The organism is Caballeronia sp. A2-2, assembly GCF_057612605.2.
In genome coordinates this window covers 1-113,777 of sequence record NZ_CM172587.1, presented here as the reverse complement: position 1 = coordinate 113,777, position 113,777 = coordinate 1, and the positions used below count along the sequence as shown (strand labels likewise).

General features: G+C 60.1%; 110 protein-coding genes, 9 tRNA genes, 6 rRNA genes and 1 riboswitch. Of the genes, 116 read left to right on the top strand and 9 right to left on the bottom strand.

The genetic code is table 11. The annotated features are described in order from the left end of the window. Positions 1-34: 34 nt before the first annotated feature. The 53 genes from ACZCWR_RS00625 to cutA all read left to right on the top strand — a co-directional run bounded on the left by ACZCWR_RS00625 (position 35) and on the right by cutA (position 43,272). Positions 35-1,566 (top strand): 16S ribosomal RNA (locus ACZCWR_RS00625). Positions 1,567-1,657: 91 nt separating this feature from the next. Then, positions 1,658-1,734: transfer RNA gene (locus tag ACZCWR_RS00620), tRNA-Ile, on the top strand. 20 nt (positions 1,735-1,754) lie between these two features. After that, a tRNA-Ala gene (locus tag ACZCWR_RS00615) sits at positions 1,755-1,830 on the top strand. A 302-nt stretch (positions 1,831-2,132) separates the two neighbouring features. Next, a 23S ribosomal RNA gene (locus ACZCWR_RS00610) occupies positions 2,133-5,019 on the top strand. Positions 5,020-5,154: 135 nt separating this feature from the next. Beyond that, positions 5,155-5,268 (top strand): 5S ribosomal RNA (gene rrf, locus ACZCWR_RS00605). The 16S, 23S and 5S rRNA genes sit together here with 5 tRNA genes alongside, the layout of an rRNA operon. A gap of 179 nt (positions 5,269-5,447) precedes the next feature. Beyond that, a tRNA-Tyr gene (locus ACZCWR_RS00600) sits at positions 5,448-5,533 on the top strand. A gap of 29 nt (positions 5,534-5,562) precedes the next feature. Then, positions 5,563-5,636 (top strand) — tRNA-Gly (locus ACZCWR_RS00595). A 16-nt stretch (positions 5,637-5,652) separates the two neighbouring features. Next, positions 5,653-5,727 (top strand) — tRNA-Thr (locus tag ACZCWR_RS00590). Between the two features lie 62 nt (positions 5,728-5,789). After that, on the top strand, positions 5,790-6,980 hold the full coding sequence (gene tuf, locus ACZCWR_RS00585; RefSeq protein ID WP_487301824.1) for an elongation factor Tu: 1,191 nt from the start codon (positions 5,790-5,792) through the stop codon (positions 6,978-6,980). A gap of 67 nt (positions 6,981-7,047) precedes the next feature. After that, positions 7,048-7,123 (top strand) — tRNA-Trp (locus ACZCWR_RS00580). Between the two features lie 33 nt (positions 7,124-7,156). After that, positions 7,157-7,537 (top strand): preprotein translocase subunit SecE, encoded by a 381-nt coding sequence (gene secE, locus ACZCWR_RS00575; protein ID WP_487301831.1) that lies wholly within the window; start codon positions 7,157-7,159, stop codon positions 7,535-7,537. Position 7,538: 1 nt separating this feature from the next. Beyond that, the gene (gene nusG / locus ACZCWR_RS00570; RefSeq protein ID WP_487301830.1) at positions 7,539-8,096 is read left to right on the top strand and encodes a transcription termination/antitermination protein NusG; all 558 of its coding nucleotides are present in this window, start codon (positions 7,539-7,541) and stop codon (positions 8,094-8,096) included. A 145-nt stretch (positions 8,097-8,241) separates the two neighbouring features. Beyond that, positions 8,242-8,673, top strand: coding sequence for a 50S ribosomal protein L11 (rplK, locus tag ACZCWR_RS00565; protein ID WP_244826443.1), 432 nt, complete (start codon positions 8,242-8,244; stop codon positions 8,671-8,673). Beyond that, positions 8,674-9,372 carry a 50S ribosomal protein L1 gene (gene rplA, locus ACZCWR_RS00560; protein WP_487301829.1) on the top strand — a complete coding sequence of 233 codons (699 nt, stop codon included), beginning with the start codon at positions 8,674-8,676 and terminating at the stop codon, positions 9,370-9,372. Between the two features lie 303 nt (positions 9,373-9,675). Further along, complete coding sequence (gene rplJ / locus ACZCWR_RS00555; protein ID WP_487303200.1) at positions 9,676-10,170, top strand: 50S ribosomal protein L10; 495 nt, start codon at positions 9,676-9,678, stop codon at positions 10,168-10,170. A 90-nt stretch (positions 10,171-10,260) separates the two neighbouring features. Beyond that, complete coding sequence (gene rplL, locus ACZCWR_RS00550; protein ID WP_035511392.1) at positions 10,261-10,635, top strand: 50S ribosomal protein L7/L12; 375 nt, start codon at positions 10,261-10,263, stop codon at positions 10,633-10,635. Between the two features lie 368 nt (positions 10,636-11,003). After that, entirely contained in the window at positions 11,004-15,110 is a 4,107-nt protein-coding gene (gene rpoB / locus ACZCWR_RS00545) for a DNA-directed RNA polymerase subunit beta (RefSeq protein ID WP_487301828.1), read from the top strand. A 21-nt stretch (positions 15,111-15,131) separates the two neighbouring features. After that, a complete protein-coding gene (rpoC, locus tag ACZCWR_RS00540) occupies positions 15,132-19,373 on the top strand; it encodes a DNA-directed RNA polymerase subunit beta' (RefSeq protein ID WP_487301827.1) in 4,242 nt (1,413 codons plus the stop codon). A 182-nt stretch (positions 19,374-19,555) separates the two neighbouring features. Then, on the top strand, positions 19,556-21,403 hold the full coding sequence (recQ, locus tag ACZCWR_RS00535) for a DNA helicase RecQ (protein ID WP_487301826.1): 1,848 nt from the start codon (positions 19,556-19,558) through the stop codon (positions 21,401-21,403). A gap of 229 nt (positions 21,404-21,632) precedes the next feature. Continuing rightward, entirely contained in the window at positions 21,633-22,013 is a 381-nt protein-coding gene (gene rpsL, locus ACZCWR_RS00530; RefSeq protein ID WP_006053290.1) for a 30S ribosomal protein S12, read from the top strand. Positions 22,014-22,194: 181 nt separating this feature from the next. Further along, complete coding sequence (gene rpsG, locus ACZCWR_RS00525) at positions 22,195-22,665, top strand: 30S ribosomal protein S7 (RefSeq protein WP_006053291.1); 471 nt, start codon at positions 22,195-22,197, stop codon at positions 22,663-22,665. Between the two features lie 130 nt (positions 22,666-22,795). Continuing rightward, positions 22,796-24,898, top strand: coding sequence for an elongation factor G (gene fusA / locus ACZCWR_RS00520; RefSeq protein WP_487301825.1), 2,103 nt, complete (start codon positions 22,796-22,798; stop codon positions 24,896-24,898). 66 nt (positions 24,899-24,964) lie between these two features. Beyond that, positions 24,965-26,155 (top strand): elongation factor Tu, encoded by a 1,191-nt coding sequence (tuf, locus tag ACZCWR_RS00515; protein WP_487301824.1) that lies wholly within the window; start codon positions 24,965-24,967, stop codon positions 26,153-26,155. 138 nt (positions 26,156-26,293) lie between these two features. Then, positions 26,294-26,605 (top strand): 30S ribosomal protein S10, encoded by a 312-nt coding sequence (gene rpsJ / locus ACZCWR_RS00510; protein WP_006998489.1) that lies wholly within the window; start codon positions 26,294-26,296, stop codon positions 26,603-26,605. A 196-nt stretch (positions 26,606-26,801) separates the two neighbouring features. Continuing rightward, positions 26,802-27,461 (top strand): 50S ribosomal protein L3, encoded by a 660-nt coding sequence (rplC, locus tag ACZCWR_RS00505; RefSeq protein WP_487303199.1) that lies wholly within the window; start codon positions 26,802-26,804, stop codon positions 27,459-27,461. Next, a complete protein-coding gene (rplD, locus tag ACZCWR_RS00500) occupies positions 27,461-28,081 on the top strand; it encodes a 50S ribosomal protein L4 (protein ID WP_487301823.1) in 621 nt (206 codons plus the stop codon). The genes rplC and rplD overlap by 1 nt, the downstream gene beginning before the upstream one ends. Then, complete coding sequence (rplW, locus tag ACZCWR_RS00495) at positions 28,078-28,392, top strand: 50S ribosomal protein L23 (protein ID WP_487301822.1); 315 nt, start codon at positions 28,078-28,080, stop codon at positions 28,390-28,392. Before rplD ends, rplW begins: the two co-directional genes overlap by 4 nt. Before the next feature lie 2 nt (positions 28,393-28,394). After that, positions 28,395-29,222, top strand: coding sequence for a 50S ribosomal protein L2 (rplB, locus tag ACZCWR_RS00490; RefSeq protein ID WP_487301821.1), 828 nt, complete (start codon positions 28,395-28,397; stop codon positions 29,220-29,222). A 10-nt stretch (positions 29,223-29,232) separates the two neighbouring features. Then, positions 29,233-29,508, top strand: coding sequence for a 30S ribosomal protein S19 (gene rpsS / locus ACZCWR_RS00485; RefSeq protein ID WP_035506764.1), 276 nt, complete (start codon positions 29,233-29,235; stop codon positions 29,506-29,508). Positions 29,509-29,520: 12 nt separating this feature from the next. Continuing rightward, positions 29,521-29,850: a 50S ribosomal protein L22 gene (rplV, locus tag ACZCWR_RS00480; protein ID WP_011490054.1), complete on the top strand. Its 330-nt coding sequence runs from the start codon at positions 29,521-29,523 to the stop codon at positions 29,848-29,850. A gap of 11 nt (positions 29,851-29,861) precedes the next feature. Next, positions 29,862-30,656, top strand: a complete 795-nt coding sequence (rpsC, locus tag ACZCWR_RS00475) for a 30S ribosomal protein S3 (protein ID WP_277185939.1) — start codon at positions 29,862-29,864, stop codon at positions 30,654-30,656. 2 nt (positions 30,657-30,658) lie between these two features. After that, positions 30,659-31,075: a 50S ribosomal protein L16 gene (gene rplP / locus ACZCWR_RS00470; protein ID WP_061170924.1), complete on the top strand. Its 417-nt coding sequence runs from the start codon at positions 30,659-30,661 to the stop codon at positions 31,073-31,075. 10 nt (positions 31,076-31,085) lie between these two features. After that, positions 31,086-31,280, top strand: coding sequence for a 50S ribosomal protein L29 (rpmC, locus tag ACZCWR_RS00465; RefSeq protein ID WP_487303198.1), 195 nt, complete (start codon positions 31,086-31,088; stop codon positions 31,278-31,280). Next, positions 31,277-31,549 (top strand): 30S ribosomal protein S17, encoded by a 273-nt coding sequence (gene rpsQ / locus ACZCWR_RS00460; RefSeq protein ID WP_008343854.1) that lies wholly within the window; start codon positions 31,277-31,279, stop codon positions 31,547-31,549. The genes rpmC and rpsQ overlap by 4 nt, the downstream gene beginning before the upstream one ends. 299 nt (positions 31,550-31,848) lie before the next feature. Then, positions 31,849-32,217 carry a 50S ribosomal protein L14 gene (gene rplN / locus ACZCWR_RS00455; RefSeq protein ID WP_006998478.1) on the top strand — a complete coding sequence of 123 codons (369 nt, stop codon included), beginning with the start codon at positions 31,849-31,851 and terminating at the stop codon, positions 32,215-32,217. Between the two features lie 9 nt (positions 32,218-32,226). After that, positions 32,227-32,535 carry a 50S ribosomal protein L24 gene (rplX, locus tag ACZCWR_RS00450; protein WP_487301820.1) on the top strand — a complete coding sequence of 103 codons (309 nt, stop codon included), beginning with the start codon at positions 32,227-32,229 and terminating at the stop codon, positions 32,533-32,535. A gap of 14 nt (positions 32,536-32,549) precedes the next feature. Continuing rightward, complete coding sequence (gene rplE, locus ACZCWR_RS00445; protein ID WP_087049859.1) at positions 32,550-33,089, top strand: 50S ribosomal protein L5; 540 nt, start codon at positions 32,550-32,552, stop codon at positions 33,087-33,089. 7 nt (positions 33,090-33,096) lie between these two features. Beyond that, positions 33,097-33,402, top strand: coding sequence for a 30S ribosomal protein S14 (rpsN, locus tag ACZCWR_RS00440; protein ID WP_016346471.1), 306 nt, complete (start codon positions 33,097-33,099; stop codon positions 33,400-33,402). Between the two features lie 14 nt (positions 33,403-33,416). Further along, positions 33,417-33,812, top strand: coding sequence for a 30S ribosomal protein S8 (rpsH, locus tag ACZCWR_RS00435; RefSeq protein WP_044041653.1), 396 nt, complete (start codon positions 33,417-33,419; stop codon positions 33,810-33,812). A gap of 18 nt (positions 33,813-33,830) precedes the next feature. Then, on the top strand, positions 33,831-34,364 hold the full coding sequence (gene rplF / locus ACZCWR_RS00430) for a 50S ribosomal protein L6 (protein WP_487301819.1): 534 nt from the start codon (positions 33,831-33,833) through the stop codon (positions 34,362-34,364). A gap of 12 nt (positions 34,365-34,376) precedes the next feature. After that, positions 34,377-34,742 carry a 50S ribosomal protein L18 gene (rplR, locus tag ACZCWR_RS00425; protein WP_016346468.1) on the top strand — a complete coding sequence of 122 codons (366 nt, stop codon included), beginning with the start codon at positions 34,377-34,379 and terminating at the stop codon, positions 34,740-34,742. A 14-nt stretch (positions 34,743-34,756) separates the two neighbouring features. Then, positions 34,757-35,275: a 30S ribosomal protein S5 gene (rpsE, locus tag ACZCWR_RS00420; protein ID WP_061170928.1), complete on the top strand. Its 519-nt coding sequence runs from the start codon at positions 34,757-34,759 to the stop codon at positions 35,273-35,275. Between the two features lie 10 nt (positions 35,276-35,285). Next, positions 35,286-35,468, top strand: coding sequence for a 50S ribosomal protein L30 (gene rpmD / locus ACZCWR_RS00415; protein ID WP_007180126.1), 183 nt, complete (start codon positions 35,286-35,288; stop codon positions 35,466-35,468). 32 nt (positions 35,469-35,500) lie between these two features. Further along, entirely contained in the window at positions 35,501-35,935 is a 435-nt protein-coding gene (gene rplO / locus ACZCWR_RS00410) for a 50S ribosomal protein L15 (RefSeq protein WP_277185943.1), read from the top strand. A 41-nt stretch (positions 35,936-35,976) separates the two neighbouring features. Next, on the top strand, positions 35,977-37,323 hold the full coding sequence (gene secY, locus ACZCWR_RS00405; protein WP_487301818.1) for a preprotein translocase subunit SecY: 1,347 nt from the start codon (positions 35,977-35,979) through the stop codon (positions 37,321-37,323). Between the two features lie 9 nt (positions 37,324-37,332). Further along, a complete protein-coding gene (gene infA / locus ACZCWR_RS00400) occupies positions 37,333-37,551 on the top strand; it encodes a translation initiation factor IF-1 (protein ID WP_004521905.1) in 219 nt (72 codons plus the stop codon). A gap of 20 nt (positions 37,552-37,571) precedes the next feature. Continuing rightward, positions 37,572-37,688: a 50S ribosomal protein L36 gene (gene rpmJ, locus ACZCWR_RS00395; protein WP_004199844.1), complete on the top strand. Its 117-nt coding sequence runs from the start codon at positions 37,572-37,574 to the stop codon at positions 37,686-37,688. 41 nt (positions 37,689-37,729) lie between these two features. Continuing rightward, positions 37,730-38,095, top strand: a complete 366-nt coding sequence (gene rpsM / locus ACZCWR_RS00390; protein ID WP_309833588.1) for a 30S ribosomal protein S13 — start codon at positions 37,730-37,732, stop codon at positions 38,093-38,095. 28 nt (positions 38,096-38,123) lie between these two features. After that, complete coding sequence (gene rpsK, locus ACZCWR_RS00385; RefSeq protein WP_006052224.1) at positions 38,124-38,528, top strand: 30S ribosomal protein S11; 405 nt, start codon at positions 38,124-38,126, stop codon at positions 38,526-38,528. A 158-nt stretch (positions 38,529-38,686) separates the two neighbouring features. Continuing rightward, positions 38,687-39,310: a 30S ribosomal protein S4 gene (rpsD, locus tag ACZCWR_RS00380; protein ID WP_487301817.1), complete on the top strand. Its 624-nt coding sequence runs from the start codon at positions 38,687-38,689 to the stop codon at positions 39,308-39,310. Positions 39,311-39,456: 146 nt separating this feature from the next. Then, positions 39,457-40,434 carry a DNA-directed RNA polymerase subunit alpha gene (locus tag ACZCWR_RS00375; protein ID WP_487301816.1) on the top strand — a complete coding sequence of 326 codons (978 nt, stop codon included), beginning with the start codon at positions 39,457-39,459 and terminating at the stop codon, positions 40,432-40,434. Positions 40,435-40,596: 162 nt separating this feature from the next. Beyond that, a complete protein-coding gene (rplQ, locus tag ACZCWR_RS00370; protein WP_162066873.1) occupies positions 40,597-40,992 on the top strand; it encodes a 50S ribosomal protein L17 in 396 nt (131 codons plus the stop codon). Between the two features lie 138 nt (positions 40,993-41,130). After that, entirely contained in the window at positions 41,131-43,272 is a 2,142-nt protein-coding gene (cutA, locus tag ACZCWR_RS00365; RefSeq protein WP_487301815.1) for a divalent cation tolerance protein CutA, read from the top strand. 54 nt (positions 43,273-43,326) lie between these two features. Here the strand turns inward: cutA and hemB are convergent, their stop codons facing one another. Then, the gene (hemB, locus tag ACZCWR_RS00360; RefSeq protein WP_487301814.1) at positions 43,327-44,325 is read right to left on the bottom strand and encodes a porphobilinogen synthase; all 999 of its coding nucleotides are present in this window, start codon (positions 44,323-44,325) and stop codon (positions 43,327-43,329) included. Between the two features lie 238 nt (positions 44,326-44,563). After that, positions 44,564-45,217: a ribosome biogenesis GTP-binding protein YihA/YsxC gene (gene yihA, locus ACZCWR_RS00355; protein ID WP_487301813.1), complete on the bottom strand. Its 654-nt coding sequence runs from the start codon at positions 45,215-45,217 to the stop codon at positions 44,564-44,566. A 294-nt stretch (positions 45,218-45,511) separates the two neighbouring features. Between yihA and ACZCWR_RS00350 the strand changes: the two genes are divergently transcribed. The 5 genes from ACZCWR_RS00350 to msrQ all read left to right on the top strand — a co-directional run bounded on the left by ACZCWR_RS00350 (position 45,512) and on the right by msrQ (position 51,582). Continuing rightward, entirely contained in the window at positions 45,512-46,174 is a 663-nt protein-coding gene (locus ACZCWR_RS00350) for a c-type cytochrome (RefSeq protein WP_487301812.1), read from the top strand. A gap of 159 nt (positions 46,175-46,333) precedes the next feature. After that, on the top strand, positions 46,334-48,577 hold the full coding sequence (locus ACZCWR_RS00345; RefSeq protein WP_487301811.1) for a cytochrome c biogenesis protein ResB: 2,244 nt from the start codon (positions 46,334-46,336) through the stop codon (positions 48,575-48,577). A gap of 5 nt (positions 48,578-48,582) precedes the next feature. Further along, positions 48,583-49,788, top strand: a complete 1,206-nt coding sequence (gene ccsB / locus ACZCWR_RS00340; protein ID WP_487301810.1) for a c-type cytochrome biogenesis protein CcsB — start codon at positions 48,583-48,585, stop codon at positions 49,786-49,788. A 159-nt stretch (positions 49,789-49,947) separates the two neighbouring features. Further along, positions 49,948-50,937, top strand: coding sequence for a protein-methionine-sulfoxide reductase catalytic subunit MsrP (gene msrP, locus ACZCWR_RS00335; protein ID WP_487301809.1), 990 nt, complete (start codon positions 49,948-49,950; stop codon positions 50,935-50,937). 3 nt (positions 50,938-50,940) lie between these two features. Continuing rightward, positions 50,941-51,582 (top strand): protein-methionine-sulfoxide reductase heme-binding subunit MsrQ, encoded by a 642-nt coding sequence (gene msrQ, locus ACZCWR_RS00330; protein ID WP_487301808.1) that lies wholly within the window; start codon positions 50,941-50,943, stop codon positions 51,580-51,582. 55 nt (positions 51,583-51,637) lie between these two features. Here the strand turns inward: msrQ and lysA are convergent, their stop codons facing one another. Next, positions 51,638-52,903 (bottom strand): diaminopimelate decarboxylase, encoded by a 1,266-nt coding sequence (gene lysA, locus ACZCWR_RS00325; RefSeq protein ID WP_487301807.1) that lies wholly within the window; start codon positions 52,901-52,903, stop codon positions 51,638-51,640. A gap of 45 nt (positions 52,904-52,948) precedes the next feature. Beyond that, a complete protein-coding gene (gene lptM, locus ACZCWR_RS00320; protein ID WP_487301806.1) occupies positions 52,949-53,206 on the bottom strand; it encodes an LPS translocon maturation chaperone LptM in 258 nt (85 codons plus the stop codon). A gap of 65 nt (positions 53,207-53,271) precedes the next feature. Between lptM and cyaY the strand changes: the two genes are divergently transcribed. After that, on the top strand, positions 53,272-53,592 hold the full coding sequence (gene cyaY, locus ACZCWR_RS00315) for an iron donor protein CyaY (RefSeq protein ID WP_487301805.1): 321 nt from the start codon (positions 53,272-53,274) through the stop codon (positions 53,590-53,592). A gap of 32 nt (positions 53,593-53,624) precedes the next feature. Here the strand turns inward: cyaY and ACZCWR_RS00310 are convergent, their stop codons facing one another. Continuing rightward, a complete protein-coding gene (locus ACZCWR_RS00310) occupies positions 53,625-56,045 on the bottom strand; it encodes a penicillin-binding protein 1A (protein WP_487301804.1) in 2,421 nt (806 codons plus the stop codon). A 316-nt stretch (positions 56,046-56,361) separates the two neighbouring features. Between ACZCWR_RS00310 and pilM the strand changes: the two genes are divergently transcribed. From pilM to ugpQ, 12 genes are all read left to right on the top strand, one after another. After that, a complete protein-coding gene (gene pilM, locus ACZCWR_RS00305) occupies positions 56,362-57,363 on the top strand; it encodes a type IV pilus biogenesis protein PilM (RefSeq protein WP_487301803.1) in 1,002 nt (333 codons plus the stop codon). Next, positions 57,360-58,037 carry a PilN domain-containing protein gene (locus ACZCWR_RS00300; RefSeq protein WP_487301802.1) on the top strand — a complete coding sequence of 226 codons (678 nt, stop codon included), beginning with the start codon at positions 57,360-57,362 and terminating at the stop codon, positions 58,035-58,037. The genes pilM and ACZCWR_RS00300 overlap by 4 nt, the downstream gene beginning before the upstream one ends. After that, the gene (locus ACZCWR_RS00295) at positions 58,034-58,876 is read left to right on the top strand and encodes a type 4a pilus biogenesis protein PilO (protein WP_487301801.1); all 843 of its coding nucleotides are present in this window, start codon (positions 58,034-58,036) and stop codon (positions 58,874-58,876) included. Before ACZCWR_RS00300 ends, ACZCWR_RS00295 begins: the two co-directional genes overlap by 4 nt. Next, positions 58,873-60,354 carry a type IV pilus secretin PilQ gene (locus ACZCWR_RS00290; RefSeq protein WP_487301800.1) on the top strand — a complete coding sequence of 494 codons (1,482 nt, stop codon included), beginning with the start codon at positions 58,873-58,875 and terminating at the stop codon, positions 60,352-60,354. The genes ACZCWR_RS00295 and ACZCWR_RS00290 overlap by 4 nt, the downstream gene beginning before the upstream one ends. 99 nt (positions 60,355-60,453) lie before the next feature. Further along, complete coding sequence (locus tag ACZCWR_RS00285) at positions 60,454-60,999, top strand: shikimate kinase (RefSeq protein WP_487301799.1); 546 nt, start codon at positions 60,454-60,456, stop codon at positions 60,997-60,999. Positions 61,000-61,015: 16 nt separating this feature from the next. Then, positions 61,016-62,092, top strand: coding sequence for a 3-dehydroquinate synthase (gene aroB, locus ACZCWR_RS00280; RefSeq protein WP_487303197.1), 1,077 nt, complete (start codon positions 61,016-61,018; stop codon positions 62,090-62,092). A gap of 42 nt (positions 62,093-62,134) precedes the next feature. Beyond that, a complete protein-coding gene (locus tag ACZCWR_RS00275; RefSeq protein WP_487301798.1) occupies positions 62,135-63,355 on the top strand; it encodes a deoxyguanosinetriphosphate triphosphohydrolase in 1,221 nt (406 codons plus the stop codon). Between the two features lie 44 nt (positions 63,356-63,399). Next, positions 63,400-64,725, top strand: coding sequence for a sn-glycerol-3-phosphate ABC transporter substrate-binding protein UgpB (ugpB, locus tag ACZCWR_RS00270; protein ID WP_487301797.1), 1,326 nt, complete (start codon positions 63,400-63,402; stop codon positions 64,723-64,725). A 15-nt stretch (positions 64,726-64,740) separates the two neighbouring features. Then, the gene (gene ugpA, locus ACZCWR_RS00265; RefSeq protein ID WP_487301796.1) at positions 64,741-65,625 is read left to right on the top strand and encodes a sn-glycerol-3-phosphate ABC transporter permease UgpA; all 885 of its coding nucleotides are present in this window, start codon (positions 64,741-64,743) and stop codon (positions 65,623-65,625) included. Then, positions 65,622-66,467 carry a sn-glycerol-3-phosphate ABC transporter permease UgpE gene (gene ugpE, locus ACZCWR_RS00260; protein WP_487301795.1) on the top strand — a complete coding sequence of 282 codons (846 nt, stop codon included), beginning with the start codon at positions 65,622-65,624 and terminating at the stop codon, positions 66,465-66,467. The genes ugpA and ugpE overlap by 4 nt, the downstream gene beginning before the upstream one ends. A gap of 14 nt (positions 66,468-66,481) precedes the next feature. Further along, positions 66,482-67,567 (top strand): sn-glycerol-3-phosphate import ATP-binding protein UgpC, encoded by a 1,086-nt coding sequence (locus ACZCWR_RS00255; RefSeq protein ID WP_487301794.1) that lies wholly within the window; start codon positions 66,482-66,484, stop codon positions 67,565-67,567. Between the two features lie 6 nt (positions 67,568-67,573). Further along, on the top strand, positions 67,574-68,329 hold the full coding sequence (gene ugpQ, locus ACZCWR_RS00250; RefSeq protein WP_487301793.1) for a glycerophosphodiester phosphodiesterase: 756 nt from the start codon (positions 67,574-67,576) through the stop codon (positions 68,327-68,329). A 2-nt stretch (positions 68,330-68,331) separates the two neighbouring features. Here the strand turns inward: ugpQ and ACZCWR_RS00245 are convergent, their stop codons facing one another. Beyond that, entirely contained in the window at positions 68,332-68,709 is a 378-nt protein-coding gene (locus tag ACZCWR_RS00245; RefSeq protein ID WP_487301792.1) for an ElaB/YgaM/YqjD family protein, read from the bottom strand. 300 nt (positions 68,710-69,009) lie between these two features. Next, positions 69,010-69,735 carry an OmpW/AlkL family protein gene (locus ACZCWR_RS00240; RefSeq protein WP_487303196.1) on the bottom strand — a complete coding sequence of 242 codons (726 nt, stop codon included), beginning with the start codon at positions 69,733-69,735 and terminating at the stop codon, positions 69,010-69,012. Positions 69,736-69,939: 204 nt separating this feature from the next. Here ACZCWR_RS00240 and ACZCWR_RS00235 point away from each other — a divergent pair, with 204 nt between their 5' ends. The 4 genes from ACZCWR_RS00235 to ACZCWR_RS00220 all read left to right on the top strand — a co-directional run bounded on the left by ACZCWR_RS00235 (position 69,940) and on the right by ACZCWR_RS00220 (position 77,847). Further along, entirely contained in the window at positions 69,940-70,647 is a 708-nt protein-coding gene (locus tag ACZCWR_RS00235; protein WP_487301791.1) for a transposase, read from the top strand. A gap of 316 nt (positions 70,648-70,963) precedes the next feature. Then, positions 70,964-75,667: a glutamate synthase-related protein gene (locus ACZCWR_RS00230; protein WP_487301790.1), complete on the top strand. Its 4,704-nt coding sequence runs from the start codon at positions 70,964-70,966 to the stop codon at positions 75,665-75,667. Between the two features lie 87 nt (positions 75,668-75,754). Continuing rightward, on the top strand, positions 75,755-77,221 hold the full coding sequence (locus tag ACZCWR_RS00225; protein WP_487301789.1) for a glutamate synthase subunit beta: 1,467 nt from the start codon (positions 75,755-75,757) through the stop codon (positions 77,219-77,221). 215 nt (positions 77,222-77,436) lie between these two features. Beyond that, positions 77,437-77,847 (top strand): PAAR domain-containing protein, encoded by a 411-nt coding sequence (locus tag ACZCWR_RS00220; RefSeq protein ID WP_487301788.1) that lies wholly within the window; start codon positions 77,437-77,439, stop codon positions 77,845-77,847. Positions 77,848-77,948: 101 nt separating this feature from the next. Here ACZCWR_RS00220 and ACZCWR_RS00215 read toward each other — a convergent pair whose 3' ends face one another. Next, entirely contained in the window at positions 77,949-79,691 is a 1,743-nt protein-coding gene (locus tag ACZCWR_RS00215; protein ID WP_487301787.1) for an ABC transporter ATP-binding protein/permease, read from the bottom strand. Between the two features lie 269 nt (positions 79,692-79,960). Continuing rightward, positions 79,961-80,077: riboswitch (TPP riboswitch) on the top strand. 195 nt (positions 80,078-80,272) lie between these two features. Here ACZCWR_RS00215 and ACZCWR_RS00210 point away from each other — a divergent pair. From ACZCWR_RS00210 to tatC, 29 genes are all read left to right on the top strand, one after another. After that, positions 80,273-81,415 carry an FAD-dependent oxidoreductase gene (locus ACZCWR_RS00210; RefSeq protein ID WP_487301786.1) on the top strand — a complete coding sequence of 381 codons (1,143 nt, stop codon included), beginning with the start codon at positions 80,273-80,275 and terminating at the stop codon, positions 81,413-81,415. A gap of 20 nt (positions 81,416-81,435) precedes the next feature. Further along, positions 81,436-81,633, top strand: a complete 198-nt coding sequence (thiS, locus tag ACZCWR_RS00205) for a sulfur carrier protein ThiS (RefSeq protein ID WP_487301785.1) — start codon at positions 81,436-81,438, stop codon at positions 81,631-81,633. A gap of 20 nt (positions 81,634-81,653) precedes the next feature. Then, positions 81,654-82,457: a thiazole synthase gene (locus tag ACZCWR_RS00200; protein WP_487301784.1), complete on the top strand. Its 804-nt coding sequence runs from the start codon at positions 81,654-81,656 to the stop codon at positions 82,455-82,457. Continuing rightward, positions 82,454-83,542, top strand: coding sequence for a thiamine phosphate synthase (gene thiE, locus ACZCWR_RS00195; protein ID WP_487301783.1), 1,089 nt, complete (start codon positions 82,454-82,456; stop codon positions 83,540-83,542). The genes ACZCWR_RS00200 and thiE overlap by 4 nt, the downstream gene beginning before the upstream one ends. Positions 83,543-83,636: 94 nt before the next feature. After that, positions 83,637-84,452: an ABC transporter ATP-binding protein gene (locus ACZCWR_RS00190; protein ID WP_487301782.1), complete on the top strand. Its 816-nt coding sequence runs from the start codon at positions 83,637-83,639 to the stop codon at positions 84,450-84,452. Continuing rightward, entirely contained in the window at positions 84,449-85,216 is a 768-nt protein-coding gene (mlaE, locus tag ACZCWR_RS00185; protein WP_487301781.1) for a lipid asymmetry maintenance ABC transporter permease subunit MlaE, read from the top strand. Before ACZCWR_RS00190 ends, mlaE begins: the two co-directional genes overlap by 4 nt. Positions 85,217-85,306: 90 nt before the next feature. Continuing rightward, entirely contained in the window at positions 85,307-85,888 is a 582-nt protein-coding gene (mlaD, locus tag ACZCWR_RS00180; protein WP_487301780.1) for an outer membrane lipid asymmetry maintenance protein MlaD, read from the top strand. Between the two features lie 11 nt (positions 85,889-85,899). After that, complete coding sequence (locus ACZCWR_RS00175) at positions 85,900-86,823, top strand: MlaA family lipoprotein (protein WP_487301779.1); 924 nt, start codon at positions 85,900-85,902, stop codon at positions 86,821-86,823. Positions 86,824-86,935: 112 nt separating this feature from the next. Beyond that, on the top strand, positions 86,936-87,565 hold the full coding sequence (locus ACZCWR_RS00170; protein ID WP_487301778.1) for an MlaC/ttg2D family ABC transporter substrate-binding protein: 630 nt from the start codon (positions 86,936-86,938) through the stop codon (positions 87,563-87,565). Continuing rightward, on the top strand, positions 87,562-87,849 hold the full coding sequence (locus ACZCWR_RS00165; protein WP_487301777.1) for an STAS domain-containing protein: 288 nt from the start codon (positions 87,562-87,564) through the stop codon (positions 87,847-87,849). The genes ACZCWR_RS00170 and ACZCWR_RS00165 overlap by 4 nt, the downstream gene beginning before the upstream one ends. 207 nt (positions 87,850-88,056) lie before the next feature. Continuing rightward, entirely contained in the window at positions 88,057-88,983 is a 927-nt protein-coding gene (locus tag ACZCWR_RS00160; RefSeq protein ID WP_487301776.1) for an ABC transporter ATP-binding protein, read from the top strand. Next, a complete protein-coding gene (locus ACZCWR_RS00155) occupies positions 88,980-89,735 on the top strand; it encodes an ABC transporter permease (RefSeq protein ID WP_487301775.1) in 756 nt (251 codons plus the stop codon). The genes ACZCWR_RS00160 and ACZCWR_RS00155 overlap by 4 nt, the downstream gene beginning before the upstream one ends. A 15-nt stretch (positions 89,736-89,750) precedes the next feature. Further along, positions 89,751-89,990, top strand: coding sequence for a BolA family protein (locus ACZCWR_RS00150; protein ID WP_487301774.1), 240 nt, complete (start codon positions 89,751-89,753; stop codon positions 89,988-89,990). A gap of 159 nt (positions 89,991-90,149) precedes the next feature. Continuing rightward, positions 90,150-91,421 carry a UDP-N-acetylglucosamine 1-carboxyvinyltransferase gene (murA, locus tag ACZCWR_RS00145; protein WP_487303195.1) on the top strand — a complete coding sequence of 424 codons (1,272 nt, stop codon included), beginning with the start codon at positions 90,150-90,152 and terminating at the stop codon, positions 91,419-91,421. Continuing rightward, the gene (gene hisG, locus ACZCWR_RS00140) at positions 91,418-92,110 is read left to right on the top strand and encodes an ATP phosphoribosyltransferase (RefSeq protein ID WP_487301773.1); all 693 of its coding nucleotides are present in this window, start codon (positions 91,418-91,420) and stop codon (positions 92,108-92,110) included. Before murA ends, hisG begins: the two co-directional genes overlap by 4 nt. 47 nt (positions 92,111-92,157) lie before the next feature. Continuing rightward, on the top strand, positions 92,158-93,480 hold the full coding sequence (gene hisD, locus ACZCWR_RS00135; RefSeq protein WP_487301772.1) for a histidinol dehydrogenase: 1,323 nt from the start codon (positions 92,158-92,160) through the stop codon (positions 93,478-93,480). A 60-nt stretch (positions 93,481-93,540) separates the two neighbouring features. After that, a complete protein-coding gene (gene hisC / locus ACZCWR_RS00130) occupies positions 93,541-94,614 on the top strand; it encodes a histidinol-phosphate transaminase (protein ID WP_487301771.1) in 1,074 nt (357 codons plus the stop codon). Between the two features lie 32 nt (positions 94,615-94,646). After that, positions 94,647-95,234: an imidazoleglycerol-phosphate dehydratase HisB gene (gene hisB / locus ACZCWR_RS00125; protein ID WP_487301770.1), complete on the top strand. Its 588-nt coding sequence runs from the start codon at positions 94,647-94,649 to the stop codon at positions 95,232-95,234. A 52-nt stretch (positions 95,235-95,286) separates the two neighbouring features. Next, positions 95,287-95,907, top strand: coding sequence for a YchE family NAAT transporter (locus tag ACZCWR_RS00120; protein WP_487301769.1), 621 nt, complete (start codon positions 95,287-95,289; stop codon positions 95,905-95,907). Next, the gene (hisH, locus tag ACZCWR_RS00115; protein ID WP_487301768.1) at positions 95,904-96,545 is read left to right on the top strand and encodes an imidazole glycerol phosphate synthase subunit HisH; all 642 of its coding nucleotides are present in this window, start codon (positions 95,904-95,906) and stop codon (positions 96,543-96,545) included. Before ACZCWR_RS00120 ends, hisH begins: the two co-directional genes overlap by 4 nt. A 144-nt stretch (positions 96,546-96,689) precedes the next feature. Further along, the gene (gene hisA / locus ACZCWR_RS00110; RefSeq protein ID WP_487301767.1) at positions 96,690-97,442 is read left to right on the top strand and encodes a 1-(5-phosphoribosyl)-5-[(5-phosphoribosylamino)methylideneamino]imidazole-4-carboxamide isomerase; all 753 of its coding nucleotides are present in this window, start codon (positions 96,690-96,692) and stop codon (positions 97,440-97,442) included. Between the two features lie 82 nt (positions 97,443-97,524). Continuing rightward, a complete protein-coding gene (hisF, locus tag ACZCWR_RS00105; protein WP_487301766.1) occupies positions 97,525-98,298 on the top strand; it encodes an imidazole glycerol phosphate synthase subunit HisF in 774 nt (257 codons plus the stop codon). A gap of 2 nt (positions 98,299-98,300) precedes the next feature. Then, entirely contained in the window at positions 98,301-98,705 is a 405-nt protein-coding gene (hisI, locus tag ACZCWR_RS00100; RefSeq protein WP_487301765.1) for a phosphoribosyl-AMP cyclohydrolase, read from the top strand. Continuing rightward, positions 98,702-99,070 (top strand): phosphoribosyl-ATP diphosphatase, encoded by a 369-nt coding sequence (locus tag ACZCWR_RS00095; protein WP_487301764.1) that lies wholly within the window; start codon positions 98,702-98,704, stop codon positions 99,068-99,070. The genes hisI and ACZCWR_RS00095 overlap by 4 nt, the downstream gene beginning before the upstream one ends. Positions 99,071-99,103: 33 nt before the next feature. After that, complete coding sequence (locus tag ACZCWR_RS00090) at positions 99,104-99,493, top strand: DUF4870 family protein (protein ID WP_487301763.1); 390 nt, start codon at positions 99,104-99,106, stop codon at positions 99,491-99,493. A 45-nt stretch (positions 99,494-99,538) separates the two neighbouring features. Continuing rightward, positions 99,539-99,901 (top strand): histidine triad nucleotide-binding protein, encoded by a 363-nt coding sequence (locus ACZCWR_RS00085; RefSeq protein ID WP_487301762.1) that lies wholly within the window; start codon positions 99,539-99,541, stop codon positions 99,899-99,901. Between the two features lie 156 nt (positions 99,902-100,057). Then, positions 100,058-100,291, top strand: a complete 234-nt coding sequence (tatA, locus tag ACZCWR_RS00080) for a Sec-independent protein translocase subunit TatA (RefSeq protein WP_487301761.1) — start codon at positions 100,058-100,060, stop codon at positions 100,289-100,291. A 36-nt stretch (positions 100,292-100,327) separates the two neighbouring features. Next, positions 100,328-100,852 (top strand): Sec-independent protein translocase protein TatB, encoded by a 525-nt coding sequence (gene tatB, locus ACZCWR_RS00075; protein ID WP_487301760.1) that lies wholly within the window; start codon positions 100,328-100,330, stop codon positions 100,850-100,852. Between the two features lie 44 nt (positions 100,853-100,896). Then, on the top strand, positions 100,897-101,673 hold the full coding sequence (gene tatC, locus ACZCWR_RS00070) for a twin-arginine translocase subunit TatC (protein WP_487301759.1): 777 nt from the start codon (positions 100,897-100,899) through the stop codon (positions 101,671-101,673). 96 nt (positions 101,674-101,769) lie between these two features. On the opposite strand, the gene ACZCWR_RS00065 is transcribed toward tatC, so the two are convergent. Beyond that, positions 101,770-102,996, bottom strand: coding sequence for a S1C family serine protease (locus ACZCWR_RS00065; RefSeq protein WP_487301758.1), 1,227 nt, complete (start codon positions 102,994-102,996; stop codon positions 101,770-101,772). A 20-nt stretch (positions 102,997-103,016) separates the two neighbouring features. Between ACZCWR_RS00065 and ACZCWR_RS00060 the strand changes: the two genes are divergently transcribed. The 12 genes from ACZCWR_RS00060 (at position 103,017) to rrf (ACZCWR_RS00005) (ending at position 113,764) form a co-directional block, all read left to right on the top strand. Beyond that, complete coding sequence (locus tag ACZCWR_RS00060) at positions 103,017-103,763, top strand: Nif3-like dinuclear metal center hexameric protein (protein ID WP_487301757.1); 747 nt, start codon at positions 103,017-103,019, stop codon at positions 103,761-103,763. A 216-nt stretch (positions 103,764-103,979) separates the two neighbouring features. Further along, the gene (gene petA, locus ACZCWR_RS00055; RefSeq protein WP_487301756.1) at positions 103,980-104,600 is read left to right on the top strand and encodes a ubiquinol-cytochrome c reductase iron-sulfur subunit; all 621 of its coding nucleotides are present in this window, start codon (positions 103,980-103,982) and stop codon (positions 104,598-104,600) included. Then, positions 104,601-105,983 carry a cytochrome b gene (locus tag ACZCWR_RS00050; RefSeq protein WP_487301755.1) on the top strand — a complete coding sequence of 461 codons (1,383 nt, stop codon included), beginning with the start codon at positions 104,601-104,603 and terminating at the stop codon, positions 105,981-105,983. 23 nt (positions 105,984-106,006) lie between these two features. Continuing rightward, complete coding sequence (locus tag ACZCWR_RS00045) at positions 106,007-106,762, top strand: cytochrome c1 (RefSeq protein WP_487301754.1); 756 nt, start codon at positions 106,007-106,009, stop codon at positions 106,760-106,762. A gap of 92 nt (positions 106,763-106,854) precedes the next feature. Further along, positions 106,855-107,466 carry a glutathione S-transferase N-terminal domain-containing protein gene (locus tag ACZCWR_RS00040; protein ID WP_008344155.1) on the top strand — a complete coding sequence of 204 codons (612 nt, stop codon included), beginning with the start codon at positions 106,855-106,857 and terminating at the stop codon, positions 107,464-107,466. Between the two features lie 64 nt (positions 107,467-107,530). Then, positions 107,531-108,025, top strand: coding sequence for a ClpXP protease specificity-enhancing factor (locus ACZCWR_RS00035; protein ID WP_487301753.1), 495 nt, complete (start codon positions 107,531-107,533; stop codon positions 108,023-108,025). 18 nt (positions 108,026-108,043) lie between these two features. Then, positions 108,044-108,119: transfer RNA gene (locus tag ACZCWR_RS00030), tRNA-Thr, on the top strand. Positions 108,120-108,530: 411 nt separating this feature from the next. Then, a 16S ribosomal RNA gene (locus tag ACZCWR_RS00025) occupies positions 108,531-110,062 on the top strand. Positions 110,063-110,153: 91 nt separating this feature from the next. Then, positions 110,154-110,230, top strand: a tRNA-Ile gene (locus tag ACZCWR_RS00020). 20 nt (positions 110,231-110,250) lie between these two features. Continuing rightward, positions 110,251-110,326, top strand: a tRNA-Ala gene (locus tag ACZCWR_RS00015). 302 nt (positions 110,327-110,628) lie between these two features. Further along, positions 110,629-113,515 (top strand): 23S ribosomal RNA (locus ACZCWR_RS00010). Positions 113,516-113,650: 135 nt separating this feature from the next. Beyond that, positions 113,651-113,764 (top strand): 5S ribosomal RNA (gene rrf / locus ACZCWR_RS00005). Positions 113,765-113,777 lie beyond the last annotated feature (13 nt).

Genomic DNA, 113,777 nt, shown 5'->3' with positions numbered 1-113,777 from the left:
TTCTTAACGGAACCGAAAAACAGTAACAGGGTTTGAACTGAAGAGTTTGATCCTGGCTCAGATTGAACGCTGGCGGCATGCCTTACACATGCAAGTCGAACGGCAGCACGGGGGCAACCCTGGTGGCGAGTGGCGAACGGGTGAGTAATACATCGGAACGTGTCCTGTAGTGGGGGATAGCCCGGCGAAAGCCGGATTAATACCGCATACGATCTACGGAAGAAAGCGGGGGATCGCAAGACCTCGTGCTAGAGGGGCGGCCGATGGCAGATTAGCTAGTTGGTGGGGTAAAGGCCTACCAAGGCGACGATCTGTAGCTGGTCTGAGAGGACGACCAGCCACACTGGGACTGAGACACGGCCCAGACTCCTACGGGAGGCAGCAGTGGGGAATTTTGGACAATGGGGGCAACCCTGATCCAGCAATGCCGCGTGTGTGAAGAAGGCCTTCGGGTTGTAAAGCACTTTTGTCCGGAAAGAAAACCTACCTGTTAATACCGGGTGGGGATGACGGTACCGGAAGAATAAGCACCGGCTAACTACGTGCCAGCAGCCGCGGTAATACGTAGGGTGCGAGCGTTAATCGGAATTACTGGGCGTAAAGCGTGCGCAGGCGGTCTGTTAAGACCGATGTGAAATCCCCGGGCTTAACCTGGGAACTGCATTGGTGACTGGCAGGCTTTGAGTGTGGCAGAGGGGGGTAGAATTCCACGTGTAGCAGTGAAATGCGTAGAGATGTGGAGGAATACCGATGGCGAAGGCAGCCCCCTGGGCCAACACTGACGCTCATGCACGAAAGCGTGGGGAGCAAACAGGATTAGATACCCTGGTAGTCCACGCCCTAAACGATGTCAACTAGTTGTTGGGGATTCATTTCCTTAGTAACGTAGCTAACGCGTGAAGTTGACCGCCTGGGGAGTACGGTCGCAAGATTAAAACTCAAAGGAATTGACGGGGACCCGCACAAGCGGTGGATGATGTGGATTAATTCGATGCAACGCGAAAAACCTTACCTACCCTTGACATGGTCGGAAGTCCGCTGAGAGGTGGATGTGCTCGAAAGAGAACCGGCGCACAGGTGCTGCATGGCTGTCGTCAGCTCGTGTCGTGAGATGTTGGGTTAAGTCCCGCAACGAGCGCAACCCTTGTCCTTAGTTGCTACGCAAGAGCACTCTAGGGAGACTGCCGGTGACAAACCGGAGGAAGGTGGGGATGACGTCAAGTCCTCATGGCCCTTATGGGTAGGGCTTCACACGTCATACAATGGTCGGAACAGAGGGTTGCCAAGCCGCGAGGCGGAGCCAATCCCAGAAAACCGATCGTAGTCCGGATCGCAGTCTGCAACTCGACTGCGTGAAGCTGGAATCGCTAGTAATCGCGGATCAGCATGCCGCGGTGAATACGTTCCCGGGTCTTGTACACACCGCCCGTCACACCATGGGAGTGGGTTTTACCAGAAGTGGCTAGTCTAACCGCAAGGAGGACGGTCACCACGGTAGGATTCATGACTGGGGTGAAGTCGTAACAAGGTAGCCGTATCGGAAGGTGCGGCTGGATCACCTCCTTTCTCGAGCTTCGCACGAAGGTACTGGGTGTTCGCACACAGTACCGTGCATTCAAGCGCTCACGCTTATCGGCTGTTGTAGAAGACAGGCTAAGGGTCTGTAGCTCAGTCGGTTAGAGCACCGTCTTGATAAGGCGGGGGTCGTTGGTTCGAATCCAACCAGACCCACCACGAGTCGGGATGTATGACAGGGGGGATTAGCTCAGCTGGGAGAGCACCTGCTTTGCAAGCAGGGGGTCGTCGGTTCGATCCCGTCATCCTCCACCACGCATGACCTTTGAGTCTTCAATGCACAGCGTTCGACCCCGAGCGCTGTGCATTGGCGACTGTAGCCAGTTGATGTCGCGGGCAGTGAAGTAGCTTGTCGGCTAAACGTTCTTTAACAATCTGGAAGAAGTAGTAGAGAGATGCACTGAAAGCACTTAGAGATGGGTGTGAGTAGGGGCATCAGGGTAGTGATTGTATCGAGTATGAAAAGTGATCTTAAATGATGACTTGGAATACGGCACAACGCGAATACTCAGCCTATAGCGGGACGTGACAAGCGCAAGCAGACACACTCGTTATAGGGTCAAGCGAACAAGTGCATGTGGTGGATGCCTTGGCGATCACAGGCGATGAAGGACGCGGTAGCCTGCGAAAAGCGGAGGGGAGCTGGCAAACGAGCTTTGATCCTCCGATATCCGAATGGGGAAACCCGGCCCGTATGGGTCATCCTAAGCTGAATACATAGGCTTAGCGAAGCGAACGCGGTGAACTGAAACATCTAAGTAACCGCAGGAAAAGAAATCAACCGAGATTCCCAGAGTAGTGGCGAGCGAAATGGGATCAGCCTGTACCTTTTATCTGTATTGTTAGTCGAAGGCGCTGGAAAGCGCGGCCATAGCAGGTGATAGCCCTGTAGACGAAAACAGTATGGAAGAACTAGGGGTACGACAAGTAGGGCGGGACACGTGAAATCCTGTCTGAAGATGGGGGGACCATCCTCCAAGGCTAAATACTCGTGATCGACCGATAGTGAACCAGTACCGTGAGGGAAAGGCGAAAAGAACCCCGGGAGGGGAGTGAAATAGATCCTGAAACCGCATGCATACAAACAGTCGGAGCCTGGAAACGGGTGACGGCGTACCTTTTGTATAATGGGTCAGCGACTTACGTTCAGTAGCGAGCTTAACTGATTAAGGCAGGCGTAGCGAAAGCGAGTCCGAACAGGGCGATCAGTTGCTGGGCGTAGACCCGAAACCAAGTGATCTATCCATGGCCAGGTTGAAGGTGCGGTAACACGTACTGGAGGACCGAACCCACTAACGTTGAAAAGTTAGGGGATGAGCTGTGGATAGGGGTGAAAGGCTAAACAAACTTGGAAATAGCTGGTTCTCTCCGAAAACTATTTAGGTAGTGCCTCGTGTATCACCTTCGGGGGTAGAGCACTGTCATGGTTGTGGGGTCCATTGCGGATTACTACGCCATAGCAAACTCCGAATACCGAAGAGTGCAATCACGGGAGACAGACATCGGGTGCTAACGTCCGGTGTCAAGAGGGAAACAACCCAGACCGCCAGCTAAGGTCCCCAAGATTGGCTAAGTGGGAAACGAAGTGGGAAGGCTAAAACAGTCAGGAGGTTGGCTTAGAAGCAGCCACCCTTTAAAGAAAGCGTAATAGCTCACTGATCGAGTCGTCCTGCGCGGAAGATGTAACGGGGCTCAAGCCAGTCACCGAAGCTGCGGATACACGTTGAAAGACACGTGTGTGGTAGGAGAGCGTTCCGTAAGCCTGCGAAGGTGCGTTGAAAAGCGTGCTGGAGGTATCGGAAGTGCGAATGCTGACATGAGTAGCGATAAAGGGGGTGAAAAGCCCCCTCGCCGTAAGCCCAAGGTTTCCTACGCAACGTTCATCGGCGTAGGGTGAGTCGGCCCCTAAGGCGAGGCAGAAATGCGTAGCTGATGGGAAGCAGGTCAATATTCCTGCACCATTGTTAGATGCGATGGGGGGACGGATCGCGGAAGGTTGTCCGGGTGTTGGACGTCCCGGTCGCTGCGTTGGAGAAGGCACTCAGGCAAATCCGGGTGCGTAATTCAAGGGCGTGGCGCGAGCTCCTTCGGGAGCGAAGCAATTGGAAGTGGTTCCAAGAAAAGCCTCTAAGCTTCAGTCTAACGATGACCGTACCGCAAACCGACACAGGTGGGCGAGATGAGTATTCTAAGGCGCTTGAGAGAACTCGGGAGAAGGAACTCGGCAAATTGGTACCGTAACTTCGGGATAAGGTACGCCTCTGTAGCTTGACTGGCCTGCGCCAGGAGGGTGAAGAGGTTGCAATAAACTGGTGGCTGCGACTGTTTAATAAAAACACAGCACTCTGCAAACACGAAAGTGGACGTATAGGGTGTGACGCCTGCCCGGTGCCGGAAGATTAAATGATGGGGTGCAAGCTCTTGATTGAAGTCCCGGTAAACGGCGGCCGTAACTATAACGGTCCTAAGGTAGCGAAATTCCTTGTCGGGTAAGTTCCGACCTGCACGAATGGCGTAACGATGGCCACACTGTCTCCTCCCGAGACTCAGCGAAGTTGAAGTGTTTGTGATGATGCAATCTCCCCGCGGCTAGACGGAAAGACCCCATGAACCTTTACTGTAGCTTTGCATTGGACTTTGAACCGATCTGTGTAGGATAGGTGGGAGGCTATGAAACGTGAACGCTAGTTTGCGTGGAGCCGTCCTTGAAATACCACCCTGGTTTGTTTGAGGTTCTAACCTTGGTCCGTGATCCGGATCGGGGACCGTGCATGGTAGGCAGTTTGACTGGGGCGGTCTCCTCCCAAAGTGTAACGGAGGAGTACGAAGGTACGCTAGGTACGGTCGGAAATCGTGCTGATAGTGCAATGGCATAAGCGTGCTTAACTGCGAGACCGACAAGTCGAGCAGGTGCGAAAGCAGGTCATAGTGATCCGGTGGTTCTGTATGGAAGGGCCATCGCTCAACGGATAAAAGGTACTCTGGGGATAACAGGCTGATACCGCCCAAGAGTTCATATCGACGGCGGTGTTTGGCACCTCGATGTCGGCTCATCTCATCCTGGGGCTGTAGCCGGTCCCAAGGGTATGGCTGTTCGCCATTTAAAGAGGTACGTGAGCTGGGTTTAAAACGTCGTGAGACAGTTTGGTCCCTATCTGCCGTGGGCGTTGGATATTTGAAGGGGGCTGCTCCTAGTACGAGAGGACCGGAGTGGACGAACCTCTGGTGTACCGGTTGTCACGCCAGTGGCATCGCCGGGTAGCTATGTTCGGAAGAGATAACCGCTGAAAGCATCTAAGCGGGAAACTCGCCTTAAGATGAGATATCCCCGGGGCTTCGAGCCCCTTGAAGGGTCGTTCCAGACCAGGACGTTGATAGGTCAGGTGTGTAAGTGCAGTAATGCATTGAGCTAACTGATACTAATTGCCCGTAAGGCTTGATCCTATAACCAGTGTGTTTGCGTCTCCTCAGGAGCCAACACTGGCGAGTACAGCGTGTGTGATCAATCACCACCCGAATTCAATACTGCTTCTTCCCAGATTGGTTGTGTGCCCCCAAGGCCCGCAACAACAAGTCATGCCTGATGACCACAGCGAGTTGGTACCACCCCTTCCCATCCCGAACAGGACCGTGAAACGACTCCACGCCGATGATAGTGCGGATCTCCCGTGTGAAAGTAGGTAATCGTCAGGCTCCTCTCTCGTTAAGCGAGATACAAAAACCCCACCTCAAGCAGGTGGGGTTTTTGCGTTTGTCTTCATGGCGCGATATGGCAATCTTTTCTCGCTTATAAGTGAGAGCATCGATTGTTTCGAGTCGTACGAAAGGCTTGACAACCGAGTGTTGTTACCCCATAATCGATAGTTCTCTGCGGAGGGGTGCCCGAGTGGCTAAAGGGGGCAGACTGTAAATCTGTTGGCTTACGCCTACGTTGGTTCGAATCCAACCTCCTCCACCAGAATTCAAGCGGTAGGGAATCCAGCCCATGCGGGTGTAGCTCAATGGTAGAGCAGAAGCCTTCCAAGCTTATGACGAGGGTTCGATTCCCTTCACCCGCTCCAGAGTCGCTTTTGTTGTGCCCATGTGGCTCAGTGGTAGAGCACTCCCTTGGTAAGGGAGAGGTCGGCAGTTCGATCCTGCCCATGGGCACCAGTTGTATCAGTCCAGTAAGTTGCGCGCGGCGCAAGGTGCGAAAATCCTGTTAGGAGTCGAAAATGGCCAAAGGTAAATTCGAGCGGACCAAGCCGCACGTGAACGTGGGCACGATCGGTCACGTTGACCACGGCAAGACCACGCTGACGGCAGCGATCACGACGGTGTTGACCAAGAAGTTCGGCGGCGAAGCGAAGGCATACGACCAGATCGATGCGGCGCCGGAAGAAAAGGCACGTGGTATCACGATCAACACCGCGCACGTCGAGTACGAAACGGCTAACCGCCACTACGCACACGTCGATTGCCCGGGCCACGCCGACTATGTGAAGAACATGATCACGGGCGCGGCGCAGATGGACGGCGCAATTCTCGTGTGTTCGGCCGCTGACGGCCCGATGCCGCAAACGCGTGAGCACATCCTGCTGGCGCGTCAGGTCGGTGTGCCGTACATCATCGTGTTCCTGAACAAGTGCGACATGGTGGACGACGCCGAGCTGCTCGAACTCGTCGAAATGGAAGTGCGCGAACTCCTGTCGAAGTACGACTTCCCGGGCGACGACACGCCGATCGTGAAGGGTTCGGCCAAGCTCGCGCTGGAAGGCGACACGGGCGAGCTGGGCGAAGTGGCAATCATGAGCCTGGCCGACGCACTGGACACGTACATCCCGACGCCGGAGCGCGCAGTCGATGGCGCCTTCCTGATGCCGGTGGAAGACGTGTTCTCGATCTCGGGTCGCGGCACGGTGGTGACGGGTCGTATCGAGCGCGGTGTGGTGAAGGTTGGCGAGGAAATCGAAATCGTCGGTATCAAGACGACGGTGAAGACCACTTGCACGGGCGTGGAAATGTTCCGCAAGCTGCTCGACCAAGGTCAGGCAGGCGACAACGTCGGTATCCTGCTGCGCGGCACGAAGCGCGAAGACGTGGAGCGTGGCCAGGTGCTGGCCAAGCCGGGTTCGATCACGCCGCACACGCACTTCACGGCTGAAGTGTACGTGCTGAGCAAGGACGAAGGCGGCCGTCACACGCCGTTCTTCAACAACTACCGTCCGCAGTTCTACTTCCGCACGACGGACGTGACGGGCTCGATCGAGCTGCCGAAGGACAAGGAAATGGTGATGCCGGGCGACAACGTGTCGATCACGGTCAAGCTGATCGCTCCGATCGCCATGGAAGAAGGTCTGCGCTTCGCTATCCGTGAAGGCGGTCGTACCGTCGGCGCTGGTGTCGTCGCGAAGATTATCGAGTAAGAGCCAGAGATCTTTTCGATAGTCCGTGTTTTCGGGGTCGGCGAAATCCGTCGGCCCCAAATGGTTTAGGGGTATAGCTCAACTGGCAGAGCGTCGGTCTCCAAAACCGAAGGTTGGGGGTTCGATTCCCTCTGCCCCTGCCAAATTCTCGCGCCAAGTGCGCTGCTTAAGGTGTTATGGCGAATCCTTCCGTCGAAACTGTAAATACTTCCGGCGACAAGTTGATGTTGGTGGCGGGCGTATTGTTGGTCTTGGCCGGATTCGTGGGTTTTTTCTGGCTAAGTGGCCAAGAGTGGTATGTCCGAGGTGCTGCCCTTGCTGTGGGTGTGGTCGCCGGTGTTGCTGTCGGACTGCTCTCGGCGCCGGGCAAGGGCTTCATCGCTTTCGCCAAGGACTCGTACAAGGAAGTTCGCAAAGTCGTCTGGCCGACTCGCAAAGAGGCGACGCAGACCACTTTAGTCGTCTTCGCATTTGTGTTGATCATGGCCATTCTTCTCTGGCTTAGCGATAAGTCGATAGAATGGGTGATTTTCTCGGCGATTCTAGGTTGGAAATGATATGAGCGAAAGTCCAACATCCCCGAGCGGAAAGCGTTGGTATGTGGTGCACGCCTATTCCGGCATGGAGAAGAGCGTGCAACGTGCGCTTCAGGAGCGTATTGATCGGGCTGGCATGCAGGATCAGTTTGGTCAGATCCTCGTGCCGACAGAAGAAGTGGTCGAAGTAAAGGGTGGCCATAAATCGGTTACCGAGCGTCGTTTCTTCCCGGGATACGTCTTGGTCGAAATGGAAATGACGGACGAGACATGGCACCTGGTCAAGAACACAGCCAAGGTGACAGGTTTCGTTGGTGGAGCACGTAATCGTCCTAGCCCCATCTCGCCGCGTGAAGTCGAAAAGATCATGTCGCAGATGCAGGAAGGCGTCGAAAAGCCAAGGCCAAAGACGCTTTTCGAGGTTGGCGAAATGGTTCGCGTGAAAGAAGGTCCGTTCACCGACTTTAACGGCAATGTCGAAGAAGTGAACTACGAGAAGTCCAAGGTTCGTGTGTCAGTCACGATCTTCGGGCGATCGACGCCGGTTGAACTTGAATTCGGCCAAGTTGAAAAGACTTGATGAAATACGTCGCGCGTGGCTTTCGGGTCATCGCGCGATTCGCGCTTACGGTCCGCGCATGACCGTTGAGGAGCGTTAGTAGGCATTTTGTCGAACGCGCGCTATCACTCACCGAACGCTCACGCGTTCAGCAGAGGTTTTCAAAATGGCAAAGAAAATCATCGGCTTTATCAAGCTGCAGATTCCTGCAGGTAAAGCCAACCCGTCGCCGCCGGTCGGTCCGGCACTGGGCCAGCGCGGCTTGAACATCATGGAGTTCTGCAAGGCGTTCAACGCGCAGACTCAGGGCATGGAGCCGGGTCTTCCGGTGCCGGTGGTCATCACGGCATTCGCGGACAAGAGCTTCACGTTCATCATGAAGACGCCGCCGGCTACCGTTCTGATCAAGAAGGCAGCCAAGGTCGACAAGGGTTCGGCGAAGCCGCATACCGACAAGGTCGGCAACATCACCCGCGCTCAAGCGGAAGAAATCGCGAAGACTAAGATGCCGGATCTTACGGCAGCTGATCTGGATGCCGCCGTGCGTACGATCGCCGGCAGCGCGCGTTCGATGGGCATCACTGTGGAGGGCGTGTAAATGGCTAAGCTTTCTAAGCGCCTTCAGGCATTCGCGAACAAGGTCGACCGTCAGAAGCTGTATCCGGTCGACGACGCACTCGCTTTAGTAAAAGACTGTGCAAGCGCCAAGTTCGACGAGTCGATCGACGTTGCCGTGCAACTCGGCATCGATGCGAAGAAGTCGGATCAAGTGGTTCGTGGTTCCGTCGTTCTGCCGGCGGGCACGGGCAAGTCGGTTCGCGTGGCAGTGTTCGCGCAAGGCGACAAGGCCGAGCAAGCACGCGCGGCAGGTGCGGACGTCGTTGGCATGGAAGACCTGGCTGAGCAAGTCAAGGCAGGTAACCTGAATTTCGACGTCGTGATTGCTTCGCCGGACACGATGCGTGTTGTCGGTACGCTGGGTCAGATTCTCGGCCCGCGCGGCCTGATGCCGAACCCGAAGGTCGGCACGGTCACGCCGGACGTCGCTCAGGCAGTGAAGAACGCCAAGGCTGGTCAGGTTCAATTCCGCGTCGACAAGGCCGGTATCATTCACGGCACCATCGGTCGCGCTTCGTTCGAGCCGGCACGTCTGCGTGAAAACCTTGCAGCGCTGGTCGATGCATTGAACAAGGCCAAGCCGGCAACGAGCAAGGGCGTGTACCTGCGCAAGATCGCCGTGTCCAGCACGATGGGCGTGGGCGTTCGCGTGGACCAATCCACGCTGGCGCAACAGTAAAGAATTGCGGTGCGACCTACGGGTCGCATCTCTAAAGGGCTTTGGGCGGTTGCAAAGTTGTAGTTCTGAGCTAAGCAACCGGTTGTCAAAGACCGTTGGTGGTGATGTAGCAGGTAGACATCGCCTTAATTCAAGCCAACGCAGATGGCGAACCCGAAACAGTTTTGCAGTGGTTGAAGTCGGTTGTCGATCGTCGCAGAGGCGGTCACTGATCGATCGAAATACTCCTAACAGTCGGACGCCGTTATCGAACGTGGTGCATGAGGGTTGTTCCCCGAGTGCATCGAATCTGGAGGTTTAACCGTGCCACTGAACAAAGAAGATAAGCAGGCAGTCGTCGCTGAAGTCGCCGCGCAAGTCGCGAAGGCTCAGACGATGGTGCTCGCTGAGTATCGTGGGATCACGGTTGGCGATCTGACCAAGCTGCGCGCGAAAGCGCGTGAGCAACAGGTGTATCTCCGCGTGTTGAAGAACACGCTGGCGCGTCGCGCCGTCGAAGGTACCCCGTTCGCTTCGCTGGCTGAGCAGATGACCGGTCCTCTGATCTACGGCATCTCGGAAGATGCCATTGCCGCTGCCAAGGTCGTCAACGACTTCGGCAAGAGCAATGACAAGTTGATCATCAAGGCTGGTTCCTACGAAGGCAAGGTGATGGACAAGGCAGGCGTGCAAGCGCTGGCCAACATCCCGAGTCGCGAAGAACTGCTCTCCAAGCTGCTGTTCGTTATGCAAGCACCTGTTTCCGGCTTTGCGCGCGCTTTGGCTGCGCTGGCTGAAAAACAGGGCGAAGCTGCCTAACGGTTACGGTCAGGCTTGGGCGCTAGTCGCTTAAGTTAGGTATTGGCTAGATCGCTAGCTCGATCCGAATTCAATCTAGGAGTATTTCACATGGCAATCGCAAAAGAAGACATCCTCGAAGCCGTTGGCTCGATGTCGGTCCTCGAACTGAACGAGCTGGTCAAGGCGTTCGAAGAAAAGTTTGGCGTGTCGGCAGCTGCTGTTGCAGTCGCTGGCCCGGCTGGCGGCGGCGCTGCTGCTGCTGTTGAAGAGCAAACCGAATTCACCGTGAACCTGCTCGAAGTGGGCGCAAACAAGGTTTCCGTGATTAAGGCTGTTCGCGAACTGACGGGTCTCGGCCTGAAGGAAGCGAAGGATCTGGTCGACGGTGCACCGAAGCCTGTCAAGGAAGCGGTGCCGAAGGCGGCTGCTGAAGAAGCGAAGAAGAAGCTGGAAGAAGCAGGCGCGAAGGCTGAAATCAAGTAAGTTTTTCGGCGCTATGCGAAGGCTGGCGGTTTTTCACCGCCGGCCTTTTTGTGCTTTGTGGGGATGCAGTTTTTATGCTTGCGCGCAAGCATATATGTCCTCACAGAAGCCAAAGAGAACGGTCGGATCGGCACAAAATTCCGGCGGTTCTCTTTGTCTTCTGAAGCGACTGCAGAAGGCAAGTTTGGTCGGGTAGCGGGAAACACAGGCATCCGCTGCCGTCAGCCAGCGGTTGGTAGCGGCCAACCACCAAGCTTCTAGACTCGCGCGTCCTCCCCGGACAACCGCGTGGGTCTCAGTCGGTGAACACCGGGCCGTGTCGTCGAGGTATCCCGCCTCGGTAACGCCCGCCGTGATTCGGAGATCGTATGCAATATTCCTTCACCGAGAAGAAGCGTATTCGCAAGAGTTTCGCGAAACGCCCCATCGTTCACCAAGTGCCGTTTTTGCTGGCGACCCAGCTCGAATCATTCAGCACCTTCCTGCAAGCAGACACGAACTCCACGCAGCGCAAGGCAGAAGGCCTGCAGGCAGCTTTTTCATCTGTTTTTCCGATCGTCTCGCACAATGGCTTCGCGCGGCTGGAGTTTGTCAGCTACATGCTGTCGTCGCCCGCGTTCAACATCAAGGAATGCCAGCAGCGCGGTCTGACGTACTGCTCGGCCCTGCGCGCGAAAGTGCGTCTGGTTTTGCTCGACAAGGAATCGCCGAGTAAGCCGGTCGTCAAGGAAGTCAAGGAACAGGAAGTGTACATGGGCGAAATTCCGCTCATGACGCCGACGGGTTCGTTCGTCATCAACGGAACGGAGCGCGTGATCGTCTCGCAGCTCCACCGTTCGCCGGGCGTGTTCTTCGAGCACGACAAGGGCAAGACGCATAGCTCGGGCAAGCTGCTGTTCTCGGCGCGGATCATTCCCTACCGTGGTTCGTGGCTCGATTTCGAGTTCGACCCGAAGGACGTGCTGTACTTCCGCGTCGACCGTCGTCGCAAGATGCCGGTCACGATTCTGCTCAAGGCCATCGGCATGACGCCGGAGCAGATCCTCGCGAACTTCTTCGTGTTCGACAACTTCCAGTTGATGAGCGAAGGCGCGCAGATGGAATTCGTTCCCGAGCGCCTGCGCGGCGAAGTTGCGCGCTTCGATATCAACGACCGTGACGGCAACTTGGTCGTCGCGAAGGACAAGCGCGTCAACGCGAAGCATATCCGCGACCTCGAAAACGCCAAGACGAAGTTCATCTCGGTGCCCGAGGACTACCTGCTCGGCCGCGTGCTGGCGAAGAACGTCATCGATCCGGAAACGGGCGAAGTGATCGCGAACGCCAACGAAGAAATCACGGAAACGGTTCTCGAAAAGCTGCGCGAATCGAAGGTCAAGGATATCCAGACGCTCTATACGAACGATCTGGACCAAGGTCCGTACATTTCCTCGACGCTGCGTATCGATGAAACCGCAGACCGCATGGCTGCGCGCATCGCGATCTACCGCATGATGCGTCCGGGCGAGCCGCCGACCGAAGAAGCGGTCGAGGCGTTGTTCAACCGTCTGTTCTACAGCGAAGAAGCGTACGACCTGTCGAAGGTCGGCCGCATGAAGTTCAATCGCCGCGTGGGCCGTGATGAAATCGTCGGCCCGATGACGCTGCAGGACGACGACATCCTCGCGACCATCAAGATTCTGGTCGAATTGCGGAACGGCAAGGGCGAAGTGGACGATATCGACCACTTGGGTAATCGTCGCGTGCGTTGCGTCGGCGAACTGGCGGAAAACCAGTTCCGCGCGGGTCTCGTGCGTGTCGAACGTGCTGTCAAGGAACGTCTCGGCCAGGCAGAAAGCGAAAACCTGATGCCGCACGATCTGATCAACTCGAAGCCGATTTCGTCGGCCATTCGCGAGTTCTTCGGTTCGTCGCAGTTGTCGCAGTTCATGGACCAGACCAACCCGCTGTCGGAAATCACGCACAAGCGCCGTGTTTCCGCACTCGGGCCGGGCGGTTTGACGCGTGAACGCGCAGGCTTCGAAGTGCGTGACGTGCACCCGACGCACTATGGTCGCGTGTGCCCGATCGAAACGCCGGAAGGTCCGAACATCGGTCTGATCAACTCGCTCGCGCTGTACGCGCACCTGAACGAATACGGCTTCCTCGAAACGCCGTATCGCAAGGTGGTCGATAGCAAGGTGACGGACCAGATCGACTATCTGTCGGCGATCGAAGAAGGCCGTTACGTGATCGCGCAGGCGAACGCGGCTGTCGGCGAAGACGGTACGCTGACCGACGAGCTGGTGTCCTCGCGTGAAGCGGGCGAAACCATGATGGTCACGCCGGACCGCATCCAGTACATGGACGTGGCGCCGTCGCAGATCGTGTCGGTGGCGGCATCGCTGATTCCGTTCCTCGAACACGATGACGCGAACCGCGCGTTGATGGGTTCGAACATGCAGCGTCAGGCCGTGCCGTGTCTGCGTCCGGAGAAGCCGGTCGTCGGAACGGGTATCGAGCGCACGGTCGCGGTCGACTCGGGTACGACGGTTCAGGCGTTCCGTGGTGGGGTGGTGGATTACGTCGATGCGGGCCGTATCGTGATTCGCGTGAACGACGAAGAAGCCGTGGCCGGCGATGTCGGCGTGGACATCTACAACCTCATCAAGTACACGCGTTCGAACCAGAACACGAACATCAACCAGCGTCCGATCGTGAAGATGGGCGACAAGGTCTCGCGCGGCGACGTGCTGGCCGACGGCGCCTCGACGGATCTGGGCGAGCTCGCGCTCGGTCAGAACATGCTGGTCGCGTTCATGCCGTGGAACGGCTACAACTTCGAAGACTCGATCCTGATCTCGGAAAAGGTCGTGGCGGATGACCGTTACACGTCGATCCACATCGAAGAACTGAACGTCGTTGCTCGCGATACCAAGCTCGGACCGGAAGAAATCACGCGCGATATTTCGAATCTCGCGGAAGTTCAACTCGGCCGTCTGGACGAGTCGGGCATCGTGTACATCGGCGCGGAAGTGGAAGCGGGCGACGTGCTGGTCGGCAAGGTCACGCCGAAGGGCGAAACCCAACTGACGCCGGAAGAAAAGCTGCTGCGCGCGATCTTCGGCGAAAAGGCATCCGATGTGAAGGATACGTCGCTGCGCGTGCCCTCGGGCATGAGCGGCACGGTGATCGATGTGCAAGTGTTCACGCGCGAAGGCATCACGCGTGACAAGCGCGCACAACAGATCATCGACGATGAACTGAAGCGCTATCGCCTCGATTTGAACGATCAGCTCCGTATCGTGGAAGGCGATGCGTTCTCGCGTCTCGCCCGCATGCTGAACGGCAAGGTCGCGAACGGCGGTCCGAAGAAGCTGGCGAAGGGCACGAAGATCGATCTTCCGTACCTCGAAGACCTCGATCACTACCACTGGTTCGACATCCGCCTGGCGGACGAAGAAGCAGCGGCGCAGCTCGAAGCCATCAAGGACTCGATCGAACAGAAGCGTCACCAGTTCGACCTCGCGTTCGAAGAAAAGCGCAAGAAGCTCACGCAAGGCGACGAACTGCCGCCGGGCGTGCTCAAGATGGTCAAGGTGTATCTCGCGGTCAAGCGTCGTCTGCAGCCGGGCGACAAGATGGCCGGCCGTCACGGTAACAAGGGTGTCGTGTCAAAGATCGTGCCGATCGAAGACATGCCGTACATGGCCGATGGCCGTCCGGCAGACGTCGTGCTCAACCCGCTCGGCGTGCCGTCGCGGATGAACGTGGGTCAGATTCTCGAAGTGCATCTGGGCTGGGCCGCGAAGGGTCTGGGCTGGCGGATCGGCGAAATGCTGCAGCGTCAGGCGAAGATCGAAGAAATGCGCGCGTTCCTCACGCAGATCTACAACGAGTCGGGCCGCCAGGAAGAGCTGGAAAGCTTCTCCGACGACGAAATCCTCGAACTCGCACGGAATCTGCGCGAAGGCGTGCCGTTCGCGACGCCGGTGTTCGACGGCGCGACCGAAGAGGAAATGGGCCGCGCGCTTGATCTGGCTTATCCGGACGACATCGCGACCAACCTCGGCATGAACTCGTCAAAGAACCAGGTGCAATTGCGCGATGGCCGCACGGGCGAACCGTTCGAGCGCAAGGTCACGGTCGGCTACATGCACTATCTGAAGCTGCACCACTTGGTCGACGACAAGATGCACGCGCGTTCGACCGGTCCGTACTCGCTCGTCACGCAGCAGCCGCTGGGTGGTAAGGCGCAGTTCGGTGGCCAGCGTTTCGGTGAAATGGAAGTGTGGGCGCTCGAGGCGTATGGCGCATCGTATGTGCTGCAGGAAATGCTGACGGTCAAGTCGGACGACGTGACAGGCCGGACGAAGGTTTATGAGAACCTCGTCAAGGGCGATCACGTGATTGACGCGGGCATGCCGGAATCCTTCAACGTGTTGGTGAAGGAAATCCGCTCGCTCGGTATCGATATCGATCTGGACCGCAACTAATCGGACTACGGAGAGAAAGCAATGAAAGCTCTGCTCGATCTATTCAAGCAAGTCCAACAAGAAGAAGTTTTTGATGCGATCAAGATCGGCCTCGCGTCGCCCGACAAGATTCGTTCTTGGTCGTTCGGCGAAGTGAAGAAGCCGGAGACCATCAACTACCGCACGTTCAAGCCGGAGCGGGATGGTCTGTTCTGCGCGAAGATTTTCGGTCCGATCAAGGACTACGAATGCCTGTGCGGCAAGTACAAGCGGTTGAAGCATCGCGGCGTGATCTGCGAGAAGTGCGGCGTCGAAGTGACGCTGGCGAAGGTGCGTCGCGAACGGATGGGCCATATCGAACTGGCTTCGCCCGTCGCGCACATCTGGTTCCTGAAGTCGCTGCCGTCGCGTCTGGGCATGGTGCTCGACATGACGCTGCGCGACATCGAACGCGTGCTGTACTTCGAAGCATACGTGGTGATCGATCCGGGCATGACGCCGCTGAAAGCGCGGCAGATCATGACCGAAGAGGATTACTACAACAAGGTCGAAGAATACGGTGACGAGTTCCGCGCCGAGATGGGCGCGGAAGGCGTGCGTGAACTGCTGCGCGCGATCAACATCGACGAACAGGTCGAGATGCTGCGCACCGAACTCAAGAACACGGGTTCGGAAGCGAAGATCAAGAAGTACGCGAAGCGCCTGAAAGTGCTCGAGGCTTTCCAGCGTTCGGGCATCAAGCCCGACTGGATGGTGCTCGAAGTGCTGCCGGTGCTGCCGCCGGAACTGCGTCCGCTCGTGCCGCTGGATGGCGGCCGTTTCGCGACGTCGGATCTGAACGACCTGTATCGCCGCGTCATTAACCGTAACAACCGCTTGAAGCGTCTGCTCGAACTGAAGGCGCCTGAAATCATCGTCCGCAACGAAAAGCGGATGCTGCAGGAAGCCGTCGATTCGCTGCTCGACAACGGTCGTCGCGGCAAGGCCATGACGGGCGCGAACAAGCGTCCGCTGAAGTCGCTCGCCGACATGATCAAGGGCAAGGGCGGTCGTTTCCGTCAGAACTTGCTCGGTAAGCGCGTGGACTATTCCGGCCGTTCGGTGATCGTGGTTGGTCCGACGCTCAAGCTGCATCAGTGCGGTCTGCCGAAGCTGATGGCGCTCGAACTGTTCAAGCCGTTCATCTTCAACAAGCTGGAAGTGATGGGTGTGGCTACCACCATCAAGGCTGCGAAGAAGGAAGTCGAGAACCAGACGCCGGTGGTGTGGGACATTCTCGAAGAAGTCATTCGCGAACATCCGGTCATGCTGAACCGCGCGCCGACGCTGCACCGACTCGGCATTCAGGCTTTCGAGCCGGTGCTGATCGAAGGCAAGGCCATTCAGCTTCACCCGCTCGTCTGCGCGGCGTTCAACGCCGACTTCGACGGTGACCAGATGGCTGTTCACGTTCCGCTGTCGCTCGAAGCGCAGTTGGAAGCGCGCACGCTGATGCTGGCGTCGAACAACGTCCTGTTCCCGGCCAACGGCGATCCGTCGATCGTGCCGTCGCAGGATATTGTGCTGGGCCTGTACTACGCATCGCGTGAAGCGGTGAACGGCAAGGGCGAAGGCATGACGTTCACGGGCGTGTCGGAAGTCATCCGCGCGTACGAGAACAAGGAAGTCGAGCTGGCTTCGCGCGTCAACGTGCGTATCACCGAAATGGTGGCGAACGAGGACACGAGCGAAGGCGCGCCGAAGTTCGTGCCGAAGATCTCGTTGTTTGCGACCACGGTCGGCCGCTCGATCCTGTCGGAAATTCTGCCGCCGGGTCTGCCGTTCACGGTGCTGAACAAGCCGCTGAAGAAGAAGCAGATTTCGCAGTTGATCAACACGGCGTTCCGCAAGTGCGGTCTGCGCGAAACGGTGATCTTCGCCGACCAGCTCATGCAAATGGGCTTCCGTCTGGCAACGCGCGCCGGTATCTCGATTTGCGTGGACGACATGCTCGTGCCGCCGCAGAAAGAAACCATCGTCGGCGATGCCGCGAAGAAGGTGAAGGAATACGACCGTCAGTACATGTCGGGTCTCGTCACCGCGCAGGAACGCTACAACAACGTGGTCGATATTTGGTCGGCGACGTCGGAAGCGGTCGGCAAGGCGATGATGGAACAGCTCGCAACGGAGCCGGTGGTCGATCGTGACGGCAAGGAAACGCGTCAGGAATCGTTCAACTCCATCTACATGATGGCCGACTCGGGCGCACGCGGTTCCGCGGTCCAGATTCGTCAGCTCGCCGGTATGCGCGGCCTGATGGCGAAGCCGGACGGCTCGATCATCGAAACGCCGATCACGGCGAATTTCCGTGAAGGCCTGAACGTGTTGCAGTACTTCATCTCCACCCACGGCGCTCGTAAGGGTCTGGCGGATACGGCGTTGAAGACCGCGAACTCGGGTTACCTCACGCGTCGTCTGGTCGATGTGACGCAGGATCTGGTCGTCGTCGAAGAAGATTGCGGCACGTCGAACGGCGTGGCGATGAAGGCGTTGGTCGAAGGCGGTGAAGTCGTCGAAGCGCTGCGTGATCGTATTCTCGGTCGCGTCGCGGTGGCGGACGTCATCCATCCGGAGACGCAGGAAACGCTGTACGCGTCGGGCGATCTGCTCGACGAAGACGCGGTGGAAGAAATCGAGCGTCTGGGTATCGACGAAGTGCGCGTGCGCACGCCGTTGACCTGCGAAACGCGTTATGGCCTGTGCGCGTCGTGCTATGGCCGCGACCTGGGTCGTGGTTCGCGCGTGAACGTCGGCGAAGCGGTGGGCGTGATCGCTGCTCAGTCGATCGGCGAGCCGGGCACGCAGCTGACCATGCGTACGTTCCACATCGGTGGCGCGGCATCGCGTGCGGCGGTTGCATCGACTGTGGAAGCGAAGTCGAACGGTACGGTGCGCTTCACGGCCACGATGCGTTACGTCACGAATGCGAAGGGCGAGCAGGTCGTCATCTCGCGTTCGGGCGAGGCGATCATCGCGGATGACTTCGGTCGCGAGCGTGAGCGTCACAAAGTGCCGTACGGCGCAACGCTGCTGCAACTCGACGGCGCGCAGATCAAAGCCGGTGCGCAATTGGCTCAATGGGACCCGCTGACGCGTCCGATCATCACCGAGTACGGCGGTACGGTGAAGTTCGAAAACGTCGAAGAAGGCGTGACCGTTGCGAAGCAGATCGACGACGTGACCGGTCTTTCGACCCTGGTCGTGATCGACGTGAAGCGTCGTGGTTCGCAGGCTTCGAAGAGCGTGCGTCCGCAGGTCAAGCTGCTCGACGCGAACGGCGAGGAAGTGAAGATCCCGAACACCGAGCATTCGGTGCAGATCGGCTTCCAGGTCGGCGCACTGATCACCGTGAAGGATGGTCAGCAAGTGCAGGTCGGTGAAGTGCTGGCACGTATCCCGGTTGAAGCGCAGAAGACGCGTGACATTACCGGTGGTCTGCCGCGCGTGGCCGAACTGTTCGAAGCGCGCTCGCCGAAGGACGCCGGCATTCTGGCGGAAGTCACGGGCACGACGTCGTTCGGTAAGGACACGAAGGGCAAGCAGCGTCTGGTCATCACGGACCTCGAAGGCAATCAACACGAGTTCCTGATCGCGAAGGAAAAGCAGGTGCTGGTGCACGATGGTCAGGTCGTCAACAAGGGCGAAATGATCGTCGATGGTCCTGCCGATCCGCACGATATCTTGCGCTTGCAGGGTATCGAGGCGTTGTCGCGCTACATCGTGGACGAAGTGCAGGACGTGTACCGTCTGCAGGGCGTGAAGATCAACGACAAGCACATCGAAGTGATCGTGCGTCAGATGTTGCGTCGTGTGCAGATCGTCGATAACGGCGATACGCGCTTCATTCCGGGTGAACAGGTCGAGCGTTCGGACATGCTGGACGAAAACGACAAGATGATCGCGGAAGACAAGCGTCCGGCGTCGTACGACAACGTGCTGCTGGGTATCACGAAGGCATCCTTGTCGACGGATTCGTTCATCTCGGCGGCGTCGTTCCAGGAAACGACCCGTGTGCTGACCGAAGCCGCGATCATGGGCAAGCGCGACGATCTGCGTGGTCTGAAGGAAAACGTGATCGTCGGCCGTCTGATTCCGGCGGGTACGGGTCTCGCGTTCCACAAGGCGCGCAAGACCAAGGAGTCGGCGGATCGCGAACGCTTCGACCAGATCGCTGCCGAAGAGGCATTCGATTTCGGTACGCCGGAAACACCGGCAGCGGAGCAGCAGCCGCACACGAACGAGTAAGCGTTCTAAGCTCGTAGCTGTATTGAAACCGCCTGGCTTCGGCCGGGCGGTTTTTTTTCGTCTGCTGCTTTTTCGGCTGTCTTACCCTCTGCCGAATGGCCAAGTGTTTTTCTACGCGGTTACGCGGTCGGAAGCATTGCTAGAATTCGTTATCTCCACGCCGCATCCCACGCCTTCGCCTAATGTCCCGCGCACTCGAAATCCTCAACGAAATCTTCGGCTACCCCGCGTTTCGCGGCCAACAGGCGGAGATCGTCGAGCATGTCGCGAGCGGCGGCGATTCGCTGGTTCTCATGCCGACGGGCGGCGGCAAATCGCTGTGTTATCAGATTCCGTCGCTCGTGCGGCGCGAGTCGGGGTTGGGCGCGGGCATCGTCGTATCGCCGCTGATCGCGTTGATGCAGGATCAGGTTGCCGCGCTCACGGAAGTGGGCGTGCGGGCGGCTTATCTGAATTCGACGCTTTCAGGCGCCGAAGCTGCGGCAACCGAACGCGCGCTGCGTAATGGCGAGATCGATCTGCTTTACGTCGCGCCCGAACGGCTCATGACGCCGCGCTTTCTCGAATTGCTGGAAAGCGCACCGGTTGGCTTGTTCGCGATCGATGAGGCGCACTGCGTGTCGCAATGGGGACACGACTTTCGGCCTGAATATATTCAGCTGTCCGTTCTTCACGAGCGCTTTCCGGACGTGCCGCGCATCGCGCTGACCGCGACTGCGGATGCGATCACGCGCGATGAAATCGTGCATCGCCTGGCGCTGGATGATGCGCGTATCTTCGTTTCGAGCTTCGATCGGCCGAACATCCGCTATCGAATTGTCGAGAAGGACAACGCGCGCGCGCAATTGCTCGATTTCATCCGCGCCGAGCACACGAACAAGGACGGGACGACGGACGCCGGCGTGGTCTATTGCCTGTCGCGTCGCAAGGTCGAGGAAACCGCGGACTGGCTGAAGGCGCAGGGCGTGCGCGCGCTGCCGTATCACGCGGGCATGGAGTTCGAGAAGCGCCAGCGGCATCAGGAGATGTTCCAGCGCGAGGAGGGCATCGTGATGTGCGCGACGATTGCGTTCGGCATGGGCATCGACAAGCCGGACGTGCGGTTCGTCGCGCATCTGGACTTGCCGAAGAGCGTCGAAGGCTACTATCAGGAAACCGGGCGCGCGGGACGCGACGGCATGCCCGCCAACGCGTGGATGGCGTACGGTCTCGGCGATGTCGTCCAGCAACGCAAGATGATCGACGAATCCGACGCGGACGACGCCCACAAGCGCGTTCAAACCGGCAAGCTCGATGCGCTGCTCGGGCTGTGCGAAGCCGCCGCATGCAGGCGCGTGCGTTTGCTCGGATACTTCGGCGAATCGAGCGCGCCCTGCGGCAATTGCGATACGTGCCTCGAGCCGCCCGCATCGTTCGATGCAACGCGTGAGGCGCAAATGGCGCTGTCCTGCGTGTATCGCGCGCACAAGGCGAGTGGCTTTCACTTCGGCGCAGGTCATCTGATCGACATCCTTCGTGGAACGCGCAGTGAAAAGGTGCTCCAGCGCGGCCACGACAAGCTCACTACGTTTGCCGTAGGCGCGGCGCTTTCCGAACAGGAATGGCGTGCGGTCTTCAGGCAACTGGTTGCGTTCGGCTATCTGGCGGTCGATCACGACGGCTTCGGCGCACTCGTCCTGACCGATGCCAGCAAGCCAGTCCTGAAGGGCGAAGAACGCGTGACCCTGCGCAAGTACGTGAAACCCGTGCGCACCCGCCAGACCTCGACGCGCACGGGCGAACGCGCGGACCCGACCGCTGGCATGTCGCCGCGCGAAAAAGCGCGCTGGGAGCGCTTGCGGACCTGGCGCTCGGAGACTGCGAAGGCGGATGGCGTCCCGGCGTATGTCATTTTTCATGACGCCACGCTCGCTGAAATCGCACGGAACGATCCCGACACGATCGACGATTTGCGGCACATTCCCGGCATTGGCGTGCGAAAACTCGAACGTTTCGGCGATGAATTGCTCGATGTGGTCGGCACGGAATAACGCTCCGAGCGCCTCGCGTCCTGCCGACGCTGCGAAATCCCGGTTAACGTATTGACCCGATTGGGATTTTCAGAATATCATGCTAGGTTCTCGATCTTGGTCCATTTTCGGACCCGGCCTAGTGCCGGATGCCGTCACGGAAACCCGGTGAAGGAACATCCAACACGCGGTTCTCGGCGCTTTGCCCGCTTCGAATTGCGTGGAAATTTCTTATTTATCTGGAATAGCTATGCCAACCATCAATCAACTGGTTCGCAAAGGCCGCACGTCGGAAACGACGAAAAGCAAGTCGCCGGCCCTGCAGGACTGCCCGCAGCGTCGTGGCGTGTGCACTCGCGTGTACACCACGACGCCGAAGAAGCCGAACTCGGCACTCCGTAAGGTCGCCAAGGTGCGCCTGACGAACGGCTTCGAAGTCATTTCGTACATCGGTGGTGAAGGCCATAACCTGCAGGAACACTCGGTCGTGCTGATTCGCGGCGGTCGTGTGAAGGACTTGCCGGGTGTGCGTTACCACATGGTTCGCGGCTCGCTGGATACCCAGGGCGTCAAGGATCGTAAGCAGGCTCGCTCGAAGTACGGTGCGAAGCGTGCCAAGGCTGGCAAGTAAGTCGCTGGTCTGAAGTGTTTCAGGTCGCCGCAAGGCGGTTTTAGGCGGTGGTGCCGGAATAGCCGGTGCTGTCGAGTAAGTGGTCACCCGGCCAAGCTGGTTTAGTCGAAGAGATGGATCGGGTTTGTTGGTGGCCGCGGGGCGAAGACATCGCTCCAACTGAAAAAGTAAAGGAAGAATCATGCCGCGTCGTCGCGAAGTCCCCAAGCGGGAAGTGTTGCCGGATCCGAAGTTCGGCAACGTAGATGTAGCCAAGTTCATGAACGTGCTGATGCTCTCAGGCAAGAAGTCGGTTGCCGAGCGTATCGTGTACGGCGCTTTTGAACAGATCCAGACCAAGGGTGGCAAGGACCCGCTGGAAGTGTTCACGGTTGCGCTCAACAACGTGAAGCCGGTGGTCGAAGTGAAGAGCCGTCGCGTTGGTGGTGCCAACTATCAGGTTCCGGTCGAAGTGCGTCCCTCGCGTCGTATGGCATTGGCGATGCGTTGGTTGCGCGAAGCCGCGAAGAAGCGCAGCGAGAAGTCGATGGCCCTGCGTCTTGCAGGCGAACTCTCCGAAGCGGCCGAAGGCCGTGGCGGCGCGATGAAGAAGCGCGACGAAGTTCACCGCATGGCAGAGGCCAACAAGGCATTCTCGCACTTCCGTTTCTAAGCACCCGCTCATAGGGCAAACGGAAATTCAGGGCGGGTGCGCTACTCCAGGCGCCTCGCCCGTTTGTGTTAGAACGCTTCGGCTCATTGACAAAAAATGAGGCCGTGCGTTGACCGAAAAAGGATCCAAAGTGGCTCGCAAGACACCTATCGAGCGCTACCGCAATATCGGTATTAGCGCTCACATCGACGCCGGCAAAACGACGACGACCGAGCGCATCCTGTTCTACACGGGCGTGAACCACAAGATCGGCGAAGTGCACGACGGCGCCGCGACGATGGACTGGATGGAGCAGGAGCAGGAACGCGGCATCACGATCACATCGGCTGCCACGACTGCCTTCTGGAAGGGCATGGGCGGCAACTATCCCGAGCACCGCATCAACATCATCGACACGCCGGGCCACGTCGACTTCACGATTGAAGTCGAACGCTCGATGCGCGTGCTCGACGGCGCGTGCATGGTCTACTGCGCGGTGGGCGGTGTGCAGCCGCAGTCGGAAACCGTGTGGCGTCAGGCGAACAAGTACAAGGTTCCCCGTCTCGCGTTCGTCAACAAGATGGACCGTACCGGCGCGAACTTCTTCAAGGTCTACGAGCAACTGAAGACGCGTCTGAAGGCGAACCCGGTTCCCGTCGTGGTGCCGATCGGCGCTGAAGACACGTTCACGGGCGTGGTCGACCTGATCAAGATGAAGGCGATCATCTGGGACGAAGCTTCGCAAGGCACGAAGTTCGACTACGTCGATATTCCGGCTGAACTCGTCGACACGTGCAATGAGTGGCGCGAGAAGATGATCGAGTCGGCGGCCGAAGCTACCGAAGAGCTGATGGAAAAGTACCTCGGCGGCGAAGAGCTGACCGAAGCGGAAATCGTCAAGGCGATTCGCGACCGGACCATTGCTTGCGAAATTCAGCCGATGCTGTGTGGCACCGCGTTTAAGAACAAGGGCGTGCAGCGCATGTTGGACGCTGTGATCGACTTCCTGCCGTCGCCGATCGACATTCCGCCGGTTACAGGCGAACTCGAAAGCGGCGAGAAGGGCGAGCGTCGTGCATCGGACGACGAGAAGTTTTCGTCGCTGGCGTTCAAGATCATGACTGACCCGTTCGTCGGCCAGTTGATCTTCTTCCGCGTGTACTCGGGCGTCGTGAATTCGGGTGACACCGTCTTGAACGCGACCAAGGACAAGAAGGAACGTCTGGGCCGTATTCTGCAGATGCACGCGAATCAGCGCGAAGAAATCAAGGAAGTGCGCGCCGGCGACATCGCGGCGGCTGTGGGCCTGAAGGAAGCAACCACGGGCGACACGTTGTGCGATCCGCAGCATCCGATCGTGCTCGAACGCATGATTTTCCCGGAGCCGGTGATTTCGCAGGCTGTCGAGCCGAAGACCAAGCCTGACCAGGAAAAGATGGGTCTGGCGTTGAATCGTCTGGCTCAGGAAGATCCGTCGTTCCGCGTTCAGACGGACGAGGAGTCGGGCCAAACCATCATTTCGGGCATGGGCGAGCTCCACCTCGAAATTCTGGTTGACCGTATGCGCCGCGAATTCGGCGTGGAAGCGACTGTCGGCAAGCCGCAGGTTGCTTACCGCGAAACGATCCGCAGCAAGGCGGAAGACGTCGACGGCAAGTTCGTCAAGCAGTCGGGCGGTCGTGGTCAGTACGGTCACGCGGTCATCACGCTTGAGCCGAACGAGCAAGGCAAGGGCTACGAGTTCCTGGACGAGATCAAGGGCGGTGTGATTCCGCGCGAATATATCCCGGCGGTGGACAAGGGTATCCAGGAAACGCTGAAGTCCGGCGTGCTGGCTGGCTTCCCGGTCGTCGACGTGAAGGTTCACCTGACGTTCGGTTCGTACCACGACGTCGACTCGAACGAAAACGCGTTCCGCATGGCCGGCTCGATGGCCTTCAAGGAAGCGATGCGCAAGGCAAGCCCGGTCATCCTCGAACCGATGATGGCTGTGGAAGTCGAAACGCCGGAAGACTACATGGGCAACGTGATGGGCGATCTGTCGGGCCGTCGCGGTATCGTCCAGGGCATGGAAGACATGATTGGCGGCGGCAAGATCGTTCGCGCGGAAGTTCCGCTGTCGGAAATGTTCGGCTATTCGACCTCGCTGCGTTCGCTGACTCAAGGCCGTGCAACGTACACGATGGAGTTCAAGCATTACTCTGAAGCTCCGCGTAACGTCGCCGACGCGATCATCAACGCCAAGGGCAAGTAAGCCCGCAAGTCATTCGGCGCAAGCCACAAGCTTTAACCGATAACCAAACTCTGAAAGAAGGTAATCATGGCAAAAGGTAAATTCGAGCGGACCAAGCCGCACGTGAACGTGGGCACGATCGGTCACGTTGACCACGGCAAGACCACGCTGACGGCAGCGATCACGACGGTGCTGACGAAGAAGTTCGGCGGCGAAGCGAAGGCATACGACCAGATCGATGCGGCGCCGGAAGAAAAGGCACGTGGTATCACGATCAACACCGCGCACGTCGAGTACGAAACGGCTAACCGCCACTACGCACACGTCGATTGCCCGGGCCACGCCGACTACGTGAAGAACATGATCACGGGCGCCGCGCAGATGGACGGCGCAATTCTCGTGTGTTCGGCCGCTGACGGCCCGATGCCGCAAACGCGTGAGCACATCCTGCTGGCGCGTCAGGTCGGTGTGCCGTACATCATCGTGTTCCTGAACAAGTGCGACATGGTGGACGACGCCGAGCTGCTCGAACTCGTCGAAATGGAAGTGCGCGAACTCCTGTCGAAGTACGACTTCCCGGGCGACGACACGCCGATCGTGAAGGGTTCGGCCAAGCTCGCGCTGGAAGGCGACACGGGCGAGCTGGGCGAAGTGGCAATCATGAGCCTGGCCGACGCACTGGACACGTACATCCCGACGCCGGAGCGCGCAGTCGATGGCGCCTTCCTGATGCCGGTGGAAGACGTGTTCTCGATCTCGGGTCGCGGCACGGTGGTGACGGGTCGTATCGAGCGCGGTGTGGTGAAGGTTGGCGAGGAAATCGAAATCGTCGGTATCAAGACGACGGTGAAGACCACTTGCACGGGCGTGGAAATGTTCCGCAAGCTGCTCGACCAAGGTCAGGCAGGCGACAACGTCGGTATCCTGCTGCGCGGTACGAAGCGCGAAGACGTGGAGCGTGGCCAGGTGCTGGCTAAGCCCGGTTCGATCACGCCGCACACGCACTTCACGGCTGAAGTGTACGTGCTGAGCAAGGACGAAGGCGGCCGTCACACGCCGTTCTTCAACAACTACCGTCCGCAGTTCTACTTCCGCACGACGGACGTGACGGGCTCGATCGAGCTGCCGAAGGACAAGGAAATGGTGATGCCGGGCGACAACGTGTCGATCACGGTCAAGCTGATTGCTCCGATCGCCATGGAAGAAGGTCTGCGCTTCGCTATCCGTGAAGGCGGTCGTACCGTCGGCGCGGGTGTCGTCGCGAAGATTATCGAGTAACATCTCGAGTTCGCTTGTTGTTGGCGTACTGAAGTAATGTGACCGGGGCCGGATGTTCGCCCTCAGCGGATGTCCGGTCCCTCGCTCTTTTGCCAAATCGGCGGTGCAACACCGCCTCGCTCTTTTCAAGGAATCGTCATGCAAAACCAGAAAATCCGCATCCGTCTGAAGGCGTTCGACTATCGTTTGATCGATCAATCGGCAGCCGAAATCGTCGATACGGCGAAGCGGACTGGCGCGATCGTCCGTGGCCCGGTGCCGCTGCCGACGCGTATTCAGCGTTTTGACATCCTGCGTTCGCCGCACGTCAACAAGACGTCGCGCGACCAGCTCGAAATCCGTACGCACCAACGTCTGATGGACATCGTCGATCCGACGGACAAGACCGTCGACGCGCTGATGAAGCTCGATCTGCCGGCTGGCGTGGACGTCGAAATCAAGCTGCAGTAACGCAAAAAGCTCCGCTGGCGGCTGCAAAGCCCGCAGACGGAGCTAAGTCTTTGATTGCTTGCAGAAAACGAAAAGCCTTGTTATACTCCAAGGCTTTTCGCGCATATGCGCTTGAAAAAACCGGCCCAGTCTTCCGTGACGAAGCCGGCACTTGTAAATCAGCCCCGACCAATCGCAGTCGGGAATGGAGAAAACGATGAGCCTTGGACTCGTAGGTCGCAAGGTTGGCATGACCCGTATCTTCACGCCTGAAGGGGATTCGATTCCCGTCACCGTGCTGGACGTGTCGGACAACCGCGTGACGCAGATCAAGACCGTTGAAACGGATGGTTATACCGCCGTTCAGGTTGCATTCGGTGCTCGCCGCGCATCGCGCGTGACGAAGCCGCTGGCGGGTCACCTCGCCAAAGCCGGTGTTCAAGCCGGTGAAATCCTCAAAGAATTCCATATCGATTCGGCCAAGGCAGGTGAGCTGTCGAACGGCGCCGTTATCGGTACGGACATTTTCGAAGTTGGCCAGAAGGTCGATGTGCAGGGCGTGTCGATCGGTAAGGGCTACGCCGGTACCATCAAGCGCTACAACTTCGCATCGGGTCGTGCATCGCACGGTAACTCGCGTTCGCATAACGTTCCGGGTTCGATCGGTATGGCGCAGGATCCGGGTCGTGTGTTCCCGGGCAAGCGCATGACGGGTCACCTCGGTGACGATACCGTGACCGTGCAGAATCTCGAAATCGCCCGCATCGACGCAGAGCGCAAGCTACTGCTCGTCCGCGGCGCTGTTCCGGGTGCGAAGGGCGGCAAGGTCTTCGTGACCCCCGCCGTCAAGACGCGTGCCGTGAAAGGAGCGAAATAATGGAACTTAAGCTCCTGAATGCCAATGGTCAGGAAGGCGCTGGCGTGAACGCATCGGACGTCGTGTTCGGTCGCGATTACAACGAAGCCCTGATTCACCAGATCGTGATCGCCTATCAGGCGAACGCACGTAGCGGCAACCGCGCGCAGAAGGATCGCGAGCAGGTCAAGCACACCACCAAGAAGCCGTGGCGTCAGAAGGGTACGGGCCGCGCTCGTGCCGGTATGTCGTCGAGCCCGTTGTGGCGTGGCGGTGGTCGGATTTTCCCGAACTCGCCGGAAGAAAACTTCTCGCACAAGGTCAACAAGAAGATGCATCGCGCAGGCCTCTGCTCGATCTTCTCGCAGTTGGCTCGCGAAGGGCGTATCTCGGTGGTTGAAGACTTCGCGCTCGAAGCTCCGAAGACCAAGCTGCTGGCCGAAAAATTCAAGGCAATGGGTCTCGAATCCGTGTTGGTCATCACCGATACGGTTGACGAAAACCTGTACCTCGCGTCCCGCAACCTGGCCCACGTGGCAGTTGTCGAGCCGCGTTACGCCGACCCGCTCTCGTTGATCTACTTCAAGAAAGTGTTGATCACGAAGGCTGCGGTCGCTCAGATCGAGGAGTTGCTGTCATGAGCGAGATTCGCAAAAACGATCATCGTTTGATGCAAGTTCTGCTCGCGCCGGTGATCTCCGAAAAGGCGACGCTGGTTGCCGACAAGAACGAGCAAGTCGTGTTCGAAGTCGCACCGGACGCCACGAAGCAGGAAGTGAAGGCTGCTGTCGAGCTGCTGTTCAAGGTCGAAGTCAATTCCGTTAATGTGCTCGTCACGAAGGGCAAGGCCAAGCGTTTCGGCCGCAACCTCGGCAAGCGCAAGGACGTGAAGAAGGCCTACGTCTGCCTGAAGCCCGGTCAGGAAATCAACTTTGAAGCGGAGGCCAAGTAATCATGGCAATCGTAAAAGTTAAGCCGACCTCGCCGGGTCGCCGCGCGATGGTCAAGATCGTCAACAAGGAACTGCACAAGGGCAAGCCGCACGCTGCGCTGCTCGACGTGCAATCCAAGTCGGCGGGCCGTAACAACAACGGCCGTATCACCACGCGTCACCAGGGTGGTGGTCACAAGCAACACTACCGTATCGTCGATTTCCGTCGCAACAAGGACGGCATCCCGGCGAAGGTCGAACGTCTTGAGTACGACCCGAACCGTAGCGCGAACATCGCGCTGGTTCTGTACGCAGACGGCGAGCGTCGCTACATCATCGCGCCGAAGGGCGTGGCGGTCGGCACGCAGCTGATGTCCGGTTCGGAAGCGCCGATCCGTGCAGGCAACACGCTGCCGATCCGCAACATCCCGGTCGGTACGACGATCCACTGCATCGAGATGCTGCCGGGCAAGGGCGCGCAAATGGCGCGTTCGGCTGGTACGTCGGCCATGCTGCTGGCGCGTGAAGGCGTCTACGCTCAGGTGCGTCTGCGCTCGGGCGAAATCCGCCGCGTGCACGTCGAGTGCCGCGCAACCATCGGTGAAGTCGGCAACGAAGAGCATAGCCTCCGTCAAATCGGCAAGGCTGGTGCGAATCGCTGGCGCGGTATCCGTCCGACGGTGCGTGGTGTTGCAATGAACCCGGTCGATCACCCGCACGGCGGTGGTGAAGGCAAGACGGCTGCAGGTCGCGATCCGGTGAGCCCGTGGGGCACGCCGACGAAGGGCTATCGTACCCGCAGCAACAAGCGCACGACGACGATGATCGTCCAGCGCCGTCACAAGCGTTAAGGAGTAGGCAATGACACGTTCTGCTAAAAAAGGTCCGTTCTGCGACGCTCATTTGCTGAAGAAAGTTGAGTCGGCTGCAGCTACGCGCGACAAGAAGCCGATCAAGACCTGGTCGCGTCGCTCGACGATTCTGCCGGATTTCATCGGTCTGACGATCGCCGTTCACAACGGCCGTCAACACGTTCCGGTGTATGTCACGGAAAACATGGTCGGCCACAAGCTTGGCGAGTTCGCATTGACCCGTACGTTCAAGGGTCACGCGGCCGACAAGAAGGCCAAGAAATAAGGGGCAATCAAGATGGAAGTGAAAGCAATTCATCGCGGTGCCCGCATCTCGGCGCAGAAGACGCGCCTTGTGGCTGACCAGATTCGTGGTTTGCCGGTCGACAAGGCGCTGAACGTTCTGACGTTCTCGCCGAAGAAGGCGGCGGGTATCGTCAAGAAGGTCGTGCTGTCTGCGATCGCGAATGCGGAACACAACGAAGGCGCCGATATCGATGAGCTCAAGATCACGAGCATCTACATCGACAAGGCTGCTTCGCTGAAGCGTTTCACCGCACGCGCCAAGGGTCGCGGTAACCGCATCGAGAAGCAATCCTGTCACATCACTGTGACGGTCGGGAATTAAGGAGCCATACGATGGGACAAAAAATTCATCCGACTGGCTTCCGTTTGGCCGTCAGCCGCAATTGGGCTTCGCGCTGGTATGCGAACAACAACAATTTCGCGGCGATGTTGCAGGAAGACATCGGTGTTCGTGAATACCTGAAGAAGAAGCTGAAGAACGCTTCGGTTGGTCGCGTCGTCATCGAGCGTCCGGCGAAGAACGCGCGCATCACGATTTATAGCTCGCGTCCGGGCGTTGTCATCGGCAAGAAGGGTGAGGACATTGAATCGCTGAAGGCCGAGCTGCAGAAGCGCATGGGCGTTCCGGTTCACGTCAACATCGAAGAAATTCGCAAGCCGGAAACGGACGCGCAACTGATCGCCGATTCCATCACGCAGCAGCTCGAACGCCGGATCATGTTCCGTCGTGCGATGAAGCGCGCGATGCAAAACGCCATGCGTCTGGGTGCTCAGGGCATCAAGATCATGAGCGCGGGTCGTCTGAACGGTATCGAAATCGCTCGTACGGAATGGTATCGCGAAGGTCGCGTGCCGCTTCATACGCTGCGTGCGGATATCGACTACGCGACTTCGGAAGCGAAGACGACGTACGGCATCATCGGCGTGAAGGTGTGGGTCTACAAGGGCGACACCCTGGGCCGCAACGATGCACCGGTGGTCGAAGAAGTAGCAGAAGAAAAGCGTCCGCGCCGCAACGCACGTCCGGGTGGCGATCGCCGTCCGCGCCGTGACGGTGAAGGCGGTGGTCCGGCAGGCGCACGCCGTGGCGGCCCGCGCCGTGGCGGTGACGCGAAGACTGGAGAATAACGATGCTGCAACCGAAACGCAGAAAGTATCGCAAGGAGCAGAAAGGTCGTAACACCGGCAAGGCGACGCGCGGCAACGCAGTGTCGTTCGGTGAGTACGGTCTGAAAGCTATCGGTCGCGGCCGTTTGACCGCGCGCCAGATCGAAGCGGCGCGTCGTGCAATGACGCGTCACATCAAGCGTGGCGGCCGGATCTGGATCCGTATTTTCCCGGACAAGCCGATTTCGCAAAAGCCGGCCGAAGTGCGTATGGGTAACGGTAAGGGTAACCCGGAGTACTACGTCGCTGAAATTCAACCGGGCAAGATGCTGTACGAGATGGACGGCGTCACCGAAGAACTGGCACGCGAAGCGTTCCGTCTGGCTGCAGCCAAGCTGCCGCTCAAGACGTACTTCGTGGTTCGTCAGCTCGGCGCCTAAGGAGTAAATGATGAAGGCTACTGAACTTCGCCAGAAAGAACAGTCCGCGCTCAACCAAGAGCTGTCGGACTTGCTCAAGGCGCAATTTGGCCTGCGTATGCAACTCGCGACCCAGCAGCTCACGAACACGAGCCAGCTGAAGAAGGTTCGTCGCGACATCGCACGTGTGCGCACCGTCCTGACTGAGAAGGCGAACCAGAAATGAACGATAGCGTAAAAACCTCGCTCAAGCGGACGCTGGTCGGCAAGGTCGTCAGCAACAAGATGGACAAGACGGTCACCGTTCTGGTCGAGCACCGCGTGAAGCATCCGATCTACGGCAAGTATGTTGTGCGTTCCAAGAAGTACCACGCGCATGACGACGCGAACACGTACAACGAAGGCGATCTCGTCGAAATCCAGGAAACCCGTCCGATTTCGAAGACGAAGGCCTGGGTTGTGTCGAAGCTGGTTGAAGCGGCTCGCGTAATTTAAAGGCAGTATCTGTCGCAGCACGGCGGTAAATAGTGTCGCGACAAGTTTCACTTGCAAGACCGAGATTATTTGTTATAATCTCGGTCTTCCCTCTTTGTGGGAGCCCCGTCGCGGGCGAAGTTGGTGGGGGAAGCCGGTACGGGCGCCAGCCTGTGTCGACAGATTCACCGGATTGCGATGGCGGGTTTCGTCTGCCGTCGCTGCCTGTTCTAACCCAAGCAGCCGATTCGGCTGACGGGACCAAGACTGACCGTTTGTGCCATGGTGGTGCAATCGGATTAAGTTGGGAAAGATAAACCATGATCCAGACCGAAACTCGGCTTGAAGTGGCCGACAACACGGGTGCGCGTGAAGTCATGTGCATCAAGGTGCTCGGCGGCTCGAAGCGTCGTTACGCAAGCATTGGCGACATCATCAAGGTGACCGTCAAAGAAGCGACGCCGCGCGGACGCGTGAAGAAGGGCGAAATCTACAACGCCGTGGTCGTTCGTACGGCCAAGGGTGTGCGTCGCCAGGATGGCTCGCTGATCAAGTTCGACGGCAATGCTGCTGTTCTGCTGAACACGAAGCTCGAGCCGATCGGCACGCGTATCTTCGGGCCGGTGACGCGTGAACTGCGTAGCGAACGATTTATGAAGATCGTTTCGCTTGCGCCCGAAGTGCTGTAAGGAGTCGCGATGAACAAGATTCGCAAGGGTGACGAAGTCATCGTCATTACCGGCAAAGACAAGGGTAAGCGCGGCACCGTGCTGGCCGTTGCGGAAAATCGTGTGACCGTCGAGGGTATCAACCTCGTCAAGAAGCACGTGAAGCCGAACCCGATGAAGGGTACGACGGGCGGTGTGGAAGCCAAGTCGATGTCGCTGCATATTTCCAACGTCGCAGTCGTGGACGCGAATGGCAAGGCATCGCGTGTGGGCATCAAGGTCGAAGACGGCAAGAAGGTTCGCTTCTTGAAGTCGACCGGCGCCACGCTTAACGCCTGACGCGGAGTTAAAAAATGGCTCGTCTGCAAGAGATTTACAAAGAAAAGGTTGTGCCGCAACTTGTTGAAAAGTTCGGCTACAAGTCCATCATGGAAGTGCCGCGCATCACCAAGATCACCCTCAACATGGGTCTTGGCGAAGCCGTCGCTGACAAGAAGATCATCGAAAACGCCGTGGGCGACCTGACGAAGATTGCTGGCCAAAAACCGGTTATCACGAAGGCGCGCAAGGCAATCGCAGGCTTCAAAATTCGTCAAGGCTACCCGATCGGCGCGATGGTCACGCTGCGCGGCCAGGCAATGTACGAATTCCTCGACCGTTTCGTGACGGTTGCGCTCCCCCGTGTGCGTGACTTCCGTGGCGTGTCGGGCCGTGCATTCGACGGTCGTGGCAACTACAACATCGGTGTGAAAGAGCAGATCATTTTCCCCGAAATCGACTACGACAAGATCGACGCACTGCGTGGGCTGAACATCAGCATCACGACGACTGCGAAGACTGACGATGAAGCAAAGGCGCTGCTCGCCGGCTTCAAGTTCCCGTTCAGAAACTGAGGTTACCGTGGCTAAACTGGCACTGATCGAACGTGAAAAGAAGCGCGCGCGCCTGGCAGCCAAGTACGCTCCGAAGCGTGCTGAGCTGAAGGCTGTGATCGACGACGCAAGCAAGTCGGACGAAGAGCGCTACTTCGCGCGTCTGGCGCTGCAACAACTGCCGCGTAACTCGAACCCCACTCGCAAGCGTAACCGCTGCGCGATCACGGGTCGTCCGCGTGGCACGTTCCGCAAGTTCGGACTCGCGCGTGGCAAGATCCGCGAAATCGCTTTCCGCGGCGAAATCCCTGGCCTGACCAAGGCGAGCTGGTAATAGGAGAAACATAAATGAGCATGAGTGATCCTATCGCCGATATGCTGACTCGCATCCGCAATGCGCAGATGGTCGAGAAGGTTTCGGTGACTATGCCCTCGTCGAAAGTCAAGGTTGCGATTGCGCAGGTTTTGAAGGACGAAGGTTATATCGACGACTTCGCAGTGAAGGCTGATGGCGCGAAGATCGAATTGAATATCGCGTTGAAGTACTACGCTGGCCGTCCGGTGATCGAGCGTCTCGAACGCGTTTCGAAGCCTGGCCTGCGCGTGTACCGCGGTCGCAACGACATTCCCCAAGTCATGAATGGCCTGGGTGTTGCAATCGTCTCGACGCCGAAGGGTGTGATGACCGACCGCAAGGCGCGCCAGAACGGCGTCGGTGGCGAAGTCATCTGCTACGTCGCTTAACACCTAAGGAGAAGAAACATGTCTCGAGTAGGTAAAAGCCCGATTACGCTGCCGCAAGGCGCGGAAGTGGCCGTCAAGGGCGACGTCATCACCGTAAAGGGTCCGCTCGGCACGATCTCGCAACCGGCTAACAAGCTGGTCAGCGTGACGAACGAGAACGGCACCCTGAAGCTGGCTCCGACGGACGAAAGCCGTGAAGCGAATGCGATGTCCGGCACGATGCGCGCCCTGGTGGCGAACATGGTGCAAGGCGTCACCAAGGGTTTCGAACGTAAGCTGACGCTGGTTGGCGTCGGTTATCGTGCACAAGCGCAAGGCGACAAGCTGAATCTGTCGCTGGGTTTCTCGCACCCTGTGGTGCACCAGATGCCGGAAGGCATCAAGGCTGAAACCCCGACGCAGACCGAAATCGTGATCAAGGGGATCGACAAGCAGAAAGTCGGACAGACCGCAGCAGAAGTGCGCGGCTATCGTCCGCCGGAGCCCTACAAGGGCAAGGGCGTGCGTTATTCCGACGAGGTCGTGATCCTCAAAGAAACGAAGAAGAAGTAAGGGTGCGCAATCATGGATAAGACTCAATCTCGCCTGCGCCGCGCTCGTCAGACGCGTATCAAGATCGCTGAGCTTCAGGTCGCGCGTCTGGCCGTGCATCGCACGAATACGCACATCTACGCGCAAGTGTTCTCGGCATGCGGCACGAAAGTGCTCGCAAGCGCCTCGACGCTCGAAGCCGAAGTGCGCGCAGAGCTGGCCGACAAGTCGGGCAAGGGCGGCAACGTCAATGCTGCGACGCTGATCGGCAAGCGTATCGCCGAAAAGGCCAAGGCAGCCGGCATCGAATCCGTCGCCTTTGACCGTTCGGGTTTCCGCTACCACGGCCGCGTCAAGGCGCTGGCTGATGCGGCGCGCGAAGCCGGACTCAAGTTCTAAGGGAAGAATTCGTCATGGCAAAGATGCAAGCGAAAGTTCAGGCAGACGAACGCGACGACGGCCTGCGCGAAAAGATGATTTCGGTCAACCGCGTGACCAAGGTCGTGAAGGGTGGCCGTATTCTCGGCTTCGCCGCACTGACCGTGGTTGGCGACGGTGATGGCCGCGTCGGCATGGGCAAGGGCAAGGCAAAGGAAGTTCCGGTTGCTGTTCAAAAGGCAATGGAACAAGCCCGACGCAATATGTTCAAGGTGCCCCTGAAGAACGGCACGCTGCAACACGAAGTGCACGGTAAGCACGGCGCCTCGGCAGTCCTCCTCGCTCCGGCGAAGGACGGTACTGGCGTGATCGCTGGCGGCCCGATGCGCGCAGTGTTCGACGTGATGGGCGTTCAAAACGTTGTGGCCAAGAGCCACGGTTCGACGAACCCTTACAACCTCGTTCGTGCGACGCTGGACGGCCTGCGCAAGCAGTCCACCCCGGCAGACATCGCGGCGAAGCGTGGTAAGTCCGTCGAAGACATTCTGGGCTAAGGTGGTCACCATGTCTGATAAAACTGTCAAGGTTCAGCTCGTGAAGAGCCTGATCGGGACCCGCGAAACGCATCGTGCAACGGTGCGTGGCCTCGGCCTGCGCCGCCTGAACTCGGTCTCCGAGTTGCAGGACACGCCGGCAGTGCGCGGGATGATCAACAAGGTTTCGTACCTCGTTAAGGTCATCAGCTAAGCCGCTGACCCCAAGGATCCAAGGAGTTGAACATGGAATTGAATAACCTGAAGCCGGCAGAAGGCGCGAAGCATGCAAAGCGTCGCGTTGGTCGCGGGATCGGTTCGGGCCTCGGCAAGACCGCTGGCCGCGGCCACAAGGGTCAGAAATCGCGTTCGGGCGGCTTTCATAAAGTCGGCTTCGAAGGCGGTCAGATGCCTCTGCAGCGCCGTCTGCCGAAGCGGGGCTTCACCTCGCTGACGAAGGAATTTGTCGGTGAAGTGCGCCTGGCTGATCTGGAAAAGCTGCCGGTCGACGAAATCGATCTGTTGGCGCTGAAGCAAGCGGGTCTGGTCGGCGAGCTCATCAAGAGCGCGAAGATCATCAAGACTGGCGAAATCAGCCGCAAGATCACGGTGAAGGGCCTGACGGCAACGAAGGGCGCCCGTGCTGCCATCGAAGCCGCTGGCGGCTCGTTCGCCGAGTAACGCGCTTTCGCCGTTACTAGCACTAGCATCGGAGAAGGTTCTTGGCTAACAGCCCGAGTCTCGCAAAACCCGGTCGAAGCGCGGCGAAATTTGGCGATCTGCGCAAGCGTGCAGTGTTTCTGTTGCTTGCGTTGATCGTCTACCGCATTGGTGCGCATATTCCGGTTCCCGGCATCGATCCGGATCAACTGGCGAAGCTGTTCCAAAGCCAGTCGGGCGGCATCCTTGGCATGTTCAACATGTTCTCGGGTGGCGCGCTGTCAAGATTCACGATCTTTGCGCTGGGCATCATGCCCTACATTTCGGCGTCGATCATCATGCAGTTGCTGTCGATCGTGTCGCCGCAGATGGAGGCGTTGAAGAAGGAAGGTCAGGCGGGCCAACGGAAGATCACGCAGTACACGCGTATTTTCACGGTGGTGCTGGCAACTTTCCAGGCGTTCGGTATCGCGGTCGCGCTGGAGAATCAGCCGGCTCTGGTGCTGGACCCCGGCATGGTGTTCCGGCTGACGACGGTCGTCACGCTGGTGACGGGCACGATGTTCCTGATGTGGCTTGGTGAGCAGATCACGGAACGCGGTCTCGGCAACGGTATCTCGATCATCATCTTCGGCGGCATCGCGGCGGGTTTCCCGAATGCGATCGGCGGTTTGTTCGAGCTGGTTCGCACCGGTTCGATGAGCATCATCTCGGCGATCATCATCGTCGCGCTGATTGCGGCGGTCACGTATCTGGTCGTGTTCATCGAACGCGGTCAGCGCAAGATCCTCGTGAACTACGCGAAGCGCCAGGTCGGTAACAAGATTTACGGTGGACAGTCGTCTCATCTGCCGCTCAAGCTGAACATGTCGGGTGTGATTCCGCCGATCTTCGCGTCGTCGATCATCCTCTTCCCGGCAACCATCCTGAACTGGTTCAGTTCGGGGTCGCGCACCGGTTGGTTCGCGAACACGTTGCACAACGTGGCTGAGGCATTGAAGCCGGGCCAACCTGTGTACGTGATGCTGTATGCGTTGGCGATCGTCTTCTTCTGCTTCTTTTACACCGCACTGGTGTTCAACAGCCGTGAGACCGCCGACAACTTGAAGAAGAGCGGTGCGTTCGTTCCGGGAATTCGTCCGGGCGATCAGACCGCGCGATATATCGACCGCATCCTCACGCGTCTGACGCTGGCTGGTGCGATCTACATCGTTTTCGTGTGCCTGCTGCCTGAGTTTCTGGTGTTGCGCTGGAACGTGCCGTTTTACTTTGGTGGAACGTCGCTGCTGATCATTGTCGTCGTCACGATGGACTTCATGGCACAGGTACAGTCGTACGTGATGTCGCAACAATATGAGTCGCTGCTCAAGAAGGCAAACTTCAAGGGCGGCAACGTCCCGATGCGCTGATTTAGAACTATGGCCAAAGACGATGTAATCCAGATGCAGGGTGAGGTGATTGAAAACTTGCCCAACGCTACTTTCCGGGTGAAATTGGAAAATGGCCATGTCGTCCTGGGACACATATCTGGAAAGATGCGGATGCACTACATCCGCATCCTGCCGGGCGACAAGGTTACGGTTGAACTGACGCCTTACGATCTGTCTCGTGCACGGATCGTGTTCCGGGCGAAGTGATTTGAAAAAAGGGTAATATCATGAAAGTGATGGCATCGGTTAAGCGCATTTGCCGCAATTGCAAGATCATCAAGCGCAAGGGCGTTGTGCGCGTGATTTGCAGCTCTGATCCGCGCCACAAACAGCGTCAAGGCTGAACGCCGCGCTTTTGCTTGCGCTTTTTGTTTGAGGAAAAACAATGGCTCGTATCGCAGGGGTTAACATCCCGAATCACCAGCATACCGAGATCGGCCTGACGGCAATCTTCGGCATCGGACGCACGCGTTCGCGCGGCATTTGCACCTCCGCTGGTGTGGAATTTTCGAAGAAGGTCAAGGACCTCACAGACGCAGACCTCGAAAAGCTGCGTGACGAAGTGGGTAAGTTCATCGTCGAAGGCGATCTGCGCCGTGAAGTGACGATGAACATCAAGCGCCTGATGGACCTGGGTTGCTACCGCGGCATGCGTCATCGCAAGGGCTTGCCCCTGCGCGGCCAGCGTACCCGCACGAATGCCCGTACTCGCAAGGGTCCGCGTCGTGCAGCGCAATCGCTGAAGAAGTAAGCGGAATTGACAGTTACAGGAAAACGTAATGGCTAAGGCTTCGAACAACTCCGCGGCGCAACGCGTTCGCAAGAAGGTCAAGAAGAACGTCGCCGAGGGCGTGGTTCACGTTCACGCGTCGTTCAACAACACCATCATCACGATCACCGATCGTCAAGGCAACGCGCTGGCATGGGCGACCTCGGGCGGTCAGGGCTTCAAGGGCTCGCGTAAATCGACGCCGTTTGCAGCTCAGGTGGCAGCCGAGTCGGCTGGCCGCGTGGCGATGGAATACGGCGTGAAGAACCTCGAAGTGCGGATCAAGGGCCCCGGTCCTGGCCGTGAATCGGCGGTGCGCGCGCTGCATGGTCTTGGCATCAAGATCACCGCGATCTCCGACGTGACGCCGGTCCCGCACAACGGCTGCCGTCCGCCGAAGCGTCGTCGTATCTAAGTTGACGACGTGACCGCATGTTTCCTGTCGATACGCGAGTATCGGCGGGTTTCGTGCGTTATGAATCTGACTAAGCCCACCGTTCGACCCAAAGGGTTCGAACTAGCGCAAACCGAAGTCTGACGGAAGTTTGCGTGATCAATATTTAAGGATGCAACGTGGCACGCTATACCGGTCCCAAAGCCAAGCTGTCCCGCCGTGAAGGCACAGATCTGTTCCTCAAGAGCGCACGCCGCTCGCTCGCTGACAAGTGCAAGCTCGACAGCAAGCCCGGCCAGCACGGCCGCACTTCGGGCGCGCGTACGTCCGACTACGGCACCCAATTGCGCGAAAAGCAAAAGGTGAAGCGTATTTACGGTGTGCTGGAGCGTCAGTTCCGCCGCTACTTCGCTGAAGCCGATCGCCGCAAGGGCCCGACGGGCGAAAACCTGCTGCAATTGCTCGAATCGCGTCTCGATAACGTCGTGTATCGCATGGGCTTCGGCTCGACGCGCGCTGAAGCGCGTCAGCTCGTCGGCCACAAGTCGATCCTCGTGAACGGCCAGGTCGCCAACATCCCGTCGATGCAAGTGAAGTCGGGCGATACCGTCTCCGTGCGTGAGCAATCGCGCAAGCAAGCGCGTATCGTCGAAGCGCTTTCGCTGGCGGAACAAGGCGGCATGCCGAGCTGGGTTTCGGTCGATGCGAAGAAGTTCGAAGGCACGTTCAAGGCGATGCCGGAACGCAGCGATATCGCCGGCGACATCAACGAAAGCCTGATCGTCGAATTGTATTCGCGTTAATCGCGCGTAGTTCGCGTGATTACCGGATGGGCAGCCGGGGAGCCTGATTGCCTGTGGCAAAAAGGCAGCCTCGGCTGTTCATTTTCTGGTTGTTACCGGTCAGCCTTATCGGTGTAACGAGCCGAGGGTATTGAAAAGGAAAACCTATGCAAACCAGTTTGTTGAAGCCCAAGATCATCGCAGTTGAATCGCTTGGCGAAAGCCACGCGAAGGTGGTTATGGAGCCGTTCGAACGCGGCTATGGCCACACCTTGGGTAACGCGCTTCGGCGCGTGCTGCTGTCGTCCATGATCGGCTACGCGCCGACCGAAGTGACGATCGCGGGCGTCGTGCATGAATACTCGACGCTCGATGGTGTGCAAGAGGATGTGGTCAACCTGCTGTTGAACCTGAAGGGCGTCGTTTTCAAGCTGCACAACCGTGATGAAGTCACGGTGACGCTCCGCAAGGAAGGCGAAGGGCTTGTCACGGCCGGCGATATCGAACTCGCGCACGATTGCGAGGTCATCAATCCGGAACACGTGATCGCTCATCTGTCGAAGGGCGGCAAGCTCGACGTTCAGATCAAGATCGAGAAGGGCCGCGGCTATGTGCCGGGCAACGTGCGTCGTTATGGCGAAGAATCGGCGAAGATCATTGGCCGGATCGTGCTGGATGCATCGTTCTCGCCGGTTCGCCGCGTGAGCTATGCCGTGGAAAGCGCGCGTGTGGAACAGCGTACCGACCTCGACAAGCTCGTGATGAACATCGAGACCAACGGCGTGATTTCGCCGGAAGAAGCGATCCGCCAGTCGGCTCGCATCTTGGTCGATCAGTTGTCGGTGTTCGCGGCACTGGAAGGCACCGAAGCGGCAGCGGAAGCGCCGTCGCGCGCGCCGCAGATCGATCCGATCCTGCTGCGTCCGGTCGATGACCTCGAACTCACGGTTCGTTCCGCGAACTGCCTGAAGGCCGAGAACATCTACTACATCGGCGATCTGATCCAGCGCACGGAAAACGAACTGTTGAAGACGCCGAATCTGGGCCGCAAGTCACTCAACGAAATCAAGGAAGTCTTGGCTTCGCGCGGTCTGACGCTCGGTATGAAGCTCGAAAACTGGCCGCCGGCAGGGCTGGACAAGTAAGAACGCAGCGCATCGCGTAGCTTGGCAAGGACGCGGATTTTGCTTTAAAATCCGCGTCTTGCTTTATTTTCGACCGGCCCGTGCGCCGTACTCAAAGCAGTGGCAAGGTACTTTGAGGCGCAATAGAAGAGCTGGATCAAAACTCGTTAAAGGAAACTCAAAATGCGTCATAAGCATGGTCTGCGGAAACTGAACCGCACGAGCAGCCATCGTCTGGCAATGCTCCGCAATATGTCGAATTCGCTCATCGAGCACGAAGTCATCAAGACGACGCTGCCGAAGGCCAAGGAACTGCGCAAGGTTGTCGAGCCCCTCATTACGCTGGGCAAGAAGCCGTCGCTGGCGAATCGCCGTCTCGCGTTCAACCGTCTGCGCGATCGTGATTCCGTTGCGAAGCTGTTCGACGTGCTCGGCCCGCGTTACGCAAACCGTCCGGGCGGCTACCTCAGCATCCTGAAGTTCGGTTTCCGCGTCGGCGACAATGCGCCGATGGCGCTGATCCAGTTGATGGATCGCCCGGAAGTCGAAGAAACGGAAGAAGTGCAAGAAGCGGAGTAAATTCCGGTTCGAAGCTTCAACAAAAAGGCCAAGCACCGCTTGGCCTTTTTGCATTTTGCGGCGTGCGTTTTCGGTGCTACAGCGTTTGAAGATGCCCGTTCGCCGCCGATGCTACGATACGCAATTCAGGAGTCGCATGTGAATATTCCCATCGTCCTTATGCTGACCACGCTGCCCGACGTGGACGCCGCCAGCGCGCTTGCGCAGACGGCTCTGGAAGCGCGGCTCGCGGCCTGCGTGACGAACCTCGGTGGTGTCTCGTCGCAATATCATTGGAAGGGCGTGTTGGAGTCATCGCAGGAAGTGCAGTTGATGTTTAAGACGAGCGTCGCGCGCAGCGACGAATTGCAGCGATTGATTGCCGCCGTCATCCTTATGAAACGCCCGAAATCCTCGTCTGGCAGGTGGATGCATCGCCGGAATATGGTCATTGGGTCAATGTGGAAACGCAGCGTCCTCTTCATGTTTGAGCTTTCTTCCTTTTTCGCGCGGCGGGTATGGGCCGCGTTTCTGATCGTGGCCGCGCTGGTGTCAGTTGTCGGCGTCGCGCGTGCAGCCGACGAATTTCTCGATCCCGCAGTCGCTTTCAAATTCAGCGCGTCCGAGCAGCCGGGCGAAGTCGATGTGCGCTACAAGATCGCGGACGGCTATTACATGTATCGCGAGCGGTTCGCGTTCGCGGTCAAGAGCGGTGATGCGACCATCGGCGCCGCGCAATTGCCGGCGGGCAAGGTTCACTTCGATCAGACGTTCAACAAGGACGTCGAAACCTATCGCGGCGAGTTGCTCATCCGGATTCCCGTGACGCAGGCGAAAGGGCCGTTCGAGTTGTCCGTGACATCCCAAGGTTGCGCGGACGGCGGAATTTGTTATCCGCCGATGGAGCGTGTTTATCGCGTGAAAGGCGACGCGCTTCACGCTGCCGGAACGACCGCAACACCCGCCGTGCCTTCCGGCGATTCGTGGTTCGAACGTGCGACGAGCGCTGACTATGCGCAATCCATGCTCGAAGGCGGCGGCTTCTTCACGGTCGTCGGCCTGTATTTCCTGGCCGGGATGGTTTTGAGCCTGCTCCCGTGCTCCTATCCGATGATCCCGATTCTCTCCGCGATCATCGTCGGCGAAGGCGCGCGCGTGACGCGTGGGCGAGGCTTTGCGCTGTCGCTTTCGTATGTCATCGGGATGGCGCTCGTTTATACCGTCCTTGGAGTGGCCGCTGCGTTGATTGGGCAAAGCCTCGGCGCGTGGTTGCAGAATCCGTGGGTGCTGGGCGTGTTCGGCGTGTTGCTCGCGCTTTTTGCCATCACGTTGATTTCGGGCCGCGATATCGCGCTGCCGGCGCGCTGGCAAAGTGGCGTGAACGAGGCATCGCAGAAGAGATCGGGCGGCAAGTTCGCCGCGGTGGCCGTGATGGGCGCGCTTTCCGCGCTCGTCGTCGGCGCGTGCATGACGGCGCCGCTGTTCGCCGTGCTGGCCTTTATCGCGCACACGGGCAACGCGATGCTCGGCGGTGCTGCGCTTTTCGCGATGGGCGTCGGCCTTGGCGTGCCGCTGCTTGTCATTGGACTTGGTGCGGGTTCGGTCTTACCGCGCGCTGGGACGTGGATGGACGGCGTAAAGGTGTTCTTCGGCGTCCTGTTGCTGGCTGCCGCACTTTGGATCGTCTGGCCGGTGATCGGCGGCGTCGCGCAAATGCTGCTCGCGGCGCTGTGGCTCTTGATCGCGGCGGCATCGCTCGGATTGTTCGCAGCGGGTGCGGCGGTGCAGGTGAACGTCTGGAAGCGCCTCGGTCGCGGACTCGGCGCGGCATTCGCGATCTGGGCGGCGACGCTGCTCGTCGGTCTCGCGGCAGGCTCGACCGATCCATTGCGTCCACTTGGCGTATTGGCCTCGCGCGCGGTTTCATCGACACAGGCGCAAGGGCCGGCGTTCGCGCCGGTGCGTTCATCGACGGAACTGGACTCGGCGGTCAAGTCAGGCGCAAAACCTGCCATGCTCGACTTTTACGCCGACTGGTGCGTGTCATGCAAGGAGATGGAAAATCTCACCTTTTCCGATGCGCGCGTTCAGGCGCGTCTCGCGCAACTAAACCTGCTTCGCGCCGACGTCACCGCGAACAATCCCAACGATCAGACCTTGCTCAAACGCTTCAAGCTTTACGGCCCGCCCGGCATCATCTTTTTCGATGCACAGGGCAACGAAGTGGCGCGGGTAGTGGGCTATGAATCAGCGGACACGTTCCTCAAGAGCCTCGATAAAGTCGGCCCAACGAACGGATAAAGAAAAGGGCGATGCAACGCGCATCGCCCTTCTCAAAATCACCAACAAAAAACCTTACTTCGACGCGCGCAGAATCTTCGCCGCGTCCAGCGCGAAATACGTCAGCACGCCGTCCGCGCCCGCGCGCTTGAACGCGAGCAGCGCTTCCATCATGGCCTTGTCGTGATCGAGCCAGCCGTTTTGCGCGGCGGCCTTGATCATCGCGTATTCGCCGCTTACCTGATACGCATACGTCGGGAAGCGGAATTCGTCCTTCACGCGCCGCACAATATCGAGATAGGGCATGCCGGGCTTGACCATCACCATGTCCGCGCCTTCCTCGATGTCCATGCGCACTTCGCGCAGCGCCTCGTCGGAGTTGGCCGGGTCCATCTGATACGTCATCTTGTTGCCCTTGCCGAGATTCGCGGCGGAACCGACCGCGTCACGGAACGGCCCGTAAAACGCCGATGCGAACTTCGCGGCATAAGCCATGATGCGCGTGTGAATGTGGTCGTCGCTTTCCAGCATCTCGCGGATCGCGCCGATGCGCCCGTCCATCATGTCCGACGGCGCGACGATATCCACGCCCGCTTCCGCCTGCGTGCGCGCCTGCTCGACGAGGATCTCGCTCGTTTCGTCGTTCTTCACGTATCCTTCTTCATTGAGCACGCCGTCCTGGCCGTGGCTCGTGTACGGATCGAGCGCAACGTCCGTGAGCACGCCCAACATCGGGAAATTCTTTTTGAGTTCGCGCACGGCACGCGGGATGAGCCCTTCCGGATTCGTTGCCTCGCGTCCATCAGGCGTCTTCAACGACGGCTCGATGGCAGGAAACAGCGACAGCACCGGCACGCCAAGTTCGACGCATTGCTCCGCTACCTTCATCAGCAGATCGACGGACGTTCGCTCGACGCCCGGCATGGACGGCACGGCATGCCGCACGTTCGTCCCTTCGACGATGAAGACCGGGTAAATGAGATCGTTGGTGGTAAGAATGTTCTCGCGCATCAGACGGCGCGAGAAGTCATCGCGGCGCATGCGGCGCGGGCGATGGTGAGGATAAAAGCTCATGTCTGGACTCGAATTTGGAGGACGTCAGAGGAGGAAGAAAACGTGTTCCGAAACGCTGGAAGCCTTGTCGTACGAGGCTGCTGCCTCGTCTGAAACCGTTTTAAGACAATGGTATATCATTCCGATCGAGCGAGGCGCTTGCCGCCAAGCTCCCCGCTTCTCCTCCCTGAGCGGGTGCCTGTCGTTATTCGATTAGGCTATTAACCCGCCGTCATACGGCGGGTTTTTTTATGTCCGCTTACTCCGGCGTCTCTTCAGAAGCAGGCGCCAACCAGCTCTCGATCAACTCGTGCGCCTCGTCCAGACCGGTTCGCTTGAGCGCGGAAAAAAGCTGCACGCTCAATTCGCCGCGATATCCGGCGCTCTTGTATTCACCGAAGGCTTTCTGCGTGGCGCGCAAGGTGTTGGTCATTTCCTGTCGCGTCAATTTGTCGCATTTCGTGAGGAGTGCGTGGATCGGCTTACCGGTCGGCGCGAACCAATCCATCATGATCTGATCGAGTTCGGTCAGCGGACGGCGCGCGTCCATCATGAGGATCATGCCGCGCAATTGCGCACGGCTTTGAAGGTACGTCGACAGCAAACGCTGCCAATGTTCTTTCGCCGCGCCCGGCACTTCCGCGTAGCCGTAACCCGGAAGATCGACGAGATAGCCGACCGGCTCGTCCTTCGGCCCGACCGCGAAGTAATTGATGTGCTGCGTGCGTCCCGGCGTCTTACTGGCGAACGCCAACCGCTTCTGATTGCAGAGAATGTTGATCGCCGTGCTCTTGCCCGCATTCGAGCGTCCCGCGAACGCGATTTCCGGCTGCGGCGTGGGCGGCAGATCGCGCAAATGATTGACGGTGGTAAAGAAGCGCGCTTGATGAAGCAGGAACGACTTGGATGACATTGGGCAGGCCTTTTTGGAAAACGAGAACTCGAAGCCTTGAGAACCCGGCGAATACTGGGCTTGCCCCGACTGGCGTCTTTGCGTGTAGCGGGTTATTGTACAATACGACGGTTTTTTCAAGACCCGTGAACGGGCAAGCCGCATCAGAGCCACAGGCCATACCCATAAGGGAGCGAGACAGTTTGCAGGGCGTTATTCATGCCCTTTCGTTCGGGTTGTCTGGTGGCGAAGATTGGTCGCCGTCGTTTTCTGCAGAACCTCACATTCTCACAAGACGAAAAACAGGGCACGCGAATGAACCGACTGTACAGGTCTCTGGTAGTGATTCAGGCAGCGGCAGCTTTCGGTGGTTTGGCAGGATCGGTAACAGCACAGGCGGCGGAGCCCGCGCAGTCCGCGAAACCGGACGTGGCGCGCGGTCAGGCCATCGCGACTCAGGTGTGCGCAGCGTGTCACGCGGCCGATGGCAACAGCGCCGGCGCGGCGTTTCCCAAGCTCGCGGGTCAGCACGCGGAATACATCGTCAAGCAGTTGAAAGACTACAAGACGCAGCCGGGTGCCAAGGCGCCCGCGCGCAGCAATCCGATCATGGCGGGCATTGCGGGCGCGTTGTCGGATCAGGACATGGTGAATGTCGCGGCCTACTTCGCATCGCAGAAGACCAAGCAGGGCTATGCGCGCGACAAGAATGACGTCGCGCTCGGGCAGAAGATCTATCGCGGCGGAATCGGGGATAAAGGCGTTCCGGCCTGCGCGGCGTGCCACGGCGCGACGGGCATGGGCATTCCGGTGCAGTATCCGCGTCTGTCGTGGCAATGGGGCGATTACACCGTCGCTCAGTTGAATGCCTTCGCGTCGGGAACACGTAACAACAGCGAGCCGATGCATGCCATCTCGTCGCGCCTGAACGAGGCGGAAATGAAAGCGGTGGCGGATTACATCGCGGGCCTGCACTGAAAGCAGCGGTTCCCGTCGGCGTAATGCGCGGGAATCGCCCATACTACAAGCCGGTTCGGGACGAACCTGAAAGACCGGCGCGAAAACAAGAAAAGGGTGGGACGTCGGTCGGCGAGACCGCTTGCGTCGCCACCCTTTTTTGCTGTCAGCGGAGTTTGAATGAGCGTCACCACATCGGGAATGCAGTCGAAGTCCAACCGCCGCGCCGTCCGGGCCTTTGTCGAACTCGTAAGTTCGATGCGTTTCGCCATCGCGCTGCTGGTCGTGCTGGCGATTGCGAGCATCATCGGAACGGTGCTCACGCAGGAAGATCCGTTCCCCAACTACGTCAATCAGTTCGGCCCGTTCTGGGCGGATATTTTTCGCGGCCTGAGCCTCTACAACGTGTACAGCGCGTGGTGGTTCATGCTGATTCTGATCTTCCTCGTCATCTCGGTTTCGCTGTGCGTGATCCGCAATTCACCGAAGATGATCGCGGACATCAAAAGCTGGAAAGATCGCATTCACGAAGGCGGGTTGCGCGCGTTCCATCACAAGGGTGAATTTGTTGTGGCGACGAACCGCGCGCAAACCGCCGCGACGCTCGAACGTCTCAGCACGAAGATGGGTTACCGCCTCAAGACGCGCGAGACGGACAACGGCGCGACGCTCATCACCGGCAAGCGCGGCGCGATGACGAAGATCGGCTATATCTCGGCGCATCTGGCGATCGTCATCATCTGTCTGGGCGGGCTGCTCGACAGCAATCTGCCCATCAAGCTGCAGATGTGGATGTTCAACAAGACGCCGGTCAACAGCAACGCTGTCATCAACGACATTCCGGCCGAACATCGGCTGTCCGTGTCGAACCCGACGTTTCGCGGTTATGCGTGGGTGCCGGAAGGTCAGTACGTCGGCACGGCCATTCTGAATCAGCAGGACGGCTCGGTCATTCAGGATCTGCCGTTCTCCATTCAGTTGAACAAATTCATCGTCGATTACTACTCGACGGGCATGCCGAAGCTGTTTGCCAGCGATATCGTCGTGATCGATCACAAGACGGGCAAGCGCATTCCGGCGCGCGTCGAAGTGAACAAGCCGTTCACGTATGACGGCGTGTCGATCTATCAATCGAGCTTTCAGGATGGCGGCTCGAAGCTGGACCTGACCGCCTGGCCGATGATCGGCGACACCGCCAAGACCTCGCCGGTCAACGGCTCGATTGGCGGCACTGCGCCCATTGGCACGCAGATCGCGCATGCGGCGGGCGAGACGGTCGAGTTCACGGATTTCCGCGCGATCAACGTCGAGAACATGACGGACGGCAGCGGTGCGCCGGATGCACGCGGCGTCGGCAAGACGGGAACCTTGCGCGATGCCTTCGACGAGCGTCTCGGCTCCGGCGCGAAGACCTCGAAGCCCACCGACCTGCGCAATATCGGTCCGTCCGTGCAATACAAGATTCGCACGCCGGACGGTCAGGCGCGCGAATACAGCAACTACATGCTGCCGGTCGATGTCGCCGGTCAGCGAATGTTCCTCGCCGGCATGCGCACGACGCCGAACGACCCGTTCCGCTATCTGCGCATTCCCGCCGACGAGCAAGGCAGCGTCAAACAATGGATGGACCTGCGCGCGGCGCTTCAAAACCCCGCGATCCGCGCCGAAGCCGCTCATCGCTTTGCGCTGCGTTCGGTGCCGCAGGAAAACGGCGACCTGCAGACCCATCTTCAGGAAAGCGCGGGCCGCGTGCTGAACCTTTTCGCAGGCGCGGATGAAAACGGCAAACCATCCGCGAATCCGCAGACGAGTGCGGGCTTTCAAGGCATCGCCACGTTCATGGACCGTTCGGTGCCGAAGGGCGAGCAGGAAAAAGCCGCTGGTCTGCTCATGCGCATGCTCGAAGGCGTGATGTGGGACGTCTGGCAGATTTCCCGCGAACATAACGGCCTGCCCGACGCGAAGATCGACGAGAAAAACAGCGCGTTCGTTCAGGCATCGATCAACGCGCTTTCTGACAGCTTTCTGTACGGATCGCCGGTCTTCTTGCAACTCGACAACTTCAAGCAGATCCAAGCTTCGGTATTTCAGTTGACGCGCGCGCCGGGTAAAAAAGTGGTGTATCTTGGCAGCCTCCTTCTGGTCATCGGCATCTTCGCGATGTTTTACGTGCGCGAACGCAGGCTTTGGTTTTGGCTCAAAGATAACGGGCAAGGCGGCGCGAGCGTGCTGATGGCCATGTCCACGGCACGCCGGACCTTCGACTTCGAAAACGAATTCGTGCGCACGCGCGCGCAGATCGCGGCGGCGCTCGGTGTATCGGCGATGGTGACCGACGAACCCGCCGACGCATCCCCGACATCGGGCGCGACTCAAGCGTCCACGCAATCCGAGACCGCGCGCTCGGAAGTTTCAACACGGTAGGAATCATGGCTCTCACACAGACTCACTCCAGCGTACCCGCCCAGAAGGAGCGCCCGGCACCGGGAAGCCTTCCCGATGTCGCCTTGTTCGACGACCGTCCGTTCTTGCGCCGGCTCGGTCCCATCGACTGGCTGTTCGCACTGGCGATGGTCGCGGGCGCGGGCTTCGCGCTGAATCGCTATCACCCGTTCATGGACGTGTACGACATGGCCGTGCTGGTCGGCGCGGTGCCCACTTTCGTCGTGCTCGGCTGGCGCTGGAAGCCGGTGCGTTTGCTGATCGCGCTGATCGCGGTGATGTCGCTTTCGGGCATTCAGCTTTATCAGCACGATCTCGCGCGCGCGGACACCAACTTCTTCCTCAAGTATTTCCTGTCGAGCCAATCCGCCATTCTCTGGATGAGCGCGCTGTTTATCCTCGCGACGCTGTTCTACTGGATCGGTCTGGTTTCGCGCTCGGACACGGGCGGCTCGATCGGCTCGCGCATGACGTGGGCGGCCGTGCTGATGGGTTTCACCGGCCTGATGGTGCGCTGGTACGAGTCGTACATGATCGGCTCGGATGTCGGGCACATTCCCATCTCGAACCTGTACGAAGTGTTCGTACTGTTCTGCCTCATCACCTCACTGTTCTATCTCTACTACGAACAGCATTACGCGACGCGTTCGATGGGCGCGTTCGTGCTGCTCGTCATCAGCGCGGCGGTCGGCTTCCTGATGTGGTATTCGATCGCACGCGATGCCCAGCAAATTCAACCGCTCGTGCCCGCGCTGCAAAGCTGGTGGATGAAGATTCACGTTCCGGCCAACTTCATCGGTTACGGCAGCTTCGCGCTCTCGGCGATGGTTTCCGTCGCGTACTTGTCCAAGCAGCGCGGCTTCATGGCCGACCGTCTGCCGTCGCTCGAAGTGCTTGACGACGTGATGTACAAGTCCATCGCGGTCGGTTTCGCGTTCTTCACCATCGCGACGATTCTCGGCGCGCTGTGGGCGGCGGAAGCGTGGGGCGGTTACTGGAGTTGGGACCCGAAGGAAACGTGGGCGCTGATCGTCTGGCTGAACTATGCGGCATGGTTGCACATGCGCCTGATGAAGGGCCTGCGCGGAGCGGCTGCCGCGTGGTGGGCGCTGACGGGTCTGGTTGTCACGACGTTCGCTTTCCTCGGCGTGAACATGTTCCTGTCGGGGCTGCACAGTTACGGCAAGCTTTGATCTGATCGGGCAAGTTGCCGGAAAAGGAAACCGCCATGCATCGCGCTGGCGGTTTTTTTTCGTTCCGTGGTGGAATACGGGCATCCGAACTGCTGTTTGTTCGTATCAGGACAGATGCGGTGCGTGAGCAAAACGCGCCGCGAAACCAGGGAAAGTTTTATGTGGATCAGACGTAACCGTAATTTGTATGGCGATGACATCGCCAGTCACGAAATCACGCCGCGCGCCGTGTTCGAGAACCGGCGGCGCGCGCTGCGCTCCATTGGCGCGCTCGCCGCGAGCGGGATGGCGGGTGCAAGCGGCATCGCGCATGCGACGCTGACTTCGCCCGACGCGAAAGGCCAGAAGCTCGCCGCGACAACGAACGCAAAATTCGTCGCGCTCGACAAGGTCACGCCGCTCAAGGACATCACGAGCTACAACAATTTCTACGAGTTCGGCACCGACAAGGGCGATCCCGTCGAACATGCGGGGACGTTGAAGCCGCGTCCGTGGAAAGTGTCCGTGGAAGGCGCGATCAAGAATCCGAAGGTGTACGACATCGACGAACTGCTGAAGCTCGCGCCGCTCGAAGAACGCGTGTACCGGCTGCGTTGCGTCGAAGGCTGGTCGATGGTGATTCCGTGGATCGGCGTGTCGCTTTCGGAACTTATCAAGCGCGCCGAGCCGACGAGCAACGCGAAATACGTGCAATTCATCACGCTGGCCGATCCGTCGCAGATGCCGGGTCTGTCCACGCCGATCCTCGAATGGCCGTACTCGGAAGGCCTGCGCATGGACGAAGCGATGAACCCGCTCACGCTGCTCACCGTCGGCCTGTACGGCGAAGTGCTGCCGAACCAGAACGGCGCGCCGGTGCGCGTGGTCGTGCCGTGGAAGTACGGATTCAAGAGCGCGAAATCGCTGGTGAAGATTCGCTTCGTCGAGAAGCAGCCGCCGACGAGCTGGAATCTCTACGCGCCGAGCGAGTACGGGTTCTTCTCGAACGTGAACCCGAACGTCGATCATCCGCGCTGGAGCCAGGCGACGGAGCGGCGCATCGGCGAGGACGGGTTTTTCACGCCGAAGCGCAAGACGCTCATGTTCAACGGATACGGCGATCAGGTCGCGTCGCTGTATGCGGGCATGGACCTGAAGAAGAATTTTTGAGCGATGCCGGGCGCTTCTGAAATCGAACGAACGAGCACGGCGCGAAGGCCGCGCGGATGGATCGTGCCGGCGAAAGTGATCGTGTTCGTCGCGATGCTGTATCCGCTCGCGCGGCTCGTGTTGTACGGCGTGACGGACCGGTTGGGCGCGAATCCGATCGAGTTCATCACGCGTTCGACCGGGCTTTGGACGCTCGTTTATCTGTGCATCACGCTTGCGATCACGCCGGTGCGGCGGCTGACGGGCATCAACGCGCTCGCGCGCTTTCGACGCATGATCGGCCTGTATGCGTTCTTCTTCGCGGTGCTGCACTTCACCACGTATATCTGGTTCGACAAATGGTTCGATGTCGCCGCGATCCTGAAGGACATCGGCAAGCGGCCGTTCATCACGGTGGGATTCGCGGCGTTTGTGTTGTTGATCGCGCTGGCGGTGACATCGCCGAAAGCGATGGTGAGGAAGCTCGGGCGGCGCTGGCAGACGCTGCATCGCGCGATCTATCTGATTGCGGTGCTCGCCATCCTCCATTACTGGTGGATGCGCGCGGGCAAGCACGATCTCGCGTGGCCGAAGTTTTACGCCGCGGTCATGATCGTGTTGCTGGGATGGCGTGTGATTACGTGGCTTCGAACGCGCCGCGCATAAAAAAAGCGATGCTTATCAAGGCATCGCTTTTTCTCGGCGTGATGAAGCACCAAACTCAATCCGGCAAAACCGATTCCCCGGCAAACAACTCCACCACCTTCTCCCGCTCACGAACCAAATGCACGCGCTCGCCATCGACCATGACTTCGGCGGCGCGCGGACGCGTGTTGTAGTTCGAACTCATCGTGAAGCCATACGCGCCCGCCGAACAGATGGCGAGCAGATCGCCCGGTTCGACGGCGAGATGGCGATCACGCCCGAGCCAGTCCCCGCTCTCGCACACCGGACCCACCACATCGTATTCATGCGCCGTCACGCTCGCGCGCTCGACCACCGGCACGATGCGGTGATAAGCCTCATACATGGCAGGACGCGCGAGGTCGTTCATCGCGGCATCGACGATGGCGAAATTCTTTTCCTCGCCCGGCTTCAGATATTCGATGCGCGTGAGCAGCACGCCCGCATTGCCAACCAGCGAGCGCCCCGGCTCGAAATACACTTCGCGCTCGCCGTGCTTGCGCTTCTCGATATGCGAAAGCACGGTGCGCACGAAGTCGCCGATATCCGGCGGCGTTTCGTCGTCGTAAGTGATGCCCAGACCGCCGCCCACATCGACGTGGTGAATGTGCATGCCGTCCGCTTCGATCTGTTCGACGAGTTCGAGCAGCTTGTCCACGGCATCGAGATAGGGGCTGACTTCGGTGATCTGCGAGCCGATATGACAGTCGATGCCGATCACATCGAGATTCGTCATGGCGTGCGCCTGGCGATACGTGGCGCGCGCATCGCTGAAGGCGACGCCGAACTTGTTCGACTTGAGGCCGGTGGAAATGTACGGATGCGTCTTCGCATCGACATCAGGATTCACGCGCAGCGACACCGGCGCTTTCTTGCCGAGCGACTTCGCGACTTCATTGAGCGCGTGCAGCTCGGGAATGGATTCGACGTTGAAGCACTTCACGCCCGCGTTCAACGCCTCGCGCATTTCGGCCGCGCTCTTGCCCACGCCCGAAAACACCGAATTCGATGCCTTTCCGCCCGCCGCGATCACGCGCGCCAACTCACCCGACGACACGATATCGAAGCCCGCGCCCAGTCGCGCGAACACGTTGAGCACCGCGATATTGCTGTTCGCCTTGACCGCGACATGCACCGTGGCGCGACGGCCCGCGCAGGCATCGGCGTAAGCGCGATAGGCGCGTGTCAATGCATCGCGCGAATAGACGTAAAGCGGCGTGCCGAACTGATCCGCGAGCGATGCGGCGGAGACACCTTCGGCATGCAGCACGCCGTCGACCGTGTGGAATGCGGAATCACTCATGCTTGGAATCGATAATGCGCCGTGACGACGCGTGAGACAGGCAGATCAGTAAGCGGATGAAGGAGCCGATTTCAGTTCGGTGTCCGGCGCAAGTTCAACAGGCTGACCCGATGTATCCGGAACTTCACCCGCATCCGAGGCGGGAGCAGGAGCGGCTTTCGAAGTGGGCGTATCCTGAAGATCCGCGGGACGCTGCGGCATGGGCGGGACTTGCGGCAAGTACAGGGCGCCGCGCTGACCACAACCGCCGAGTGTGAGGACGGCACCGATGCTCAAACCAAGAGCCGCTACAATCGCGCTCATCTTCGCGGTTATCCTGACAGCGACTCGCATGTCCATCCCTATACATTGAATCGATGGAGTTTAGCATGACAGACCAGGAATACCTGACGCTCGCGGAGGCCGCGCTGACGGCCATCGAGCGCGCAGTGGACGAGGCGGAAGCCGACATCGAATTCGAACGAAGCGGCAATGTTTTGACGCTGGAATTCGAGAATCGCACGAAGGTGATCGTGAACCTTCAGCCGCCGAAACACGAGATCTGGCTCGCGGCGAAGGCCGGCGGTTTTCACTACAAGTACGTGGATGGCGCGTGGCGCGATACGCGCGACAACAGCGAATTTTTCGCCACGCTCAGCAAGTATTCGACGGAGCAGGCGGGCGAGCCGATCCGCTTCAAGAAAGCGTGACCGGCTCGTGAATCGCCGCGGGAAGCGGCGTTTTACTGCCCCTTGAACAGATTCATGATGTCCTGCTTTTCCTGCTCGCCCACCTCGGGCGCAGGCGCAGTCGAGGGCGCAGCGACACCCGACACGCCGCCTTCCTGCGGCGGCGCCTGACTCACGCCGATGGTCGCGACGAATCCGTGGCCCGGCGTCATGTCGTCGTAGTACAGCTCGCCGCCTAGTTGCTTCACATCGGGCGGCATCAACGGTTTCCATTCCGGCACGCCTTGCAACGCGCGGCGCATGTAGTCCATCCACACCGGCAGCGCGAGCCCGCCGCCCGTTTCCTTGTCGCCAAGGCTGCGCGGATTGTCATAGCCGATCCACGCAATCGCCACCAGCGAGCGCTGATAACCGGCGAACCATGCATCGCGCGAATCGTTGGTCGTGCCCGTCTTGCCGGCGATGTCCGTCCGCTTGAGTTCGTTGGTCTTCGCGCCCGTGCCGTGTTGCGCGACGCCGAGCAGCAGGCTGTTCATCACATACGCGTTACGCGGCGTGATGGCGAGCGGCGCGCTTTGCTGCGCGATGAGCGGCTGCGGATGCGACACGACTTGCCCATAAGGATCGGTGATATCGGCGATCAGATACGGATTCACGCGATACCCGCCGTTCGCGAACACCGCATAGCCCGCCGCCATCTGCAACGGCGTGACGAGACCCGCGCCGAGCGCCATCGGCAAGTAGGCGGGCTGCTTATCCGCGTCGAAGCCGAAGCGCGTGACGTATTGCTGCGCGTACTTCGTGCCGATGTTGTTCAGGATACGGATCGACACCATGTTCTTCGAGCGCTGCAGCGCGGAGCGCATGGTCATCGGTCCGTCGAAGCCGCCGCCGTAGTTCTTCGGCTCCCACGCTTGCCCGCCGGTTTCGGCGGCGGTGAAGAACAGCGGGCCGTCATTGATGATCGTCGCCGGAGACAAACCCTTTTCCAGCGACGCCGAATAGACGAACGGCTTGAAGCTCGAGCCCGGCTGGCGCCAGGCCTGCGTCGCGTGGTTGAACTTGTTCTTGTTGAAATCGAAGCCACCGACGAGCGCGCGGATCGCGCCGTCCTGCGGCACCATCGAAACGAGTGCGCCTTCGACTTGCGGCAACTGCGTGATGACCCAGTTGCCGTCGTCGTTTTTCATCAGGCGGATGATCGCGCCGGGGCGAATGCGCGCATTCGGCTGCGCCTTCGGTCCGAGCGCGAAGGCGGCAAAGCGCAGATCGCTGCCGCTGACCGTCGCCGAGTTGCCATCGATGAAGCTCGCCTTCACTTCCTTCGGGCTCGCCGACGTGACGACCGCCGCGACGATCTCGCCGTTGTCGGGATGCTCGGCGAGGGCATCGTCGATGGCTTGTTCGCGATCGTCCGGATCTTTCGGCAAATCGATATATCCTTCCGGCCCGCGATAACCGTGACGATGCTCGTAGTCCATCAAGCCTTTGCGCACGGCGTGATAGGCGGCGTCCTGATCGGCGGAATCGATGGTCGTCACCACGTTCAGGCCGCGCGTGTACGCTTCCTCGCGATATTGCGCGTAGAGCATCTGCCGCACCATTTCCGCGACGTACTCGGCATGCACGCTGAACTCGCGCCCCTGACCCTTCACCACGAGCGGTTGCTTCGCCGCCGTTTCGTATTCTTCCTGCGTGATGAAATTCAGCTCGCGCATGCGTTGCAGGATGTACTCCTGCCGCACTTTCGCGCGCTTCGGATTCACCACCGGGTTATACGCCGACGGCGCTTTCGGCAAGCCCGCGAGCATGGCCGATTCCGCCAGCGTCAGATCCTTCATGTCCTTGCCGAAGTACACCCGCGCCGCGCTCGCGAAACCGTACGCGCGCTGCCCGAGATAGATCTGATTCATATAGACCTCGAGAATCTGATCCTTCGTCAGCGCGCGTTCGATCTTGTACGCGAGCAGCATCTCGTAGATTTTGCGCGTGTAGGTCTTTTCGCTGGACAAAAAGAAGTTGCGCGCCACCTGCATGGTGATCGTGCTCGCACCCTGCGATGCATGACCGTTGGACAACGCCACCGTGCCCGCGCGAAGAATGCCGGTGAGATCGACGCCGCCGTGATCGTAAAAACGCGCGTCCTCGATGGCGAGCACCGCTTTCTTCAAATGATCGGGAACATCCTTGATGCGCACGACGCTGCGCCGCTCCTCGCCGAATTCACCGATCAGCACATGATCCGCCGTATAGATGCGCAACGGCACCTTCGGCTTGTAATCGGTAAGCGCTTCGAGCGAAGGCAGATTCGGCATGGCGACGACGAGCGCGTAGCCGAGCACGAGGCCCGCGCAGACGATCAACGCAAAGACGCTGATGAAGAATCCGAAGATCAGACGTTGCAGCCAGGAACGGCGCTTCGGCGTTTTCGGTTCAGGCGATTGTGACGAGTTGGACGGGGAAGAAGATTGCATGGCACCACCAAAAACAATCCCGCGATTATAGCTGTCCGGTATCGGGAGATTTCCGGACGCTTACACCGGATGCGCCGCGAGACGGGCCGCACCGATTCGTCTGTTCGTTCGTCACTCCTTTAATTCGCCTGATGTTCCGCCTGCTCGAACCACGCGCGGCCTGTCTCCTCAAGATACGCGCGATTGCGTGACGAAGCATCTTCTCATCGCGCTCCTATGCCATTCGGACGAATGTTCGCCGCGCGCGTTGCTCACCACAATTCTCTCTCGACAGCGCCGCACCGGTTCGGCGCGAAGGTGAAGAAAGAGGAATGTCATGAGCAGTCAGGAAAAGAAGTTACGCGGCTCGATTCTGAGCGTCACGCGGCGGCATGCGGCAGGGATCGATGTGAGCGATGACGGCGTGCGGCTCGTCATTCTCAGCCGGAGGATTCGGGCGGTGTCGGCGGTGTGCGTCGAGCGGCTCGAATGGGTGCCGCTCGCGGAGGGCGCAGTCGTGAACGGCGATTTCGTCGATCACGCGGCGGTCGTCGCGGCGCTGCGCGAGGCGTTCGGGCGTCTGCCGGGAAATGGATCGTGGCGCGCGCTGCGTTGCGCGATGGGTTTGCACGAATCGGCGACGCTCACCATGACCGTGCCGCTTGCGCGCCTGATGGACGCCTGCGAGCAACGCGCCATCTCGGGCCGCGATCCGTCCGGCCTGCTCGAACCGGCGGTGCTGGCGGAAGCGGAGCGGGCGTCGGGCATCGAGCGTGGCGCGCTGGCCGTGGACTGGTCCGTCGAGGCGCACGAGGATGGTGAAGCGCGCGTGTCGATCGCGGCGACCGCGCGGCGGCATGTCGAGGCGCGCGTGGAAGTGGCGGGGGCGGCGGGTATCGCGCTGTCCGCGATCGATGGCGAAGCGGCCGGTGCGCTGCGCGCGATGCGTCATTCCGGCAGCGTCGAACTCGATCCCGATGCGCGTTATCTCGTCTGCTGGCTGACGAGCGGCGGCCTGCACGGCTGGCTGATCGATGGCGGTTCGGTCGAATACGAGGTGCGTTATCCCGCGCCGGAGTATCGCGGCATCGGCGAGGCGTTGCGCGATCTCGCGGGCGGTCGCGCGCCGCTCGATTGCATCTATCTGAGCGGCGATATCGATTTGATGGCCCGCGCCGCGCTGCCGCTGCCCCTGCTCTCGGCGATGTTCAACTGCCCCGCGTTGCCGTTCGAAGCCGCGCCGTATTGCAATGGCGCCGCCGAACCCGACGACGCGCTCAGGTTCTCGCCGCGCTTCGCGGTTGCCTTCGGGCTGGCCTTGCGCGAGGTGATGCAGTGACGCACGCGCTCATTCGGGAAGGGTTCAATCTGCTGCCGCATCGGTCGCGCAGACGGCGCGAGATTCGCCGCCAGCGGCTCGCGATATTCGCGGTGGCGAGTCTGACCGGCTTCGCGGCAGTCGGCGCGGTGACGGGCTGGGACGCGTTCGAACGCATTCGTCTGGACGAACGGCGCGGCGCGATCGAAGCATCGATGAAGGCATCGCACGCGCAAACGGAGGACTACGCGCGGCTCATGCGCGAGCAGGCCGAGCGCCGCCGCGCCCGCGATGACGCTTTGCCGCTCGCCGCGCCGCGTGACCGCTTTCTGACGCTGCTCGAAGCGCTCGCCGATGGACCGCTGCCGCAAGGCGTCGTGCTCCAGCGCGTGACCCAGCGCGCGGGCGAAGTCGAGCTGGCAGCGCTCGCGCCCGAATCGCAGACGGCGGCGGCGTGGCTCAAGCGTCTGGAAAAGCTGAATGGCGTGCAGTCGGTCGAGGTCATCGAGATGAAGCGGCGCGTTGAAGGTGCGGCGGGTAAGCGTCGTGCCGAAGCGCCGGTCAACGGGCATTACGAATTCACCGCGCTCGTGCGATACGAACGCCGCGATGCGCCTGCTAGCGCGACGAAGGTTTCGGGCAAGAGTGGGCGCTTTATGAATGCAGCGAAATCATCGGAAGGGAGCGCGCAATGAACACGATGACGATGAACTTTCCCACGCGCCCGCGCAGGTTGCTTCAGCCTTTGGGAACATGGTCCACGCGAGGCGTGACGGCGAGCGCGTGCGGTATCGCGGCGATCTGTTTTGCGCTCGGTCTCTACGCGTGGCGCGAGTCTGGTCTGAGCCACACGGAGGCGAGCCGCGCCGCGCTTGTTGCCGCGCAGGCGAAGGCGGAGCAAACGCGCCGTCTTATCGTGGAGCTTCCGGTGTTGCGGGCGCGCGAGGCTGCGTCCGGTTCGACACTCAAGTCCTGGACCGCCGCCGATGCCTTGCAGGACATCGCGCAGCGGGCGGCGCAGAACGGCTTGCGCGTGACGGGCATCGAACCGAAGCAAATGGATGCGTCCCAGCGCGCGTTCGAATTTCACGCGGAGGGCGCGTTCCCCGAAATCCGGCGCTTTCTCGAATCGCTGACTGATCTGCCGCGCCTCGTGGTTCCTGAGCGCACGCGAATCGAACGGCATGGCGGCGTGCTGGGCATCGATACGACCTTGCGCCTGTACGACGCGTTGCCCGCCGTGCCGCTCGCGGAACCTGCACGCGCCGATGCCTTCGTCGTCGATCCGTTCGGCAAGGAGCGCGCGGGAGGATTCGCGCGGGGTGCGGATCTTTTGCTGGTCGGCACGCTCGTCGGCCGAAAACGTGGGATGGCGCTGATACAGAGCGGGCCGTCTGCAAACGACATCGACGGATTCGTGCCGGGTCAGGCGATCGGCGATGAACGGCTGGGACGCATCGCGCCGAAGGCCGTCGAACTGGCGAGCATCGATGGTGCGTCGCGCTCGCTGGCGTTCGCGGAGGATGGGAAATGAGCGGCCAACGCGTCCGGGCGACGCTGCTCGCCATCATCTTGAACACGGCGCGGCTCGCTTTCGCAGCAGAAAGCGAAGCGCCGCTGCCGCCGCTCCCCGAAACCATCGATACGCTTTCGACGGACCTGAGCGTGCCGCCAACCACGCCCGTGCCTACCGCGAGCGCGGACGTCCCGAAACCCGAACCCGCCGAAACCGCCGAACCGCTCGAAGGCCCGCCCGTGCCGCTTGCGCCGCCCGCGCGCCTAAGTAGCACAACGGACGAAAAGAACGACGGCAAACCCATCACGCTGAATCTGAAAAACGCCGACCTGAGCGCCGCGCTTCAGGCGTTCGCGCGCTTCGCGGGCATCAACGTGATCGCGAGCGACAAGGTGCGCGGCACGGTCTCGCTCAGTCTCGCCGATGTCCCGTGGCGGCGCGCTTTCGACACCCTGCTCGACGTCAACGGCCTGGCGATGGAGCGGCACGGCAACGTCATCTGGGTCGCGCCGTTCGCGGAACTCGCGGCGCGCGAGAAACTGCGCTTCGAGGCCCACGCGCGGGCTGCCGATCTCGAACCGCTCGCGAGCCGCACCTTTGTTCTGCAATACCCGCGCGCCGACGATGTACGCAAGCTCCTGACCGGCGCAGGCAATCAGCGCGTGCTGTCCAAACGCGGCTCCGCGACCGCCGACGCGCGTACCAATCTCCTGTTCGTCACCGATCTGGACGCGCGCATCAAACAGATTGCCGACCTGATCGCGCTGATCGACAAGCCGACGCCGCAGGTCATGATCGAGGCGAAAATCGTCGAGGGCGAAGTGGGGCTGTCGCGCGATCTCGGCGTCAAAATGAGCGTGGCGCCGCAGAATACGCCTGCCACGGGCATCGCTGGTGGCAAGGAGGGTGTGGTATACGATCTGTCGGCGGGGCCGATCAACGGTTTCGACGCCGCCACCGCCGGATTGACGCTGTTCGTCGCGCAGGCCACGCGGCTTCTGAACGTCGAACTGAGCGCGCTGGAAGCCGAAGGGCGCGGCAAAATCGTGTCGCGGCCGCGCGTGGTGACGGCCGATCGCGTGAAATCGGTCGTCGAGCAGGGCATGGAGGTGCCGTATCAGGCCAAGGTCGGCAACGGCATGTCGGGCGTGCAGTTTCGGCGCGCAACGCTCAAACTGGAGGTCGAGCCGCAAATCACGCCGCATGGCCACGTCATTCTGGATCTCGACATCACGAAGGACAGCGTCGGCGAGCAGACGGCGAACGGTCCGGCTATCCATACCAAGCACGTTCAGACGCGCGTGGAAGTGGAAAACGGCGGGACGGTGGCCATCGGCGGGATTTATTCGGATGACGAACGCGACGACACCACCGGCGTCCCCGTGCTCTCGAAGCTGCCGCTGCTCGGCTGGCTGTTCCGGCACGACGCCAGACGCACGTCGAACAGCGAGCTGGTCATTCTGATCACGCCAAACGTGGTGGCATCTGGCGGCTAGTCAGCGGGACGGCTCAAGCGCCGCGAAACTCGACAAAACGGGCGGTTTGCACTTAAGCTGCCGCACGAACGAAAATCGATCAACGGGAAGGAAAACGAGTTGCAGGAAGGGCACGCACACGCGAACATTTTTTTCGTCGGACTCATGGGGGCGGGTAAAACCACCGTGGGCCGCGCGGTTGCGCGCCGTCTGCAGCGCTCGTTCATCGATTCGGATCACGAAATCGAGGCGCGCACGGGTGCGCGTATTCCGGTGATCTGGGAACTGGAAGGCGAAGCGGGCTTTCGTCTGCGTGAAGCGAATGTCATCGATGAACTCTCGCAGCGCGATGGCATCGTGCTTGCGACGGGCGGCGGCGCGGTGCTGCGGCCGGAGAATCGCGAACATCTGAAGAATCGCGGCACCGTCATTTATCTGCGGGCCAATCCGCACGATCTCTGGCAGCGCACGCGGCGCGACAAGAATCGCCCGCTGCTGCAAACGGACGATCCGCGCGGCAAGCTCGAAACGCTGTTTGCGACACGCGACCCGCTCTATCAGGAGACCGCGCATTTCGTGGTCGAGACCGGGCGGCCTACCGTGAACGCACTCGTCAACATGGTCCTGATGCAACTGGAGGTGGCCGGCGTCATCAAGCCGGCCTGAAGATCACATGACCACCATGAATACCGTCAACGTCGAACTGGGCGAGCGCGCCTATCCCATTCATATCGGTGCGGGGCTGATCGACAAGACCGAACTGTTCGCGCCGCATATCAAGGGTGCGTCGGTCGCCATCGTCACGAACTCGACGGTCGATCCGCTCTATGGCGATAAGCTGCGCGCCGCGCTGGCTCCGCTCGGCAAGAAGGTGACGACCGTCGTCCTGCCCGATGGCGAAGCCCACAAGAACTGGCAAACGCTCAATCAAATTTTCGATGCGTTGCTGACCGGCCGCGCCGATCGCAAGACCACGCTGATCGCGCTCGGCGGCGGCGTGGTCGGCGACATGACCGGCTTCGCGGCGGCGTGCTACATGCGCGGCGTGGCGTTCATTCAGGTGCCGACGACGCTGTTGTCGCAAGTGGATTCGTCGGTCGGCGGCAAGACGGGCATCAATCATCCGCTCGGCAAGAACATGATCGGCGCGTTCTATCAGCCGCAGGCGGTGATCGCGGATATCGGCGCGCTGCACACGCTGCCGGAGCGCGAACTGGCTGCGGGTCTCGCGGAAGTCATCAAGACCGCCGCGATCAAGGACGCCGAGTTCTTCCAGTGGATCGAGCAGAACATCGACAAGCTGAACGCGCAGGATGAAGCCGCGCTCGCGCATGCGGTGAAGCGTTCGTGCGAGATCAAATCGTCGGTGGTGGCATCCGACGAACGCGAAGGCGGCCAGCGCGCGGTGCTCAACTTCGGTCATACGTTCGGTCATGCCATTGAAGCGGGACTGGGCTACGGCGAATGGCTGCACGGCGAAGCGGTCGGCTGCGGCATGGTGATGGCGGCGGATCTGTCCGTGCGGCTCGGCAGGCTCGACGACACCGCGCGTCAACGCCTCGTGCGCGTGATCGAAGCGGCGAAGCTGCCCATCGTCGCGCCCAGGCTCGGCGACGACCGTTATGTCGATCTGATGCGCGTGGACAAGAAAGCCGAAGCAGGCGAGATCAAGTTCATCCTGCTGACGCGCTTCGGTGCCACCGAAATTACCGGCGCGCCCGATCAGGCGGTACGCGCGACGCTCGCGGCGAGCGTCTGACCGACGCGCCGGGGCCTGAACCACGACGAATCGGAGCAGCCGGTGAGCAACATCAAACGTGTAGTACCGTCGGGCGTGCCGTCATCGCTCGATCTGGAAGCGCATCTCGCGCCGTACGCGGCGCGGTCCTCGCAATCGCGCGGAAGGCGTCATGCGGAAACGCCGCCCGCCGCGCGCACGGAGTTTCAGCGCGACCGCGACCGTATCGTGCATTCGACGGCGTTCAGGCGGCTCGAATACAAGACGCAGGTGTTCGTCAATCACGAAGGCGATCTGTTCCGCACGCGGCTCACGCACAGTCTGGAAGTCGCGCAGATCGCGCGGTCGGTGGCGCGCAATCTGCGGCTGAACGAAGATCTCGTCGAAGCCATTTCGCTCGCGCACGATCTCGGCCATACGCCGTTCGGCCATGCCGGACAGGACGCGCTGCACGACTGCATGCGCGATCACGGCGGCTTCGAGCACAACCTGCAAAGTCTCGCGGTCGTCGATCAACTCGAAGAACACTACGGCGCGTTCGATGGCCTGAACCTGTGCTTCGAGACGCGCGAAGGCATTCTCAAACATTGCTCGCGCGAAAATGCACGCAAATTCGGCGATCTCGGCGAACGTTTTCTGACCAACAAGCAGCCGTCGCTTGAAGCGCAGATCGCCAATCTCGCGGATGAAATCGCCTACAACAATCACGATGTCGATGACGGCCTGCGCTCCGGCCTGCTCACGCTCGATCAGCTTTCCGAAGTGAGCCTTTGGCACACACATTTCGATGCAGCACGCGCGGAATATCCCGATATCGAAGGGCGCAGGCTGATTCACGAGACCGTGCGGCGGATCATCAACACGCTGATCGTCGATCTGATCGATAACACCAGCCGCAATCTCGCGCGTGTCGCGCCGCAATCGCTGGACGATGTGCGCAATGCGCCCGCGCTCGTCGCCCACAGCGATGAGGTCGCTGCCCAGGCCGCCACGCTCAAGCGCTTTCTGTTCAAGAACCTCTACCGGCACTATCGCGTGATGCGCATGGCGAACAAGGCGCGACGCGTCGTGACCGGCCTGTTCGATGCCTTCACCGACGACCCGCGCCTCTTGCCGCCCGCCTATCAGTCGCGCACGCCAGCGGCCGAAGAAGCCGCCAACGATGCCGCCGCGCCCATGCACGGCAGTTCCCAGACGCGCCTCATCGCGCATTACATCGCGGGCATGACAGACCGCTATGCGTTGAAGGAGTATCAACGCCTTTTTGTCATCGACAACAACTAACATCGCGCGTTCAAAGCGCGAAATCCTTCGAAGGAGACATATCGATGAGCAGCAAGCCCTTGTTCCGCTCGATCACGGCGGCCGCCGTTCTGGCGTTCGGCGTGAATGGCGTGGCGCACGCCGCGACGGAAATCCAGTTCTGGCACGCGATGGAAGCCGCGCTCGGCGAACGCGTGAACGACATCGCGAAGGACTTCAACGCATCGCAGAGCGATTACACGATCGTCCCCGTGTTCAAGGGCACGTATGACCAGGCGCTGGCGGCGGGCATCGCGGCGTATCGCAGCGGCAATGCGCCCGCCATCCTGCAAGTCTATGAAGTCGGCACCGCCACGATGATGCAGGCGAAAAAGGCCGTCATTCCCGTCTCCGATGTGTTCAAACAAGCAGGCGTGCCGCTCGACGAAAAGGCGTTCGTGCCGACCATCGCGAGCTATTACAGCGATGCAAAAACCGGCCATCTCGTCTCGATGCCGTTCAACAGTTCCACGCCCGTTCTCTACTACAACAAGGACGCGTTCAAGAAAGCCGGCCTCGATCCGAACCAGCCGCCCAAGACCTGGGCCGATGTCGAAGCCGACGCGAAGAAGCTGAAGGCAGCGGGTTATTCGTGCGGCTATTCGTCGGGCTGGCAAAGCTGGATCCAACTGGAAAACTACAGCGCGTGGCACGCCGCGCCGTTCGCGACGAAGAACAACGGCTTCGACGGACTGGACGCGCAACTCGAATTCAACAAGCCGCTGCAAGTCGCGCATATCCAGTTCCTTCAGAGCATGGCGAAGGAAGGCACGTTCACTTACGTGGGCCGCAAGGACGAGCCGGTGTCGAAGTTCTATAGCGGCGATTGCGGCATCATCACGAACTCGTCGGGGTCGCGCGCGACCATCGGCAAATATGCGAAGTTCGATTACGGCGTCGGCATGATGCCCTACGATGCCAACGTGAAGGGCGCACCGCAGAACGCGATCATCGGCGGCGCGAGTCTTTGGGTTTTGGCGGGCAAAGATCCGAACGTGTACAAGGGCGTCGCGAAGTTCCTCGCTTATCTGGCCACGCCTGCGGTGGCGGCGAAGTGGCATCAGGACACAGGTTATCTGCCGGTCACGCAGGCCGCTTACGAACTCACGCAGAAGCAGGGCTTCTACGACAAGAATCCCGGTGCGGATATCGCCATCAAGCAGATGTTGAACAAGCCGCCGCTTCCCTACACGAAGGGTCTGCGTCTGGGCAACATGCCGCAGATTCGCACCATCGTCGATGAAGAACTGGAGCAAGTCTGGGCGGAGAAGAAGACGCCGCAGCAGGCGCTCGATTCATCCGTTGCGCGCGGCGACGAATTGCTGCGCCGGTTCGAAAAAGCGGGCAACTAAGCGGAACACAAGCGCATGGAAAAGCGGTCTCGTTTCGATACGAGCGTCTTGCCGTATTTGCTCGTCGCGCCGCAACTCGCGATCACGGCGCTGTTCTTTCTCTGGCCGGCGGGCGAGGCGCTCTGGCAGGCCACGCAGAGTCAGGACGCGTTCGGCACGTCGAGCGAATTCGTCGGCTTGCAGAACTTCAGGCAGTTGTTCGCCGATCCGCTGTATCTGTCGTCGTTCAACACGACGATGATCTTCTGCGCGCTCGTCACCGTGTCGGGACTCGTGATCTCGCTGTTGCTCGCGGCGTGCGCGGATCGCGTGACGCGCGGCGCGAAGGCGTATCAGACGTTGTTGATCTGGCCGTACGCCGTCGCGCCCGCGATTGCCGCCGTGTTGTGGTCGTTTCTGTTCAACCCGAGCATCGGGCTGGTGACGTATGCGCTGGCGAAGCAGGGCATCGTGTGGAATCACGCGCTGAACGGCACGCAGGCGATGTTCCTCGTCGTGCTCGCGTCCGTGTGGAAGCAGGTCAGCTACAACTTCCTGTTTTTCTACGCAGGCTTGCAGGCGATTCCGCAATCGCTGATCGAAGCGGCGGCCATCGATGGCGCGGGTCCGGTGCGGCGATTCTTCGGCATCGCGTTGCCGCTGCTTTCGCCGACGAGCTTCTTCCTGCTCGTCGTGAATCTCGTGTATGCGTTCTTCGATACTTTCCCCGTGATCGATGCCGCGACCGGCGGCGGTCCCGCGCAATCCACCAAGACGCTCATCTACAAGATTTTCGCGGAAGGGTTTCAGGGTTTGGATATCGGCAGTTCGGGCGCGCAATCGGTGGTGCTAATGGCGATCGTCGTCGTGCTGACGGTGGTGCAATTCCGCTTCGTCGAACGCAGAGTTCAATACACATGATCGAGAACCGGCGCGGCTTCGATATCTTCTGTCATGCGGTGCTGATGCTCGGCGTCGTCATGATCGTGTTTCCGGTGTATGTCGCGTTTTGCGCGGCGACCATGAACTCGAACGAAGTGTTCAGCGTGCCGATCTCGCTCGTCCCGAGCACGCATCTGTTCGAGAACGTCGCGCATATCTGGACGCATGGCAGCGGCAACGCGGCGGCGCCGTTCGGGCGCATGCTCATCAATAGTCTCGTGATGGCGCTGGTCATTTCCGTCGGCAAGATCGCGGTGTCGATCATTTCAGCGTATGCCATCGTGTTCTTTCGCTTTCCGTTGAAGAACCTCGCGTTCTGGCTCATCTTCATCACGCTCATGCTGCCGGTGGAAGTGCGTATCTTCCCGACCGTGCAAGTCGTTTCGTCGATGCATCTCTCGAACACGTATGCGGGGCTCACGTTGCCGCTGATCGCATCGGCGACGGCCACGTTTTTGTTCCGCCAGTTCTTCATGACGCTGCCGGACGAACTCATGGAAGCGGCGCGCATCGATGGCGCGGGTCCGTTGCGGTTTTTCTGGGACGTGGTGCTGCCGCTGTCGAAGACGAATATCGCGGCGCTGTTCGTCATCACGTTCATCTACGGCTGGAATCAATATCTCTGGCCGATTCTGATTACTAACGAAGTGTCGTTGCAGACAGCGGTGGTCGGCATAAAAAGCATGATCGCGTCGGGCGACACCGCGACCGAATGGCATTACGTGATGACCGCGACGCTGCTCGCCATGCTGCCGCCGCTCGCCGTCGTGCTGAGCATGCAGCGCTGGTTCGTGCGCGGTCTCGTGGATGCGGAAAAATAACGGAGAAGGCTAACGTGGCCGCATTGAATCTCAAGGGCGTGAGGAAGAGTTACGACGGCAAGAACTTCGTGCTGCACGGCATCGATGTGGATGTCGCGGACGGTGAATTCGTCGTGATGGTCGGGCCGTCGGGCTGCGGCAAGTCCACCTTGCTGCGCATGGTCGCGGGTCTCGAAAGCGTGACGGATGGGAGCATCGAGATCGGCGGGAAGGTCGTGAACAAGCTGGAGCCGAAGGATCGCGATATCGCGATGGTGTTTCAGAACTACGCGCTCTATCCGCACATGAGCGTGGCTCAGAACATGGCGTATGCGCTGAAGATCGCGGGCACGGACAAGGCTTCGATCGATGCGCGCGTCGCCAATGCCGCGCGTATTCTCGAACTCGAACCGCTGCTGGCGCGCAGGCCGCGCGAGCTGTCGGGCGGACAACGGCAACGCGTCGCGATGGGCCGCGCGATCGTGCGCGAACCGGCCGTGTTTCTGTTCGACGAACCGTTGTCGAATCTCGACGCCAAGCTGCGCGTGCAAATGCGGCTCGAAATTCAACGTCTGCACGCGCGGCTCGCGACCACGAGTTTGTACGTCACGCACGATCAGATCGAAGCGATGACGCTCGCGCAACGCGTCATCGTGATGAACAAGGGGCATGCCGAGCAGATCGGCGCGCCGACCGAAGTGTATGAGCGTCCGGCGACGGTGTTCGTGGCGAGCTTCATCGGCTCGCCCGCGATGAATCTGCTGGAAGGGCGCGTGTCAGACGATGGTTCGACGTTCGCCGTCGCGGGCGATGGGCCGACGCTCGACATCGCGGGCGCGCACGGCCTGACAAGCGCGATGCACGGGCGCGAGTGGATCATGGGCGTTCGGCCTGAGCATATGTCGCCGGGCATCGCGGGCGCGGCGCGCGCTGCGCTCGAAGTGGATTCGGCGGAATTGCTCGGCGCGGACAATCTCGCGCACGGCCGTTGGGGCAAGCACGATGTCGCGGCGCGTTTGCCGCATGAGCATCGGCCCGTGCGCGGTGAACGGCTCGATGTATCGGTGCCCGCGCGTCATTTGCATTTCTTCGATGCGGCCTCCGGGCGGCGCGTCAACTGAAGGAGCATGAACGTGAATAGCTGGCCTTATCCGGCTGTGGTCGCGCATCGCGGCGGCGGCAAGCTCGCGCCCGAGAACACGCTGGAAGCCATCGAAGTCGGCGCGCGGCTCGGCATCAAAATGATCGAGTTCGATGCCAAGTTATCCGTGGACGATGTGGTTTTTCTGCTTCACGATGACGACGTGGATCGCACGTCCAACGGTCACGGCGCGGCGCAATCGATCACGTACGCACAGTTGCGAACACTCGATGCGGGCGCGTGGTACGGCGCGGAATTCACAGGCGCGCGCATGCCGACGCTTGCGCAGGTTCACGAGCGCTGCGTGGCGCTTGGGCTAATGGCGAACATCGAGATCAAGCCGTGTCCGGGACGTGAGCGTGAAACAGGGATGCTTGTCGCGCGCGAGGCATCGCGCTTGTGGGCGAACGCGCAGATTGCGCCGCTGCTGTCTTCGTTCTCGTATGAAGCGCTGGAAGCCGCACGCGATGCCGCGCCGAAATTGCCTCTCGGCATGCTATACGAAGAAGTGCCTGCCGACTGGCTAGAACAAGCCTCCGCGTTATCGTGCGTTTCTTTGCACGCCGATCATCGCGCGCTCGATGAACAGCTCGTCGGCGAGATCAAACATGCAGGACTGCGGATGCTCGCCTACACCGTGAACGACCCCGAACGCGCGCGACTGCTGGCGCGTTGGGGCGTCGATGCGATCTGTACGGACCGCATCGACCTTATCGGGGCGAACTTTCTAACCGGTTTGTGATTTCAGCGAGCGCGCGCGAGCAGCACGCCAGCGACGAGGGCAAGACCGCCCACCAATGCGATGGTTTGCCACGGCTTGTCGTGGAGATAGGCATCGGCGTCGTCGAAGACTGCGCCTGCGCGTTGGCGGAAGGCGGCGTGCGTGTCGTTCAGACGCGCGCGTGCGCTGTCGAGCCGGTCGCTGATTTGCGCGCGCAAAGCGGCGGCGTCAGCGGATGTGCCGGTGGAGAGCGTGTCCTCCAGCTCGCTCAACAGCGTGCGCAGTTCGGAACCGATATCTTCGGCGGCATCACGGCCATGTCGCGCCATGCGGCGCGCGCGACGCGTGGTGCTGTTCCATGAATCTCCGATGGCGTCTCGCGTGTTAGGCAATGCGTTCATAGATCGCTCCGTCGATGGATGAGTCGTGGATGGGCCTCGCTTCTTTTCAGCGAGGAAAACCCATGATGCAGCAATTTCGATGCCGACGTTCCAATTCTGTCCCGCACCCGCGCAACTCCGCCTAGGGCAGAAATTCAGAACTTACTCATGCGTAGAATGTGCAACTAATCACGTTCGCTCAAGTCACATTTACAAGCTGTGTGGAAAGAAAAACGCCGTCATGCTCATGTAATGACGGCGCTTTTTATTTGCCTTGCGGCAAGCTATTGAGGTGTATTGAATGCATTAAAGCAATGCATTTCAGAACCGATAGCCTACACGCAAGTAAGTCACGATTGGATTGAGCGTGATCTTCGCTTTGGATTGAACGTTAAGCGTGCCGACTGGCGTTTGCGCGGCTGTGTTGAGCGTCGCCGTGGCCTTTAACGGAATGAATGAAACAGAGAAACCGGCAAACCAGTGCTGATTGAAATTGTAGACCGCGCCTGCATTGAATACGGGCGCCCACGAACTATCCGTATCGACATCGGTCGGACCATGCAGCACCGAGCTTTCGAATCCCGTGTTGGTGATCTTCGCATCGCTGAACCAAACGCGCGTCACGCCAATACCGACGAACGGCCTGATCTTGGCATCGGCGGAATTAAAGAAGTATTTGAACAGCAGCGTTGGACTCCATTGTTTCGCGCTGCCGAGCTTGCCGTATTGAGAGAGCGTGCCTTTCCCTTCGAGGTCGAACGAGGGCGGAACGCCCATTTCAAATTCCGCCGCAATGTGGTCCGTGGCGAAGTAACCGAACGTGAATCCCGCCGTGTCCGAACTGGAAATACCGGCGCCCGTGCCTGGAACGCTGATATTCACAGGAGATCCGCCTACACTTGTTTCCTTGAGCGGACCACTGCTGTCGAGCGGGGCGAAGTGAAACCAGCCTGCTGTTGCATAGATGGACCCGGCGGATTGTGCATGTGCCGCTGTGGACACTAAGCCAAACGCCGCGATCCCCGTCATGACTTGTTTTATTTTCAATTTGTGCTCCTCCTGAAAAGCTCGCCCATTATGAACACAACATTTCACATAAACCATAGCGGTGCCGTAGAGCATTTTCCCTAGGTCACAGACGACTTTAGGGCCTCATTGCACGGCACTTGCATGTGTATTCATTCAAGCGGCCAAGATGGCTCCGACAGGCCCCCACGGGGTAACACAAACGCGACCAACGGAAAATCCAGAATGGCACGGCTTGCACGACTCTACGTTCCCGAACAGCCGCAGCATGTCATCCTGCGTGGTCTCGACCAGCAACCCGCTTTCGTCGACGACCAGGACTACGAGCTTTTCATCGACTGCTTGAGGACAGCTTCACGTGATCATCATCTTTCCATTCACGCTTATGCGTTGATGCCACAGGCGGTTCATCTGCTCGTCACGCCCAAGGATGAATCGAGTCTCCCCAAAGCCATGCAGGCGGTGGGACGTCGTTACGTAGCGCACTTCAACCGGCGTTACATGCGTCGGGGCACGCTGTGGGAAGGGCGTTACCGCGCCACGGTGATCGAAGGCGAGAAATACTTCCTGCTCGGCACGCGCGTGGTGGAGATGGCGCCGGTGCGCGCTCAACTCGCCGCCGCGCCGCAGGACTACAAGTGGTCGAGTTATCGGCATCACATCGGGCTGACGCTCGATTCGCTGATCACGGACCATCCGCTTTACTGGTCGCTGGGCAATACGCCGTTCGAGCGTCAGCATGCATACCGCGAGTTGTGCGAACAACCGTTGGACGAGCGCGAGGCCAACCGGCTGCTTCAGGCCACGCTCAAGGGCTGGGTGCTCGGCAGCGATGCCTATCGCGAGTGGGCATCGCAGGCGGCGAATCGGCGCGTGTCGCCGCTGCCGCGCGGACGGCCCCGCAAGGTGCGGGAAACGCCGCAGACGCATTAGCAACGGTCAGGAAGCGCAAGCAACAAAAAAACGGCGATTCGCTCGGAAGAATCGCCGTTTTTTCTTGCCTGATTTGGATGTGGCACCAATATTTTGGGGCATGCGTGCACCATATCGATAATTGGTGCCGCATCATCAAGTTTTATTTGCCATGTTTTTGATTCGTCGCGTATATTTCGGATTCCGGCGATTTTTGCAGCGCAGCGTGAGCGCGTGCAACAACCGCTTCAGCGGCGCGTAAGTCGAAAGAACGCCGCGGGCACAAGAAAATGGTTCAACGGCCGAATCGGCCCCTCACAGTAGAGACGGTGTCCCCATGAACGATCATCAGCAACCGGCAGTCGGTTCGCTTCCCGCCGCGCAGGGCATGTATGACCCTGCCAACGAGCATGACGCCTGCGGCGTCGGCTTCGTCGCCCATATCAAAGGGAAAAAGAGCCACGAGATCATTCAGCAGGGTCTCAAGATCCTTGAGAACCTGGACCATCGCGGCGCGGTCGGCGCCGATCCGCTCATGGGCGACGGCGCGGGCATCCTCATTCAGGTGCCGGACGGCTTCTATCGCGAGGAAATGGCGAAGCAAGGCGTGACCTTGCCGCCGGCCGGCGAGTACGGCGTCGGCATGATCTTCCTGCCGAAGGAACATGCGTCGCGGCTGGCGTGCGAACAGGAACTGGAGCGCACGGTCAAGGCGGAAGGTCAGGTCGTGCTCGGCTGGCGCGATGTCCCCGTCGACGGAAACATGCCTATTTCGCCGACCGTGAAGGCGAGCGAACCGCTCATCCGCATGATCTTTATCGGGCGCGGCAAGGATATCGTCGTGACGGATGCGCTGGAGCGCAAGTTGTACATCATCCGCAAGACGGCGAGCCACCGCATTCAGGCGCTCAAGCTCAAGCACGGCAAGGAATACTTCGTGCCGTCGATGTCCTCGCGCACGGTCGTCTACAAAGGCTTGCTGCTGGCCGGTCAGGTCGGCGTGTACTACCGCGACTTGCAGGACGACCGTACGGTTTCGGCGCTCGCGCTCGTGCATCAGCGCTTTTCGACCAACACGTTCCCGGCGTGGGAACTCGCGCACCCGTATCGCATGATTGCGCACAACGGTGAAATCAACACCGTGAAGGGCAACGTCAACTGGCTGAACGCGCGTACCGGCGCGATCGCTTCGTACGTGCTCGGCGACGACCTGCCCAAGCTCTGGCCGCTGATCTATCCCGGCCAGTCGGATACGGCTTCATTCGACAACTGCCTCGAACTGCTGGTGATGGCCGGTTACCCGCTCGTCCACGCAATGATGATGATGATCCCCGAAGCCTGGGAACAGCACACGCTGATGGACGACAACCGCCGCGCGTTCTACGAATACCACGCCGCGATGATGGAACCGTGGGACGGCCCCGCCGCCATCGCGTTCACGGACGGCCGTCAGATCGGCGCGACGCTCGACCGTAACGGCCTGCGTCCGGCGCGCTATCTCGTCACCGACGACGACCTCGTGATCCTCGCATCGGAATCCGGCGTGCTGCCCATTCCGGAATCGAAGATCGTCAAGAAGTGGCGTCTTCAGCCGGGCAAGATGTTCCTGATCGACATGGAGCAGGGCCGCATCATCGAGGATAAGGAACTCAAGGACAACCTCGCGAACGCGAAGCCGTACAAGAGCTGGATCGATGCCGTGCGCATCAAGCTCGACGAAATCGAGCCGAAGGCCGAGGACGTGGACACGCAACGCCGCGAAGCCGCCGCGCTGCTGGACCGTCAGCAGGCGTTCGGCTATACGCAGGAGGACGTCAAGTTCCTGATGGCGCCGATGGCGCAAGCGGGCGAAGAAGCCATCGGTTCGATGGGCAACGATTCGCCGCTGGCAGTCATGTCCAACAAGAACAAGACGCTCTACAACTACTTCAAGCAGTTGTTCGCTCAGGTGACGAACCCGCCGATCGACCCGATCCGCGAAAACATGGTGATGTCGCTCAACTCGTTCATCGGCCCGAAGCCGAACCTGCTCGACACGACCAACATCAATCCGACGATGCGCCTCGAAGTGTCGCAGCCGGTGCTCGACTTCAAGGACATCGCGAAGATTCGCACCATCGACAAGTACACGGGCGGCAAATTCAGTTCGTACGAGCTGAGCATTTGCTATCCGGTGGCGTGGGGCAAGGAAGGCGTGGAGGCGCGCATCGCGTCGCTGTGCGCGGAAGCCGTGGATGCCGTGCGTTCGGGCTACAACATTTTGATCGTGTCCGACCGCAAGATGGACCGCGACAACCTCGCCATTCCGGCGCTGCTCGCCACGTCGGCCATTCACTCGCATCTCGTGCAGCACGGTCTGCGCACGAGCACGGGTCTGGTCGTGGAAACGGGTTCGGCGCGCGAGACGCATCACTTCGCGCTGCTCGCGGGTTATGGCGCGGAAGCGGTGCATCCGTATCTCGCGCTGGAAACGCTCGCCACCATGGCCGAAGGGCTGAAGGGCGATCTGTCGGCCGACAAGGTGATCTACAACTTCACGAAGGCGGTCGGCAAGGGCTTGCTGAAGGTCATGTCGAAGATGGGCATTTCGACGTACATGTCCTACACGGGCGCGCAGATTTTCGAGGCGGTCGGGCTGTCGTCGGAACTCGTCGAGAAGTACTTCAAGGGCACGGCGTCGAAGGTCGGCGGCATCGGCATCTTCGAGGTGGCCGAGGAAGCCATTCGTCTGCATCGCGATGCATTCGGCGACAACCCGGTGCTCGCCAGCATGCTCGACGCGGGCGGCGAATATGCGTATCGCGTGCGCGGCGAAGAACACATGTGGACGCCGGATGCCATCGCCAAGCTGCAACACTCGGCGCGCAGCAACTCGTATCAGACGTACAAGGAATACGCGCACATCATCAACGATCAGACGCGCCGTCACATGACGTTCCGTGGTCTGTTCGAATTCAAGGTCGATCCGTCGAAGGCGATTCCGCTGGAAGAAGTGGAGACGGCTAAGGACATCGTCAAGCGCTTCGCGACCGGCGCGATGTCGCTCGGCTCGATCAGCACGGAAGCGCATGCCACGCTCGCGGTCGCGATGAACCGCATCGGCGGCAAGTCGAACACGGGCGAAGGCGGCGAGGACGAACATCGCTATCGCAACGAACTGCGCGGCATTCCGATCAAGAACGGCGACACGCTGCAATCGGTCATCGGCAAGGAAGTGGTCACCGACATTCCGTTGAAGGAAGGCGATTCGCTGCGCTCGAAGATCAAGCAGGTGGCGTCGGGACGTTTCGGCGTGACGGCGGAATATCTGGCGTCGGCGGATCAGATTCAGATCAAGATGGCGCAGGGCGCGAAGCCCGGCGAAGGCGGTCAGTTGCCGGGGCACAAGGTGTCCGAGTACATCGGCAAGCTGCGTTATTCGGTGCCGGGCGTCGGGCTGATTTCGCCGCCGCCGCATCACGATATTTATTCGATCGAAGACCTGGCGCAGCTTATTCACGATCTGAAGAACGCGAATTCGGCGGCGAGCATTTCGGTGAAGCTCGTGTCGGAAGTCGGCGTGGGCACGGTCGCGGCGGGCGTGGCAAAGGCGAAGGCGGATCATGTGGTGATCGCGGGGCATGACGGCGGCACGGGCGCGTCGCCGTTGTCGTCGCTCAAGCATGCGGGCACGCCGTGGGAACTGGGTCTGGCGGAGACGCAACAGACGCTGGTGCTCAACCGTCTGCGCGGACGTATCCGCGTGCAGGCCGATGGCCAGATGAAGACCGGCCGCGATGTCGTGATCGGCGCGCTGCTCGGCGCGGACGAGTTCGGTTTTGCGACTGCGCCGCTGGTCGTCGAAGGCTGCATCATGATGCGCAAGTGCCATCTGAACACGTGCCCGGTCGGCGTCGCGACCCAAGATCCGGTGCTGCGCGCGAAGTTCACGGGCCAGCCGGAGCATGTCGTCAACTTCTTCTTCTTTATCGCGGAAGAAGTGCGCGAGATCATGGCGCAGCTTGGCATCCGCAAGTTCGATGACCTCATCGGCCATTCGGAACTGCTCGACATGAAGCGCGGCATCGAACATTGGAAGGCGAAGGGGCTCGATTTCGCGCGCGTGTTCTACAAGGTGCCGGTGGAGAGCGACGTCGCGCGCAAGCACGTGGATGTGCAGGATCACGGTCTGGACAAGGCGCTCGATCACGTGCTGATCGAGAAGTCGAAGGCGGCGATCGAGAAGGGCGAGCACGTGTCGTTCATTCAGCCGGTGCGCAACGTGAACCGCACGGTCGGCGCCATGTTGTCCGGTCTGATCGCGAAGAAACACGGTCACGATGGTCTGCCGGATGACTCCATCCACATTCAGTTGAAGGGCACGGCGGGGCAGAGCTTCGGCGCGTTCCTCGCGAAGGGCGTGACGCTCGATCTGGTCGGCGACGGCAACGACTACGTGGGCAAGGGTCTGTCGGGCGGACGCATCATCATTCGGCCGACGAACGATTTCCGTGGCAAGTCGGAAGAGAACATCATCTGCGGCAATACGGTGATGTACGGCGCGATCGAAGGCGAATCGTACTTCCGTGGCGTGGCGGGCGAGCGCTTCTGCGTGCGTAACTCGGGCGCGACGGCGGTCGTGGAGGGCACGGGCGATCACGGTTGCGAATACATGACGGGCGGCACGGTGATCGTGCTCGGCGAGACGGGCCGCAACTTCGCGGCGGGCATGTCGGGCGGCATCGCGTTCTTGTACGACCCGGACGGCACCTTCGCCGGCAAGTGCAACAAGTCGATGGTCGCGCTCGATCCGGTGCTGCAACAGGCCGAACAGGAACGCACGGTGGATCGCGCGCTGTGGCACGCCGGCAAGACCGACGAAGCGCTGCTCAAGGGCTTGATCGAGCGTCACTTCCAGTTCACTGGTTCGCCCCGCGCGAAGGCGCTGCTCGAAAACTGGGATGCGGCGCGTCGTCAGTTCGTCAAGGTGTTCCCGACCGAGTACAAGCGCGCGCTGGGCGAGCTTGGCGCGAAGAAGTCGAAGGATGCCATCGCGGCCTGATCGTGGTTTAAAGGCTCTTGACCAACTAGAAAGGTTCTCCGGTGCGTGTGCATCGGAGAGCGATCCTCACCATATACAGAGAAAGAAATGGGAAAGGCAACCGGTTTTCTCGAATTCGAACGCCAGCATGAGGCGTACGAAGCGCCGCTGACCCGCGTCAAGCATTACAAGGAATTCGTCGCCGCGCTGACGGATGCAGACGCGAAGGTGCAAGGCGCGCGCTGCATGGATTGCGGCATTCCGTTCTGCAACAACGGCTGCCCGGTCAACAACATCATTCCGGATTTCAACGATCTCGTGTTCCAGCAGAATTGGAAAGACGCGATCACCGTGCTGCATTCGACCAACAACTTCCCGGAGTTCACGGGCCGCATTTGCCCGGCGCCGTGCGAGGCTGCGTGCACGCTCGGCATCAATGACGATCCGGTGGGCATCAAGTCGATCGAGCACGCGATCATCGATAAGGCGTGGGCGGAAGGTTGGGTCGCGCCGCAGCCGCCTAAGCACAAGACGGGCAAGAAGGTGGCCGTGGTCGGTTCCGGTCCGGCGGGGCTGGCCGTCGCGCAGCAATTGGGGCGCGCGGGGCACGATGTCGTCGTGTTCGAGAAGAACGATCGGATCGGCGGTTTGCTGCGTTATGGCATTCCCGACTTCAAGCTGGAGAAGTGGCTGATCGACCGCCGCATGCGCCAGATGGAAGCGGAAGGCGTGTCGTTCCGCACGAACGTTTTTGTCGGTAAGGACGCGATGCCGGCGTATATCGGCAACACGGCGAAGGAAACCATCACGCCGGACGAACTGAAGGAACAGTTCGATGCCGTGGTGATCGCGGGCGGTTCGGAAACGCCGCGCGATCTGCCGGTGCCGGGGCGCGAGATGGAAGGCATCTACTACGCGATGGAATTCCTGCCGCAGCAGAACAAGGTCAACGCGGGCGACAAGGTCACGGATCAACTGCTGGCGAAGGGCAAGCATGTCGTCGTGATCGGTGGCGGCGATACGGGTTCGGATTGCGTCGGCACGTCGAACCGTCATGGCGCGAAGGATGTGACGCAGTTCGAACTGCTCTCGCAGCCGCCCGAGACCGAGAACAAGCCGCTCGTCTGGCCGTATTGGCCGATCAAGCTGCGCACGTCTTCATCGCATGAAGAAGGGTGCGAGCGTGACTGGTCGGTGGCGACGAAGCGCTTCGAAGGCAAGAACGGCAAGGTCGAGAAGCTGATCGCGGTGCGCGTCGAATGGAAGAGCGGCAAGATGCAGGAAGTGCCGAATTCCGAGTTCGAAATGAAGGCCGATCTCGTGCTGCTGGCGATGGGCTTCACGCAGCCGGTGTCGCCGGTGCTGGATGCATTCGGCGTCGAGAAGGATGCGCGCGGCAATGTGCGTGCATCGACCGAGGGTGAGAAGGCGTATTACACGTCGGTGGACAAGGTGTTCACGGCGGGCGATATGCGGCGTGGGCAATCGCTGGTGGTTTGGGCGATTCGCGAAGGCCGTCAGTGCGCGCGGTCGGTAGATGCGTATTTGATGGGAAGCAGCGAACTGCCGCGATAACTTGATACGTTGCACGGAAAAAAGGCGGATGGCCGTGAGGTCGTCCGCCTTTTTTTGCGCGCTCGCTCGCTTGTGCATCCGATGATCGATGCCATTCACTCGAATTTAGTTCGATTTGCTAATATCTTTTCGACTCGATCTTTTTCGATTCACAGGTCCATCCTTCTTCCATGATTTGGCGTAGCCAATGGAAGACTTGTAAAGCTGGAGAAATCGTGCATCGCAGTGTAATTCTGGTAGGCGACGTAACAGATCATGGTGGTGTCGTGCTGACCGGCGGCAACGCGCGCTATGACGGCAAGCTCATCGCTCGCGTGGGCGACACGGTGTCGTGCCCCACGCACGGCGATAACAAAATCGTGGGTGGCGGAGGCGCTGCCTCGGTGGGCGGTCAACCGATCGCGACCGAGGGCATGGCGACGGCATGCGGTAGCCATCTGATTGCAAGCCAGACCATGTTCAACACCGATGACTCGCCGCGAAGCAAAGACGGAAGTTACCAGCCAAGGTGGGACAAGACGTCGCCCTTGCAGCGTCCCGACAGCGGACCCGGAGCGGGTTTCCCCGATCCTTACACCGGACCTCAAGGCGTTTCGCCGAACCCGCCTGACAACATTCCGTCATGAGATAGCCTCTTCGGATCCCAAAGAAAAACCGCACCGGCGATGGCTCGCGGGTGCGGTTTGTCAAACGAACGGGCCACGAGGCCACGAGGCCACGAAGGGAATCAAGCCTCCGCCATCGCCCTTTCGATCTCGATCTTGTAATCGTGGAACATCGCGACCGATTCGCGATGCGCCACGCTCAAGATCGCCGCTTTCGGCAAGCGTTCGACCAGCGTGTTGTAGATATGCAGTTCGTTGTCCGCATCGAGTGCGCTGGTGGCTTCGTCGAGGAACACGAAGTCCGGTTCGTGCAGCAGCACGCGCGCAGCAGCCAGACGTTGCTGCTCGCCCGGCGACAGGCTGCGCGCCCAATGCAGGCTCTCATCCAGCCTATCCATATAGTCCGCCAGATTGCACGCCTTCAATACTTCGCGCGAACGATCGTCGCTGAACGTGCCGCCCGCCGATGGATACGCCAACGCCGCGCGCAAGGTGCCAATCGGCAGATAACTCACCTGCGGGATGAACATGAGCTTGGCATCGACGGGTGCGTCGATGGTGCCATCGCCGAACGGCCACAAACCGGCGAGCGCGCGCATCAACGTGCTCTTGCCGGAACCGGACGGACCGACGACCAGCCAGCGCGAACCCGGTTCGATCGAGACATCCGACACACGCGAAAGCGGCGTGCCGTTCGGAAGCGCGAGCATGAGACCGCGCGTGGTCAACGTCTTCGTGCTCGTGTAGTGCAGATTAATGCCGCCATGCTCGGTCGCCGGCGACGTTTCCTCGCGAATATGCGTCGAGCGCATCACACGCTTGAATTCGCGCAGACGATTGACCGTGGCGCGCCATTCGACCAACGTCGAGTAACTATTGATGAACCACGAAAACGAATCGCTCACCGTGCCGAACGCCGATGAAATCTGCATCAGCACGCCGAAGGAAAACGCGCCCGCGAAGTAGCGGGGCGCTGCCACCATGATCGGGAAGATGATCGCGATCTGTCCATAGAACGACAGCACGAAGGTCATGCGCTTCGTGTACCGCATGATGAGCCACCAGTTGTCGCGAATGCGCTGGAAGATGGACTTCGCGTTCGCCGTCTCCGTCCCAATGCCGTCATAGAACGCGATTTGTTCGGCGTTCTCACGCACGCGAATCAGCCCGAAGCGGAAATCCGCCTCCACTTTCTGTTGCTGATAATTGATCGACACCAGCGGATGCCCGACCTTCTGAATGATGAGCGAGCCGAGAATGGCATACAGCGCCGCAGCCCACACCATGTAGCCCGGAATGGTGATCGGCGTGCCGCCAAGCGAGAACGTCAGCGCGCCCGCGATGGTCCAGAGAATCGTGATGAAGGTGACGAGCGTGACGAGCGTCGAAAGCAGATCGAGCGACAAGGAAAGCGTGGTCGTCGCGAAGGATTGCAGGTCGTCGGAAATACGCTGGTCGGGGTTATCCGCCAGCCGGTCCCGCTCGATTCGATAGAACGCGCGGTCGCCGAACCATTGTTCGAGATACTTGTTGGTGAGCCATTGCCGCCAGCGGAACGAAAGCATTTGCCGCAGATATCGCCCGTACACGGCCAGCAGAATGTACGCGAACGCCAAGCCCGTGAAGATCAGCAGCAGATGCGGGAAATCCTTGACGTTCTTGTTCTGCAGCGCGTTATAGAAGTCCGCGTTCCAGCTATTGAGCCGCACGTTGATCCACACCACGGTCATGTTGATCGCGATGATCGCCACCAACAAGCCCCACGCGACGCCGCGTTCTTCCGAGACCCAATACGGTTTGATGAGACTCCACGCGGATACTTCGTCTGCCTTTTGCTGCGTGTTGTCGGTTTGAGTGTTGGCCATGACCTTCCTGCTGACGCGCCGATTGCGCGGAGGGTTTTTACATCGCGATGCGAACCGTGCGCGCGGCCACCAGAGGCGCGCGACGGTTCGCATCGCGGATTGTTCCGGGGTTCCCTTAACTGCCGCTTAATCCGGCGCGATCAGCCGTGGAACCTGTTCGGGGCATTGTGCCAGAGTGCCGCGCGGCGCGAAAAAGGACGCTTGTTCATGCGCGTGGCGGCGGACAATCCCGGTTTGCAGCGGCTTCGGCTTTCATGTTCTAATGATCTTCGACGAAACAGGGGTGCTTCGCGCGCATTCGAGAAACATCGGGCGCGTGAGGCTGAGAGAGACCCTTTGCACCCGATCCGGGTAATACCGGCGAGGGAAGTTTCCGGAGAACGCGCGGTACTCGCGCCATTCCTTCAGTCTCTTCCAGTTCCATCGTTCCTTTCCGTCCAGCGTCTGCTTGTCGCCGGGCCGGTCTCTCCGCTGATTTCGTCCTTGTCGTGCGCCTTTGTGCGGAATGACCGGGATCGCGTGTCTTGCTTTCCCTTTTCTCCGCCGGATGCGCCCATTGGCTGGCAGGAGACAAACGCATCGTGAACAGCATCAACAAGACCGCCGCGAACAGGACGGACTTCGCCGTGATCGGCGGAGGACTCGTCGGGCGGCTGGTCGCGTGGCAATTGGCAGGCGCGGGCCACGAAGTCTCGCTCTATGAAAGCGGCGATGCAGCCGGCACGCAATCGGCCGCCTGGGTCGCCGCCGCCATGCTCGCGCCACTCGCCGAGGCGGCCAGCGCGGAACCGCTCGTGGTCGCGCTGGGCGCGGCGTCGCTGGCGCGCTGGCCGGAATTGCTCGCGCAATTGCCGGAGCCGGTTTTCTTTCAGCGCAATGGCACGCTTGTTGTGTGGCACGGCGCGGATCGCGCGGAAGCGCCGTTGTTCGAGCGGCGTCTGCGCGCGAATGCGCCTGCTTCCTTGCTCGATGGTGGCTTCATCAAACTTGCAGGCGCGCAGGTTTCGCAGGCCGAACCGGCGCTCGGCACGCGCTTCGCACAAGGATGGTTGCTGCCGCACGAAGGACAACTCGACAACCGTCAGGCGCTCAAAGCGCTCGCGGCCGGTCTGGCGGCGCGCGGCGTGCGCACGCACTGGAACACGCCCGTTCACGACATGCCGGATGCGCGCTGGATCGTCGATTGTCGCGGTCTGGGCGGCAAGCCTGCGTGGTCCGCGCTGCGCGGGATTCGCGGCGAAGTGGCGCGCGTGCATGCGCCGGGCATCCATCTGACGCGGCCTGTGCGGCTTTTGCATCCGCGCTATCCGCTTTATATCGCGCCTAAGCAGGACGACCATTATGTGATCGGCGCAACCGAAGTCGAGGGCGAGGATATGTCGCCGGTGAGCGTGCGTTCGGCGCTCGAATTGCTGAGCGCGGCGTTTGCCGTGCATCCGGGATTCGGCGAGGCGCGCATCCTCGAACTCAATTCGCAGTGCCGTCCGACTTTGCCCGATCATCGTCCGGCGATCGTCTGGGACGGGGCGCGCACCTTGCGCGTGAATGGGCTGTATCGACACGGCTTCATGATCGCGCCGGAAGTCGCCGATGCCGCCTGCGCGCTGGCCGATGCGCTCGCCTCAGGCACCGTCGCCGATCACGACACGTTCTCCGAATTCCGCACCGCCGCGCGCTGGTCCGAACTGCTTCACGGCGAGTTCGCGAGCGCGGCTGCGCACTAGCATCGAAGAGAAAGAACGCCATGCAGATTCACATCAATCAACGCCTGATCGACTTGCCCGATGCCGCCACCGTCGTCGATGCGCTCGCGGCCTTCGGCGCGAAACCGCCGTTTGCGGTCGCGTTGAACGGCCAGTTCGTCGCGCGCGGCGAGCACGGCACGCGCGCGCTGTGCGCGGGCGACAAGCTCGATGTCGTATCGCCCGTCGCGGGCGGCTGATTCATCCACAGGATTCGATCATGACTACTCAAACCGATGCGCTCACGCTCTACGGCCAGACGTTTCCGAGCCGCGTGCTGCTCGGCACATCGCGCTATCCGTCGCTGCAATCGCTTTCCGATTCCATCGAGGCCGCGCGTCCCGGCATGGTGACGGTCGCGCTGCGGCGTCAGTCCGAAACAGGCGAGGCCGGTTTCTTCGATGTTCTCAAGCAACACGGCGTCGCGCTGCTGCCGAACACGGCGGGCTGCCAGAGCGTGGACGAAGTGTTGACGACCGCGTACATGGCGCGCGAAGTGTTCGATACGCCGTGGCTCAAGCTCGAACTGATCGGCGACGACTACACCTTGCAGCCCGATCCGATCGGCCTGGTCGAGGCGGCGGGCAAGCTCATCCGCGATGGTTTCAAGGTGCTGCCGTACTGCACGGAAGATCTCGTAATCGGCCGCCGTCTGCTCGATGCGGGCTGTGAAGCGCTGATGCCGTGGGGCGCGCCCATCGGCACGGGCAAGGGCGTGACGAATCCGTACGGTCTGCGAACGTTGCGCGAGCGCTTGCCGGATACACCGCTGATCGTCGATGCCGGATTGGGCGTGCCGTCGCACGCGTGTCAGGTGATGGAGTGGGGTTTCGACGGCGTGCTGCTCAACACGGCGGTGTCGCAGGCGACCTATCCGCCGCACATGGCGCGCGCGTTCGCACTCGGCGTGGAGGCAGGGCGCACGGCTTTTCTCGCCGGACCGATGGCCGAACGCGACAGCGCGCAGGCGAGCACGCCGGTCGTCGGCATGCCGTTCTGGCATCAGGACGGAGGTGCGGCATGAGTCTGCTCGGACATGAAGTGTTCTGGCCGCCTGCGGACGAATGGGTCGAGGTGGCCGAAGGCATCCGCGCGCGGCTGGGCGACTGGCCGGTGCCCGCGACGCGCTGGCGTATCTGCCTCACGGTGCCGGAAGCGCCGGGCGAGGGCGATCTCATCGTCTTCACCGAAATGCATGATGCCGATGTGAAGCGTCTGGCGGACACCGGCGCGACGGTGCTCGAAGCGCACGGCGAGCGCGTGACGCTCCTTCGCGGCGATGTTCGCCACGCACTCGAAGGCGAGCGTTCCGACGACTGGCTGGCGGCGCTCGCAGCGTTCCTCGACTGCAATTTCGAACCGCACGATGCGCTGGTGCTAGCCATGGCGTGGCGTTCCGGCGACGAAGCGAAACCCGATGCATGGCCCGTCGATTTCGCCACCTTCCCGCGCGTCGCGAATCTTCCGCCCGCGCCTGAGGCCGGATTTCCGGCGTGTCCGGATCGGCTCGGCCTGTATCCGGTTTTGCCGAGTGCGGAATGGGTCGAGCGCGTGCTGGCGCTTGGCGTCATCACCGCGCAACTGCGCCGCAAAACCACCGACGCCGACGATCTGAGCCATGAAATCGAACGATCGGTCGCGGCAGGGCGTAGACACGGCGCGCAGTTGTTCATCAACGATCACTGGCGCGAGGCCGTCGCGGCGGGCGCGTACGGTGTGCATCTCGGTCAGGAAGACGTCGAAACAGCCGATCTCGATGCGATTTCGCGCGCCGGTCTGCGTCTGGGATTGTCCACGCACGGCTATTACGAGATGCTGCGCGCGCTGCATTTCGGCCCGAGCTATCTGGCGCTCGGCGCAGTTTTCCCGACCACGACCAAGGTGATGCCGACCAAGCCTCAAGGTCTCGCGCGCCTGCGCCGCTACGTTCAGTTGCTCGGAGGCCGCGTGCCGCTCGTGGCGATCGGCGGGATCGACGGCAAGGTGTTGCCGGACGTTCTGGCAACCGGAATCGGCAGCGCGGCGGTTGTGCGGGCGGTGACGGAGGCATCGGATACGGCGGCCGCGGTGACGGATCTGCAAAGAAACTTCGCAGAAGATCGGCTATAAATCTGAAAAATTAGCGGGGAATAGCCTAGGCAAAGCACCGATTGCGCGCAGGCCCTATAATTCGCCCTCTTGCGTCAACGGGATTAGTTACCCAGTGCCAGCCTCTTCCGAGACTCTACTTGAGCTCCGCGACGTCGACTTCGGTTACGGCGGACGGCTCGTTCTGTCCAACCTGAACATGCGTTTCACGCGTGGTCAGGTCGTGGCTGTCATGGGCGGTTCGGGCTGCGGCAAGACCACGACGCTGCGTTTGATTGGCGGTCTGGTGAAGGCCAGCCGCGGTCAGGTGATGTTCACCGGCCAGGATGTCGGCGCGCAGTCGCGCGACGGTCTTTACGCGCTGCGCCGCAAGATGGGCATGCTGTTTCAGTTCGGCGCGCTGTTTACTGACCAGACCGTGTTCGAGAACGTCGCCTTTCCGCTGCGCGAACACACCGATCTGCCCGAAGACCTCATCCGCGATCTCGTGCTGATGAAGCTCAATGCAGTCGGCCTGCGCGGCGCGCGCGATCTCGCGCCGTCGGAGATTTCGGGCGGCATGGCGCGTCGTGTGGCGCTGGCTCGTGCCATCGCGCTCGACCCCGAACTCATGATGTACGACGAGCCGTTCGCCGGTCTCGATCCCATTTCGCTCGGCATCACCGCGAAGCTCATCCGCACGCTCAACGATGCGCTTGGCGCGACGTCGATCATCGTGTCGCATGACGTGCCGGAGACGTTTTCCATCGCGGATTACGTGTATTTCGTGGCCAACGGCGGCATCCACGCGGAAGGTACGCCGGCGCAACTGAGCGAATCGCAGGACCCGACCGTGCGGCAGTTCATCGATGGCGCGCCGGACGGTCCCTTCAAGTTCCACTACGCGAGCCAGCCGCTCGCGGCGGATTTCGGCATCGGAGGCCAGGCATGATCAGTTCGCTCGGTCGCTGGGTGCTCGACGGTTTCGGCACCACCGGCTACGCCACGCGCATGTTCCTGCGCCTTGTGGCCCAGTTTTTCGCGCTGCTGCGCCGGCCGCGTCTTGTCACGAAACAGGTCTTCTTCGTCGGCAATTATTCGTTTGTCATCATCGCGGTGTCCGGGCTGTTCGTCGGCTTCGTGCTGGGTTTGCAGGGTTATTACACGCTGAGCCGCTATGGTTCGGAAGAAGCGCTCGGTCTGCTGGTCGCGCTGTCGCTTGTGCGCGAACTCGGGCCGGTGGTCACGGCGCTGTTGTTCGCCGGGCGCGCGGGGACATCGCTGACGGCGGAAATCGGTCTGATGAAGGCCGGCGAGCAACTCACCGCCATGGAAATGATGGCGGTCGATCCCATGAAATTCGTGATGGCGCCGCGCATGTGGGCGGGCATCATCGCCATGCCGATACTCGCGGCCATCTTCAGCGCGGTCGGCATTCTCGGCGGCTATGTCGTCGGCGTCATGTTGATCGGCGTCGATCCCGGCTCGTTCTGGTCGCAGATGCAGGGCGGCGTGGATGTCTGGCGCGATGTCGGCAATGGCGTCATCAAAAGCATCGTGTTCGGTTTCGCGGTGACGTTCATCGCATTGTTCCAGGGCTACGAAGCCCGGCCGACGCCGGAAGGCGTGTCGCGTGCCACGACCAAGACCGTGGTGTACGCGTCGCTCGCCGTGCTCGGCCTCGATTTCCTGCTGACCGCACTGATGTTCAGCTGAACCACGCGCGCGCGTCCGCGCTTGCGCGGGCGTTGTGAAGGGCACAGACCGTCACGCGCGCGCTGCGACAAGATTCTCTTTGGAAAGACGATGAAAAAGACTGCTCTCGACTTTTGGGTCGGCTTATTTGTGGTGCTCGGTTTCGTGGCGCTGCTTTTTCTTGCGCTGAAGGCGGGCAACATGAGCTCGCTGTCGTTTCAGCAAACGTACGCGGTGCGCCTCAAGTTCGACAACATCGGTGGACTGAAGTCGCGCGCGCCGGTCAAGAGCGCGGGCGTGACGGTCGGCCGCGTCGGCTCGATCGGTTTCGATGGCAACACGTATCAGGCGGTCGTGACCATCGATATCGACAAGCAATACCAGTTTCCGAAGGATTCGTCGGCGAAGATCCTAACCTCCGGCCTGCTCGGCGAGCAGTACATCGGCCTGGAGCCGGGCGGCGACGATCAGATGCTCAAGGCTGGCGACACGATCACCATGACGCAATCGGCCGTGGTGCTGGAAAACCTGATCGGTCAGTTCCTGTACAACAAGGCGGCGGATTCCGGCGCCTCGAAATCGTCGTCGGCGGCTCCTGCGGCCGCGCCGGCACCGGCTTTTCCGGGTGCGGCGAGCGCAATGGGCGCGGCAGGCGCGGCACCCGCGAGCGCGGCGTCCGGCGCGGCTCAATAAGGAGAAACAACATGCAGGCGATCGGGTTACGGCGCATGGTCGCCGCTGTCGCGACGGCGGCATTGCTTGCCGGTTGCGCGACGGTGACGACGCCCACGAAGGGCGATCCCTTCGAAAGCTACAACCGCACGATGTTCACGATCAACGACACGGTGGACAAGTACGCATTCAAGCCGGTCGCGCAGGGTTACGTGTGGGCCGTGCCGGAGCCGGTGCGCAACAGCGTCACCAACTTCTTCTCGAATATCGGTGATGTGTACATCGCGGCGAACAATCTGCTGCAGTTGAAGGTGGCGGATGGCGTGTCGGACATCATGCGTGTCGTGATCAACACGGTGTTCGGCGTCGGCGGTTTGTTCGACGTGGCGACGATCGCCAAGTTGCCGAAGCACACCGAGGATTTCGGGCTCACGCTCGGCCACTACGGCGTACCGTCGGGTCCGTTCCTCGTGTTGCCGCTGCTCGGGCCGAGCACGGTGCGCGATACGGTGGGCCTCGTGCCTGACTACTTCGGCAACCCGCTGAGCTACGTCAGTCCGGATTCGGTGAGTTGGGCGCTCTACGGCGTGAATCTCGTCAACACGCGCGCCAACCTGCTCGGTGCGACCGACATTCTCGGCGATGCCGCGCTCGACAAATACTCGTTCGTGCGCAACGCGTATCTGCAACGTCGCCAATATCTGATCACGGGCGACAACGCCAGCGCGCCGGAATATGGCGAAGCGCCGCTGCCGAATTACGCCGAGCCGGATGGCGCGGCTGCAACTGCGGCGGGTGCGTCGGCGACTGCCGTGCCGCCTGCCGCGGCATCAGGCGCGACGCCTGCTTCTGGAACGGCTGCCACACCGAATGCGGCAAGCAGTTCGACCGTTCCGGGCAATCAGTACGTGCCGCCGCGCGCACCGCCCGGATTCCCTTCGTTCCGCTTGCACTGAGCGCCGGGTCGCCAACACGCGGTAACATTTCCGACAGCCTGATGCGCGCTCGACCTGGACTCAAATCGGGCGGCGCGCTCAAACTCAAGCCACATCTTTTGTAGGGTATGCGATGAAAAAATTCTTCCTGCTTCCAATCCTCGCCATGTTTTTGGCGTTCTGCGGCACGGCCTCGGCGCAAAGCGCGGATGCGAGCGCGCCCGATGTGCTGATCAAGACGATCACGCAAGAAGTGCTCGACCAGATCAAGTCCGACAACAAGATCCAGTCGGGCGACATCAACGAAATCACGAAGCTCGTCAACGAGAAGATTCTTCCGTACACGGACTTCACGCGCACCACGCGTCTCGTGATGGGCCGTAACTGGAACACGGCCACGCCGGAGCAGCAAAAGCAGATCGTCGAGCAATTCAAGATGCTGCTGATCCGCACGTACTCGGGCGCGCTCGCGCAAGTGCGTAATCAGACGGTGCAGTACAAGCCGTTCCGCGCGTCGCCGGACGATACGGATGTCGTGGTCCGCTCGGTGGTGATGAATAACGGTTCGCCCGTGGAACTGGACTATCGCCTGTACAAGACGGCGCAAGGCTGGCGCGTGTACGACATCAACGTGCTCGGCGCATGGCTGATTCAGGCGTATCAGCAACAGTTCAACGAGCAGATTCAGCAGCATGGCGTGAGCGGTCTGGTGCAGTTCCTCACGCAACGTAACCAGCAACTCGCGAACGGCAAGGCATCGTGAGCACGCAAGTGACAGGCGGCCGTTTTCAGACGGCCGCGAATCTGACCCACGAGAGCGCGAACGCCGCGCTCGAAGCGGGGCTGTCGCGTATCGCGGCGGGCGCCACGGAAGTGGATTGCGCGCCGCTCATGCAATTCGATTCATCCGCGCTCGCCGTGCTGCTCGCATGGCAGCGCGCGGCGACATCGCGCGGCGCCGGTCTCGGCATCGTCAATGTTCCTTCCGGGCTCGCCAGTCTCGCGCAAGCCTACGGCGTCGATACGCTCCTCACCTTCCGACATTGATCCTGGCCTGAATCGAACAGGCGCGGCGCATGTCATCGTGTGCCGCCGAGAGGATCGTCCGGAGTCGGCTATAGCCGCTTTGCCCTATAATCAAACGTTTTTTTCGGGCCTGAACCCGGCCCCGTTTTGGGCATTCCGGCCGAGCCCGGGACCATCAAGCGTAATCCGCACAATCGAGGCGTTGCCGCACAAGGCGCGCGCGCATTCATGTCAGCCATAGAAATCCGCAACGTCAGAAAGCGCTACAAAGAGCTGCAAGCGCTCAAAGGCGTGAGTCTCTCCGTGGAAGAGGGAGAGTTCTTCGGACTGCTCGGCCCCAACGGCGCGGGCAAGACCACGTTGATCAGCATCCTCGCCGGGTTGGCGCGCGCCGACAGTGGCACGATCGCCGTGCGCGGTCACGATGTCGTCAGCGACTTTCGCGCCGCGCGCCGCTCGCTGGGCGTGGTGCCGCAGGAACTCGTGTTCGATCCGTTTTTCACGGTGCGCGAATCGCTGCGCATTCAGTCGGGCTATTTCGGTCTGCGTCACAACGACGACTGGATCGATGAAGTCATGGCCAATCTCGATCTCACCGAAAAGGCCGACGTCAACACGCGCGCGCTGTCCGGCGGCATGAAGCGCCGCGTGCTGGTGGCGCAGGCGCTGGTACATCGTCCGCCGGTGATCGTGCTGGATGAGCCGACTGCCGGCGTCGATGTCGAATTGCGTCAGACCTTGTGGAAGTTCATTTCGCGTTTGAATCGCGAAGGTCACACCATCGTGCTGACCACGCACTATCTTGAAGAAGCGGAATCGCTGTGCGACCGGCTGGCGATGCTCCGTCGCGGCGAAGTCGTGGCGCTGGAGCGCACGAGCACGTTGCTGCAACGCTTCGCGGGCATGCAGCTTTATCTGCGCTTCTCGAACGGCACGCTGCCTGTCGAACTACGCCCGCTCGAAGTCGATCCGAACGCGGTCGGCGGCGCGCAGCATCTTCTGCGTCTGTCGAGCTATGACGAAGTCGAGCCGATCCTCGCGAAATGCCGCGCGGCGGGCTGCACGTTCGATGAAATCGAAGTGCGCAAGGCGGATCTCGAAGACGTGTTCATGCAAGTGATGAACGAGCCGGATGTAGTAGAGGGACTTTCATGAGCGGTTTTCAGACGTTGTTATACAAGGAGCTGTTGCGCTTCTGGAAGGTCTCGTTTCAGACCGTGGCCGCGCCGGTGATCACCGCGCTGCTGTATCTCACGATCTTCGGCCACGCGTTGTCGGGGCACGTGCAGGTTTATCCGGGCGTCGGTTATACGAGCTTTCTCGTGCCGGGCCTCGTCATGATGAGCGTGCTGCAAAACGCGTTCGCCAATAGTTCGTCGTCGCTGATTCAGTCGAAGATCACCGGCAATCTCGTGTTCGTGCTGCTGCCGCCCATCGCGCACTGGGAGATGTTCTTCGCCTACGTGCTGGCGTCCGTCGTGCGCGGATTGTGTGTCGGGCTGGGCGTGTTCGTCGTGACGATCTGGTTCATTCCGATGTCGTTTTCCGCGCCGTTCTATATCGTCGCGTTCGCCGTGCTCGGCTCGGGCATTCTCGGCACGCTCGGCTTGATCGCGGGCATTTGGGCGGATAAGTTCGATCAGCTCGCCGCGTTCCAGAACTTCCTGATCATGCCGCTCACGTTCCTGTCCGGCGTGTTCTATTCGACGCACACGCTGCCGCCGTTGTGGCGCGCGGTGTCGCATCTGAATCCGTTCTTCTACATGATCGACGGCTTTCGCTACGGCTTTTTCGGCCTGTCCGATGTGAACCCGCTGATGAGCCTGTGCATCGTCGGCGGTTTTCTCGCGGTGCTGGCGGTGATCGCCGTGCGGCTGCTCGCGAGCGGTTACAAGCTGCGCCACTAATTCAAGGAGACTTCCATGTTGCCGACTCCGGAGCAGGTGAAGGACTACATCGCTGGCGGTTTGAACTGCCAGCATCTCGACGTCGAAGGCGACGGTCAGCACTTCTTCGCGACCATCGTGAGCGATGCGTTCGTCGGCAAGCGGCTGATCGCGCGGCATCAACTGGTTTATGCGGCGCTCGGCGAGCGCATGCGCGAGGAGATTCATGCGCTCAGCATGAAAACCCTCACCCCCGACGAGTGGAAAGCGGCCTGAATCCACCCGGCGAACCTCATCAGTCATCAGGTCAACGACTCAACCCGGCAATACCGGCATCACCGCAGATAAAGGCAGTAGACAGTGCGAATCACCCAAGACAACCACGGCGCCGACAACGGCTCCGCAGCAGGAAGCTCGAACGAGGGGCAAGTCATTATGGACAAGCTGGTCATCACAGGGGGCGCGAAGCTCTCGGGCGAAATCACCGTATCCGGCGCGAAGAACGCGGCGTTGCCGATTCTCTGCGCGGGACTGCTCACGGCGGACGACGTCCATTTGTCGAACGTGCCGAATCTTCAGGACACGCGAACGACGCTCAAACTGTTGCGCCAGATGGGCGTGCAGTCGGAAGCATCCAACGACGGACGCGTGACGTTGAATGCGTCGAAGGTCGATAACCTCGTCGCGCCGTATGAGATGGTGAAAACCATGCGCGCGTCGATTCTCGTGCTCGGGCCGCTCGTCGCGCGCTTCGGCGAAGCGAAAGTGTCGCTGCCCGGCGGCTGCGCGATCGGCGCGCGTCCGGTCGATCAGCACATCAAAGGTCTTCAGGCGATGGGCGCCGAGATCAACATCGAGCACGGTTTCATCGAGGCGCGCGCAAAGCGGCTGAAGGGCGCGCGCATCATTCCCGACATGATTACCGTGACCGGCACCGAAAATCTGCTGATGGCGGCGGTGCTGGCCGAGGGCGAAACGGTCATCGAAAACGCCGCGCGCGAACCGGAAGTGAGCGACCTCGCGCATTTGCTGGTGAAGATGGGCGCGAAGATCGATGGCATCGGCACGGACCGGCTCACCATTCACGGCGTCGACAAGCTGCATGGCGCGAAGCATCGCGTGGTGCCGGACCGTATCGAGGCGGGCACGTTCCTGTGCGCGGTCGCGGCGGCGGGCGGCGACGTCACGCTGCGTCACGTCACGCCTTCGCTGCTGGATGCCGTCACGGCCAAGCTGCGCGAAGCGGGCGTGAGCATCGAGGAAGGCGACGACTGGATGCGCGTGCGCATGAGCAAGCGTCCGGGCGCGGTGAATATCCGCACATCCGAATATCCGGCATTCCCGACCGACATGCAGGCGCAGTTCATGGCGCTCAACTCGATGGCGGATGGCACCTCGCAAGTAGTCGAGACGATCTTCGAGAACCGCTTCATGCACGTGCAGGAGTTGAACCGGTTGGGCGCGAGCATCACCATCGACGGGAATACGGCGTTGGTGAATGGCGTGGAGAAGCTGTCGGGCGCGAAGGTCATGGCGACCGATCTGCGTGCGTCCGCGAGTCTCGTGATCGCGGCGCTGTGCGCGGACGGCGAAACGCTGATCGACCGCATCTATCACCTCGACCGCGGCTACGACCGCATGGAAGCGAAGCTGACCGCAGTCGGCGCGAACGTGCGACGCATCAAGGGCAGCGGGAGCGAACAATGAGTTCGTTGCCGCAGACGTCGTCGTCGGTCGGAACGAGCGCGCCGCTCACGCTGGCGTTGTCGAAAGGGCGTATCTTCGAGGAAACCGTGCCGCTGCTCGCCGCAGCGGGCGTGCAGGTGGCAGAAGATCCCGAGACGTCGCGCAAGCTCATTCTGCCGACGACGAATCCGAACCTGCGCGTGATCGTCGTGCGCGCGACCGATGTGCCGACCTACGTGGAATACGGCGCGGCGGACTTCGGCGTGGCGGGCAAGGATGTGTTGATCGAGCACGGCGGCGGCGGTCTGTATCAGCCGATCGATCTGAACATTGCGCGCTGCCGGATGTCGGTCGCGGTCAAGTCGGGCTTCGACTACGCGAACGCGGTGCGGCAGGGTGCGCGTCTGCGCGTCGCGACGAAGTACGTCGAAACCGCGCGGCAGCACTTCGCGGCCAAGGGCGTGCACGTCGATCTGATCAAGCTGTACGGTTCGATGGAACTCGCGCCGCTCGTCGGTCTCGCGGATGCCATCGTCGATCTCGTCAGTTCCGGCAATACGCTGCGCGCGAACAATCTGGTCGAGGTCGAGGAGATCATGGAGATTTCGTCGCGCCTCGTCGTGAATCAGGCCGCGCTCAAGCTGAAGCGCGCCGCGCTCAAGCCTTATCTCGATGCGTTCGAGCGCGCGTCGGTCGGAACGGGAAACTAGCGCAGCCGCACGACGCGGCGCGCGACCCAGCAAAACGGAAAACCAGCATGTCAATCAAGATTCGCAGACTCGATTCAAGCACCGATGGTTTTCAAAAGGCGCTGCGTGCGGTTCTCGCATTCGAAGCGAGCGAGGACGAAGCCATCGAGCGCGCCGTCGCGCAGATTCTCGGCGATGTCAAAGTGCGCGGCGATGACGCCGTGCTCGAATACACCAATAAGTTCGATCGGCTGAAGGCTGCGAGCGTTGCTTCGCTGGAGTTGCCGCAATCGGAGCTTGAAGCGGCGCTCGAAGGGCTGGAGCCGAAGCGTCGGGCGGCGCTCGAAGCGGCGGCGGCGCGCGTGCGTGGTTATCACGAGAAGCAGCGCATCGAATGCGGCAGTCATAGCTGGCAGTACACCGAAGCAGATGGCACGGTGCTCGGCCAGAAGGTCACGCCGCTGGATCGCGCGGGCATCTATGTGCCGGGCGGCAAGGCGGCGTATCCGTCGTCCGTGCTGATGAACGCCATTCCGGCGCGCGTCGCGGGCGTGAAGGAAATCGTCATGGTGGTGCCGACGCCCGATGGCGTGAAGAACCCGCTCGTGTTGGCGGCGGCGCTCATCGGTGGCGTGGACCGGGTGTTTACCATCGGCGGCGCGCAGGCGGTGGCGGCACTCGCCTACGGCACGAAAACGGTGCCGGCGGTCGACAAGATTTGCGGGCCGGGCAACGCGTATGTCGCGTCCGCCAAGCGTCGCGTTTTCGGGACGGTTGGCATCGACATGATCGCGGGACCGTCCGAGATTCTCGTTATTTGCGACGCGACCACCGACCCGCGCTGGGTCGCGATGGACCTGTTCTCGCAGGCCGAACACGACGAACTCGCGCAATCCATCCTGCTGTGTCCGGACGAAGCGTTCATCAAACGCGTGGAAGACGCCATCGTAGAACTGCTTCCGGCGATGCCGCGCCGCGATGTCATCCAGCGTTCGCTCGAAGATCGTGGTGCGCTCATCAAGGTGCGCGATATGAATGAAGCATGCGCGATTGCGAATGACATCGCGCCGGAGCATCTGGAAATTTCCGCGCTCGATCCGCATCAGTGGGCCGCGCAGATTCACAACGCGGGCGCCATGTTCCTCGGCCGCTACACGAGCGAAAGTCTCGGCGATTACTGCGCGGGTCCGAACCACGTTCTGCCGACGTCGCGCACTGCGCGGTTTTCGTCGCCGCTCGGCGTGTATGACTTCATGAAGCGTTCGAGCGTGATCGAAGTCAGCGCGGAAGGCGCGCAGACGCTCGGTGAAATCGCGGCCGAACTGGCTTACGGCGAAGGCTTGCCCGCGCACGCGCGCAGCGCCGAATATCGCATGAGGAATACCGGCTGATTCAGCCGGTTCGAGAACCGCAGCTTTGGCCGGCGCGTCATCCGCGCCGGTAAAAAAACAATGACTACACCACAAGACATCCTGCGTCCCGACGTGCTCGCGATGACGAGCTATCCCGTGGCCGATTCCACGGGCCTCATCAAGCTCGACGCGATGGAAAACCCGTTCACGCTGCCCGCCGATCTCGCGCAGAAACTCGGCGCGCATTTGGCGGGCGTCGCGCTGAATCGCTATCCGGAGCCGCGTCCGGCGCAACTCATCGCGAAGATCAAGCGCACGATGAACGTGCCCGATGCCTGCGACGTGCTGCTCGGCAACGGCTCGGACGAACTCATCAGCATGCTGGCGATGGCGTGCGCGAAGCCGGGCGCGAAGGTCGTCGCGCCGATGCCGGGCTTCGTCATGTATCAACTGTCGGCGCAGTTCGCGCACATGGAGTTTGTCGGTGTGCCTTTACGGGCGGATTTCACGCTCGACGCCGACGCGCTGATCGACGCCATCGAGACACACGCGCCCGCGCTCGTCTATCTCGCGTATCCGAACAATCCGACCGGCTCGCTGTACGACGATGCCGACATCGAACGCGTGATCGCGGCGGCGAAAAAGAGTCTCGTCGTGATCGACGAGGCATATCAGCCGTTCGCCGAAAAAAGCTGGATGCCGCGCGCGGCAGACTTCGACAACGTGGTCGTCATGCGCACGGTCTCGAAGTTGGGTCTGGCGGGCATCCGTCTGGGTTACATGGCGGGACGTCCCGCGTGGATCATGCAGATCGACAAGGTGCGCCCGCCGTACAACATCAACGTGCTGACGCAGGCGACCGCGAATTTCCTGCTCGATCACCTCGACGTACTCGACGCCCAAGCCGCCGAACTACGCACGCAACGCGATGCCCTCGCGCGCGAAGTCGCCGCGCTGCCGGGAATGACCGTTTTCCCGAGCGCGGGCAATTTCCTGCTGGTGCGCGTGCCGGATGCGGCGATGGCCTTCGAAACCCTGCTGACCTCGCGGATTTTGATCAAAAACGTGAGTAAAATGCATCCTTTGCTGGCTAATTGCGTGCGATTGACGGTTGGCACCGCCGAAGAAAACACGCACATGATCGCGGCGCTCAACAAGCTCGCGAACGGCTGAACCCCACTTTTCGAAAGTCTCAAGGAATCACCATGCGCATTGCGGAAGTCGTTCGCAACACCAGCGAAACGCAGATCCGTGTGAAGCTCGATCTGGACGGCACCGGCAAGCAGAAGCTCGCCACCGGCGTCCCGTTCCTCGATCACATGCTCGACCAGATTGCCCGTCACGGGCTGATCGATCTGGATGTCGAAGCGCATGGCGACCTCCATATCGACGATCACCATACGGTCGAAGACACCGGCATCACGCTCGGTCAGGCGGTGGCGAAGGCCATCGGCGACCGCAAGGGCATTCGGCGCTACGGGCACGCTTATGTGCCGCTGGACGAAGCGCTGTCGCGCGTCGTAATCGACTTTTCGGGGCGGCCGGGACTCGAATTCCATGTGCCGTTCACGCGCGCGCGCATCGGCACATTCGACGTCGATCTCACCATCGAATTTTTCCGCGGCTTTGTGAATCACGCGGGCGTCACGCTGCATATCGACAACCTTCGCGGGCTCAACGCGCATCATCAGGTCGAAACCGTTTTCAAGGCATTCGGCCGCGCGCTGCGCATGGCGTGCGAAGTCGATGAACGCGCGGCGGGGCAGATTCCGTCGACCAAGGGAAGTCTCTGATCAGCGCTTGCCGGTTCCGCGCTGAATTGGCTCAACCCGCGTTGAAAACACGATGGATCTGTTCAAGTCGTTTATCTCTTTGCTCGCGCTGATCAACCCGATCGGCGCGATACCGTTTTTTCTCAGCCTCACGTCGCAGCAATCGGACCCGGAGAAGCGCAACACCATCCGCGTCGCGTGTATTTCGGTGTTCTGCGTGATCGCGATTACCGCGCTGCTCGGGCAGCAGATCATCGCGTTCTTCGGGATTTCGGTCGGCTCGTTCGAAGTGGGCGGCGGCATCATCATGCTGCTCATGGCGATCAGCATGTTGAACGCGCAGGTCGGCAACGCGCGCTCCACGCCGGAGGAACGCATGGAAGCGGAGGAGCGCAATAACATCGCGGTCGTGCCGCTCGCCATTCCGCTGCTGACCGGGCCGGGTTCGATCAGCACGGTGATCGTTTATGCTGCCAATGCGCAGCACTGGTACGACCGCTTCGGACTGGTGCTGCTCGGCGCGATCATCGCGGCGTTGTGCTTCGGCGCGCTGAATCTCGCGGAGCCGATCGCGCGCGTGGTCGGGCGCACGGGTATCAACATCGGCACGCGATTGATGGGGTTGATGTTGTCCGCGCTGGCGGTGGAGTTCATCGTCAACGGGTTGAAGGCCTTGATGCCATCTTTGAAATGAAAACTTCGATAGCAATCGTTGATTACGGAATGGGCAACCTGCGCTCGGTGTATCAGGCGCTGAGAAGGGCCGGTCCCGACGCGGATGTTTCCATCGTCGATCAGCCGCAGGGCATTCACGCGGCCGATCGCATCGTGTTGCCCGGACAGGGCGCAATGCGCGACTGCATGGGCCATCTCGCGCAATCCGGCCTTCAGGAAGCGGTCATGCGAGCCGCGCGCGAAAAGCCGATGCTCGGCGTATGCGTCGGCGAGCAAATGCTGTTCGACTGGAGCGAGGAAGGCGACACGAAGGGTCTCGGCCTGTTGCCCGGCAAAGTGGTGCGTTTCCGGCTCGAAGGCATGCTTCAGGACGACGGCTCGCGCTTCAAGGTGCCGCAAATGGGCTGGAACCGCGTGCGTCAGGCGCAGCCGCATGCCATGTGGGACGGTGTCGCCGACGGCGCGTTCTTTTACTTCGTGCATAGTTATCACGTCGTGCCGGACGATCCCGCCCACACAGCGGGCGAAACTCAGTACGGCGATGCGTTCACCTCGGCGGTGGCGCGCGACAATATCTTCGCGACGCAATTCCATCCGGAGAAAAGCGCGGACGCCGGTTTGCGCCTCTATCGAAACTTCGTGCACTGGAACCCGTGAAAACACTAGGATTCCCACGTATCTTTACGTGCGCATGACCGTTGCAAGACTTGTACTACACTAGCGAAACGGCCCGCGAAAGACGGCTGAGAGACCCACGCGGCGCTGTTTCGATCAACTCCACCCAGAAAATACGCGATTCCTATGCTGCTCATTCCGGCCATCGATCTTAAAGACGGTCAGTGCGTGCGCCTCAAGCAAGGCGATATGGACCAGGCGACCATTTTTTCAGAGGATCCGGCGGCCATGGCCCGACATTGGGTCGATCGCGGCGCGCGACGGCTCCATCTCGTCGACCTGAACGGCGCGTTCGCGGGCAAGCCGAGAAACGGCGACGCCATCCGCTCGATCATCGAAGAAGTCGGCAGCGAGATTCCGGTGCAGCTTGGCGGCGGCATCCGCGACCTCGAAACCGTCGAACGCTATCTGGACGACGGCTTGTCCTACGTCATCATCGGCACGGCGGCGGTGAAGAATCCGGGCTTCTTGCAGGACGCGTGCAGCGCGTTCGCCGGGCATATCATCGTCGGGCTGGATGCGAAGGACGGCAAAGTAGCCACGGATGGCTGGAGCAAGCTCACCGGCCACGAAGTCGTGGATCTCGGCCGCAAGTTCGAGGATTACGGCTGCGAGTCGATCATCTACACCGACATCGGGCGCGACGGCATGCTTCAAGGCATCAATATCGATGCGACGGTGCGCCTCGCGCGCGCGGTGAAGATTCCGGTGATCGCGAGCGGCGGATTGTCGAACATCGCGGATATCGAATCGCTGTGCGGCGTCGAGAACGAAGGCATCGAAGGTGTGATCTGCGGTCGCGCGATCTATTCCGGCGACCTCGATTTCACGGCGGCGCAGACGCGCGCGGACACGCTGAGCGAAGCGGACGGCGCATAACGCCGTTTTTCGACGCTTGGCGCGAGCATTCCGGGCGGCGCGAGCCGCCCTTACTTCGTATCGAACCAGTAGCGGCAGGAACATGGCTCTCGCAAAACGCATCATCCCCTGTCTGGACGTGACTGCCGGCCGAGTCGTCAAAGGCGTCAATTTCGTCGAGTTGCGCGACGCGGGCGATCCCGTCGAAATCGCGCGCCGCTACGACGATCAGGGCGCGGACGAACTCACTTTTCTCGATATCACCGCGACTTCCGATCAGCGCGACCTCATTCTGCCGATCATCGAGGCGGTGGCGTCGCAGGTTTTTATTCCGCTGACGGTCGGCGGCGGCGTGCGCGCCGTCGAAGACGTGCGGCGTTTGCTTAACGCGGGCGCGGACAAGATCAGCATGAATTCGTCGGCGGTGGCGAATCCGCAACTCGTGCGCGATGCCTCGGACAAGCACGGTTCGCAATGCATCGTCGTGGCGATCGACGCCAAGCGCGTGTCCGCCGAGGGCGAAACGCCGCGCTGGGAAGTGTTCACGCACGGCGGGCGCAAGGCGACGGGCATCGACGCCATTGAATGGGCGCGCAAGATGGCCGAGTTCGGCGCGGGCGAAATCCTGCTGACCAGCATGGATCGCGACGGCACGAAGTCCGGCTTCGATCTGGCGCTCACGCGCGGCGTGTCGGATGCGGTGCCCATTCCGGTGATCGCGTCCGGCGGCGTCGGCAATCTTCAGCATCTCGCGGATGGCATCACCGAAGGCCACGCGGATGCCGTGCTCGCGGCGAGCATCTTTCACTACGGCGAACATACGGTCGGCGAAGCGAAGCGCTTCATGGCCGATCGCGGCATTTCGGTGAGGACGTGAGCGTGAGCACTCAAGCTGACTGGCTCGACAAGGTGAATTGGGATGCGAACGGCCTCGTGCCCGTGATCGCGCAGGAAGCTACCACCAACGATGTGCTCATGTTCGCGTGGATGAACCGCGAGGCGCTGGCGAAAACCATCGAACTGAAGCGCGCGGTGTATTTTTCGCGCTCGCGGCAGCGTTTGTGGTTCAAGGGCGAAGAATCGGGGCACGTTCAACATGTCCACGAAGTTCGACTCGATTGCGACGAAGATGTCGTGCTGCTCAAGGTCGAGCAGGTTTCGGGCATCGCGTGCCACACGGGCCGCCATTCCTGTTTTTTCCAGAAATTCGAAGGCACGGCGGAGAGCGGCGAATGGATCGCCGTCGATCCGGTGCTGAAAGACCCAGAAAGCATTTACAAATGACGCAAGCCAACACGCTGGACACGCTGCTGCGGCTCGCTGCCGTCATCGATAGCCGCAAGGGCGGCGACCCGGAACAAAGCTACGTTTCCCGACTCTTTCATAAAGGCGACGACGCAGTCCTGAAGAAGATCGGCGAGGAAGCGACGGAAGTCGTGCTCGCCGCGAAGGACGCGCGGCACGGCGGCGCGCCCAAGGCGCTCGTCGGCGAAGTCGCCGATTTGTGGTTTCATTGCCTCGTCATGCTGTCGCATTTCGATTTGAGCCCGGCGGATGTCGTCGCGGAACTGGAGCGGCGCGAAGGTTTATCCGGGATCGAGGAAAAGGCGCTGCGCAAGTCGCGCCAGCGGGAGCAGGACGGCGGCTGACGTTTTCTTTGCGCGAGCAAGAAGGAGGTAAGCATGAACCGGCCGTATGAACCGTATCCACCGCCTGTCGTTCAGGACGTGAGCGACGAACGCGCGCGCAGCATCCGCACGATGACGCACATCATTTACGCGCTGTACGCCATTCATTGGCTCTCGGGCGGACTGACGGGCCTCGTCGCCATCATTCTTAATTACGTCAAGCGCGACGACGCAGCGGGCACCGCCTGCGAAGCACATTTCACCTGGCAGATTCGCACCTTCTGGTGGGCGTTGCTGGGTTACGCGATCGGATTCGCGCTCATTTGGGTTGGGATCGGCTTCCTGATTCTGGGCGCGGTGAGCATCTGGACGTTGTATCGCGTCATCAAGGGCTGGCTGTTCCTTTACGAAGGAAAAACGTTCGATCCGCGCGCGTGGTTTTGAGCGGATCCAAGGCCGATCAGTCCCGGAACAGAACACGGAAATTTCATGAGCCAAGACAACTGCATTTTCTGCAAGATTGCCGCAGGGCAGATTCCCAGCACCAAGGTTTTCGAGGACGACGAATTTCTCGCCTTCAACGATATCAACCCGGCCGCGCCGGTCCACGTGCTGGTGATTCCTAAAAAGCACATCGAAACCTTGTCGCACTGCACAGAAAGCGATGCACCGCTGCTTGGTAGAATGGTCACGCTCGTTGCAAAGCTCGCAAAAGAGTTGGGTGTGTCTTATACCGGCGGCGAGACGGGTTTTCGCACGGTCATCAACACGGGACCGGGCGGCGGACAGGAGGTGTATCACATCCACGCTCATTTGCTCGCAGGCGAGCGGCCGTGGAAGCGGATGGGGTAAGACGAATGCAAGGTTTCCATGCATTCACCTTTCCAATGAAATATTGGACGCGCAAAATCGATAGTTGACTGCTGAAGCGGATTGTTTTGGCTAGGGCCGCGAGGCCAGTTTTCGTCGTGACAGGCTGTCGCGGCGAATCACGGAGAGTTTTCATTCATGGGTTCGTTAAGCATTTGGCATTGGTTGATCGTTCTGCTGATCGTCGCACTGGTTTTCGGCACGAAGAAACTGCGCAACATCGGCGGCGATCTGGGCGGCGCGGTGAAGGGCTTCAAGGAAGGCATGCGCGATGGCGAGAATCCGGCCGCACCGGATCAGCGTGAACTGCCGCGTAACGGCGCAGTCGACGTCGAAGCCAAGGACAAGACCCGTTCAAACGACTACCGCTGATTTCGTGGCGGTCCGCACACTTCCACTTCTCGTTCAATGCTCGATCTAGGTCTCACCAAAATGGCGCTGATCGGCGTCGTGGCGCTCGTGGTGCTCGGTCCCGAGCGCTTGCCGGGCGTCGCACGCACGGCGGGCGCGTTGTTCGGACGCGCGCAGCGCTACATCAACGACGTCAAGTCGGAAGTCGTGCGCGAAATGGAACTCGATGAGCTGAAGAAAATGCGCACCGAGTTCGAAACCGCGGCATCGAACGTCGAAACGACGATCCACGACAACCTCAAGCGCACCGAAGGCGATCTGAACGATGCCTGGAGTCAGGGCACGTCGATTACCCCGAGCGTGGCCGGCGGCGCGGAAGAACTGACCGGTCCCACGAGAGACACGCCGGGGTCGGGCAGACGCTACGCGCCGGCCAAACGCAAGAACTGGCGCGTCAAGCAGAGCGCGATTCCCAACTGGTATAAGCGAACGACAGCGCGCCGCACGCGCGTACAGTCGGGCGCGGCACGCGTCGCGCGGCATACGCCCGAGTCGCTGCGCCGGCCAACACGGTTCCTGTGAACCGGTCGCATTCCTTCCATCGATGATCTCTACCGAGGGCCGGCGTGAGCGACCCGCAACACACTAAAGAAGAGCCCGTCGAAGAGACGTTCATCTCGCATCTGGTCGAGCTTCGGGACCGCATCATCCGCGCGGGAGCGTCGGTGGTCGTGGTGTTCATCGGGCTCGTGTATTGGGCGCCGGACATCTTCCGGCTGCTGGCGCGTCCGTTGATGCAAAACCTGCCGCGCGACGGCAAGATGATCGTGACCGACGTCACCGGCTCGTTTTTCGTGCCGATGAAGGTGACCATGCTGGTTGCGTTCGTGGTCGCGCTGCCCATCGTGCTGTATCAGCTTTGGGCGTTTGTGGCGCCAGGGCTTTATCAGCATGAGAAGAAACTGGTCGCGCCGCTCGTTTTCAGCAGCTACGCGCTGTTCCTCTGCGGCATGGCGTTCGCGTACTTCGTCGTGTTTCCGACCATTTTCCGCGTGATGGCGCATTACAACGCGCCGCTCGGCGCGGAAATGACCACGGATATCGACAACTACCTGAGCTTCGTCCTGACGATGTTCTTGGCTTTCGGCGTCACGTTCGAAGTGCCGATCGTCGTCGTGCTGCTCGCGCGCATGGGCGTGGTGTCCATCGCCAAGCTCAAGCAGATTCGGCCTTATGTGATCGTCGGCGCGTTCATCATTTCAGCGGTGGTCACGCCGCCGGACGTGTTCTCGCAACTTATTCTCGCGATTCCGCTGATCATCCTCTATGAAGCGGGCATTATCGCGGCGCGGATCGTGGTGCCGAAAGAGGCGATCAAGAGCGGGGAAATCGTCGCGAAGTAAGTGCGGCATTTTGTCTTGGCGTAATCCCTTGCTTTGAAATAAAAAAGGCAGCTTCGATCACCGAAGCTGCCTTTTGTTTTTGACGCGCGATGCGCCTTACTCGTCGTTCTGATCGCCCTGGTCGCCTTGATCTTCGTCGGGCATTTGCGGCGCGCGCGGTTGCGCCGGACGCTTGCCGATGACCACGTTCACGTCGAGTTCCTTGTTCTTGCGCATGACGTGAACCTTCACCGCCGTGCCGGGCTTGATCTGCGCGACGACGTTCAGCAGACGCGTGGTGTCCGTGATCGTGTCGTCGTTGATCGACATGAGAATGTCGCCCGGCTTGATGCCCGCCTTATCTGCCGGACCGCCCTGCAGCACGCCCGCGACGATCGCGCCGGACTTCTGATCCAGCCCGAACGATTCCGCGATCTCCGGCGTCACGTCCTGCGGCTCCACGCCGATCCACCCGCGCGTGACCGTTCCCGTGGTGATGATGCTCTCCAGCACGCTGCGCGCCGTCGAAACCGGAATGGCAAAGCCAATGCCCAGCGAACCGCCACTGCGCGAATAAATGGCCGTGTTGATGCCGAGCAGATTGCCGCTCACATCGACGAGCGCGCCACCCGAATTGCCGGGATTGATCGCCGCATCCGTCTGGATGAAGTTCTCGAACGTATTGATGCCGAGGTGATTGCGCCCGAGCGCGCTGACGATACCCATCGTCACCGTCTGCCCGACGCCGAACGGATTGCCGATGGCGAGCACGACATCGCCCACGCGCGTCTGGTCCATGCGGCCGAGCGTGATGGTCGGCAGATTCGTCATGTTGATCTTGAGCACGGCGAGATCCGTTTCCGGGTCCACGCCGATGACTTTCGCGCTCGACGTGCGGCCATCCGCGAGCGCGACTTCGATCTGATCGGCGCCATCCACGACGTGTTGGTTCGTTAGAATGTAACCTTCCGAGCTGACGATGACACCTGAGCCCAGATTCGACGCGGGCGGCTCATCGGACTTGCGCTTGTTTTTGTCGCCGAAGAAATAGCGAAAGAGCGGATCTTTCGCGCGCGGATCGGGCGGCAAATTGCCGTCCTTGCTGGAAAACACGTTCACGACGGCGGGCATGGCCTTTTGCGCGCCTTCCGAATAGGAAGACTGAAGCGGCCGCGAGCCCAGGCTCGGCGCCACTTCCTGTAACGCAACGATCGGCTCGGCGAGCTGTTTGCCAAATTGGCCCTGACGTTGAAGCCACTGCGGTTTCAAGGTCGCGATGATGAACATCAAGGCCAAAAGCACGGTGACCGCTTGGGCAAATAATAGCCAGAAGCGTCTAAGCATTTGAAGGGATAGAGGAATTCATGGATCGGATCGAACTCGAATTGTATCTGAACAATCTGCTGGAAATCGGCCGCTTCAAGGACTATTGCCCGAATGGCCTACAGGTCGAAGGCACGCGCCGCGTCCAGAAGATTGCCACCGGCGTGACGGCCTCGCTCGCGTTTCTGGAAGCCGCGCTGGAATGGGGCGCGGATGCCGTGCTCGTGCATCACGGCTACTTCTGGCGCAACGAGCCGCCGCAGATCACGGGGCGCAAATATCAGCGCTTGCGCACATTGGTTGCCAACGACATCAATTTGTTTGCCTATCATCTACCGCTGGATTCGCATCCAGAACTGGGCAACAACGCGCAACTCGGCGCGCGGCTCGGACTGATCGCGGACGGGCGCTTTGCGGATCAAGATCTCGGTTGGACCGCGCCGCTTGCCATGCCGCTTTCGCTCGAGCATTTTTCCGTGACGGTCGAAAACGCGCTCGGCCGCAAGCCGCTCGTGTTCGGCGATACGGACAAGGAACTGCGTCGCGTGGCGTGGTGCACGGGCGGCGCGCAGGGCTACTTCGAGGACGCGATCGCGGCGGGCGCGGACCTTTACGTGACCGGCGAAGTGTCCGAGCAGACCATGCATATCGCGGCGGAATCGGGCGTGGCGTTCATCGCGGCGGGCCATCATGCGACCGAGCGCTATGGCGTGCAGGCGGTCGGCAATTTGTTGGTCGAGGAGTTCGACATCGAGCACGTCTTTATCGATATCGATAATCCCGTTTAATCCGCGTTTAAGCCGATTGCGGGATTATCAGCGCTTGCGTTTGCCTTAAAAGATTGCTTCACCGGATGCGCGAAAAACGTGGGGAAAACCCTGAAGCATCAATCACTTCGAGTGATTTTTGCTAACGAGCCCTTGTAAATGCCAACTCCATTCGCGCACACTAACGGCGAAACACTGATGTGACGGTATAAATCCAACTCAGAAGTGGGGCGTGTGATGCGAGACAAGGATGAGAAACGCGTCGACGGCGGCCGCCGTACCTGGCTGATTGCGACGACCGTAGCAGGTGGCGTGGGAGGCGTGGCAACCGTAGTTCCATTTGTTGGCTCCTTCGCGCCATCCGCGAAGGCCAAGGCGGCGGGCGCGCCTGTCGAGGTCGATATCGGCTCGCTCAAGCCCGGCGAGATGATGACCGTCGCCTGGCGCGGCAAGCCGGTGTGGATTCTCAACCGCACCGACGAGATGCTCTCGGACATCAAGAAGGCCGACAACGAGGTGGCCGATCCGAAGTCCAAAAACGAATTCTCGATGCCGCTGCCCGAGTACTGCAACAACGAGTACCGGTCGCGTGCCGATCACAAGAACATTCTCGTGGCGGTCGCGGTGTGCACGCATCTGGGTTGCACGCCGACGCCGCGCTTTCAGGAGGGCGCCCAGCCCAATCTCCCCGATGACTGGCCTGGCGGGTTTCTCTGCCCGTGCCACGGCTCGACCTATGACCTGGCCGGCCGCGTCTTCAAGAACAAGCCCGCGCCGCAGAACCTGGACATTCCACCGTTCATGTTCACTACCGCGACGCAACTCGTGATCGGCAAGGACGAAAAGGGAGAGGCTTAAATGGCGAGCGCTGACAAGGAAGTAGAGACAACGGGCCTGACCGGTTGGATCGATCGCCGGTTTCCGCTGACCTCGACCTGGAAGCAACACGTATCCGAGTACTACGCGCCGAAGAACTTCAACTTCTGGTATTTCTTCGGCTCCCTCGCGCTGCTGGTGCTGGTCAATCAGATCGTCACCGGCATCTTCCTCACCATGAACTACAAGCCTGATGCGACGCTCGCGTTCTCATCGGTCGAGTACATCATGCGCGAGGTGCCGTGGGGCTGGCTGATCCGCTACATGCATTCGACGGGCGCGTCGATGTTCTTCGTCGTGGTCTACCTGCACATGTTCCGCGGGCTGATGTACGGCTCGTATCGCAAACCGCGCGAACTCGTGTGGATCTTCGGTTGCGCGATTTTCCTATGCCTGATGGCCGAGGCATTCTTCGGTTATCTGCTGCCGTGGGGACAAATGTCCTTCTGGGGCGCGCAGGTGATCGTGAATCTGTTTTCGGCGATTCCCTTCATCGGTCCTGACCTGTCGCTGTGGATTCGCGGCGATTACGTCGTCTCCGATGTCACGCTGAACCGCTTCTTCGCGTTCCACGTCATCGCTATTCCGCTCGTGCTGGTCGGGCTGGTTGCGGCGCATCTGGTCGCGCTGCACGAAGTCGGATCGAATAATCCGGACGGCATCGAAATCAAGGCGAAGAAAGGCGCCGACGGCATTCCGCTCGATGGCATCCCGTTCCATCCGTACTACTCCGTGCATGACTTCATGGGCGTGAGCGTGTTCCTGCTGATTTTCGCGTCGATCATTTTCTTCGCGCCGGAAATGGGCGGCTACTTCCTCGAAGCGAACAACTTCGTGCCCGCGAATCCGTTGCAGACGCCGCCGGAAATCGCGCCGGTCTGGTACTTCACCGCGTTCTACGCCATGCTCCGCGCGACCACCGATCCGTTCAAGATCGTGCTGATGATCGTGATCGCAGCGCTCGGGCTGCTCGCGTTGTTGAAGGCGCGAGGGAAGTGGCGGCTCGGCTTGCCGGTGCTCGCGGTGCTGGTGCTGATCTTCATGGCGCTGACGGAATCGAAGTTCTGGGGCGTGGTCGTGATGGGAACGGCGGTCGTTTCGCTGTTCTTCCTGCCGTGGCTCGACCGCAGTCCGGTGAAGTCGATCCGCTATCGGCCGATGTTCCACAAGGTCTTTTACGGGATCTTCGTGTTCGCGTTCCTGCTGCTCGGTTACCTTGGGACACGGCCGCCATCGCCCGCTGCGACGCTGATCGCCCAAGTCTGCGCGCTGATCTATTTCGCATTTTTCCTCGGCATGCCGTTCTGGACGCCGCGCGGCAGATTCAGGACGCCGCCCGAGCGCGTGCACTTCAAACCTCACTGAGCGCACGTCCGGAGAAAAACACGATGAAAAAATGGTTCTCTACAATAGCGGCGATCGGTGCGGCGTTGTTTGCCTTCGGTGCGTCGCCGGCGTTCGCGCAGGAAGAAGCGGTGCTGGATCGCGCGCCTGACAGTTCGGACAATCTGGCGTCACTTCAGCACGGCGCGCAATTGTTCGTGAACAATTGTCTGAACTGTCACAGCGCGAACTTGATGCGTTACAACCGGCTGACCGACATCGGCATCAGCGAAAAGCAGATTCAGGACAACCTGCTCTTCTCGACCGATAAGGTTGGCAACACCATGTCGATCGCGATGCGCCCGGACGATGCGAAAGCGTGGTTCGGCGCGTCGCCGCCGGATTTGTCGGTAGAAGCACGGGCGCGCGGGAAGGACTGGCTCTACACGTATTTGCGGAGTTTCTACCGCGACCCGGCTCGCCCGACCGGCTGGAACAATCGCGTGTTCGAGAATGTCGGAATGCCGCATGTGCTCTGGACGTTGCAGGGCATACGCGACGCGAAGTTCGAGACCGATACCGACGAAAAGACCGGCGAAAAGGTAAAAAGATTCGTGGGTTACACTCAGGTCACGCCGGGCGCCATGTCCAGTGTGGATTATGATTCTGCTGTGGCCGACCTGGTTTCCTATATGTCGTGGATGTCGGAACCTGCGCAGCAGACACGCAAGCGGCTCGGCGTCTGGGTTCTGCTGTTCCTGGCGCTTCTGAGCTTCCTCGCGTGGCGCCTGAACGCGGCCTACTGGAAAGATATCAAATAGCGCGCCTTCGACGGCGTGGGTCGGCGCGACGGCGTTTCCTCCGGGAAACGGTGCGGCCGACCCTTCGAGTTTACTGAAGGAACTTTAAAGACATGATGGTTCTGTATTCCGGCACTACTTGCCCGTTCTCCCAGCGCTGCCGGCTGGTGTTGTTCGAAAAGGGCATGGATTTCGAAATCCGCGACGTTGACCTGTTCAACAAGCCGGAAGACATCGCGGTGATGAACCCGTACGGCCAGGTGCCGATCCTCGTCGAGCGCGATCTGATTCTGTATGAGTCGAACATCATCAACGAATACATTGATGAACGCTTCCCGCATCCGCAGCTCATGCCCGCCGATCCGGTGCAGCGCGCCCGCGCGCGTCTGTTCCTGCTGAACTTCGAGAAGGAACTGTTCGTGCACGTCGGCACGCTCGAAAACGAGAAGGGCAAGGCGGCGGAGAAGAATCATGAGAAGGCACGCAGCGCGATCCGCGATCGTCTCACGCAACTCGCGCCGATCTTCCTGAAGAACAAGTACATGCTCGGCGAAGAGTTTTCGATGCTCGACGTGGCGATCGCGCCGTTGCTGTGGCGTCTGGATCATTACGGCATCGAGCTGTCCAAGAATGCCGCGCCGCTGATGAAGTACGCCGAGCGTATTTTCAGCCGTCCGGCGTATATCGAAGCGCTGACGCCTTCCGAAAAGGTGATGCGTCGCTAGTCTGTAAGCGCCGGGGATCACGGCGGCGCGAACGTCGCGCTGCCCGCCCGGCAGAGGAAAGTTGATGCAAGAGATTTCCACCAAACCTTATTTGTTGCGCGCGCTCTACGAGTGGTGCACGGACAATGGTTTCACGCCTCATATTGCGGTACGTGTCGATGCATCGACACGCGTGCCGCGTCAGTTCGTGCGCAATGACGAGATCGTGTTGAACATCAGCTTCGAAGCAACGAGCCAGTTGCAGATGGGCAATGAGTTGATCGAGTTCAGCGCGCGGTTTTCGGGCAAATCGCACAAGATCGAAGTGCAGGTTGCCAACGTGCTCGCCATTTATGCGCGGGAGAACGGGCAGGGAATGGCGTTTCCGGTCGAGTCGGCAGCGCAAGGTACGGCTTTGGATGCGCCGGGCGCTGTGCGGCCGGTCGTGCAGGACTCGCGCGAGATCGAGGAGAGTCAGCCGGAAACAGCGGCAACCGCCGCGCATGATGACGAATCAGCTTCCAGTGACGACGATGCATCGAAATCGTCTGGACGTTCCCACCTCAAAGTCATTAAATGAAGTAGAATCTCGTGCTTCGCCGGCTTAGCTCATCTGGTAGAGCAGTTGATTTGTAATCATCAGGTGGCGGGTTCGAGTCCTGCAGCCGGCACCAGTCAGTAAGAACGGGTCGTGTGATTTCCGCACGGCCCGTTTGCTTTCGGTGGAGTCTCGAAGCAAGTCGGTGGGTTAGCAAAATAATCGCGAAACCTGTTGACACTGACTGAAACGTTGTTCATAATCTCGTTTCTCTGCTGCTGATGCAGCGACGCAGAACGGTCCGGGTGGTGGTGAAGTGGTTCCGGGCGGTGTGCGATGTGCTCTTTAAAAACTAACAGCCGATAAGTGTGGGCGCTTGATGCGAGTGCGGTTTCAGTCTTTCGGGGCTGGAGCAAAAGCAAAAGTATCAAGAGTCTCACACGAAGTATAGAGGAAGGTTATTTCATCTTCGGATGGAAGCAATCATCGTCAGTACGTTGAGTGAGCGACCGGTTCTTAACGGAACCGAAAAACAGTAACAGGGTTTGAACTGAAGAGTTTGATCCTGGCTCAGATTGAACGCTGGCGGCATGCCTTACACATGCAAGTCGAACGGCAGCACGGGGGCAACCCTGGTGGCGAGTGGCGAACGGGTGAGTAATACATCGGAACGTGTCCTGTAGTGGGGGATAGCCCGGCGAAAGCCGGATTAATACCGCATACGATCTACGGAAGAAAGCGGGGGATCGCAAGACCTCGTGCTAGAGGGGCGGCCGATGGCAGATTAGCTAGTTGGTGGGGTAAAGGCCTACCAAGGCGACGATCTGTAGCTGGTCTGAGAGGACGACCAGCCACACTGGGACTGAGACACGGCCCAGACTCCTACGGGAGGCAGCAGTGGGGAATTTTGGACAATGGGGGCAACCCTGATCCAGCAATGCCGCGTGTGTGAAGAAGGCCTTCGGGTTGTAAAGCACTTTTGTCCGGAAAGAAAACCTACCTGTTAATACCGGGTGGGGATGACGGTACCGGAAGAATAAGCACCGGCTAACTACGTGCCAGCAGCCGCGGTAATACGTAGGGTGCGAGCGTTAATCGGAATTACTGGGCGTAAAGCGTGCGCAGGCGGTCTGTTAAGACCGATGTGAAATCCCCGGGCTTAACCTGGGAACTGCATTGGTGACTGGCAGGCTTTGAGTGTGGCAGAGGGGGGTAGAATTCCACGTGTAGCAGTGAAATGCGTAGAGATGTGGAGGAATACCGATGGCGAAGGCAGCCCCCTGGGCCAACACTGACGCTCATGCACGAAAGCGTGGGGAGCAAACAGGATTAGATACCCTGGTAGTCCACGCCCTAAACGATGTCAACTAGTTGTTGGGGATTCATTTCCTTAGTAACGTAGCTAACGCGTGAAGTTGACCGCCTGGGGAGTACGGTCGCAAGATTAAAACTCAAAGGAATTGACGGGGACCCGCACAAGCGGTGGATGATGTGGATTAATTCGATGCAACGCGAAAAACCTTACCTACCCTTGACATGGTCGGAAGTCCGCTGAGAGGTGGATGTGCTCGAAAGAGAACCGGCGCACAGGTGCTGCATGGCTGTCGTCAGCTCGTGTCGTGAGATGTTGGGTTAAGTCCCGCAACGAGCGCAACCCTTGTCCTTAGTTGCTACGCAAGAGCACTCTAGGGAGACTGCCGGTGACAAACCGGAGGAAGGTGGGGATGACGTCAAGTCCTCATGGCCCTTATGGGTAGGGCTTCACACGTCATACAATGGTCGGAACAGAGGGTTGCCAAGCCGCGAGGCGGAGCCAATCCCAGAAAACCGATCGTAGTCCGGATCGCAGTCTGCAACTCGACTGCGTGAAGCTGGAATCGCTAGTAATCGCGGATCAGCATGCCGCGGTGAATACGTTCCCGGGTCTTGTACACACCGCCCGTCACACCATGGGAGTGGGTTTTACCAGAAGTGGCTAGTCTAACCGCAAGGAGGACGGTCACCACGGTAGGATTCATGACTGGGGTGAAGTCGTAACAAGGTAGCCGTATCGGAAGGTGCGGCTGGATCACCTCCTTTCTCGAGCTTCGCACGAAGGTACTGGGTGTTCGCACACAGTACCGTGCATTCAAGCGCTCACGCTTATCGGCTGTTGTAGAAGACAGGCTAAGGGTCTGTAGCTCAGTCGGTTAGAGCACCGTCTTGATAAGGCGGGGGTCGTTGGTTCGAATCCAACCAGACCCACCACGAGTCGGGATGTATGACAGGGGGGATTAGCTCAGCTGGGAGAGCACCTGCTTTGCAAGCAGGGGGTCGTCGGTTCGATCCCGTCATCCTCCACCACGCATGACCTTTGAGTCTTCAATGCACAGCGTTCGACCCCGAGCGCTGTGCATTGGCGACTGTAGCCAGTTGATGTCGCGGGCAGTGAAGTAGCTTGTCGGCTAAACGTTCTTTAACAATCTGGAAGAAGTAGTAGAGAGATGCACTGAAAGCACTTAGAGATGGGTGTGAGTAGGGGCATCAGGGTAGTGATTGTATCGAGTATGAAAAGTGATCTTAAATGATGACTTGGAATACGGCACAACGCGAATACTCAGCCTATAGCGGGACGTGACAAGCGCAAGCAGACACACTCGTTATAGGGTCAAGCGAACAAGTGCATGTGGTGGATGCCTTGGCGATCACAGGCGATGAAGGACGCGGTAGCCTGCGAAAAGCGGAGGGGAGCTGGCAAACGAGCTTTGATCCTCCGATATCCGAATGGGGAAACCCGGCCCGTATGGGTCATCCTAAGCTGAATACATAGGCTTAGCGAAGCGAACGCGGTGAACTGAAACATCTAAGTAACCGCAGGAAAAGAAATCAACCGAGATTCCCAGAGTAGTGGCGAGCGAAATGGGATCAGCCTGTACCTTTTATCTGTATTGTTAGTCGAAGGCGCTGGAAAGCGCGGCCATAGCAGGTGATAGCCCTGTAGACGAAAACAGTATGGAAGAACTAGGGGTACGACAAGTAGGGCGGGACACGTGAAATCCTGTCTGAAGATGGGGGGACCATCCTCCAAGGCTAAATACTCGTGATCGACCGATAGTGAACCAGTACCGTGAGGGAAAGGCGAAAAGAACCCCGGGAGGGGAGTGAAATAGATCCTGAAACCGCATGCATACAAACAGTCGGAGCCTGGAAACGGGTGACGGCGTACCTTTTGTATAATGGGTCAGCGACTTACGTTCAGTAGCGAGCTTAACTGATTAAGGCAGGCGTAGCGAAAGCGAGTCCGAACAGGGCGATCAGTTGCTGGGCGTAGACCCGAAACCAAGTGATCTATCCATGGCCAGGTTGAAGGTGCGGTAACACGTACTGGAGGACCGAACCCACTAACGTTGAAAAGTTAGGGGATGAGCTGTGGATAGGGGTGAAAGGCTAAACAAACTTGGAAATAGCTGGTTCTCTCCGAAAACTATTTAGGTAGTGCCTCGTGTATCACCTTCGGGGGTAGAGCACTGTCATGGTTGTGGGGTCCATTGCGGATTACTACGCCATAGCAAACTCCGAATACCGAAGAGTGCAATCACGGGAGACAGACATCGGGTGCTAACGTCCGGTGTCAAGAGGGAAACAACCCAGACCGCCAGCTAAGGTCCCCAAGATTGGCTAAGTGGGAAACGAAGTGGGAAGGCTAAAACAGTCAGGAGGTTGGCTTAGAAGCAGCCACCCTTTAAAGAAAGCGTAATAGCTCACTGATCGAGTCGTCCTGCGCGGAAGATGTAACGGGGCTCAAGCCAGTCACCGAAGCTGCGGATACACGTTGAAAGACACGTGTGTGGTAGGAGAGCGTTCCGTAAGCCTGCGAAGGTGCGTTGAAAAGCGTGCTGGAGGTATCGGAAGTGCGAATGCTGACATGAGTAGCGATAAAGGGGGTGAAAAGCCCCCTCGCCGTAAGCCCAAGGTTTCCTACGCAACGTTCATCGGCGTAGGGTGAGTCGGCCCCTAAGGCGAGGCAGAAATGCGTAGCTGATGGGAAGCAGGTCAATATTCCTGCACCATTGTTAGATGCGATGGGGGGACGGATCGCGGAAGGTTGTCCGGGTGTTGGACGTCCCGGTCGCTGCGTTGGAGAAGGCACTCAGGCAAATCCGGGTGCGTAATTCAAGGGCGTGGCGCGAGCTCCTTCGGGAGCGAAGCAATTGGAAGTGGTTCCAAGAAAAGCCTCTAAGCTTCAGTCTAACGATGACCGTACCGCAAACCGACACAGGTGGGCGAGATGAGTATTCTAAGGCGCTTGAGAGAACTCGGGAGAAGGAACTCGGCAAATTGGTACCGTAACTTCGGGATAAGGTACGCCTCTGTAGCTTGACTGGCCTGCGCCAGGAGGGTGAAGAGGTTGCAATAAACTGGTGGCTGCGACTGTTTAATAAAAACACAGCACTCTGCAAACACGAAAGTGGACGTATAGGGTGTGACGCCTGCCCGGTGCCGGAAGATTAAATGATGGGGTGCAAGCTCTTGATTGAAGTCCCGGTAAACGGCGGCCGTAACTATAACGGTCCTAAGGTAGCGAAATTCCTTGTCGGGTAAGTTCCGACCTGCACGAATGGCGTAACGATGGCCACACTGTCTCCTCCCGAGACTCAGCGAAGTTGAAGTGTTTGTGATGATGCAATCTCCCCGCGGCTAGACGGAAAGACCCCATGAACCTTTACTGTAGCTTTGCATTGGACTTTGAACCGATCTGTGTAGGATAGGTGGGAGGCTATGAAACGTGAACGCTAGTTTGCGTGGAGCCGTCCTTGAAATACCACCCTGGTTTGTTTGAGGTTCTAACCTTGGTCCGTGATCCGGATCGGGGACCGTGCATGGTAGGCAGTTTGACTGGGGCGGTCTCCTCCCAAAGTGTAACGGAGGAGTACGAAGGTACGCTAGGTACGGTCGGAAATCGTGCTGATAGTGCAATGGCATAAGCGTGCTTAACTGCGAGACCGACAAGTCGAGCAGGTGCGAAAGCAGGTCATAGTGATCCGGTGGTTCTGTATGGAAGGGCCATCGCTCAACGGATAAAAGGTACTCTGGGGATAACAGGCTGATACCGCCCAAGAGTTCATATCGACGGCGGTGTTTGGCACCTCGATGTCGGCTCATCTCATCCTGGGGCTGTAGCCGGTCCCAAGGGTATGGCTGTTCGCCATTTAAAGAGGTACGTGAGCTGGGTTTAAAACGTCGTGAGACAGTTTGGTCCCTATCTGCCGTGGGCGTTGGATATTTGAAGGGGGCTGCTCCTAGTACGAGAGGACCGGAGTGGACGAACCTCTGGTGTACCGGTTGTCACGCCAGTGGCATCGCCGGGTAGCTATGTTCGGAAGAGATAACCGCTGAAAGCATCTAAGCGGGAAACTCGCCTTAAGATGAGATATCCCCGGGGCTTCGAGCCCCTTGAAGGGTCGTTCCAGACCAGGACGTTGATAGGTCAGGTGTGTAAGTGCAGTAATGCATTGAGCTAACTGATACTAATTGCCCGTAAGGCTTGATCCTATAACCAGTGTGTTTGCGTCTCCTCAGGAGCCAACACTGGCGAGTACAGCGTGTGTGATCAATCACCACCCGAATTCAATACTGCTTCTTCCCAGATTGGTTGTGTGCCCCCAAGGCCCGCAACAACAAGTCATGCCTGATGACCACAGCGAGTTGGTACCACCCCTTCCCATCCCGAACAGGACCGTGAAACGACTCCACGCCGATGATAGTGCGGATCTCCCGTGTGAAAGTAGGTAATCGTCAGGCTCCTTATGCTGCA

Bases quoted from the DNA above. Each gene is read 5' to 3' on its own strand.
- lptM (WP_487301806.1), bottom strand. From the start codon at position 53,206: ATGAGCGCGATTGTAGCGGCTCTTGGTTTGAGCATCGGTGCCGTCCTC.
- ACZCWR_RS00090 (WP_487301763.1), top strand. From the start codon at position 99,104: ATGAACCGGCCGTATGAACCGTATCCACCGCCTGTCGTTCAGGACGTG.
- yihA (WP_487301813.1), bottom strand. From the start codon at position 45,217: ATGTCATCCAAGTCGTTCCTGCTTCATCAAGCGCGCTTCTTTACCACC.
- infA (WP_004521905.1), top strand. From the start codon at position 37,333: ATGGCCAAAGACGATGTAATCCAGATGCAGGGTGAGGTGATTGAAAAC.
- tuf (WP_487301824.1), top strand. From the start codon at position 24,965: ATGGCAAAAGGTAAATTCGAGCGGACCAAGCCGCACGTGAACGTGGGC.
- tuf (WP_487301824.1), top strand. From the start codon at position 5,790: ATGGCCAAAGGTAAATTCGAGCGGACCAAGCCGCACGTGAACGTGGGC.
- hisB (WP_487301770.1), top strand. From the start codon at position 94,647: ATGCGCATTGCGGAAGTCGTTCGCAACACCAGCGAAACGCAGATCCGT.
- hisD (WP_487301772.1), top strand. From the start codon at position 92,158: ATGTCAATCAAGATTCGCAGACTCGATTCAAGCACCGATGGTTTTCAA.
- ACZCWR_RS00375 (WP_487301816.1), top strand. From the start codon at position 39,457: ATGCAAACCAGTTTGTTGAAGCCCAAGATCATCGCAGTTGAATCGCTT.
- msrQ (WP_487301808.1), top strand. From the start codon at position 50,941: ATGCCGGGCGCTTCTGAAATCGAACGAACGAGCACGGCGCGAAGGCCG.
- hisG (WP_487301773.1), top strand. From the start codon at position 91,418: ATGAGTTCGTTGCCGCAGACGTCGTCGTCGGTCGGAACGAGCGCGCCG.
- ACZCWR_RS00245 (WP_487301792.1), bottom strand. From the start codon at position 68,709: ATGAACGCATTGCCTAACACGCGAGACGCCATCGGAGATTCATGGAAC.
- petA (WP_487301756.1), top strand. From the start codon at position 103,980: ATGCGAGACAAGGATGAGAAACGCGTCGACGGCGGCCGCCGTACCTGG.
- ACZCWR_RS00200 (WP_487301784.1), top strand. From the start codon at position 81,654: ATGACTACTCAAACCGATGCGCTCACGCTCTACGGCCAGACGTTTCCG.
- tatB (WP_487301760.1), top strand. From the start codon at position 100,328: ATGCTCGATCTAGGTCTCACCAAAATGGCGCTGATCGGCGTCGTGGCG.
- ACZCWR_RS00155 (WP_487301775.1), top strand. From the start codon at position 88,980: ATGAGCGGTTTTCAGACGTTGTTATACAAGGAGCTGTTGCGCTTCTGG.
- rplN (WP_006998478.1), top strand. From the start codon at position 31,849: ATGATCCAGACCGAAACTCGGCTTGAAGTGGCCGACAACACGGGTGCG.
- hisA (WP_487301767.1), top strand. From the start codon at position 96,690: ATGCTGCTCATTCCGGCCATCGATCTTAAAGACGGTCAGTGCGTGCGC.
- rplB (WP_487301821.1), top strand. From the start codon at position 28,395: ATGGCAATCGTAAAAGTTAAGCCGACCTCGCCGGGTCGCCGCGCGATG.
- ugpQ (WP_487301793.1), top strand. From the start codon at position 67,574: ATGAACGTGAATAGCTGGCCTTATCCGGCTGTGGTCGCGCATCGCGGC.
- rplC (WP_487303199.1), top strand. From the start codon at position 26,802: ATGAGCCTTGGACTCGTAGGTCGCAAGGTTGGCATGACCCGTATCTTC.
- lysA (WP_487301807.1), bottom strand. From the start codon at position 52,903: ATGAGTGATTCCGCATTCCACACGGTCGACGGCGTGCTGCATGCCGAA.
- rplA (WP_487301829.1), top strand. From the start codon at position 8,674: ATGGCTAAGCTTTCTAAGCGCCTTCAGGCATTCGCGAACAAGGTCGAC.
- ACZCWR_RS00035 (WP_487301753.1), top strand. From the start codon at position 107,531: ATGCAAGAGATTTCCACCAAACCTTATTTGTTGCGCGCGCTCTACGAG.
- pilM (WP_487301803.1), top strand. From the start codon at position 56,362: ATGAGCAGTCAGGAAAAGAAGTTACGCGGCTCGATTCTGAGCGTCACG.
- ugpA (WP_487301796.1), top strand. From the start codon at position 64,741: ATGGAAAAGCGGTCTCGTTTCGATACGAGCGTCTTGCCGTATTTGCTC.
- ACZCWR_RS00040 (WP_008344155.1), top strand. From the start codon at position 106,855: ATGATGGTTCTGTATTCCGGCACTACTTGCCCGTTCTCCCAGCGCTGC.
- ACZCWR_RS00175 (WP_487301779.1), top strand. From the start codon at position 85,900: ATGCAGGCGATCGGGTTACGGCGCATGGTCGCCGCTGTCGCGACGGCG.
- rpsS (WP_035506764.1), top strand. From the start codon at position 29,233: ATGACACGTTCTGCTAAAAAAGGTCCGTTCTGCGACGCTCATTTGCTG.
- ACZCWR_RS00215 (WP_487301787.1), bottom strand. From the start codon at position 79,691: ATGGCCAACACTCAAACCGACAACACGCAGCAAAAGGCAGACGAAGTA.
- murA (WP_487303195.1), top strand. From the start codon at position 90,150: ATGGACAAGCTGGTCATCACAGGGGGCGCGAAGCTCTCGGGCGAAATC.
- ACZCWR_RS00345 (WP_487301811.1), top strand. From the start codon at position 46,334: ATGAGCGTCACCACATCGGGAATGCAGTCGAAGTCCAACCGCCGCGCC.
- mlaE (WP_487301781.1), top strand. From the start codon at position 84,449: ATGATCAGTTCGCTCGGTCGCTGGGTGCTCGACGGTTTCGGCACCACC.
- rplQ (WP_162066873.1), top strand. From the start codon at position 40,597: ATGCGTCATAAGCATGGTCTGCGGAAACTGAACCGCACGAGCAGCCAT.
- rpoC (WP_487301827.1), top strand. From the start codon at position 15,132: ATGAAAGCTCTGCTCGATCTATTCAAGCAAGTCCAACAAGAAGAAGTT.
- ACZCWR_RS00170 (WP_487301778.1), top strand. From the start codon at position 86,936: ATGAAAAAATTCTTCCTGCTTCCAATCCTCGCCATGTTTTTGGCGTTC.
- ACZCWR_RS00060 (WP_487301757.1), top strand. From the start codon at position 103,017: ATGGATCGGATCGAACTCGAATTGTATCTGAACAATCTGCTGGAAATC.
- rpmD (WP_007180126.1), top strand. From the start codon at position 35,286: ATGTCTGATAAAACTGTCAAGGTTCAGCTCGTGAAGAGCCTGATCGGG.
- ACZCWR_RS00350 (WP_487301812.1), top strand. From the start codon at position 45,512: ATGAACCGACTGTACAGGTCTCTGGTAGTGATTCAGGCAGCGGCAGCT.
- ACZCWR_RS00120 (WP_487301769.1), top strand. From the start codon at position 95,287: ATGGATCTGTTCAAGTCGTTTATCTCTTTGCTCGCGCTGATCAACCCG.
- ACZCWR_RS00160 (WP_487301776.1), top strand. From the start codon at position 88,057: ATGTCAGCCATAGAAATCCGCAACGTCAGAAAGCGCTACAAAGAGCTG.
- mlaD (WP_487301780.1), top strand. From the start codon at position 85,307: ATGAAAAAGACTGCTCTCGACTTTTGGGTCGGCTTATTTGTGGTGCTC.
- rpmJ (WP_004199844.1), top strand. From the start codon at position 37,572: ATGAAAGTGATGGCATCGGTTAAGCGCATTTGCCGCAATTGCAAGATC.
- ACZCWR_RS00045 (WP_487301754.1), top strand. From the start codon at position 106,007: ATGAAAAAATGGTTCTCTACAATAGCGGCGATCGGTGCGGCGTTGTTT.
- rplD (WP_487301823.1), top strand. From the start codon at position 27,461: ATGGAACTTAAGCTCCTGAATGCCAATGGTCAGGAAGGCGCTGGCGTG.
- rpsK (WP_006052224.1), top strand. From the start codon at position 38,124: ATGGCTAAGGCTTCGAACAACTCCGCGGCGCAACGCGTTCGCAAGAAG.
- rpsJ (WP_006998489.1), top strand. From the start codon at position 26,294: ATGCAAAACCAGAAAATCCGCATCCGTCTGAAGGCGTTCGACTATCGT.
- aroB (WP_487303197.1), top strand. From the start codon at position 61,016: ATGAATACCGTCAACGTCGAACTGGGCGAGCGCGCCTATCCCATTCAT.
- thiS (WP_487301785.1), top strand. From the start codon at position 81,436: ATGCAGATTCACATCAATCAACGCCTGATCGACTTGCCCGATGCCGCC.
- rplL (WP_035511392.1), top strand. From the start codon at position 10,261: ATGGCAATCGCAAAAGAAGACATCCTCGAAGCCGTTGGCTCGATGTCG.
- rplV (WP_011490054.1), top strand. From the start codon at position 29,521: ATGGAAGTGAAAGCAATTCATCGCGGTGCCCGCATCTCGGCGCAGAAG.
- ACZCWR_RS00150 (WP_487301774.1), top strand. From the start codon at position 89,751: ATGTTGCCGACTCCGGAGCAGGTGAAGGACTACATCGCTGGCGGTTTG.
- ACZCWR_RS00095 (WP_487301764.1), top strand. From the start codon at position 98,702: ATGACGCAAGCCAACACGCTGGACACGCTGCTGCGGCTCGCTGCCGTC.
- hisH (WP_487301768.1), top strand. From the start codon at position 95,904: ATGAAAACTTCGATAGCAATCGTTGATTACGGAATGGGCAACCTGCGC.
- rpsG (WP_006053291.1), top strand. From the start codon at position 22,195: ATGCCGCGTCGTCGCGAAGTCCCCAAGCGGGAAGTGTTGCCGGATCCG.
- ACZCWR_RS00085 (WP_487301762.1), top strand. From the start codon at position 99,539: ATGAGCCAAGACAACTGCATTTTCTGCAAGATTGCCGCAGGGCAGATT.
- ACZCWR_RS00065 (WP_487301758.1), bottom strand. From the start codon at position 102,996: ATGCTTAGACGCTTCTGGCTATTATTTGCCCAAGCGGTCACCGTGCTT.
- thiE (WP_487301783.1), top strand. From the start codon at position 82,454: ATGAGTCTGCTCGGACATGAAGTGTTCTGGCCGCCTGCGGACGAATGG.
- rpsC (WP_277185939.1), top strand. From the start codon at position 29,862: ATGGGACAAAAAATTCATCCGACTGGCTTCCGTTTGGCCGTCAGCCGC.
- ugpB (WP_487301797.1), top strand. From the start codon at position 63,400: ATGAGCAGCAAGCCCTTGTTCCGCTCGATCACGGCGGCCGCCGTTCTG.
- rpsH (WP_044041653.1), top strand. From the start codon at position 33,417: ATGAGCATGAGTGATCCTATCGCCGATATGCTGACTCGCATCCGCAAT.
- rplP (WP_061170924.1), top strand. From the start codon at position 30,659: ATGCTGCAACCGAAACGCAGAAAGTATCGCAAGGAGCAGAAAGGTCGT.
- rpsM (WP_309833588.1), top strand. From the start codon at position 37,730: ATGGCTCGTATCGCAGGGGTTAACATCCCGAATCACCAGCATACCGAG.
- rpoB (WP_487301828.1), top strand. From the start codon at position 11,004: ATGCAATATTCCTTCACCGAGAAGAAGCGTATTCGCAAGAGTTTCGCG.
- ACZCWR_RS00290 (WP_487301800.1), top strand. From the start codon at position 58,873: ATGAGCGGCCAACGCGTCCGGGCGACGCTGCTCGCCATCATCTTGAAC.
- ACZCWR_RS00295 (WP_487301801.1), top strand. From the start codon at position 58,034: ATGAACACGATGACGATGAACTTTCCCACGCGCCCGCGCAGGTTGCTT.
- rpsE (WP_061170928.1), top strand. From the start codon at position 34,757: ATGGCAAAGATGCAAGCGAAAGTTCAGGCAGACGAACGCGACGACGGC.
- ACZCWR_RS00310 (WP_487301804.1), bottom strand. From the start codon at position 56,045: ATGCAATCTTCTTCCCCGTCCAACTCGTCACAATCGCCTGAACCGAAA.
- ACZCWR_RS00050 (WP_487301755.1), top strand. From the start codon at position 104,601: ATGGCGAGCGCTGACAAGGAAGTAGAGACAACGGGCCTGACCGGTTGG.
- rplF (WP_487301819.1), top strand. From the start codon at position 33,831: ATGTCTCGAGTAGGTAAAAGCCCGATTACGCTGCCGCAAGGCGCGGAA.
- ACZCWR_RS00235 (WP_487301791.1), top strand. From the start codon at position 69,940: ATGGCACGGCTTGCACGACTCTACGTTCCCGAACAGCCGCAGCATGTC.
- ccsB (WP_487301810.1), top strand. From the start codon at position 48,583: ATGGCTCTCACACAGACTCACTCCAGCGTACCCGCCCAGAAGGAGCGC.
- cyaY (WP_487301805.1), top strand. From the start codon at position 53,272: ATGACAGACCAGGAATACCTGACGCTCGCGGAGGCCGCGCTGACGGCC.
- secE (WP_487301831.1), top strand. From the start codon at position 7,157: ATGGCGAATCCTTCCGTCGAAACTGTAAATACTTCCGGCGACAAGTTG.
- rplK (WP_244826443.1), top strand. From the start codon at position 8,242: ATGGCAAAGAAAATCATCGGCTTTATCAAGCTGCAGATTCCTGCAGGT.
- tatA (WP_487301761.1), top strand. From the start codon at position 100,058: ATGGGTTCGTTAAGCATTTGGCATTGGTTGATCGTTCTGCTGATCGTC.
- rplX (WP_487301820.1), top strand. From the start codon at position 32,227: ATGAACAAGATTCGCAAGGGTGACGAAGTCATCGTCATTACCGGCAAA.
- recQ (WP_487301826.1), top strand. From the start codon at position 19,556: ATGTCCCGCGCACTCGAAATCCTCAACGAAATCTTCGGCTACCCCGCG.
- hisC (WP_487301771.1), top strand. From the start codon at position 93,541: ATGACTACACCACAAGACATCCTGCGTCCCGACGTGCTCGCGATGACG.
- rplO (WP_277185943.1), top strand. From the start codon at position 35,501: ATGGAATTGAATAACCTGAAGCCGGCAGAAGGCGCGAAGCATGCAAAG.
- rpsL (WP_006053290.1), top strand. From the start codon at position 21,633: ATGCCAACCATCAATCAACTGGTTCGCAAAGGCCGCACGTCGGAAACG.
- ACZCWR_RS00225 (WP_487301789.1), top strand. From the start codon at position 75,755: ATGGGAAAGGCAACCGGTTTTCTCGAATTCGAACGCCAGCATGAGGCG.
- hemB (WP_487301814.1), bottom strand. From the start codon at position 44,325: ATGAGCTTTTATCCTCACCATCGCCCGCGCCGCATGCGCCGCGATGAC.
- ugpE (WP_487301795.1), top strand. From the start codon at position 65,622: ATGATCGAGAACCGGCGCGGCTTCGATATCTTCTGTCATGCGGTGCTG.
- rplR (WP_016346468.1), top strand. From the start codon at position 34,377: ATGGATAAGACTCAATCTCGCCTGCGCCGCGCTCGTCAGACGCGTATC.
- rplE (WP_087049859.1), top strand. From the start codon at position 32,550: ATGGCTCGTCTGCAAGAGATTTACAAAGAAAAGGTTGTGCCGCAACTT.
- rplW (WP_487301822.1), top strand. From the start codon at position 28,078: ATGAGCGAGATTCGCAAAAACGATCATCGTTTGATGCAAGTTCTGCTC.
- rpmC (WP_487303198.1), top strand. From the start codon at position 31,086: ATGAAGGCTACTGAACTTCGCCAGAAAGAACAGTCCGCGCTCAACCAA.
- nusG (WP_487301830.1), top strand. From the start codon at position 7,539: ATGAGCGAAAGTCCAACATCCCCGAGCGGAAAGCGTTGGTATGTGGTG.
- msrP (WP_487301809.1), top strand. From the start codon at position 49,948: ATGTGGATCAGACGTAACCGTAATTTGTATGGCGATGACATCGCCAGT.
- hisF (WP_487301766.1), top strand. From the start codon at position 97,525: ATGGCTCTCGCAAAACGCATCATCCCCTGTCTGGACGTGACTGCCGGC.
- rpsQ (WP_008343854.1), top strand. From the start codon at position 31,277: ATGAACGATAGCGTAAAAACCTCGCTCAAGCGGACGCTGGTCGGCAAG.
- ACZCWR_RS00230 (WP_487301790.1), top strand. From the start codon at position 70,964: ATGAACGATCATCAGCAACCGGCAGTCGGTTCGCTTCCCGCCGCGCAG.